Annotated in this window: 116 protein-coding genes and 1 riboswitch (1 of these 117 running past the window's edge); of the genes, 80 read left to right on the top strand and 36 right to left on the bottom strand. The window is 40.6% G+C overall.

Translation table 11 applies throughout. The features are described from left to right. Positions 1–600, top strand: partial view of a sigma-54 interaction domain-containing protein gene (locus GHD25_RS02465; protein WP_164214764.1) — the 3' end only. The gene continues 777 nt to the left of window position 1, outside the view; the window shows 600 of its 1,377 coding nt (coding positions 778–1,377); the start codon falls outside the window, past its left edge; it ends in the stop codon at positions 598–600. A 241-nt stretch (positions 601–841) separates the two neighbouring features. Here the strand turns inward: GHD25_RS02465 and GHD25_RS02460 are convergent, their stop codons facing one another. Further along, a complete protein-coding gene (locus GHD25_RS02460) occupies positions 842–1,393 on the bottom strand; it encodes a DUF3231 family protein (protein ID WP_164214763.1) in 552 nt (183 codons plus the stop codon). Between the two features lie 264 nt (positions 1,394–1,657). Between GHD25_RS02460 and GHD25_RS02455 the strand changes: the two genes are divergently transcribed. From GHD25_RS02455 to GHD25_RS02445, 3 genes are all read left to right on the top strand, one after another. Then, entirely contained in the window at positions 1,658–2,824 is a 1,167-nt protein-coding gene (locus GHD25_RS02455) for a TraB/GumN family protein (RefSeq protein WP_164214892.1), read from the top strand. Positions 2,825–3,045: 221 nt separating this feature from the next. Continuing rightward, positions 3,046–3,978 (top strand): aldo/keto reductase, encoded by a 933-nt coding sequence (locus GHD25_RS02450; RefSeq protein WP_164214762.1) that lies wholly within the window; start codon positions 3,046–3,048, stop codon positions 3,976–3,978. Positions 3,979–5,146: 1,168 nt separating this feature from the next. Beyond that, positions 5,147–7,042: a PrkA family serine protein kinase gene (locus GHD25_RS02445; RefSeq protein WP_164214761.1), complete on the top strand. Its 1,896-nt coding sequence runs from the start codon at positions 5,147–5,149 to the stop codon at positions 7,040–7,042. A 407-nt stretch (positions 7,043–7,449) separates the two neighbouring features. Here the strand turns inward: GHD25_RS02445 and GHD25_RS02440 are convergent, their stop codons facing one another. Next, positions 7,450–7,836, bottom strand: a complete 387-nt coding sequence (locus GHD25_RS02440; RefSeq protein ID WP_164214760.1) for a GNAT family N-acetyltransferase — start codon at positions 7,834–7,836, stop codon at positions 7,450–7,452. Between the two features lie 279 nt (positions 7,837–8,115). Here GHD25_RS02440 and yhbH point away from each other — a divergent pair, with 279 nt between their 5' ends. Then, positions 8,116–9,276, top strand: coding sequence for a sporulation protein YhbH (yhbH, locus tag GHD25_RS02435; protein ID WP_164214759.1), 1,161 nt, complete (start codon positions 8,116–8,118; stop codon positions 9,274–9,276). A gap of 115 nt (positions 9,277–9,391) precedes the next feature. On the opposite strand, the gene GHD25_RS02430 is transcribed toward yhbH, so the two are convergent. Then, complete coding sequence (locus GHD25_RS02430) at positions 9,392–9,745, bottom strand: hypothetical protein (RefSeq protein WP_164214758.1); 354 nt, start codon at positions 9,743–9,745, stop codon at positions 9,392–9,394. A gap of 150 nt (positions 9,746–9,895) precedes the next feature. Here GHD25_RS02430 and GHD25_RS02425 point away from each other — a divergent pair, with 150 nt between their 5' ends. From GHD25_RS02425 to GHD25_RS02410, 4 genes are all read left to right on the top strand, one after another. Next, complete coding sequence (locus GHD25_RS02425) at positions 9,896–11,302, top strand: SpoVR family protein (protein ID WP_164214757.1); 1,407 nt, start codon at positions 9,896–9,898, stop codon at positions 11,300–11,302. Positions 11,303–11,480: 178 nt separating this feature from the next. After that, on the top strand, positions 11,481–11,948 hold the full coding sequence (locus GHD25_RS02420; protein WP_164214891.1) for a DinB family protein: 468 nt from the start codon (positions 11,481–11,483) through the stop codon (positions 11,946–11,948). A gap of 126 nt (positions 11,949–12,074) precedes the next feature. Further along, positions 12,075–12,542, top strand: a complete 468-nt coding sequence (locus GHD25_RS02415) for a nucleoside deaminase (protein WP_462943515.1) — start codon at positions 12,075–12,077, stop codon at positions 12,540–12,542. Between the two features lie 148 nt (positions 12,543–12,690). Further along, a complete protein-coding gene (locus tag GHD25_RS02410) occupies positions 12,691–13,296 on the top strand; it encodes a YpjP family protein (RefSeq protein ID WP_164214755.1) in 606 nt (201 codons plus the stop codon). A gap of 147 nt (positions 13,297–13,443) precedes the next feature. On the opposite strand, the gene GHD25_RS02405 is transcribed toward GHD25_RS02410, so the two are convergent. After that, on the bottom strand, positions 13,444–14,160 hold the full coding sequence (locus GHD25_RS02405) for an NAD-dependent protein deacylase (protein WP_164214754.1): 717 nt from the start codon (positions 14,158–14,160) through the stop codon (positions 13,444–13,446). 97 nt (positions 14,161–14,257) lie between these two features. On the opposite strand from GHD25_RS02405, the gene GHD25_RS02400 reads away from it, so the two are divergent. Next, entirely contained in the window at positions 14,258–14,971 is a 714-nt protein-coding gene (locus tag GHD25_RS02400; RefSeq protein WP_164214753.1) for a hypothetical protein, read from the top strand. Positions 14,972–15,407: 436 nt separating this feature from the next. Here GHD25_RS02400 and GHD25_RS02395 read toward each other — a convergent pair whose 3' ends face one another. Genes GHD25_RS02395 through GHD25_RS02385 form a run of 3 tightly spaced genes read right to left on the bottom strand, consistent with a single transcriptional unit; the run spans position 15,408 to position 15,944 of the window. Further along, the gene (locus GHD25_RS02395; protein ID WP_164214752.1) at positions 15,408–15,608 is read right to left on the bottom strand and encodes an H-type small acid-soluble spore protein; all 201 of its coding nucleotides are present in this window, start codon (positions 15,606–15,608) and stop codon (positions 15,408–15,410) included. Continuing rightward, the gene (locus GHD25_RS02390) at positions 15,608–15,802 is read right to left on the bottom strand and encodes an H-type small acid-soluble spore protein (protein WP_164214751.1); all 195 of its coding nucleotides are present in this window, start codon (positions 15,800–15,802) and stop codon (positions 15,608–15,610) included. Before GHD25_RS02390 ends, GHD25_RS02395 begins: the two co-directional genes overlap by 1 nt. Before the next feature lie 22 nt (positions 15,803–15,824). After that, positions 15,825–15,944, bottom strand: a complete 120-nt coding sequence (locus tag GHD25_RS02385) for a DUF4023 family protein (protein WP_164214750.1) — start codon at positions 15,942–15,944, stop codon at positions 15,825–15,827. Between the two features lie 235 nt (positions 15,945–16,179). Here GHD25_RS02385 and GHD25_RS02380 point away from each other — a divergent pair, with 235 nt between their 5' ends. The 20 genes from GHD25_RS02380 to GHD25_RS02290 all read left to right on the top strand — a co-directional run bounded on the left by GHD25_RS02380 (position 16,180) and on the right by GHD25_RS02290 (position 35,576). Continuing rightward, entirely contained in the window at positions 16,180–17,424 is a 1,245-nt protein-coding gene (locus GHD25_RS02380) for a hemolysin family protein (RefSeq protein ID WP_164214749.1), read from the top strand. Positions 17,425–17,452: 28 nt separating this feature from the next. Then, positions 17,453–17,752, top strand: coding sequence for a hypothetical protein (locus GHD25_RS02375; RefSeq protein WP_164214748.1), 300 nt, complete (start codon positions 17,453–17,455; stop codon positions 17,750–17,752). A 103-nt stretch (positions 17,753–17,855) separates the two neighbouring features. Then, the gene (locus GHD25_RS19880; RefSeq protein ID WP_240452190.1) at positions 17,856–18,047 is read left to right on the top strand and encodes a TetR/AcrR family transcriptional regulator; all 192 of its coding nucleotides are present in this window, start codon (positions 17,856–17,858) and stop codon (positions 18,045–18,047) included. Further along, a complete protein-coding gene (locus GHD25_RS02370; protein WP_240452189.1) occupies positions 18,041–18,478 on the top strand; it encodes a hypothetical protein in 438 nt (145 codons plus the stop codon). The genes GHD25_RS19880 and GHD25_RS02370 overlap by 7 nt, the downstream gene beginning before the upstream one ends. A 97-nt stretch (positions 18,479–18,575) precedes the next feature. Then, complete coding sequence (gene spx, locus GHD25_RS02365; RefSeq protein ID WP_164214747.1) at positions 18,576–18,986, top strand: transcriptional regulator Spx; 411 nt, start codon at positions 18,576–18,578, stop codon at positions 18,984–18,986. A gap of 209 nt (positions 18,987–19,195) precedes the next feature. Next, complete coding sequence (locus GHD25_RS02360) at positions 19,196–19,774, top strand: NADPH-dependent FMN reductase (RefSeq protein ID WP_164214746.1); 579 nt, start codon at positions 19,196–19,198, stop codon at positions 19,772–19,774. A 494-nt stretch (positions 19,775–20,268) separates the two neighbouring features. Then, entirely contained in the window at positions 20,269–21,174 is a 906-nt protein-coding gene (locus GHD25_RS02355) for a hydroxymethylglutaryl-CoA lyase (protein ID WP_164214745.1), read from the top strand. A gap of 593 nt (positions 21,175–21,767) precedes the next feature. Further along, positions 21,768–22,055, top strand: coding sequence for an MFS transporter (locus GHD25_RS02350; RefSeq protein WP_164214744.1), 288 nt, complete (start codon positions 21,768–21,770; stop codon positions 22,053–22,055). After that, positions 22,042–23,571, top strand: a complete 1,530-nt coding sequence (gene glpK / locus GHD25_RS02345) for a glycerol kinase GlpK (RefSeq protein WP_164214743.1) — start codon at positions 22,042–22,044, stop codon at positions 23,569–23,571. The genes GHD25_RS02350 and glpK overlap by 14 nt, the downstream gene beginning before the upstream one ends. Before the next feature lie 210 nt (positions 23,572–23,781). Further along, positions 23,782–25,392 carry a glycerol-3-phosphate dehydrogenase/oxidase gene (locus GHD25_RS02340; protein ID WP_164214890.1) on the top strand — a complete coding sequence of 537 codons (1,611 nt, stop codon included), beginning with the start codon at positions 23,782–23,784 and terminating at the stop codon, positions 25,390–25,392. Between the two features lie 14 nt (positions 25,393–25,406). Further along, positions 25,407–25,955, top strand: coding sequence for a glycerol-3-phosphate responsive antiterminator (locus GHD25_RS02335; RefSeq protein WP_276207785.1), 549 nt, complete (start codon positions 25,407–25,409; stop codon positions 25,953–25,955). Positions 25,956–26,215: 260 nt separating this feature from the next. Further along, entirely contained in the window at positions 26,216–26,806 is a 591-nt protein-coding gene (locus tag GHD25_RS02330; protein ID WP_346426768.1) for a helix-turn-helix domain-containing protein, read from the top strand. A gap of 570 nt (positions 26,807–27,376) precedes the next feature. Continuing rightward, positions 27,377–28,024, top strand: coding sequence for a hypothetical protein (locus GHD25_RS02325; protein ID WP_164214742.1), 648 nt, complete (start codon positions 27,377–27,379; stop codon positions 28,022–28,024). 5 nt (positions 28,025–28,029) lie between these two features. Then, the gene (locus tag GHD25_RS02320) at positions 28,030–28,743 is read left to right on the top strand and encodes an ABC transporter ATP-binding protein (protein ID WP_164214741.1); all 714 of its coding nucleotides are present in this window, start codon (positions 28,030–28,032) and stop codon (positions 28,741–28,743) included. Then, positions 28,712–31,180 carry an ABC transporter permease gene (locus GHD25_RS02315; RefSeq protein ID WP_164214740.1) on the top strand — a complete coding sequence of 823 codons (2,469 nt, stop codon included), beginning with the start codon at positions 28,712–28,714 and terminating at the stop codon, positions 31,178–31,180. The genes GHD25_RS02320 and GHD25_RS02315 overlap by 32 nt, the downstream gene beginning before the upstream one ends. A gap of 12 nt (positions 31,181–31,192) precedes the next feature. Continuing rightward, a complete protein-coding gene (locus tag GHD25_RS02310; RefSeq protein WP_164214739.1) occupies positions 31,193–31,690 on the top strand; it encodes a PadR family transcriptional regulator in 498 nt (165 codons plus the stop codon). A 276-nt stretch (positions 31,691–31,966) separates the two neighbouring features. Further along, positions 31,967–32,563 (top strand): hypothetical protein, encoded by a 597-nt coding sequence (locus tag GHD25_RS02305; protein ID WP_164214738.1) that lies wholly within the window; start codon positions 31,967–31,969, stop codon positions 32,561–32,563. A gap of 60 nt (positions 32,564–32,623) precedes the next feature. Further along, positions 32,624–34,147: an NAD(P)H-hydrate dehydratase gene (locus GHD25_RS02300; protein WP_164214737.1), complete on the top strand. Its 1,524-nt coding sequence runs from the start codon at positions 32,624–32,626 to the stop codon at positions 34,145–34,147. A gap of 114 nt (positions 34,148–34,261) precedes the next feature. Next, the gene (locus GHD25_RS02295; protein ID WP_164214736.1) at positions 34,262–34,930 is read left to right on the top strand and encodes a hypothetical protein; all 669 of its coding nucleotides are present in this window, start codon (positions 34,262–34,264) and stop codon (positions 34,928–34,930) included. A gap of 364 nt (positions 34,931–35,294) precedes the next feature. Next, the gene (locus GHD25_RS02290; protein ID WP_164214735.1) at positions 35,295–35,576 is read left to right on the top strand and encodes a DUF5344 family protein; all 282 of its coding nucleotides are present in this window, start codon (positions 35,295–35,297) and stop codon (positions 35,574–35,576) included. Positions 35,577–36,076: 500 nt separating this feature from the next. Here the strand turns inward: GHD25_RS02290 and GHD25_RS02285 are convergent, their stop codons facing one another. Next, positions 36,077–36,466 (bottom strand): host-nuclease inhibitor Gam family protein, encoded by a 390-nt coding sequence (locus GHD25_RS02285; protein ID WP_164214734.1) that lies wholly within the window; start codon positions 36,464–36,466, stop codon positions 36,077–36,079. A gap of 212 nt (positions 36,467–36,678) precedes the next feature. On the opposite strand from GHD25_RS02285, the gene GHD25_RS19875 reads away from it, so the two are divergent. After that, the gene (locus GHD25_RS19875) at positions 36,679–38,034 is read left to right on the top strand and encodes a hypothetical protein (RefSeq protein WP_240452188.1); all 1,356 of its coding nucleotides are present in this window, start codon (positions 36,679–36,681) and stop codon (positions 38,032–38,034) included. After that, positions 37,929–38,375 (top strand): transglutaminase domain-containing protein, encoded by a 447-nt coding sequence (locus GHD25_RS02280; RefSeq protein ID WP_346426767.1) that lies wholly within the window; start codon positions 37,929–37,931, stop codon positions 38,373–38,375. Before GHD25_RS19875 ends, GHD25_RS02280 begins: the two co-directional genes overlap by 106 nt. Before the next feature lie 40 nt (positions 38,376–38,415). Here GHD25_RS02280 and GHD25_RS02275 read toward each other — a convergent pair whose 3' ends face one another. Continuing rightward, a complete protein-coding gene (locus GHD25_RS02275; RefSeq protein ID WP_164214733.1) occupies positions 38,416–39,069 on the bottom strand; it encodes a lysoplasmalogenase in 654 nt (217 codons plus the stop codon). Positions 39,070–39,240: 171 nt separating this feature from the next. Beyond that, positions 39,241–39,873 (bottom strand): hypothetical protein, encoded by a 633-nt coding sequence (locus GHD25_RS02270; RefSeq protein ID WP_164214732.1) that lies wholly within the window; start codon positions 39,871–39,873, stop codon positions 39,241–39,243. A 132-nt stretch (positions 39,874–40,005) separates the two neighbouring features. Here GHD25_RS02270 and GHD25_RS02265 point away from each other — a divergent pair, with 132 nt between their 5' ends. Next, a complete protein-coding gene (locus tag GHD25_RS02265; RefSeq protein ID WP_164214731.1) occupies positions 40,006–40,686 on the top strand; it encodes a phosphoribosylaminoimidazolesuccinocarboxamide synthase in 681 nt (226 codons plus the stop codon). A gap of 590 nt (positions 40,687–41,276) precedes the next feature. Beyond that, complete coding sequence (locus GHD25_RS02260) at positions 41,277–42,692, top strand: YfcC family protein (RefSeq protein ID WP_164214730.1); 1,416 nt, start codon at positions 41,277–41,279, stop codon at positions 42,690–42,692. Positions 42,693–43,022: 330 nt separating this feature from the next. Here GHD25_RS02260 and GHD25_RS02255 read toward each other — a convergent pair whose 3' ends face one another. After that, positions 43,023–43,481 (bottom strand): CoxG family protein, encoded by a 459-nt coding sequence (locus tag GHD25_RS02255; protein ID WP_164214729.1) that lies wholly within the window; start codon positions 43,479–43,481, stop codon positions 43,023–43,025. Between the two features lie 291 nt (positions 43,482–43,772). Between GHD25_RS02255 and GHD25_RS02250 the strand changes: the two genes are divergently transcribed. From GHD25_RS02250 to metA, 4 genes are all read left to right on the top strand, one after another. Further along, complete coding sequence (locus GHD25_RS02250; protein ID WP_164214728.1) at positions 43,773–44,300, top strand: sigma-70 family RNA polymerase sigma factor; 528 nt, start codon at positions 43,773–43,775, stop codon at positions 44,298–44,300. Then, the gene (locus tag GHD25_RS02245; protein ID WP_164214727.1) at positions 44,290–45,171 is read left to right on the top strand and encodes an LCP family glycopolymer transferase; all 882 of its coding nucleotides are present in this window, start codon (positions 44,290–44,292) and stop codon (positions 45,169–45,171) included. The genes GHD25_RS02250 and GHD25_RS02245 overlap by 11 nt, the downstream gene beginning before the upstream one ends. A gap of 171 nt (positions 45,172–45,342) precedes the next feature. Further along, positions 45,343–45,996: a hypothetical protein gene (locus GHD25_RS02240; RefSeq protein ID WP_164214726.1), complete on the top strand. Its 654-nt coding sequence runs from the start codon at positions 45,343–45,345 to the stop codon at positions 45,994–45,996. A gap of 82 nt (positions 45,997–46,078) precedes the next feature. Then, positions 46,079–46,181, top strand: a riboswitch (SAM riboswitch). A 73-nt stretch (positions 46,182–46,254) separates the two neighbouring features. Then, positions 46,255–47,163 (top strand): homoserine O-acetyltransferase MetA, encoded by a 909-nt coding sequence (metA, locus tag GHD25_RS02235; RefSeq protein WP_164214725.1) that lies wholly within the window; start codon positions 46,255–46,257, stop codon positions 47,161–47,163. A gap of 83 nt (positions 47,164–47,246) precedes the next feature. Here metA and GHD25_RS02230 read toward each other — a convergent pair whose 3' ends face one another. Together GHD25_RS02230 and GHD25_RS02225 are read right to left on the bottom strand one after the other, a co-directional pair. Next, positions 47,247–47,783 carry a DUF6944 family repetitive protein gene (locus GHD25_RS02230; protein WP_164214724.1) on the bottom strand — a complete coding sequence of 179 codons (537 nt, stop codon included), beginning with the start codon at positions 47,781–47,783 and terminating at the stop codon, positions 47,247–47,249. Between the two features lie 35 nt (positions 47,784–47,818). Then, a complete protein-coding gene (locus GHD25_RS02225) occupies positions 47,819–48,610 on the bottom strand; it encodes a uracil-DNA glycosylase family protein (RefSeq protein ID WP_164214723.1) in 792 nt (263 codons plus the stop codon). A 133-nt stretch (positions 48,611–48,743) separates the two neighbouring features. Between GHD25_RS02225 and GHD25_RS02220 the strand changes: the two genes are divergently transcribed. After that, positions 48,744–49,670 (top strand): DUF4349 domain-containing protein, encoded by a 927-nt coding sequence (locus GHD25_RS02220; protein ID WP_240452198.1) that lies wholly within the window; start codon positions 48,744–48,746, stop codon positions 49,668–49,670. 1,458 nt (positions 49,671–51,128) lie between these two features. On the opposite strand, the gene GHD25_RS20120 is transcribed toward GHD25_RS02220, so the two are convergent. Next, a complete protein-coding gene (locus GHD25_RS20120; RefSeq protein ID WP_164214721.1) occupies positions 51,129–52,376 on the bottom strand; it encodes a TraB/GumN family protein in 1,248 nt (415 codons plus the stop codon). A gap of 176 nt (positions 52,377–52,552) precedes the next feature. Between GHD25_RS20120 and GHD25_RS02210 the strand changes: the two genes are divergently transcribed. Then, positions 52,553–53,584, top strand: coding sequence for a S66 family peptidase (locus GHD25_RS02210; protein WP_164214886.1), 1,032 nt, complete (start codon positions 52,553–52,555; stop codon positions 53,582–53,584). Between the two features lie 84 nt (positions 53,585–53,668). After that, positions 53,669–54,055, top strand: a complete 387-nt coding sequence (locus GHD25_RS02205; protein ID WP_164214720.1) for a hotdog domain-containing protein — start codon at positions 53,669–53,671, stop codon at positions 54,053–54,055. Positions 54,056–54,123: 68 nt separating this feature from the next. Here GHD25_RS02205 and GHD25_RS02200 read toward each other — a convergent pair whose 3' ends face one another. Then, positions 54,124–54,717, bottom strand: a complete 594-nt coding sequence (locus GHD25_RS02200) for a Uma2 family endonuclease (RefSeq protein WP_164214719.1) — start codon at positions 54,715–54,717, stop codon at positions 54,124–54,126. 196 nt (positions 54,718–54,913) lie between these two features. Here GHD25_RS02200 and GHD25_RS02195 point away from each other — a divergent pair, with 196 nt between their 5' ends. Further along, positions 54,914–55,900: a ring-cleaving dioxygenase gene (locus GHD25_RS02195; RefSeq protein ID WP_164214718.1), complete on the top strand. Its 987-nt coding sequence runs from the start codon at positions 54,914–54,916 to the stop codon at positions 55,898–55,900. Positions 55,901–55,989: 89 nt separating this feature from the next. Here the strand turns inward: GHD25_RS02195 and GHD25_RS02190 are convergent, their stop codons facing one another. From GHD25_RS02190 to GHD25_RS02160, 7 genes are all read right to left on the bottom strand, one after another. Next, entirely contained in the window at positions 55,990–57,012 is a 1,023-nt protein-coding gene (locus tag GHD25_RS02190) for a TolB family protein (protein ID WP_164214717.1), read from the bottom strand. A 27-nt stretch (positions 57,013–57,039) separates the two neighbouring features. After that, positions 57,040–57,951, bottom strand: coding sequence for a permease prefix domain 1-containing protein (locus tag GHD25_RS02185; RefSeq protein ID WP_164214716.1), 912 nt, complete (start codon positions 57,949–57,951; stop codon positions 57,040–57,042). Next, complete coding sequence (locus GHD25_RS02180; RefSeq protein WP_164214715.1) at positions 57,900–58,223, bottom strand: PadR family transcriptional regulator; 324 nt, start codon at positions 58,221–58,223, stop codon at positions 57,900–57,902. Before GHD25_RS02180 ends, GHD25_RS02185 begins: the two co-directional genes overlap by 52 nt. An 88-nt stretch (positions 58,224–58,311) precedes the next feature. Next, positions 58,312–58,914 carry a class I SAM-dependent methyltransferase gene (locus GHD25_RS02175; RefSeq protein WP_164214714.1) on the bottom strand — a complete coding sequence of 201 codons (603 nt, stop codon included), beginning with the start codon at positions 58,912–58,914 and terminating at the stop codon, positions 58,312–58,314. A gap of 17 nt (positions 58,915–58,931) precedes the next feature. Continuing rightward, entirely contained in the window at positions 58,932–60,776 is a 1,845-nt protein-coding gene (locus GHD25_RS02170) for an SLC13 family permease (protein WP_164214713.1), read from the bottom strand. A 246-nt stretch (positions 60,777–61,022) separates the two neighbouring features. Next, positions 61,023–61,949: a heme o synthase gene (gene cyoE, locus GHD25_RS02165; RefSeq protein WP_164214712.1), complete on the bottom strand. Its 927-nt coding sequence runs from the start codon at positions 61,947–61,949 to the stop codon at positions 61,023–61,025. A gap of 245 nt (positions 61,950–62,194) precedes the next feature. Continuing rightward, entirely contained in the window at positions 62,195–62,728 is a 534-nt protein-coding gene (locus GHD25_RS02160; protein WP_164214711.1) for a hypothetical protein, read from the bottom strand. A gap of 619 nt (positions 62,729–63,347) precedes the next feature. Between GHD25_RS02160 and GHD25_RS02155 the strand changes: the two genes are divergently transcribed. After that, positions 63,348–63,680 (top strand): RDD family protein, encoded by a 333-nt coding sequence (locus tag GHD25_RS02155; protein WP_164214710.1) that lies wholly within the window; start codon positions 63,348–63,350, stop codon positions 63,678–63,680. On the opposite strand, the gene GHD25_RS02150 is transcribed toward GHD25_RS02155, so the two are convergent. Then, positions 63,677–65,155, bottom strand: a complete 1,479-nt coding sequence (locus tag GHD25_RS02150) for a flavin monoamine oxidase family protein (RefSeq protein ID WP_240452187.1) — start codon at positions 65,153–65,155, stop codon at positions 63,677–63,679. The two genes, GHD25_RS02155 and GHD25_RS02150, sit on opposite strands and share 4 nt — an antisense overlap. Positions 65,156–65,387: 232 nt before the next feature. Here GHD25_RS02150 and GHD25_RS02145 point away from each other — a divergent pair, with 232 nt between their 5' ends. Next, on the top strand, positions 65,388–65,591 hold the full coding sequence (locus GHD25_RS02145) for a CDGSH iron-sulfur domain-containing protein (protein ID WP_462943514.1): 204 nt from the start codon (positions 65,388–65,390) through the stop codon (positions 65,589–65,591). A gap of 113 nt (positions 65,592–65,704) precedes the next feature. On the opposite strand, the gene GHD25_RS02140 is transcribed toward GHD25_RS02145, so the two are convergent. Next, complete coding sequence (locus GHD25_RS02140; RefSeq protein ID WP_164214708.1) at positions 65,705–66,505, bottom strand: N-acetylmuramoyl-L-alanine amidase; 801 nt, start codon at positions 66,503–66,505, stop codon at positions 65,705–65,707. 432 nt (positions 66,506–66,937) lie between these two features. Here GHD25_RS02140 and GHD25_RS02135 point away from each other — a divergent pair, with 432 nt between their 5' ends. After that, positions 66,938–67,780, top strand: a complete 843-nt coding sequence (locus GHD25_RS02135) for a DUF1028 domain-containing protein (RefSeq protein WP_164214707.1) — start codon at positions 66,938–66,940, stop codon at positions 67,778–67,780. 135 nt (positions 67,781–67,915) lie between these two features. Here the strand turns inward: GHD25_RS02135 and GHD25_RS02130 are convergent, their stop codons facing one another. From GHD25_RS02130 to GHD25_RS02115, 4 genes are read right to left on the bottom strand one after another with little or no spacing between them, the layout of a single operon-like run. After that, the gene (locus tag GHD25_RS02130) at positions 67,916–68,611 is read right to left on the bottom strand and encodes a hypothetical protein (protein ID WP_164214706.1); all 696 of its coding nucleotides are present in this window, start codon (positions 68,609–68,611) and stop codon (positions 67,916–67,918) included. Continuing rightward, a complete protein-coding gene (locus GHD25_RS02125; protein WP_164214705.1) occupies positions 68,608–69,357 on the bottom strand; it encodes a hypothetical protein in 750 nt (249 codons plus the stop codon). Before GHD25_RS02125 ends, GHD25_RS02130 begins: the two co-directional genes overlap by 4 nt. Further along, positions 69,344–70,234 carry an ATP-binding cassette domain-containing protein gene (locus tag GHD25_RS02120; RefSeq protein WP_164214704.1) on the bottom strand — a complete coding sequence of 297 codons (891 nt, stop codon included), beginning with the start codon at positions 70,232–70,234 and terminating at the stop codon, positions 69,344–69,346. The genes GHD25_RS02125 and GHD25_RS02120 overlap by 14 nt, the downstream gene beginning before the upstream one ends. Then, positions 70,231–70,617 carry a GntR family transcriptional regulator gene (locus tag GHD25_RS02115; protein WP_164214703.1) on the bottom strand — a complete coding sequence of 129 codons (387 nt, stop codon included), beginning with the start codon at positions 70,615–70,617 and terminating at the stop codon, positions 70,231–70,233. The genes GHD25_RS02120 and GHD25_RS02115 overlap by 4 nt, the downstream gene beginning before the upstream one ends. A 269-nt stretch (positions 70,618–70,886) precedes the next feature. Here GHD25_RS02115 and GHD25_RS02110 point away from each other — a divergent pair, with 269 nt between their 5' ends. The 7 genes from GHD25_RS02110 (at position 70,887) to pstB (GHD25_RS02080) (ending at position 76,912) form a co-directional block, all read left to right on the top strand. Beyond that, positions 70,887–71,036 (top strand): hypothetical protein, encoded by a 150-nt coding sequence (locus GHD25_RS02110; protein ID WP_164214702.1) that lies wholly within the window; start codon positions 70,887–70,889, stop codon positions 71,034–71,036. A 460-nt stretch (positions 71,037–71,496) separates the two neighbouring features. Then, entirely contained in the window at positions 71,497–71,919 is a 423-nt protein-coding gene (locus tag GHD25_RS02105; RefSeq protein ID WP_164214701.1) for a pyridoxamine 5'-phosphate oxidase family protein, read from the top strand. Positions 71,920–72,063: 144 nt separating this feature from the next. Next, positions 72,064–72,831, top strand: coding sequence for a polysaccharide deacetylase family protein (locus GHD25_RS02100; protein WP_164214700.1), 768 nt, complete (start codon positions 72,064–72,066; stop codon positions 72,829–72,831). A gap of 471 nt (positions 72,832–73,302) precedes the next feature. Continuing rightward, positions 73,303–74,202: a phosphate ABC transporter substrate-binding protein gene (locus GHD25_RS02095; protein WP_240452186.1), complete on the top strand. Its 900-nt coding sequence runs from the start codon at positions 73,303–73,305 to the stop codon at positions 74,200–74,202. Positions 74,203–74,318: 116 nt separating this feature from the next. Beyond that, positions 74,319–75,239, top strand: a complete 921-nt coding sequence (pstC, locus tag GHD25_RS02090) for a phosphate ABC transporter permease subunit PstC (protein WP_240452185.1) — start codon at positions 74,319–74,321, stop codon at positions 75,237–75,239. 3 nt (positions 75,240–75,242) lie between these two features. Then, complete coding sequence (gene pstA / locus GHD25_RS02085) at positions 75,243–76,112, top strand: phosphate ABC transporter permease PstA (RefSeq protein ID WP_240452184.1); 870 nt, start codon at positions 75,243–75,245, stop codon at positions 76,110–76,112. A gap of 26 nt (positions 76,113–76,138) precedes the next feature. Further along, positions 76,139–76,912, top strand: a complete 774-nt coding sequence (gene pstB / locus GHD25_RS02080) for a phosphate ABC transporter ATP-binding protein PstB (protein WP_164214697.1) — start codon at positions 76,139–76,141, stop codon at positions 76,910–76,912. A gap of 550 nt (positions 76,913–77,462) precedes the next feature. On the opposite strand, the gene pstB (GHD25_RS02075) is transcribed toward pstB (GHD25_RS02080), so the two are convergent. Further along, complete coding sequence (gene pstB / locus GHD25_RS02075; RefSeq protein WP_164214696.1) at positions 77,463–78,299, bottom strand: phosphate ABC transporter ATP-binding protein PstB; 837 nt, start codon at positions 78,297–78,299, stop codon at positions 77,463–77,465. Positions 78,300–78,854: 555 nt separating this feature from the next. Between pstB (GHD25_RS02075) and GHD25_RS02070 the strand changes: the two genes are divergently transcribed. Then, a complete protein-coding gene (locus tag GHD25_RS02070) occupies positions 78,855–79,493 on the top strand; it encodes an endonuclease III domain-containing protein (protein WP_164214695.1) in 639 nt (212 codons plus the stop codon). 22 nt (positions 79,494–79,515) lie between these two features. Here the strand turns inward: GHD25_RS02070 and GHD25_RS02065 are convergent, their stop codons facing one another. Continuing rightward, positions 79,516–80,337: an alpha/beta fold hydrolase gene (locus tag GHD25_RS02065; RefSeq protein WP_164214694.1), complete on the bottom strand. Its 822-nt coding sequence runs from the start codon at positions 80,335–80,337 to the stop codon at positions 79,516–79,518. Between the two features lie 222 nt (positions 80,338–80,559). Here GHD25_RS02065 and GHD25_RS02060 point away from each other — a divergent pair, with 222 nt between their 5' ends. The 4 genes from GHD25_RS02060 (at position 80,560) to GHD25_RS02045 (ending at position 85,782) form a co-directional block, all read left to right on the top strand. Beyond that, positions 80,560–83,814: an ATP-binding protein gene (locus GHD25_RS02060; RefSeq protein ID WP_164214693.1), complete on the top strand. Its 3,255-nt coding sequence runs from the start codon at positions 80,560–80,562 to the stop codon at positions 83,812–83,814. A 140-nt stretch (positions 83,815–83,954) separates the two neighbouring features. Continuing rightward, the gene (locus GHD25_RS02055) at positions 83,955–84,665 is read left to right on the top strand and encodes a response regulator transcription factor (RefSeq protein WP_346426763.1); all 711 of its coding nucleotides are present in this window, start codon (positions 83,955–83,957) and stop codon (positions 84,663–84,665) included. A gap of 96 nt (positions 84,666–84,761) precedes the next feature. After that, positions 84,762–84,935, top strand: a complete 174-nt coding sequence (locus GHD25_RS02050) for an anti-repressor SinI family protein (protein WP_164214692.1) — start codon at positions 84,762–84,764, stop codon at positions 84,933–84,935. A 196-nt stretch (positions 84,936–85,131) separates the two neighbouring features. Continuing rightward, positions 85,132–85,782, top strand: coding sequence for an SDR family oxidoreductase (locus GHD25_RS02045; protein WP_164214691.1), 651 nt, complete (start codon positions 85,132–85,134; stop codon positions 85,780–85,782). Between the two features lie 535 nt (positions 85,783–86,317). On the opposite strand, the gene GHD25_RS02040 is transcribed toward GHD25_RS02045, so the two are convergent. Continuing rightward, positions 86,318–86,869 (bottom strand): DUF3267 domain-containing protein, encoded by a 552-nt coding sequence (locus GHD25_RS02040; RefSeq protein WP_164214690.1) that lies wholly within the window; start codon positions 86,867–86,869, stop codon positions 86,318–86,320. A gap of 477 nt (positions 86,870–87,346) precedes the next feature. Here GHD25_RS02040 and GHD25_RS02035 point away from each other — a divergent pair, with 477 nt between their 5' ends. The 8 genes from GHD25_RS02035 (at position 87,347) to GHD25_RS02000 (ending at position 92,437) form a co-directional block, all read left to right on the top strand. After that, positions 87,347–87,679, top strand: a complete 333-nt coding sequence (locus GHD25_RS02035; protein WP_164214689.1) for a PadR family transcriptional regulator — start codon at positions 87,347–87,349, stop codon at positions 87,677–87,679. Beyond that, positions 87,676–88,308, top strand: a complete 633-nt coding sequence (locus tag GHD25_RS02030; RefSeq protein WP_164214688.1) for a hypothetical protein — start codon at positions 87,676–87,678, stop codon at positions 88,306–88,308. The genes GHD25_RS02035 and GHD25_RS02030 overlap by 4 nt, the downstream gene beginning before the upstream one ends. 98 nt (positions 88,309–88,406) lie before the next feature. After that, positions 88,407–89,873, top strand: coding sequence for a DUF4153 domain-containing protein (locus tag GHD25_RS02025; protein WP_164214687.1), 1,467 nt, complete (start codon positions 88,407–88,409; stop codon positions 89,871–89,873). Positions 89,874–89,953: 80 nt separating this feature from the next. Then, positions 89,954–90,652: an isoprenyl transferase gene (locus tag GHD25_RS02020; protein WP_240452182.1), complete on the top strand. Its 699-nt coding sequence runs from the start codon at positions 89,954–89,956 to the stop codon at positions 90,650–90,652. A gap of 71 nt (positions 90,653–90,723) precedes the next feature. Further along, on the top strand, positions 90,724–91,125 hold the full coding sequence (locus tag GHD25_RS02015; RefSeq protein ID WP_164214685.1) for a hypothetical protein: 402 nt from the start codon (positions 90,724–90,726) through the stop codon (positions 91,123–91,125). Next, on the top strand, positions 91,112–91,285 hold the full coding sequence (locus GHD25_RS02010; protein ID WP_164214684.1) for a hypothetical protein: 174 nt from the start codon (positions 91,112–91,114) through the stop codon (positions 91,283–91,285). The genes GHD25_RS02015 and GHD25_RS02010 overlap by 14 nt, the downstream gene beginning before the upstream one ends. 100 nt (positions 91,286–91,385) lie before the next feature. After that, the gene (locus GHD25_RS02005; protein ID WP_164214683.1) at positions 91,386–91,754 is read left to right on the top strand and encodes a CidA/LrgA family protein; all 369 of its coding nucleotides are present in this window, start codon (positions 91,386–91,388) and stop codon (positions 91,752–91,754) included. After that, positions 91,727–92,437, top strand: a complete 711-nt coding sequence (locus GHD25_RS02000; protein ID WP_240452181.1) for an LrgB family protein — start codon at positions 91,727–91,729, stop codon at positions 92,435–92,437. Before GHD25_RS02005 ends, GHD25_RS02000 begins: the two co-directional genes overlap by 28 nt. A gap of 210 nt (positions 92,438–92,647) precedes the next feature. Here the strand turns inward: GHD25_RS02000 and GHD25_RS01995 are convergent, their stop codons facing one another. Further along, entirely contained in the window at positions 92,648–93,709 is a 1,062-nt protein-coding gene (locus GHD25_RS01995) for an NAD(P)/FAD-dependent oxidoreductase (RefSeq protein ID WP_164214682.1), read from the bottom strand. A gap of 170 nt (positions 93,710–93,879) precedes the next feature. Between GHD25_RS01995 and GHD25_RS01990 the strand changes: the two genes are divergently transcribed. The 3 genes from GHD25_RS01990 to GHD25_RS01980 all read left to right on the top strand — a co-directional run bounded on the left by GHD25_RS01990 (position 93,880) and on the right by GHD25_RS01980 (position 95,653). Beyond that, positions 93,880–94,356 (top strand): PaaI family thioesterase, encoded by a 477-nt coding sequence (locus GHD25_RS01990; protein WP_164214681.1) that lies wholly within the window; start codon positions 93,880–93,882, stop codon positions 94,354–94,356. A 196-nt stretch (positions 94,357–94,552) separates the two neighbouring features. Continuing rightward, positions 94,553–95,032 carry a hypothetical protein gene (locus tag GHD25_RS01985; protein ID WP_164214680.1) on the top strand — a complete coding sequence of 160 codons (480 nt, stop codon included), beginning with the start codon at positions 94,553–94,555 and terminating at the stop codon, positions 95,030–95,032. Between the two features lie 57 nt (positions 95,033–95,089). After that, the gene (locus GHD25_RS01980; RefSeq protein WP_164214679.1) at positions 95,090–95,653 is read left to right on the top strand and encodes a D-glycero-alpha-D-manno-heptose-1,7-bisphosphate 7-phosphatase; all 564 of its coding nucleotides are present in this window, start codon (positions 95,090–95,092) and stop codon (positions 95,651–95,653) included. 41 nt (positions 95,654–95,694) lie between these two features. Here the strand turns inward: GHD25_RS01980 and GHD25_RS01975 are convergent, their stop codons facing one another. Then, on the bottom strand, positions 95,695–96,321 hold the full coding sequence (locus GHD25_RS01975) for an NUDIX hydrolase (protein WP_164214678.1): 627 nt from the start codon (positions 96,319–96,321) through the stop codon (positions 95,695–95,697). A gap of 326 nt (positions 96,322–96,647) precedes the next feature. Between GHD25_RS01975 and GHD25_RS01970 the strand changes: the two genes are divergently transcribed. Beyond that, a complete protein-coding gene (locus GHD25_RS01970; RefSeq protein WP_164214677.1) occupies positions 96,648–97,013 on the top strand; it encodes a hypothetical protein in 366 nt (121 codons plus the stop codon). Here the strand turns inward: GHD25_RS01970 and GHD25_RS01965 are convergent. Then, positions 96,970–97,161: a response regulator transcription factor gene (locus GHD25_RS01965; protein ID WP_164214676.1), complete on the bottom strand. Its 192-nt coding sequence runs from the start codon at positions 97,159–97,161 to the stop codon at positions 96,970–96,972. The genes GHD25_RS01970 and GHD25_RS01965 overlap by 44 nt on opposite strands. Before the next feature lie 172 nt (positions 97,162–97,333). Here GHD25_RS01965 and GHD25_RS01960 point away from each other — a divergent pair, with 172 nt between their 5' ends. The 3 genes from GHD25_RS01960 to GHD25_RS01950 all read left to right on the top strand — a co-directional run bounded on the left by GHD25_RS01960 (position 97,334) and on the right by GHD25_RS01950 (position 100,724). Further along, entirely contained in the window at positions 97,334–98,989 is a 1,656-nt protein-coding gene (locus GHD25_RS01960) for an FAD-binding dehydrogenase (RefSeq protein ID WP_164214675.1), read from the top strand. Positions 98,990–99,016: 27 nt separating this feature from the next. Then, positions 99,017–99,370: a VOC family protein gene (locus GHD25_RS01955; RefSeq protein WP_164214674.1), complete on the top strand. Its 354-nt coding sequence runs from the start codon at positions 99,017–99,019 to the stop codon at positions 99,368–99,370. A gap of 349 nt (positions 99,371–99,719) precedes the next feature. Further along, positions 99,720–100,724, top strand: a complete 1,005-nt coding sequence (locus GHD25_RS01950; protein WP_164214673.1) for an ROK family glucokinase — start codon at positions 99,720–99,722, stop codon at positions 100,722–100,724. Between the two features lie 192 nt (positions 100,725–100,916). Here GHD25_RS01950 and GHD25_RS01945 read toward each other — a convergent pair whose 3' ends face one another. Continuing rightward, positions 100,917–102,710: a glycoside hydrolase family 13 protein gene (locus GHD25_RS01945; protein WP_164214672.1), complete on the bottom strand. Its 1,794-nt coding sequence runs from the start codon at positions 102,708–102,710 to the stop codon at positions 100,917–100,919. A 140-nt stretch (positions 102,711–102,850) separates the two neighbouring features. After that, positions 102,851–104,968, bottom strand: coding sequence for an alpha-amylase family glycosyl hydrolase (locus GHD25_RS01940; protein ID WP_240452180.1), 2,118 nt, complete (start codon positions 104,966–104,968; stop codon positions 102,851–102,853). 439 nt (positions 104,969–105,407) lie between these two features. Between GHD25_RS01940 and GHD25_RS01935 the strand changes: the two genes are divergently transcribed. The 8 genes from GHD25_RS01935 to GHD25_RS01900 all read left to right on the top strand — a co-directional run bounded on the left by GHD25_RS01935 (position 105,408) and on the right by GHD25_RS01900 (position 114,996). Further along, the gene (locus tag GHD25_RS01935; RefSeq protein ID WP_462943516.1) at positions 105,408–106,685 is read left to right on the top strand and encodes a sugar ABC transporter substrate-binding protein; all 1,278 of its coding nucleotides are present in this window, start codon (positions 105,408–105,410) and stop codon (positions 106,683–106,685) included. Between the two features lie 171 nt (positions 106,686–106,856). Then, positions 106,857–108,104 (top strand): carbohydrate ABC transporter permease, encoded by a 1,248-nt coding sequence (locus GHD25_RS01930; protein ID WP_164214879.1) that lies wholly within the window; start codon positions 106,857–106,859, stop codon positions 108,102–108,104. Continuing rightward, positions 108,104–108,943 (top strand): sugar ABC transporter permease, encoded by an 840-nt coding sequence (locus GHD25_RS01925; protein WP_164214671.1) that lies wholly within the window; start codon positions 108,104–108,106, stop codon positions 108,941–108,943. The genes GHD25_RS01930 and GHD25_RS01925 overlap by 1 nt, the downstream gene beginning before the upstream one ends. A gap of 106 nt (positions 108,944–109,049) precedes the next feature. Then, positions 109,050–110,081 (top strand): LacI family DNA-binding transcriptional regulator, encoded by a 1,032-nt coding sequence (locus GHD25_RS01920; RefSeq protein WP_276207784.1) that lies wholly within the window; start codon positions 109,050–109,052, stop codon positions 110,079–110,081. A gap of 177 nt (positions 110,082–110,258) precedes the next feature. Beyond that, complete coding sequence (locus GHD25_RS01915) at positions 110,259–111,290, top strand: Gfo/Idh/MocA family protein (RefSeq protein ID WP_164214670.1); 1,032 nt, start codon at positions 110,259–110,261, stop codon at positions 111,288–111,290. A gap of 5 nt (positions 111,291–111,295) precedes the next feature. Beyond that, entirely contained in the window at positions 111,296–112,348 is a 1,053-nt protein-coding gene (locus tag GHD25_RS01910; protein ID WP_164214669.1) for a Gfo/Idh/MocA family protein, read from the top strand. Then, positions 112,345–113,313, top strand: coding sequence for a sugar phosphate isomerase/epimerase family protein (locus GHD25_RS01905; RefSeq protein ID WP_164214668.1), 969 nt, complete (start codon positions 112,345–112,347; stop codon positions 113,311–113,313). Before GHD25_RS01910 ends, GHD25_RS01905 begins: the two co-directional genes overlap by 4 nt. Before the next feature lie 30 nt (positions 113,314–113,343). Next, complete coding sequence (locus tag GHD25_RS01900) at positions 113,344–114,996, top strand: glycoside hydrolase family 13 protein (RefSeq protein WP_164214667.1); 1,653 nt, start codon at positions 113,344–113,346, stop codon at positions 114,994–114,996. Positions 114,997–115,343 lie beyond the last annotated feature (347 nt).

Here is a 115,343-nt window from a genome sequence, read left to right as displayed (position 1 = left end):
CGTGTCCTGCAGGAAGAAACGCTGTATCGGGTTGGTGATTCAAAGGGAAGAAAAATCGATGTTCGTTTTGTTGCTGCGACAAATCAGAATTTAAAACAATTAATGGAGCAAAAACAGTTTCGCTCCGATTTATATTATCGCCTGAATGTAATTCAATTGACAATGCCTCCATTGCGTCACCGAATAGAGGATATTCCGGAATTGACACAAGTATTTTTGAAGCAGTTTGCGTTAAGGTATCAGGTGCCTTTACCGGAAATAGAACAAAATGCAATGGAGCTTTTGCTGGAATATGATTGGCCCGGCAATGTAAGGGAACTTCGTAACTTTATGGAACGGATCATTATTTTGTCGGAAAAACCATTTATTACGAGGAAGGATATGCTGACGTTTTTCCCGAATGCCGGGTGGAAGGAAGAAAGGGCGGCCCTATCTTCAGAAAACCGTTTCCCGCTGCTTCCGGAAGAAAAAGAAAATCTGGAAAGGCAGCAAATAGAAGAAATGCTGAAAAAAACAAACGGCAACAAATCGCTTACAGCCAAAAAGCTTGGCATCTCACGGATGACTCTATATAACAAACTGCGGAAATATGAGTTATAAATGAATTGGACTTCCCCTTGCGTTTGAAGATATAGTTATGAAATGCCAGCAAGCGGATCGGCCGGGGGGCGGAGAAAAGAAAGCGGATTTATCATTCAGTGATGGTTGTTTTTGGACAAACTGTGGTGTGGTCTTCTTATGTTATTGTGATAAATCCATGGAGCCAGAGCTTCCTTATCAAAATAAAACGATGGCATAACTGGGGTTTCAGCAGGGAGCTGCGTTTTTGACAGCTCCTTATTCAGTTATTTTTGTCTGATCCGCTGGGTAAATAAGAAGGCGGATTTTTAATCCAGCCGCGTTTTCGCATAACTGTTTTCAATTTGAAGCCGAATTGCGCCTTTTCTCCCAAAAATGATAACCAAAGCAACCCCATATCGGACCGGATGGACTGGTTCATATTGGTGGCGCACAATGTTGTGTTGGAAACAATTTTAACGGAAATGAAATTTGCTATCTCATAATCGGTCATCTTTACACCAGGCGGGATAGATGCGGAATCGGATTTTGGCTTTGGTTCAGAAGACATGCCCAAAGGGATGCCTTCATTTATCATAAACTTTTCCAGTTTATCTAGTTGGGATTGCCCAAGCTTTTTTGATTCCTGGATGAGCTCTATTAGATCCCTGTCCTTGGTGGTGTTCAATGCAATATCGAGTCCTGGCACTTCCTCATGCAGAGCGGAAAGATACAGCCAGCAGCCAAAAGCTTCTCCAATATGGAGAGGCGGCTTATCTTCGCCATCCACCGTGTTTTTTATAAAATCTGTAATGTTTTCAAAAATATTCGTCACTCGTAACACCTCTAACATACATTTAAGTGCAAGTTCAAAAGGGATGAAAAGGAACGGGAAATCTGAAGTGTCATTTTCACCGGCCGCTTTGAACATCTTCTTTTATATTAATTTCTCCATCCTTTACAATATTATGCCATTCATTAGAGGATATTTTCTTTATAAATAGAAAAATGTCTATTCATTCTGCTCATACTAGTTTATTATAGGTATACGGGAATTTTTAACTAAACGAAGATAGGGAAGATAAAAGAAATGGAATATATGGAAGAAGAAAATGTTTCGCGCCTATATATAGATGGCAAAAAAATAATATTAATAGGAACAGCGCATGTTTCCAAGCATAGTGCTGAAGAAGTGAAGCGGGTGATCGACCTGGAAAAACCGGATGCAGTCTGTGTGGAGCTGGATGAACAGAGGTACCAGTCGATCAAAGATGACAGCCGGTGGAAGAATATGGATATATTCAAGGTCATTAAAGAAAAGAAAGCGACACTTTTATTAATGAACCTGGCTATTTCTTCCTTTCAAAAGCGGATGGCCAAACAATTTGGAATCAGTCCGGGCCAGGAAATGATACAAGGTATTGAATCTGCTGAAGAACATGGTGCTGCTCTCGTATTGGCTGACCGAAATATACAAATTACGTTTTCACGCATTTGGGGCAACCTTGGTATGAAAGGGAAAGCTATTCTGCTGATGCAGGTGGTTGGAAGTATTTTCAGCAAAGAAACCATTTCTGAAGAGGAATTGGAAAAAATGAAGAAGCAGGATACGATTAATTCGGTACTGAATGAGTTTACAGAGCATTTTCCGCGATTAAAAAAACCGTTAATTGATGAGCGTGATCAATATTTAGCCCAAAAAATTAAAAAGGCCCCGGGAGATAAGGTAGTTGCAGTCCTTGGAGCAGCCCATGTCCCAGGGATCAAAGAGGAAATTAGAAAAGAAAACGATTTAAAACGGCTGACGAAAGTTCCGCCGAAATCAAAGTGGCCGAAAGTCATTGGCTGGTCCATACCGGTAGTTATATTGGCGATTATTGCTTATACGTTCTATGCGAATCCATCCGCAGGGCTGCAGCAGGCAATCAGCTGGCTTTTATGGAATGGTTCTTTATCTGCTGTTGGTGCAGCTGTTGCATGGGCGCATCCGCTGGCGATTCTTACTGCCTTCATCGCTGCCCCGTTTACATCATTAAATCCATTGCTGGCTTCAGGCTGGTTTGCAGGAATTGTACAGGCCTATATAAAGAAACCGTATGTCAGTGATTTTGAAAGTTTGTCGGATGATGTGCAGAGTGTAAAAGGTTTTTGGCAAAACAAAGTTACAAGGATTTTGCTTGTTGTTATTTTAGCGAACCTTGGCAGTTCGCTTGGAACATTGGTCGGGGGCGCAGACGTAATTCGGATCTTTATTCAGAATCTGTAAATATGAACTGAAAGACTGCTGATGTGTGATTCAGCAGTCTTTTTGTGTTGTCTGCTTATTTTTGGGGGCGCGGATTTCTGGCTTAAATTTCCATATTATGCTAGTCTGATTCATATTATCCAGTTTTTGAGTGAATTGTTATTGACCTGTTTTGTGGAGAAATCCATGCAATAACTGCAAAAGCCACATGAACCCTCACTTAAAAAAGAGACGTGATTTGTATGACAAAACAAGTAGAATTAGGCAAGTCCTGGTTAAAGGTGAACCCGATTGGTCTGGGAACAAACGCTGTTGGAGGGCATAATCTATATCCCGATACAGACGAAGAAGCAGGAAAAGAACTTGTAAGAACTGCAATCGATCATGGGGTAAACTTTCTTGATACAGCCTATTTATATGGCCAGGGACGTTCAGAGGAACTAATTGGCGAAGTCGTAAAGAGCAGCGGGAAACGAGCCGATTTGGTCATTGCCTCAAAAGTATCCCCGGTATTTACAGACGACGGCATGAAAAATAATAACTCCCCGGATTTTTTGAAACAGGAAGTGGATAAAAGTCTGAAGCGGCTGCAGACAGATTATGTGGATCTTATGTATATCCATTATCCGGATGAAAAAACCCCTGAAGCGGAAGCAGTCGGCTCATTAAAAGAATTGAAGGATGAAGGGAAAATCCGCGCGATTGGTGTCTCCAATTTCTCGCCGGATCAATTAAAGCGGGCGAATCAGGATGGTTATGTTGATGTGTATCAGGGCGAATATAATCTGCTGAACCGGGAAGCGGAAAACACCCTGTTTCCGTATGTTACGGAGCAAAATATTTCGTTTATTCCATTTTTCCCGCTGGCATCCGGCCTTTTGGCAGGAAAATATGATAAAAATGCGCAGTTCAATGATTTCCGGGCAAACTCCCCATACTTCCAGAAAGGTGTCTATGAACAAAACCTGGCAAAGGTAGAGCAGCTTCGGAAAATTGCGAATGGCAAAAATGCATCTGCAGCGCATGTTGTGCTTGCATGGTATTTGACCAGAGATGCGATCGACGCCGTTATTCCTGGTGCCAAACGGGGCCAACAGGTGCTTGATAACCTGAACACGCTGGATGTACAATTAACGGCTCAGGAAGTTCAGGATATTGACCGTATTTTTGAGTAAGTGAATAAAAAAACTGAAGAAAGTGTGCAGACCTTATATGTTTATCAAGGATGCACGCTTTCTGTTTTCTGAAAGTCAAGATGCGGGATAATATGTATGTTTTTTGAAATTAAAGAAAATGTTAAAGAATGATGCTATAATTATTGTTAAGGAAAAGGGTGCTGCAGCTGTTTAAAATAAAGAGAGGAAGATCAAATTGGCTGCGAAGGTTTTATTTAATCCGATATTTGCTTTCATACTCTTTACAGCAGGGATGTGTCTGGGGAGTATGTTCGATCCATTATACGGATTAATTACGATTTTGGGAGGCTGCCTTCTGGGATTTTCTCCATTACGCCGGGAGGTCAGGGCAATGGATAGAAAAACCAAAATATTATTATATACATCGTTAATTTTTCTGCTGTCGCTCATGGCATCTGGGTATGTATTAATCAGCATGTTTTTCCTTTGAGTAAAAATCTCACAAAATATAGCAGAAAGTTGTATGTTTGCAAATTATTTTACTCCCGTCTAAATCCAAGCATCTACACAGTTTACTAATTCATTACTTTTTATAATTCATTGACTGCAGGCCATCCCAGCTGATATTGCATATCGCCGTTTATTTTGTATTTTCTGCTGGTTGCGTAATTTTGTCTGAGTTGAAGATTTAATTGAATGTTCAAGTTTCAATTATCATGAAAAATCCATATAACGCTCATCTTAACACCTTCCATTGTGAATATATGGGAATTTGCAGTATTATGGCTCTGCGGATTTGTACCCAGGAAGCTTGTCTTCTGCATTTTTTTCAAAAATTTCTTCTATAATAAACCTTAAAATATTTGCTGCGTTTTCTCCGCTGTGCTGTTTTACCACCTCTTGCTTATAAATGACTCGGCTTTCTTCTTTTATCCCGCAAAGTTGTGTTTCTATACTGTCAAACTCTGGAGAAAACGATTCTTGCGTAAAAGAATTCTCATAGCATTACAGTTCCGGTGCTGCCTGCTCTGCGGGATTTCACATCGCAGCAGACCCGGGTTGTATATTAAATGCCCGCTCCGCCTTAAAAGACGGGATTGTACTAAATCACGCCTTCCGTAAGACTTGTTCCGCTGTCCTATTATGCATTTGTCATACCTATTTTGCATATGATGGATAGAAACCGCGATCAGATGGAGGGTATGACATGGATATTTTAGAAAAAGTAAAGAGTCACCGTGAAGAAGAAAAGCGACTGAAGTGGGAAGGATCGTTCGCGGATTATTTAGAGATTGTCAAAGAAAGACCGGAAGTTGCCCAGACTGCGCATTCCCGGGTTTACAATATGATAAAAAGCTCAGGACTGACCGAGCGGGACGGGAAAAAGATGTATCACTTCTTTGGCGAAGAGATTTTCGGGCTGGAGGAAGCAATTGAAAAGCTGGTGGAGGAATATTTTCATCCCGCAGCAAAACGCCTGGACGTAAGGAAACGGATTTTACTGTTAATGGGTCCGGTGAGCGGTGGAAAGTCCACGATTGTGACGATGCTGAAGCGTGGCCTTGAACAATACTCGAGGACAGATGAAGGAGCAGTCTATGCGATCAAGGGCTGTCCGATGCATGAAGATCCGCTTCATCTCATTCCGGCTCATCTCCGGGCTGATTTTTATCAGGAATACGGCATTCGTATTGAAGGAAACCTTTCCCCGCTAAATACAATGCGGCTGGAGAAGGAGTATGGAGGCAAGATTGAAGATATGCCTGTGGAACGCATTTTTTTCAATGAAGATAAGCGGGTGGGGATCGGAACGTTTAGTCCGTCTGATCCAAAATCACAGGATATTGCCGATTTGACAGGGAGTATAGACTTTTCCACGATCAGTGAATTCGGCTCGGAATCAGATCCGCGTGCTTACCGGTTTGATGGAGAGCTGAATAAAGCAAACCGGGGGATGATGGAATTTCAAGAGATGCTGAAGTGCGATGAGAAATTTCTCTGGCACTTGCTTTCACTCACGCAGGAAGGCAATTTTAAAGCCGGTAGGTTTGCGCTCATCAGTGCAGATGAATTAATCGTGGCGCATTCAAACGAAGCAGAGTATCGTTCTTTTATTGCCAATAAAAAGAACGAGGCACTGCATTCACGGATTATTGTCATGCCGATACCATATAATTTGAAGGTAAGTGAGGAAGAGCGGATCTACAGAAAAATGATTAATGAAAGTGATATGGCAGATGTGCATATTGCTCCTCATGCATTAAGGGTGGCTGCTATTTTTTCCATTTTAACGAGACTGAAAGATTCCAAAAAGCAGGGGATCGATCTCGTAAAAAAAATGCGCCTGTATGACGGCGAAAGTGTGGAAGGGTTTAATCAGCTTGATATTGATGAATTAAGAAAGGAATTTCCCGTGGAAGGAATGGAAGGAATCGACCCGCGGTATGTCATCAACCGTATATCTTCTGCCATTATTCGTAAAGACGTCAAGTCGATTAATGCACTGGATGTGCTGCGTTCCTTAAAGGAAGGGCTGGATCAGCATCCTTCCATCACGGATGAGGATAAAGAAAATTATATGAACTATATTTCCGTAGCCCGGAAAGAGTACGACGAAATTGCCAAAAAAGAAGTGCAAAAAGCATTCGTTTATTCCTATGAAGAGTCTGCCAGAACATTAATGGATAATTACCTGGATAATGTGGAGGCATTTTGCAATAAAAATAAACTGAAGGACCCGCTGACAGGGGAAGAAATGAATCCGGATGAAAAGTTGATGCGCTCCATTGAAGAACAGATAGGAATTTCGGAAAATGCAAAACGGGCATTCAGGGAAGAAATTCTTATCCGTATTTCTGCTTATGCAAGAAAAGGAAAGCGGTTTGAATATAGTTCACATGAAAGATTAAGAGAAGCTATTCAGAAAAAACTGTTTGCCGACCTGAAAGATGTCGTCAAAATCACTACCTCCTCCAAAACACCGGATGAGTCACAGCTGAAAAAGATCAATGAAGTTATTGCCAGACTGGTAGATGAATATGGTTATAATTCTGTATCGGCGAATGAATTGCTGCGGTACGTTGGAAGTTTGCTGAATAGGTAAAAATATTATGGGACAGGGAGGAAAATTCCCGGTCCCCTTTTCCTGGCACGTTAATTAACTTTAAAATTTCAGCTGGGAATGCCAATTTTGGGCGACTAAAATTTTTCTATAAAACGATCGTACACGTTTCTATAGAGAATGCGGGGCGGTTCTCTCCTATTTTAACAATGCTGTCCTGCTCAATTAAAACTGCTGACCCCTTCATTGCCTGCACCTTCCCCCGAGGTTTTATTTTTGTCACCTAAATTATAAATCAGATCTTCTATGGTATTTATTTTATTGCGGTATAATTCACAAACAGTTTATATTAAGTTAAATAGTTTTTTTAACATTGAAAAACGACAAATTCTATCTTTAAGCTTTAACCCATTCAGCTTTTTGGTTTCCATTATTTCTTCGGCAGCATATTAAGGCTTCACCAAAAATAGTGATCCTTCCTTTGCATAACCAAGCTTTTGATAGTATTCATCTACATCAGATAAAACGAGTACCGTATAATCGGGATACGCTTCACAGACGCATTCCATTAACTGTCGTCCTATCCCTTTTCCGCGGGAGTTTTTATCAACGAGGAGGTCACATACATAAATATAGAATTCTCCATCTATAATGGAACGGGAAAAGCCGCATAATACATCATTTTCAAAAGCCACATAGACAACGGAACTTTCCAAAGTTCGCTTGAATTTTTGTATACCCTCTTCTCTAGTAAATTCTTCCCATTCTTCTCCTTCCGCTGACAATAACTGAAAAAGTGCTTCCTCATCACTTTGCTTGTATTTGCGAATGTGCATTTCATCGTACCTCCCTTAATTACATGATATGAAGAACTGCCTGCGTATCCATATTTTATCATACTATTATTTATCATTTATTAGCTTTATTATTTTCCTTGTCAAAATAGGCTGTATTTTCCCTTTATTCTTTCAGAAAAGTGCAATAGCAGTCCCTTTGCTGCATATAATAGAGAAAGGTGGCTGAGCAGTGTATAGCAGCAGATTTTCCTTTTATCTGCTGCCCGGCTTTTAAAAACACCTTTGTGAATTCGCAGATAGTTATAGAGGAGGATAAGTATGAAGGGGAAAAAGGGAAATTTTATAGTCTCCCAGGAAAACTGGACCCTCCATCGTAAAGGATATCAAGATCAGAAGAGGCATATGGATAAAGTGAAAGAGGCGATTCACAGGAACCTGCCGGATTTAGTCAGTGAGGAAAATATCATCATGTCTAATGGCCGGGATGTTATTAAGATTCCGATCCGCTCCCTGGATGAATATAAAATCCGTTACAATTACGATAAGTCCAAGCATGTAGGACAGGGAGAGGGAGACAGTCAGATTGGAGATGTCGTCGCCCGGGCACCCGAGAAAGGAAAGCCGGGAGATGGCCGGGGGAAAAAAGCCGGCGACCAGCCCGGTCAGGATTATTATGAAGCGGAAGTGTCGCTGGAAGAATTGGAAGAAGCGTTTTTTTCGGAAATGGAGCTGCCCAATCTGGAGCAAAAAGAACAAGCGGAAGTAACAACTGAAAAAATAGAATTTAATGATGTGCGTAAAAAAGGACTTATGGGAAATATTGATAAAAAAAGAACGATATTAACCGCGATTAAACGTAATGCAAGAGAAGGTAAAACAGGCATTCATCCGATTTATAATGATGACCTCCGGTTTAAAACATGGAATGAGGAGGTCAAGCCGGAATCCAAAGCAGTGGTGCTTGCCATGATGGATACAAGTGCCTCCATGGGGATGTTCGAAAAATATATTGCAAGAAGTTTCTTTTTCTGGATGACCCGGTTTCTCCGCTCCAAATATGAATCGGTGGAAATAGAGTTTATTGCCCACCATACTGAAGCTAAAGTGGTGTCAGAGGAAGCATTTTTCTCAAGGGGGGAAAGCGGCGGAACACTTTGTTCATCCGCATACAAAAAAGCATTGGAACTCATTGATAAAAAATATCATCCTTCACGCTATAACATTTATCCCTTTCACTTTTCGGATGGGGAAAACATCACTTCCGACAATCCGAAATGTATAGATCTGGTCCATGAAATCATGGAGTTATCAAACATGTTTGGCTATGGCGAAGTAAATGGGTTCAGCAGGAAATCAACATTAATGCGGGCATTTGAAACGATAGAGTCTCCCAAATTCCGCCATTATATTATCAAAGAAAAAAATGAAGTATATCATGCATTGAAAAACTTTTTCAGAAAAGAGGCTGCAGCGGTATAATAAGGGGAATAGGTGTTTACAAATTTTGAATGATGGGTGCACTTATACAGCATTCATTTTGAAATGAAGGCCATCGTGTACAGGAGTACAATTGTTCCTGTATCAGCGGTGGCCTTTAATCTCCGTCCACCTCAATTGTATATATAGCCCGGTCGGTAATGAGCGCAAAACGAGTACCGTCAAATTGATATAACGATGAATCCTCCAGCGGTATTTCGTATAAGGATGATGGCAAAGGCTGCTTTTCCTCCCGTTCATTTTCAATTAATCCTGTACCATTTAACTGCAGTGCATGTTTAGGCACATAATCATCTATTCTTCTCGTATTGGTTTCATAGGAGACATTCGATAGCTCCATTACCGTTTCATCATAATCATCCAGCTCCTGCTTGGCTATTTTTACCGTTTTCCCATTCCACTGTTTGATTAAATTATTAAATTCCTCGATTGATAAATATTGTTCACGCACAAAACATCCCTCCTGTAATTTAACCTGCCCGGAAAAAGGGGAAAACATACCGCCCCGGATCAGGTAATAAATCCATGTTTGATTCATAGGTTATAGAAAGTATTTGCATTTCTGTGATGAAATTTTAATTATATAGAGGGAGGTTTTTCATTGAGTGAGACGAAGGAGCTTTACCGTGCCATTGATGAAATAACGGAAATTGCCTCGGGGCTGGGACTTGATTTTTATCCGATGCGGTACGAAATCTGCCCTGCGGATATTATTTATACATTTGGTGCTTATGGTATGCCAACAAGATTTTCCCATTGGAGTTTTGGAAAACAGTTTCATAAAATGAAGCTGCAATACGATTTGGGTCTCAGCCAGATATATGAACTTGTCATTAATTCAGATCCTTGCTACGCATTTTTGCTGGATACGAACAGTCTGATTCAAAATAAGCTGATTGTGGCACACGTGCTTGCCCACTGTGATTTTTTCAAAAATAATGTTCGTTTCTCCAACACGAGAAGGGACATGGTGGAAAGCATGACGGCAACAGCAGAGCGCATCAGTTATTATGAAATGATACACGGGAAGAAGGAGGTTGAAAGCTTCCTTGATGCTGTGCTGGCCATACAGGAACACATTGATCCGTCCATCGTTCGGCCCAAATTGCCATCCTATGATATAGAAGCGGAGGAGGAAGAGCCAACTTCCCAGGCAAAAGGACCATATGATGATTTATGGGATTTGGATGAAAAGCCGCCAGAGCCAAGGCGGACAAAAAAACGAAAAAAGTTCCCTCCAAAGCCGGAGAAGGACCTCCTTCTGTTCATAGAAGAGTACAGCAGAGAACTGGAAAATTGGCAGCGGGATATTATTACGATGATGCGCGAGGAAATGCAATACTTTTGGCCGCAGCTGGAAACGAAAATCATGAATGAAGGCTGGGCAACCTACTGGCACCAGCGGATATTAAGGGAAATGGATTTAACTTCTGAAGAAACGATAGAGTATGCCACATTAAACGCCGGCGTGATTCAGCCTTCCAAACAGCAAATGAATCCCTACTATTTGGGTTTGAAGATGTTTGAGGATATTGAGAAGCGTTACAATAATCCGACGGAAAAAATGAAGGAACTTGGCATCCGACCTGGATCGGGCAGAAAAAAAATGTTTGAAGTGAGGGAAATTGAGTCAGATATTTCCTTTATCCGCAACTATTTGACGAAAGAATTTGTGCAGAAAGAGGATATGTATTTATTTGAGAGAAAAGGCAGCACGTATCAAATTACGGACAAAGAATTTGAGAATGTTCGTGATGAACTTGTTTCCATGAGAATTAATGGCGGATTTCCTTATATTACGGTGGAAAATGGAGATTACCTGCGCAATGGTGAGCTTTATTTAGTGCACAGCTATGAAGGAACAGAGCTGGATATCAATTATCTGGAACATGTACTCCCATATATTTATCAGCTATGGGGGAGAAATGTTTACATGGAAACGTATGTGGATGAGAAGAAGGTTGTTTATTCGTATGATGGCAAGAAGGTGTATCGGAGGCAGATGTAAATACAATGGAATTGGAATAAACTTTTTCCCTTTTGGATTGTGCATTGTCCAAAAGGGTTTTTGCAGGTATAATAAATTTTAGAATTATTCCGTTAATTGGCTGTGAAATGATAAGAATTAAAAGGAAGAGTGTATGAAGTATTTGATTAAAAATAAATATGAGGAAGGTTTTGAAAAAATGCCACATGCTAAAACAGTGCTATTAAATCAATTATTGGCAAATGCGAATGACCGAAGCTGGTATCTTTCTTTTCAAGAGTCTGTAGAAGGAGTTACTGAAGAAGAAGCGATTTGGAAACCGGACCCGGAAAGTCATAGTATTGCAGAAATAGTACAACATCTCATTCATTGGAATAAAATTTGGCAAACAAGATATGAAATGTCCGATTTTGATGCTGCGAACACATGGGAAGACAACGCAAAAACTTTTCATATTACGCAAGATATTCAATTTACAGATCTAAAAAAAGAATTGCTGGATATCCTTTTGAATTGGCAGACCTTGATTACAGACGAACAAAGCTTAAACGAAAAAGTTCAAGGTTTTCCCGTGGAAGCTGAATGGTGGGCATTGATTGGAAATGCAGCCACACACAATGCATACCATATTGGTCAAATTGTGTATTTAAGGAAAATGACAAAATAAACGCTATATAACATCCAGGCGTCTTTATTTTCCAAATCAAATTGTATTGACTATCAGCTTCAGATTTACTTAACACACAATATCTGATGCCTGGCAAAGGGAAAATGTGCAAATGGAGGGATCATGGTGGGAGATGAGAAGCTGATGGAAAGGGCTGTGGAAATTGCACAAAAAAGTGCAATGAACGATGGCGGCCCTTTTGGAGCGGTTATAGTAAAAGACGGGGAGATCATTGGAGTTGGCCGCAATGAAGTAACAGCAGCAAACGACCCTACTGCCCATGCTGAAATTCAGGCTATTCGCAATGCATGCCAGTCATTAAAAAGCTTTCAATTAACAGGATGTGATATTTATACGAGCTGTGAACCATGTCCCATGTGCCTCAGTGCAATTTATTGGGCCAGACCGAGGGCAGTGTACTATGCAGCTACAAAAACAGAGGCAGCTGAAGTCGGCTTTGATGATCAATTTATATATGAACAAATCGCGCTTCCTTTTGAGAGCCGCAGCATTAAAATGACCCAGATTTGCCCGGATAACTATGATCAGCCATTCCAAACCTGGAAAACATCCGCTCATAAAACGGAATATTAAAGAAAGGAAATATGACAGAGGAAATAAAAAAGGCATGTATCGTGGGAATTTTTAGTTAAATGTAACAATTTGATTAAAAATGGAAAAAGATATAGACATATAATAAAAACATGATAAAATTTCATTAAGAAGACTGAGGTGACAGAATATGAAGCTTTTGATGCGAAAAATAGCCGTAATGATGGTTGCAATCATGACCTTTGGCTTTTATGTGCCGCCGGGTTTGCATACGGATGTGGAGGCAGAGGATAATAAAAATGAACTTTCCCATTCCGATGTAAATACAGAAACAGAAACTGCCTCTGTTTTAGAGGTTCTGGAAGTCCATGATCCGGAAGTAACAGCGCGTGAAGAAGATCCGCTTTTTCTCCTGACAGATCAGGCTAAAGAGCAGACCCTCATGAAACTGGGCCCAAGAATCACCAGTCAGCTTGATGAAAATTTTATGGATACTATTTTACTTAACATAGAAGATACATTGGAAAGTCTTATTGCGGAAATGCCGGAGGAAGAATATGCTTACTTAAATATAACGGAATCCCCTGCAGATGGATTTGGAGAGAAGATTTTTCATATTTACAATGCGCGGACAAATGAAGACCTCATCCGTTTTCATGTACGCCGGGATCACCGCCCGTGGGAAGGATACTGGTTTAATTTTCATTACCATATAAATGACGATAATTTTGAAGGTCATCATGAGATTGGGGAAATATTCTGGGATAAAAATATGCCGCCGAAGTGGATGGCGTAAAAATGCCGTGCAGCGTACAAACGCTGCATGGCATTTTTTTGTAGAAATCATTCTCGCATGGGATGGAAGATATGCCGGTTAGCAGGTTTGGGATTGCCGGGTGGCTTTTCTATTTGAGGCAAGTATTAGGGAAATGGGCAATTTCAGTTATGAGCTGATTATTTGATCGACTTCTTCCAGCACCTCACCAATTTGCCTTCCATTAATAATCAGATCTGCATACGCGTCGAGTTCTGTCTTCTCCCGGTTAATAATTACCAGCCTGGCACCGTTTTCTTTGGCAATCAGCGGAAACTGATTGGCCGGTGTCACGGTCAAAGACGAACCGAGCACAATGAATAAATCGCATTTTCCCGTCTCTTCCAAAGCAAAGCGGAAAGCTTCTTCCGGCAAAGACTCGCCAAATAATACGACAGACGGCCGTAAAGTGCCCCCGCATACACATTCGTACCTTTCTTCCATATATGATTCCTTGCCATATACCTTTCCGCAGTTTTGGCAGTGCAGTTCCTGTAATGTGCCATGCAATTGGGCAACATTTTTTGACCCTGCTTCCTGGTGAAAGCCGTCCACGTTTTGCGTAATGATGGATTTGATTTTCCCTTTCTTCCCCCATTTTGCCAGGATCTCATGGCCTTTATGTGGTTTATAATCGGTAATTGCGGCTACTCGGGTGCGATAAAACTGAATAAATTCATCCACATGCTTATTTAAAGCTTCTGTTGATGCCAGTCTCGTCGGATCCAAATTGTTCCATAACCCATTATTTTTAGAACGGAAGTCGGGCAATCCACTTTCGGTAGACATTCCTGCACCGGTAAAAACAACTGTGTAATGAGAAGTTTGCAGCCATTCGCTGAGCATTTTTCTTCCTCCTGAAATTCATTTTTCTGTGTTCGTGTCCCTATTTATGCAAGTTTTGCATAGTATAAATAGAGCTATTGCAATAAGGGGTGTAATTATGGGGTTATATATTAATCATAACAGCCATCAAGGCATTTTTAAAAATAAAGAGGATATTTCTGCACCGAATCAAGGTTTTTTTATACGAAATCATATGGAAGAAATGATAAAGGCACAGGAAAAAGTGAATGCATCGATGGAAAAAGCGATTGCAAATATGAATGCATATCAAAAACAGCAGGACGGGATCCAGCAAGGAAAATGGTTAGAAATGCAGGAGCATTTACAGCGTCTCCTCGATATGAATACAAAACATGAGCAAGTGGAAGGGCATGTAATGAAACAGCTACTCATGTTAGATGAAAAAAACGAATTGCTATCAAATATGATAAAGGAAAATACTTCTGATGAGAATAACAAAATGAAGCAAATGCATGCGTCACAGCAGGAAATACTAAGTAAGCTGAAAGGGTACGAAACAGAAGCTCAAAGACTGATTGGAAAAATAGACGAACAGGCACTGCTGCACCAACAGCTGGCGAAAAGGGTTAGCGAACAGGAGAACAGCCAGGGCGAAATGCTGGACCGAATGGAAAACCAGGAAGCACTCACACAGAAAATGCTCCGGCAATTCGATCATTTCCGTTCCTCGCTGTTTGAGCGAACAGCCTTTCTTGCTGAAAAAATTGAGGAAAGCGCCAAATTCACTTCTGCTTACATGACAAAATTACTATCCGGAAAAGATCAGTCATCAGAATTATTTAAGCAGTGAAGCAGTCGTCCCGAAATGTGGATATGATGCACGCTTCCGGGATCAGAGAGAGAGTACGCGATTATGCCGGGAAATCAAAATGAAGTACCATAGAGCGTATCCTTGGTACTTCATATCACAGAAGTGATCATAAACCGATACTGTAATATATCACTTTCTTGAAAACTAAAAATAACATACGGCAAAGAGATTCTAAGAGATGCCATTCTATAGACTGTGCTGCCAGCCCTCGGGAATATCGAAAAGCGCTGCCGAAATCAAAACTGAAGGTCCCATTTTAAGAAAAAGTAAGTTTGTTCCTTTACGTATCCAATTCTCCGTTGTTCCGCACTGTTGCTTACACCGCCCATGTAATAACCGGAGTTTCTCCGGCTGATTACATTAAGGACTATCTCAGCCCATCAGCGTAAGGACGGGGAATCTGTCTCTCTGTCTGCTAATTTGGATATTCATTGGGGTTCACTTCATATAATCCATTTAATTCCACCGTCTGTTCATCATCCATTTGGTCCAGCGGGAATACGGTAGCCATATCTTTTTCGGCATGAACTTCCTGAATATAAACTGGGATCCCGCGATAGGAGACTTGAATCATTTCGATGGCATCCACTATTTCCTGAGCCCGTTGTTTTTCCATTAGGCATTCCCTCTTTTCGTTTCCAGCAGGTTTTCCAGCTGCACATCAAATTCGTTTTCCGGCTGGTCCAGCGGAAAAATACGTGCTGAATTTGATTGTTCATGTACATGCTGGATGTAAACTTGCTGTCCGTTATACGTTACCTGCTTCATATCGGGTGATTGGGCAATTTCTTCTGCGCGATGTCTGTCCAATCCGGACGCCTCCTTTATTACCTTAATGCCGTTTGTTTGGCAGTTTTTTTGCAGGGTCATTATGTCCCTGACGTTCTTTATTTTGTTTGTCTTTTCGCTTATTTTCTTTAAATTCCTGAACGAATTCTCTTGTATTATCCATGAAAACCCTCCTTTACAGGCAGCGTGCCCCAATTAAATTTGCATTAATGTAACAGCGTACCTGTTTCTATAATTTATCCAAAATGATATAAAACATGTATGAAAATCCTTTTTCCTTTCATCTGCAAATTACTTTTATAATTTACGCAATTCCTTTATGATAAAGCTAATATACCTATAAATATAGGGGAGAAGCTGAAGCAGTGGATCTCTTCCCAATCAGGAGGAAGTAAAGCGTGACTATCGCAATCATTGCATTACTGTTTGTGTCATTATTTTTTTCGGGCAGTGAAACAGCTCTGACAGCAACAAATAAAATGAAGCTGGAAACAAGAGCAAGGAATAAGGATAAAAAATCGAAAAAGCTGTTAAACCTTGTTTCCAAACCGGAACAGTTTATTACATCCATTCTTATCGGAAATAATATTGCAAACATTTTACTCCCAACATTGGTAACAATGGTTGCCATTGACTATGGATGGAATGTTGCGGTGGCATCGGCAATATTAACGATAGTAATTATTGTGTTTGCCGAGGTAATCCCAAAATCTATTGCAGCAGCATTCCCTGATCGGATTGCTTATGTGATATATCCGGTTATTCGATTTGTTATTCTGATTTTAAAACCGATTACATTTTTACTGAATGTGATTACTAACTTCATTGTTCGTGTTCTCTCCAAAGGCGAGCAGACAGAGGCTTCTGTTTCCCGGGATGAAATCCGGGCGATGGTTGATATTGCAAGAACAGAGGGGATTTTTAAGAAAGAAGAATCTCACCGGATTAAAGGAGTATTGGAATTTCAGGACTTAAATGTAAAAGATGCATTGAAAACCCCCCGTGTAGATATTATGGGCTTGCCGCAAACTGCGGACTTTGAAGAAGTGCGCAATATTGCCATCGAGAATCCATTTACAAGATATCCTATCTATGACGAAAATATTGATACCATTGTTGGTGTGTTTCATTCGAAATACTTGCTTTCCTGGTCGATAGAACCGGAAAGAACACTGGAAAGCTATAGTGACATGGATCCGCTCATCGTTTTTGAGTTTCATTCGATTGAGTGGGTGTTCCGCAAAATGATGCAGGAGAAAAAACATATGGCAATTGTACTGGATGAATATGGAGGTACAGAGGGTATCATCACACATGAGGATATCATTGAAGCACTTCTGGGTCTGGAAATAGAAGATGAAATGGACGATGCAAATGAAGCACTGGTGGAAAATGTAACAGATACGGAAATAATCTGCCATGGAAAAATACCGCTTAACCGGTTGAATACAATTTTCCACACACAGATCCCTGAAGAGGAGGATGTGCTCAGCGGCTATTTGCTGAAGGAATTTAACTATTTTCCCGAGGAAGGGGAAACAATTAAAAAAGATGGTCTTGTTTTCACCATATTGAATACAGAAGAAAGAACGTTAAGCCGAGTGCAAATTAAGAAAGAGGAGAAAACAATCTCAGCCGATTAGCGGCAGGAGATATGACAGGAGGAATTAAATGGGGTTAATTGCCAAGCAGCCTTATGTAAAAGTGGAACGGAAAATGAGCAGTATTGAGCAATGGGATGAAGAAGAAGAGCGGATGATCTACCTGTACGATGAAAAAGTAGTTACGAAGCGCAGGGAATTTCCAATTAAGGACGTACTTGATGTGTCATACAAAGAAGTAGCGGGCAAAGGCGGCATTCTTTACTTGCATACATTAAAAGGCGTATTTCCCTATACAGTGAAAGCATCACCAAAGCCTTTTATTGATGCATTTAAAACCCAAATTAAGGAGAAGGGGAAAAGTCTATAAAAAAATGACATGGTGTCACAAAAAACTGTTGACATACGACACAGTGTCATTTATCATTTAAGTATGACATTATGTCATTTGCAGTAAGTAATGGAGGTCAGCAATGCCAAAGCAAACGTTTTTTAACTTACCCGAGGATAAGAAGACAATCCTGCTTGATGCAGTGGAAAAGGAGTTTTCCAGGGTTCCGCTGTTCGAGGCATCCGTCGCAAACATGGTACAGGATGCAGGGATTCCAAGGGGGAGTTTTTATCAATACTTTGACAACAAAGAAGATGCTTTTTTTATTTGTTAAAAGAGCATACAAAACAACGGCAGGAACACTTTACTTTGCTCTTGAAGCAGCATGGCGGGGACTTGTTTAAAGCCATGGCGGGGATGTTTCAAGATATAATTTCCGATGCCCCTGATAAAAAGAATCTGCCCTTTTTGAAGAATGCCCTTCTAAATATGACACATAAAGTGGAACACACTTTTGCGGGCATGTTCAGCAGCAGCATGATGGATGATTCGCTGGATAAGATCAGCCCATTAATTAATAAAAAATACTTGAATATCTCCGAAGATAAGGAGTTATTCTATGTTATGCAAATCCTTACCTCCGTTACCATTCGTAATTTCATCGAGAAGTTTTCCAGGGATTTAACCGATGAGGAAGCAATAAATAACTATACATCTGAACTGACGCTGTTGAAATATGGGCTGTACCGAAAGACAGAAGAGTAAAGTTTAGAGAATAGAAGAGGTGGTTATTTCTCCGCTTTTTTAAAAAAGAAGTATGTGAAAAAAGTACAATGAAAATGAAAGAGACGAGGTATGATACATGACAGTAACGTTATATGGAACCCCATGCTCATCGACAAGGAAAGCCAAAGATTGGCTGGATAATCACGGAATCAGTTTTGTGGAAAGAAATATCCTGAGGCAGCCGTTAACCATTGGAGAGCTTCATTCCATTCTTCGGATGACTTTGGAAGGGACGGATGAAATTATCGCAACACGATCCAAAGTGTATAAGGATCTTAATATGGATCTGGACTCACTTCCGCTTAAGGAACTACTCAACATTATACAACAACACCCCAGTCTTATGCGCAGTCCCATTATTATTGATGAAAAGCGTATTCAGGTAGGTTATCATGAAGATGATATCCGCCAATTCGTTCCAAGAAAAACGCGGAAACATCAGTTTCTTCAGTGGCAGCTGAATAATGTTCAAATTGCCAAAGGGTAGGCATTCATAGAAGTGCTGCTCAGGTTAAGGCCTGCCGGGAGCAGGTCTTTTTAACAAATCGTAACTTACTTTTTATAACTATATGATAAAAAATAATCAATTTCTATTGCAAATTATATTTCAAGGTGTTAGAATAAATATTGTTTAAATAGATATGAATTCAAAAATAATGAATTCATTATAAATATAACGCCAGGAGGAATTTTCATATGTTAAAGATAGGAATTGTTTTAGGAAGTGTACGTCAAGGCCGCAACGGGGAAGCTGTTGCAAACTGGATGTATGATTTTGCAACAAAACGCAATGATCAGGACGTATCCTATGAGCTCGTCGACCTTGCTGATTATAAATTACCAATGCTGGGAGAGGCATTGCCGGAGGATGAACAGTCAAAAGCAGAGCAAATCATTCAGGCATGGTCAGAGAAAATGAACAGTTTTGACGGCTATATTTTTATAGCGCCGGAATACAATCACGCAGTCGGCGGTGCACTGAAAAACGCACTTGACCACTTAAAACCGGAAGTTGCCAATAAAGCAGCAGGCTTCGTAGGCTATGGCAGCCTTGGCGGTACACGTGCCCATGAAAATCTTCGTTTGATTTTTGGGGAACTTCAGGTTGCGGATGTGCAAACAGCAGTGACATTCTCACTGATGACAGACTTTGTTGATTTTACCGAGTTCAAACCTGCTGATTATCATGCAGCAAATGCAAATGGCATGCTGGACCAGGTAATTGCCTGGAGCCAGGCATTGAAAACAGTAAGAAAAGAGAAAGTAACTAACTAAAATCAGAGTGAATAAAAAAAGATGCGGTGTCAGGGGGATAAACGCTCCTGACACCGCATCTTTTTTTACTCAAATACTGTAACGGATAAAGTCCATCGTTTTGGGGAGCTTGAAACCTTAAATTAATTACCATCTATGTCCTGCCGGCAGTTATTTCCCCGTTATGCATATTGACGGTTGAGGAAATGCTGTACCACCGTCACAAATGCTTAGGCCTCCAATCATCTTCTCATCTTCCATTAAATGCAATTCACCATTGCAAATTCCGAAAATTTATTATATAGTATATTCAACAAGGTTGAATAGTGATAAACGTCATTGAATATAATTGTTATAAGGTAGAACAAAAAGGGAATAAGAAATGGGAAGCAAGTTATTGGTGCGGAAAATAAATAGATGACATTTCTGTAACAAAAGTGCTGAAAGCGCATTCAATATAATAGGAGATGTTGCTGAAGCGGTGGTTCGCAATAAAACTCCGGGGAGGGATAACTATGGGACGTTGGCCGGAATTTGTTCAAATTAAAGAAGTTGGCCCAAGGGATGGTTTGCAGAATGAGAAGAAGCGGATTTCAACAGCAGACAAAGTAAATTGGATTAATATGCTTTCTGAGTCCGGTGTGAGAGAAATTGAATACTCTTCTTTTGTTCATCCGAAATGGATACCGCAGCTTGCTGATGCCCATGAAGCAGGAAGAAAAATCAAACGGAATCCCGAAGTGCGTTATTCTGCGCTCGTGCCTAATATGAAGGGGCTTGAACTGGCTTTGGAAACCGGTATTGACGGGGCTTCCGTATTTATGTCGGCAAGTGAGGCGCACAATAAAAAGAATATAAACAAGTCCATTGATGATACATTTCCGGTTTTGGGCGAAGTGATCCGGGAAGCAAAGAAAGCAGGAAAGCATGTCACCGGCTATGTATCGACTGTCTTTGATTGTCCGTATGAAGGAAGGATTTCACCTGATGCAGTCATTCGCGTAAGTGACCAGCTGCTGGAATGCGGTGTAGATGACCTGTCATTCGGAGATACGATCGGTACTGCTGTCCCTTCACAGGTGGAAGAGCTGCTTGAAGCTGTGGTGAATCGTTATTCCAAAGACCGGATCATCATGCATTTTCATGATACTAGAGGCATGGCAATTGCCAATATCATGACGTCCATGGCATACGGTATCACAAGGTTTGACAGTGCTGTCGGCGGACTTGGCGGATGCCCGTACGCTCCCGGTGCCGCAGGAAACGTGGCTACCAACGACATTTTATACCTTATGCACGGCCTTGGAATAAAAACAGGAATATGTGAGAAAAAACTTCAGGAAGCAGCACTTTATATTCAAAATAAACTGGGAAAAGATTTGCCGAGTAAATCAGTTGCATATGCTGCAGCACAGCAATAATAAAGAATACTATTAAAATATGGATTAATGTGAACAACTCCTGGAAACGCTCGATTTTAATTTAATGTATGGGTTTACAATAAAAAAATAATTATGTATAATAAATTCAAAGTTAATAAATAAGCTAATGAGTAGATGAGGAATAGCTTTTTTACAGAGTGATGGAAATCAATCTGTAATTGAGCTATTTTTTTTATTGCTCTCAATACTATCTATTTTCTGATCCAACGTATAATGAAAGGGTTCTCTTTACTTATTGGAAAAAGGGAGGGTTAGGTCAAAGCTATGAGAGGTGAATGAATTAAAAGTAAATTTTTAAAGAGGCTGAGACAGAACTCTGAGTAGACATTGAAAAGACGAACAATCTACCATATTAGCTCCGGAAATATACGTAGACTCCAGCGGGAGCAAAGGCATCGGTAGACCCCGCAGTGCATCAGCACGAGGAGGCTTACCGATGCCCGCGGCAAAGCAGACAACGAGAGAACGACCAAAAGGAGTTTGAACGGATGTCGCACTTGTGCCAATGGTGAAAGCGTAGTATATTTCCGGAGAGCGGGTTCTAAGCTTAGTGTATAAGGATGTTCGGGTTCTTGTTTACTAAAATTTTTTTCCCAGCCCTCTATAGCGGTGCCAGTATGGGGATTAAAATTGGAACAGGATTTGGCAGTGCGTTTATAGGTTGGGGATTAGCCCTTGGAGGATATGTAGGTGGACAAGCAGTCCAAGCTGACAGTGCGTTATTTACGATAAACGTGCTATTCATTCACCTTCCTATCATTTTAAGTATCTTAATGATCATCCTTTTATTCCTGTTTAAATTGGATAAGCAATATCCTCAAATACTAAGAGAGTTGAAAGAGAGAAATGCAAGTGTATAAAGGGGGAGGTGAAAAAGTGGGAAATAAGTACATCCTTGCCATTGATCAAGGAACGACAAGTTCGCGGGCAATATTGTTTGACGGTGAAGGGGAAGTTGTTCACACGGTACAAAGGGAGTTTACCCAGCATTTCCCCAAGCCCGGATGGGTTGAACATGATGCAAATGAGATTTGGGGCTCTGTTCTTGCTGTCATTGCCGGTTTATTTACCGAAGTGGAGATTAGCCCTGAAGAAATTGCAGGGATTGGGATTACAAATCAGCGGGAAACAACGGTCGTGTGGGATAAGCATACTGGCCGTCCAATTTATCATGCTATTGTATGGCAATCCCGGCAAACGGCTTCGATTTGTGAACAACTGCGTGAAGAGGGGCATAATGAAACATTTAAGAAGAAAACGGGTCTTTTGCTTGATCCATATTTCTCTGGCACAAAAGTGAAGTGGATTCTTGATAACGTAGAAGGCGCCCGCGAAAAAGCAGAAAACGGTGACCTATTGTTCGGAACCATTGATACATGGCTGATTTGGAAACTAAGCGGCGGTGCGGCACATGTAACGGACTATACGAATGCCGGACGCACGCTGATGTTTAACATCCACAACCTGGAATGGGACGAGGAACTGCTCGATATTTTAGGCGTTCCGAAACAGATGTTGCCTGAGGTAAAATCCTCTTCGGAAGTGTATGCGGAAACCGTTGAATATCATTTCTTCGGCTCGAAAGTTCCTATTGCAGGTGTGGCTGGAGATCAGCATGCTGCATTATTTGGCCAAGCGTGCTTTGAAGAGGGGATGGTAAAAAACACGTACGGAACCGGGTGTTTTATCTTAATGAACACCGGAGAAAAAGCGGTGACGTCCGAAAATGGCTTGTTAACGACAATTGCCTGGGGACTTGATGGCAAAGTGGAATATGCATTGGAAGGTAGTATATTCGTAGCTGGCTCCGCGGTGCAATGGCTGCGGGACGGCCTGAAAATAATTGAACAATCGTCGGATAGTGAGGCCTTTGCCGCACGAGTAACATCATCAGACGGCGTTTATGTTGTGCCTGCCTTCGTTGGTTTAGGAGCACCATATTGGGATAGCGCTGCACGTGGAGCTATGTTTGGCATTACAAGAGGAACAGAGCGGGAGCATATCGTACGGGCGACGCTTGAATCTTTAGCTTACCAAACGAAAGATGTCATGGGGGCAATGAAAAAAGACGCAGGTATTCCATTCAAAAAACTGCGTGCTGACGGCGGCGCTGTTGGAAATGAGTTCCTTATGCAATTTCAAAGCAATATCCTTGATGTCCCGGTTGAACGGCCGACCGTGAAAGAAACGACTGCGCTGGGTGCCGCTTACTTAGCCGGTTTAGCTGTAGGGGTTTGGGACAGTAAAGATGAAATTGCGGAAAAATGGAAAATGGAACGATCGTTTGAACCAAAGATGGATGAATCAGTGCGGAATCAATTATATCACGGCTGGAAGAAAGCAGTGGAAGCAACGATGGGATTTAAGCCTGAGTAGATCGTATTCATTTCGCTTTACAATAAAAGTTATTTGCCGTATACTAAAGACAAGTTGATAAACATGATCGGAGTTATTGAGTAGATCACAGCAAACAAACGGCGGGCTGACATGCCGTTTGGGAGTCTGTGATCTTTTTTTGTATTAATTTTGACAGGAGGAATTGATTTGACTTCTTCAGCATACTCACGGGAAATTGTATTAGATAAAATGACGCAATTAAACCTTGATTTATTGATTATAGGAGGAGGGATCACAGGGGCAGGTATTGCGCTTGATGCCCAAACCCGCGGTATTGACACAGGACTGATTGAAATGCAGGATTTTGCTGCCGGGACCTCGAGTCGTTCCACGAAGCTTGTGCACGGTGGTTTAAGATATCTGAAAAATTTGGAGTTTAAAATGGTGGCTGAAGTCGGAAGAGAGCGTGCAATCGTTTACGAGAATGCACCACATGTGACAACACCGGTACGAATGATGTTACCCTTCTACAAAGGAGGGACATTTGGTTCGTTTACAACCTCAATAGGACTATCCATATATGACCGTCTTGCCGGCGTGAAAAAAGCGGAACGCCGCACAATGCTGGGTGCAAAAGAAACCAGGAAAAAAGAACCGATTTTAGCCGGTAAAAATCTCCGCGGCGCAGGGATGTATGTGGAATATCGCACCGATGATGCCCGCTTGACGCTTGAAGTAGCGAAAACTGCGGCAGAGAAGGGGGCACTCCTTGCAAACTATGTTAAAGCAGAATCGTTCATTTATGATAACGGCAAAGTGATCGGTGTCGTAGCCCGTGACATGATCACAGATAAAGCGATTAATATATATGCAAAGAAGATCGTTAACGCGACTGGCCCATGGGTTGATCATTTGCGGGAACAGGATCGCTCGAAAACCGGGAAAACCATTCTCTTATCCAAAGGTGTCCACGTTGTTTTATCCAAGAAGCGTTTACCGCTCCAGCAAGCGGTTTATTTTGATACACCCTTTAAGGACGGGCGGATGATGTTTGCTATTCCGCGTGGGGACAAAGTGTACGTGGGAACGACCGAAAGCAATTATGATGGTGACCCGCGGGAACCGGGAGTGACCGCTGATGACATTGATTATATTGTAAAAGCAACAAACGCAATGTTTCCCGGTTATCATATTGCGGCGGATGACGTCGAATCAAGCTGGTCAGGATTACGGCCGCTCATCCATGAGGAAGGAAAGGACCCAACAGACATTTCCCGCAAGGATGAAATCTTTCATTCGGCTAGCGGGTTAATGACGATCGCCGGGGGGAAATTAACCGGCTATCGAAAAATGGCGGATTCCATTGTCACGATAGTAGCTCAGGAATTGGAAAAGGAAACTGGGATAAAATATAAAAATTGCCAAACGAAAAATCTTGTATTATCCGGTGGCGATGTTGGAGGTTCCCAGGAACTCAAATCTTTTAACGAGACGTTCGTACGTGCAGGTATGAAACTTGGTTTAGACGGGAAAACTTCAAGGGAATTAGTGGAACGTTACGGTTCTAACGTATCTCAAGTATTTACGTACCTTGATGATGAAGAGGCAGAGCGATTTCAACTTCCGAAAGCAGTTTGGGCGTCGCTTCGTTACGCTCTGGAATACGAGATGGCTTTAACACCGGTAGATTTTTTGCTCCGCCGTACATCATACATGTTGTTTGATATCGATAAGGCACGGGAAAATAAAAATGCCGTAGTTGAAGCGATGTCTGAGAAGCTTCACTGGTCAGAAGAGGAAAAAACAAAGCGTATCGCTGAACTTAATGATATGTGGAAAATAATGATACCTGATCAATGATGGAGTGTGATGAAGTGTTTAATGGACAAACAATAATCCCGGCCGTAAAAAACATGCAGGATTTTGAGAAAGTCCTGGAAAGAGATGAGAAGTTTTTTGTCGCCCTTGAGCTTCATATATCCCAACTTGGGAGTGTGCGAAAGTACGCAAGAAAAGCGGATAAGAAAATGATCCTCCATGCAGATTTAGTTCAAGGTTTGAAAAATGATCGTTATGCTGCTGAATTTTTATCACAAACAATTAAACCTGCAGGTATTATTTCTACGCGAGTGGATATGCTCAAAACGGCTAAAAAGAACAATATAATGGCGATACAGCGACTGTTTCTGCTTGATACGATCGCCCTTCATACGAGTTTGCAGCTTGCACGTACGATTAAACCGGATGTAATTGAACTTCTTCCGGGAATCATACCTTCTTATATCCGGAAAGTGCATGAAGAAACAGGAATTGACATTATTGCAGGTGGATTAATTGAAACAGAACATGATGTTAAGCAAGCGATTGATGCAGGAGCCAAAGCAGTTACAACGTCACGGCAAGATTTGTGGAAAGCAGTTTAAAACCATTGATATGGTTGAGACTGCTTTTTCCATTGCTTCATAGTAAAATCCAATGCAACAAAAAATTTAAAAGAAAGCCGGCGCCAAGCCGTGTATAGTCAGGCAGTCCATCACAATAGAGAAAAGTTATTGATGTTTATGGAAGCGTCAGTATATGGAAATATTATAATGTAATTTTCCAATCCCGAATAATTTATTGATATTGCCGAAACACCCTTTTCCTTCTGCAATCCTGCTTTTCTGTGATATAATGACTTTTAATCATTTCGGTCAGAAAGGGGAGAGTCCCGCTGGATTTACATAATATTGGCAGAAAAATCAAGCAGGCCAGGCTGGGTAATAAAAAAACCCAGCAGCAAATCGCAGATAAATGCGGTATATCCAAAAGTTTACTGTCAAAAATTGAAAATGGACAGACTGCATCTGCAGTGGCAACATTATCCAAAATCAGTGATGCACTGGGAGTTTCCCTGTCCTGGGTGCTTGACAGCCATCCTGAAACAGACCTTATGCTGCTTCCAAAATCAGAAAGGCAGTTAAAAGTTGGCGATGAAAATATGGGATATTCGTTTGAACTGCTGGCAAACAGGACGAAGTTTTCCAGCATTGAACCAACAATTGTCCACGTAACACCAAAAGATGCAAACTTACGGCATGAACCATATACGCACTCCCAGGACGAGTTTATTTACATATTGGAAGGTGCGATTGAACTGCTTTACAATGATGAGAAACACAAAATGGAAAAAGGGGACACTGCCTATTTTAATGGGAAAAAGACTCACCTCTTCATTCCTGTTGACAACAAAGGCGCCAAGGTCCTTACTATTTTTATCGATACAGATGATTGAAACGGATAACTGCTGTAAAGCCCAACAATGGATACAGCAGTTTTTTTCATGGCCATCACCGTCCCAGCATACTCTTTATGGCAGGAATAGAAAAAATTCGAATGCCCTTCCGCCCCTCCGTTTTCTTTATGGTCATCCTTAATAAGGTTCTCACATTAAATAGTTATCTGCATTTATCAAACTACCTGCCTTAATCCTTATGAATATAACTGCCATATTATCAGCCAGGCAATTAACAGAATGCTGCTGACAGCGGATAGCAGGTATAAATGTAATGAGAAAAACAACAATGGTTTAATCTGAAATCCTCTTCTTCTCCTGAACAGTTACTGTTTTAGGTATTACCTTTCCTTTATTACTAAATCAGTTGAAGTAATTTCTTTTACCTTGCTAATAAAGTTAATCAATTCCTTTACCCAAAAATACCACACCCCCCCATCACCGCTGCTCACTATACAATTTTATTGAATATTATTTTCCTTATTTTAAAAAACATATTGACTTACATACTCAGTATGTATATACTCAGTAAATAGATACTGAGTATGTAAATGTGGAGGCGCTTATGAAATGTTGGATGAACTGATTCTATACCAATGGGAAATTTTTATTACGGCTGAAGTGTTGTCGCTGGCTGCATTAATTCTCTGCGGGGCAGTCAGGTACTTCTTTGGAAAACGCAGGCTCAGCCTGTTGTTCCTGGTGTTTTTTCTGGTGTTATTAATAACTGAGGCGGGATTGGCTATATTGATTTATCAGGAAACAGGGGAGATTTCCAACTTCCTGATTATCATCACCATTTTTGTCATCTATGCATGTACATTTGGAATTTTTGACTTTATGAAGCTGGATCGCTGGATGCGGAAAAAAATTGGAGGCTGGCGCGGGGTTGACCTGCTTTCGGATAAAGACAGAAGGATCATGGCCAGGCAAAAGGATCCCAAATATGTGGCAATGAAATATCGCTGGTCTTCCATGGCACATTTAACAGTATTCAGTGCTGCTCAATTTATTTTTTGGATCTATGGAACCAGCGGCTTGAATGAGATGGCCTCCTATATAACAGATCTTTCATGGATTGGGGCAGAAAATGCAGCAGAAACCCCATATGCCAATGACACTATTTACGGAATCTCCATGGTTTGGGCAATCGTTTTCATTATTGACTTTATTTATTCATGGTCTTTTACCATTTTTCCATCAAAACCGAAAGGATGATTTTTATGATACAGGCAGAAAACGTAACGAAGGAATTTACCGTCGGAAAAGAGGTCACTTCCATTTTAAAAGGGGTCGACCTTACCATTAAAGAGGGAGAATTTGTAGCAATTATGGGGCCGAGCGGATCCGGAAAAAGTACACTTCTGCAGTTGCTTGGCGGTCTGGATGTTCCTACATCCGGCGGAGTGAAACTGGAAGGTACAGCGCTGCAAAAGAAAAATGAAAAGCAGCGAACCATTATCAGACGGAAAAAAATAGGGTTTATATTTCAAAATTATCAGCTTCTGCCAACGTTGACCGTGCTTGAAAATATTGCTTTTCCGCTTCATGCAGATGGGAAAAAAGTCGATCCGAAAGAAATAGAAAAACTGTTGCAGGCAGTTGATTTGGAAGGCTATGAACGCCGGTTTCCGCATGAATTGAGCGGAGGACAGCAGCAGCGTGTAGCCATTGCCCGGGCACTTATTCATCAACCGGCCATCCTGCTTGCAGATGAACCTACAGGAAACCTGGACAGAGAGCGTTCCAGCGACATTTTAGATATCATTTCCAATCTTCACCAGAAACGCGGGCAAACCGTGGTCATGGTGACACACGATATGTTTGCTGCAGGTTATGCAGACAGAATTCTTCTGTTTAAAGACGGCATTATTGAAACAGAGGTGCGAAGAGAGGATGAGGACTATGCGGCATTCCTTACTCGTTTCATGGCGTAATATTACCAGAAACAAAAAGCGATTTTTTCTCACGCTGATTGCCATTATTATTGGTGTGGTTGTTATGACGGGTATGCTGATTGCTAAAGAAACAACATCTGAAACATTGGATTACTATGAAAAATTATATGCAGGAAGCGCAGATTACTGGATTGAAAGCAATAATCATACATTTGAAGAGAACAGGTTGGATTGGCTTCAGGATAGAGAGGAATTTAAGAAAGGAATCAGCACCCTGTTAAAGCAGGGATTTGTGGAAATCGACGGCCTGTCTAAAGCACAATCATCAGTTAGGTTTTCGGGCGTTTCCAGTTTTGATAATGGCTTATTTGAACTGCCGGTAAAAGAAGGAGATGTTACAAAAGAAGGGCTGATTATAACGGAAAATGCCGCAAGCCTTTGGAATAAGGAGTTGGGGGATGACATTACCTTTTCGGATATGGGAACGCTGAAAATAACGGCCATTGTCCATGAGGGATCCATGCTGAGCAGCCCGCAAACACTGGAAGAGGCAAATTATGTGCATTCCCGGGTAATGGTACCGCTTGATGTACTGCAGGAATGGAGCGGGCTGGACGGGCGGATTTCCAGCTATCGTTTTGAAACTGCAGAGGGTCAGAGTGATGAAATCTTTGCCGCCTATCAGGAAGAGCTTGCCGCATCGGATATGTTCGTACAGCAGGTTGTCATTGACGATAGACAAAATAACGATCTGGAGGGATTATACTGGACGTTTGACATTATAGCAATACTATCCGTATTTATTAGTGGGTTTATTGCATTTAATATGATTTACACAAACATCATGGAGCGAAGAAAAGAATTTGCCGTAATGAAAAGTCTAGGCTATACCAATGGTGGAGTATACCGTCTTGTGCTGCAGGAGATAGGACTTCTTGCTATAATCGGTACAGTGATTGCACTTCCTCTGGGTGTTGCATTTGGCGGTTACTTTCAGGAATTATTAATGGGTGCCATCGCCACGCAAAATATTACCTATGAACTGGAAATCTTGTCTCCAATCATAACTGCAGCGGTAATTGGTCTGATATTCCCTTTTGCGGCAGCTGCTTTTCCCGTATACCAAGCTGGTAAAACGCCGGTACTGGAAGCAATGTCCAATCAGTCGGCAGTGAGACAGCGCAGCAGAAAAACAAATATTTTCCGGGTCGTCTTTGGTGTGGTGTTTACAGGAATCGGTCTGATTGATGATGTTATCGCATTTTTATTCTTGTTTCTCGGTCTGGTGCTGCTTTACCCTGTATTTATGAATGGTCTTCAAAAGCTGGTCAGTCCATTATTTAAGCTGCTTTTCCAATACCCCGGGGAACAGGCACTTCGATCTGTGAAACAATTTAAAAACCGGAATGGGAACACCTCGGCGATGCTGGCAATAGGCGTTAGTCTGGCATTGTTTATGAGTGCGGCACTGGAATCATTGCCGGATGGAATGGAAGACGATATTCGAAGCACATTTGGCGGGGATATGATTGTACAAAAAGAAACCCCTTGGCAAGAGGAAGAGGTGGAGGATATAAAAGCCTCAGATGGTACGGAGAATGCTCAGCGTTTTGCTGATATACCTTCTATTACATGGGAAACGAACGATGGAGATGCCAGAGAGTTTTCGATAATGAGTTTTTCCGGTCATGCCCATGAGCAGGACATATTCCGTGTAACAGAAGAGACGGATAAATCCGATACATTACCTGGCCTTTACCTCGGGGAGCGGGCACTGAATGAATGGGATGGTGAAGTCGGTGAAGTGATTACGTTGAACACCCCGGCCGGTGCAAGTGATTTTTATGTAAAAGGCACGGTGCAAACTGCCCATTACACTGGCTATGCGGCATTTGCAGAAGATGCAATGCTGGCATCATCACTAAATTGGCCTGAACCATTTCAATTGGCTATTAGTTTAGATAATGAGGCAAACTCCTTTCAACTGCAAAACTATTTATGGGAAAACTATGGTGACGAGATCTCCAGTATTTCGACAGCTTCGCAAAATGCAGAAGCATCTGTAAGCGCCCTGGAAGGGATGAACGAACTGATGCAGGGTCTCCTGCTGCTTATTATTGCCTTATCAGCAATCGGAATCAGCAACACGCTGCTGATGAATACAATCGAGAGGACAAAGGAACTTGGCGTAATGCGGGCAATTGGATTTACAAAAAGCCAAATCAAACGTATGATTTTAGCAGAGGGACTGATTATTGGACTTACGGGTGTCATCGTTGGAACGGCGTATGGAATTCTGGTAATCTACCTGAATTCCCAATCAGAAATGGCACAGGATTTATTGCGTTTTTCTGTTCCGTGGGTCAGCCTGATTCTGGCTATTTCCAGCGGTATACTATTCAGCCTTGCTGCTTCATGGCTGCCTAGCGCCGCCGCATCACGTGTGAAGGTAAAGGATGCGATATCTTATGACTAAGCGGGGATCATTATGTCTGTAAAACATTCACTACTTGCGTTAATATATGAAAAACCAAGACATGGCTATGAACTGAAAACCGGTTTTGAGGATCTTGTCGAAAGTATGTGGCCATTGAATGCCGGTCAAGTTTATACAACACTTGACCGGCTGGAAAGAGATGAACTCGTTGCGTCTCCCGGTCATGATAAGAAAGATCGCAAATTATATACCATTACCGATCAGGGGAAAGAAGAATTGTGGTCCTGGCTGAAGCAGCCTGTAAGCCGTTCTTTACTAAAGGATGAATTTTATTTCAAATACCTGTGTGCAAGCCATATAGATTATGAGGATAAAGCGCATATGATTCAGATGCAAAAACAAACGATGGTAAAAGACGTACTGCACTTGACGCATTTAAAAAAGGAAATGAATCAATCCGGAAATCAAACGATGAAAATGCTTGTGGAAGGAGCCTTGCTTCATTTGGAGGCGGATATCAAGTGGCTGGATATGATAGCGGGGAAGTAAATGCAGGGATTGAGGTACATGAAATGCCTGCCATGAATGAAGAGCCCGAATGACAGGAAATGAAAGTTGACACGGAAAAGCAGCATGCTTCATTGAATGGATCATCTCTAATGCCCGTTAAGAAAGATCAGTGGTACGATTAGAAAAAGCATGTTTAAAATGTTGTGAAAGACAATGTTAACTAAGCACAGATTGTGTAAGTTATTTAAGTGGTTTGGAAGTGGTTATACTACTTCGATTAGTCAATTTATATGGTCACTTAAGCAGGAGGCGAATATGCGAAAAGCACTTATATTATCCATGTCAATCTTCATCACTTTTTTTCTGCATGCCTGTCAAGGCAACACTACAGAATCAAGTAAAGTGCTCGAGGCTGATTTAACAGGGAGAGAAGAAGCTATACTTTCTACAACAGCAGAACAATCCTTTGTATTTGATTTTCATACGGATGAGGAATTGGAGGAACTCACTGTCTCGGTTGAAAGATATGAATCAGGGGAATTGATTGATGACAAGCTGATTTATTTCTCTGCGGAAATACAGGAGGAAGGCTCCATTATCTTCACGGTTTCCGGAATGAATAGTTCCGGGAATCGGCTTTTTTTACATAGCGGGATCGGCAGCAATAATGTTGTTAGTGTGTCACGCAATACGACGGCGCTTCCGGGTGAAAATGTATCCAGTGTATGGGGAATTAATCCGAATGAAAAAGATCCCGCTAGTGGGGAAATGGTATTGGCAAGCATACTTTACTCCAGTGATGAAGGTGGGATGAGTTCCCTTCCTGACTATTTTTATGAGGATGCAGATGAACATGCAGAGGAGTTGGAGGACTATGATACTGCATTTCTGCTGAAAGCTGAATTTAAGTAAATAGGAAAATAATTGGAAAACGGATGTTTTACATATCTCAAAATCCCAGGGGGGAACAATGTGTTTATTGCAGCCGCTAAGGAAATGTATGATATTGATCATTACACCATGGAAGAATTAGGTCTTGAAGGAAAAATACTAATGGAAAATGCCGGCAGGGCTGTTGCTGAAAGATTGAAATCTATGATAAAGCGTAACGATCGTATTATGGTGGCCATCGGACCAGGAAATAATGGGGGGGACGGTTTTGTTATTGCCAGGACACTAATGGAATCAGCATACAACATAAAAGCAGTACAAGTTGTCCCGGATGAAAAGATTACCGGAGATGCCCGCTATCATAAAGATGTCTGGTTGAATTACGGGGGAGAGGCAGAATTTGTTCTTTCGCAAACAGAACTGGAAAGTGTGCTGCAGAAAACGGATGTTGTGATTGATGCCCTATTAGGAATAGGCGTAAAAGGAGACTTGCGGGAACCGCTGAATGGCATGGTTAAGGCAATCAATGAAGCAGAAGCAAAAGTTTTTTCTGTGGATATTCCAAGTGGCTTGCCTGCAGGGGAAGGAGTTATGGAATTTACTGCTGTAAAAGCAGATGTAACACTAGTCATTGGTGCGCCAAAACTAAGTGCCTTCCTGCAGCATACCGCACACTTTTATGGAGAGTGGTATGCTCTAAACATTGGTTTTCCTCCATTTGTAATGAAAAAATTTACAAGTCGTAAATACTGGGGAATACAGGATGTAATTAGGTCCTTGCCAAAAAGGGGAACTTTCGCTCATAAAGGAAATCATGGACGGGGTCTGGTGATTGGAGGAAGTTCAACTATGCCGGGAGCCATAACGCTTTCATCAAAAGCAGCGCTAAAATCGGGGGCGGGTTTAATAACTGCCGCAACGGTGAAAGCAGCTTTTCCGGCTATTCATGCTCATTCACCGGAAGTCATGTGCCTGCCGCTTTCTGAAAAAGATGGATATATAACAAATAAGTCCGCCATTCCGCTTAACGGATTTGATGCCGTCGCGGTTGGGGTCGGAATGGGGAGAAAAGAAGTAACTGGTGGATTGGTGGCTGAATTACTGGAACAAACCGATGTTCCTCTAATTATCGATGCCGATGGACTATATCATTTAAAATGCCACTTTTCCAAACTGAAGGAAAGAGCACATCCTGCGATTATTACCCCGCACCCCAAAGAAATGGCAACAATTCTGGATATAACTGTGAAGGAATTATTGGAAAAACCCTTTTATTACACAAGCCATTTTGCCGAAACGTATGGAGTTTATGTTATTTTAAAAGGTAAATTTACGATTATCAGCGGTCCTTCGGGAGAGCAGGCCGTGAATGATACAGGAAATCAGGGGCTTGCAAAGGGCGGAACTGGTGATGTTCTTACAGGAGTTGTTCTGGCAATGATCCTGCAAAACAAGGCGATATTCGAAGCATTGTGCAATGCCTGCTACATTCATGGAAAGGCTGCAGATTTGCAAATCGAAAAGAGGCAGACATACTATGACCTCATGGCAAGTGATGTGATCGATGGTATTTCGGATGCATATCAAATCATTTCCGGTCAATAGCTGATGGAATCGTTGAAACAAATTTACCCCAAAATCAGTAAATCATCAGCTGAATAAAATGATATAATGATAGTAAAAAGCAGCTGGCTTAATCATTTGATTTGGGGTGAATCTATGTTTAAATCGGTCTTATTATATACAAATAAATTAAAAGCCATGAAACGTTTTTATGCAAATGTATTGGGGTTGGATATGAAGGGCTCAGGCAGCAAGTATTTCACAGTCAAGGTGGGCGGTACAGATCTTACATTTCAAGAAGCAGAGACTCCTTCCTTTTACCATTTTGCGATCAACATTCCGGGTAATCAGTTCAGCATCATGAAGCAATGGATCAGGGAGAAAGTTCCATTGAACCGAAGCAGGGGGTTAACAGAAATATATTACAAAAGTTTCGGGGCAGATTCCATGTACTTTGAAGATCCTGCAGGCAACTTGGTTGAATTAATTGGCCGCAGAAATCGGGATCTGTTTGGTCCTTTAACGAAGGAAGCATTCTTCAATATCAGTGAAGTCGCCATTATAAGCCCGTATTTATATGATGTAGGAGAAGAACTTCAGGACTCGGGTCTTCCTCTTGTTAAACGGGCTGAAGTAAATCCTGAAAAAGTAAATTTAATTGGAAAAGAAGATGCATACATTATACTTGCACCACCAGGCTGGCAATTCAAATTTTCAAAAAAAGAGGCAGCGACACATCCGCTAGCAATAACCCTAAAGGATGGAATACATTTTAGAATCGATAAAGAAGGGCGAATGAAAATCTCTGAAGAAGAACAGGATTAGCAGATAACCTGCCTGGAAGCTGAAATCATATAACGAAAGACATGAAAAATGGCCCGCATTTTTTAAAGATGGGCTTTTTGTTTTGCATAAAACAGGAGATAAGTCCTGTTATCCATTCGCAAAATAGCACTTTTTTACCTTAGTAAAAGCTGGCAATTATTTTACAATAATAGGTGGCTTCATTTTAATATGGTGAAACAGTTGGGTGAATCACCGATTTCCGCAGGGCAGCTGTCAGACTATCCCCTGTGAAAACAGAAATAAAGAAAATACAACAGGAGGATTTTCTTTATAAGATAATCAAACAACCCAGAGTTCAAGGCTGCATAATTTATACAGCAAAGAAGGAGGGAGCTATTGAATCATGGATGAAGAAATTAAACTGGAAGATGCCCCTGTTCAACAATCACTAAATGAATTAAAAAGTACTATTGAGGCAATGGAGCATGTCTATTCCAAAAATGTTTCCGGAGACAGCAACATGGAAGTGGTGGAGAAACTCCGGCAAATGAAGCAGCAGATGGATGTGATCAACCGGACTTACCAAACCGTGCTCAGGGAAAATACGGAATCTGCAAATCTTGTATTGGAAAAGCTGAAGGAAACAGATCGAACTGCGGCTTATTCTTTTCAGCTATTAAAATAAGGACAGATGGAGCGGGAAAGGGTGACACCTCAAATGTGCATCAGTGTATTGTGAAAAGCAAACGTCGGCAGTCTTTACGAAACTGATGAAACAGATCAAACAAATTCACAATTAATTAAAGCTGCTGTCAGACAGAGTGAAAATACTATCGTGAATCCTTATAGGCGGCTATATAATGGTAAAGTATTAATTGATCAGGAAAGTATTACATATGTTATGTGTGAAAAAAAAGAAATTTGACTGCCTGCATTCCGGCGGACAGTCTGCTGCATCGACAAAAATGGAGGAAATGGAACGGATGTAATTCATGATCCGATGATAAGCGGATTACCATACTGTTTATCAGTCCCTCAGGTATAATTGTAAGTGGTGTTGCTGCTACAAAAATCAAACGAGTAATTTTATAATATAAACTGATAATTCAACTTTTCACCACTAAAAGATTGTATAAACAAAAACCAGGGGCCTCCCCCTGGTCATCCTATCAGCATCATCCAGCCCTACACCTCTTTCACTACGATCGCCTGTGTCAGTTTTGTATTTTTACAGTCTGCAAATGCATCCTTTTCGACTAAGCCTACTTTTATAGCTGCTTCCAGTTTCTCTGTATCCGGTTTTTCTTCTACGATGATAAAATCCTTTAAATTCAGCTTTTCCAATTTTTCAACCGTTTCCTCTCGATCATAATGTACAGAACTGCGGATTTGCCGGGAAGCTTGATAATCGCCAAGTGTCACGCTGCCTTTTTGTTTTTCCCCGACATGATTGTCAAAATAATCATGGATCTTCTTTTTTAACTCATTTATTTCCTTTTCCATCTCTGTTTTTTGCTTTCGCAGTGTGTAATACCTTTCTAAGTCCTCCGCTGTGACTGCCGCTTGTTTATTCATTATTTCATTTACCCCCAAAGTGATATAGATATTTCATTTTTATGTGGGGAAGAAGCAATTATGACTAGTAAAACCAGATTCAGTAAAAATCAGTAGTGACATCGTTTGTATACCATAGTAAGATAATGATAGAAAATTCTTGGAAGTTTTCATGTTGTTATGTATAACGCTTATAACTTTGCAGGATTAAGGCAAAGAGCTAGGGGGATTCGATGGGGCAAAGAAAGATGCTTTACATAGTAATAACTTTATTTATCTTCTTCATCCTAACTGGCTGTACACAGGATGAGGTACAGCGGGATGAACAGGATAGTGAGGGAGCAGAACAAGCAGCGGCGGAGGAGGAGACAGAAGAAGATAATACCGGCATTCAACTGACACCTTATGCAGAGGAAGTTGGTTTTTCCCTGACGTCACCGGAGCAGGATCGTTTCACAGCAAATACAACAGTAAACCTGGAAGGTACCATCACGGAAACGGATGATCTGACGGGAAATAATTTATGGATTGTCATGACTGCAGCGGATGCGTTAGAAGAATTACCCGGCAATGAATTCAATTACTATGTTCCCATTGAAGATGGATCTTTTTCCCAGGAACTGAATTTACATCAAGGCGCCGGCGAGTATAAAGTAAGTGTCCGGGCGCCGAGCAATCAAGCAAATGAAGAAGAAATTTATTTTGAAACGGCAGCATTTGAAGTGACGAATGAGGATGAAGATGTCTACAGAGAAGTGGAGTATACGGAATATGGTGTACTGAATGATGTGCAGCTTTTCAGCCCTGAACAGGGATTGGACCAGCATGATGAGGGTACTGTTTTTGTTGAAGGGTCTGTTCCGGAGGACTATCCGGGGGAGATGGTGCTTGTTCAGGTGGAAAAGGATAATGAGGACAGACAAATTCTCTTCCCGGTTGAAGGGGGCACCTTTCAGGGGGAAGTTCCCCTGTATTTTGGTGAAGGGCTTCATCATGTGAGGGTGCAAAGCTATAACGAGGAAGATGATCTGTATTATGAAGCAGCTTCCTTTTATGCTGATCATCAGGGTGAGAAGACCTTTGCAGAAATGGAAAAATTTAATCAGTACATCGAGCGGGGAGTCACATTGCATGCTCCTGCTTGGAATGAAGCAGCACTGCAGACAGACCAGGAATACCGTATTGCAGGAGAAATTGACCCCGGCATGCCAGGTGCTGATGCGATAACTCATATTATTGTTACGGTTATAAATCTTGATGCGCAAGAAGAGGAAGCAGGGTATGTCATCCCTGTAGAAGATTATCAATTTGATGGGCTGGCCTATTTTCGTTTTGGACCGGGGAATTACGAGGTAATCGTTAATGTACCTGACCATGAAAGACAAAATCAATCCATGTTTTATTTTGAAGCCGTCGCACGAATAAAGCATGAAGTGAATGATATACCGGATGAACGCGGCATTCTTCCATCACGCGGGATAGAATCAGATCATCCAACATTATTGACAAGGCGGAAGAGATTACTGCAGGCCTGGCAAGTGATCGGGAAAAAGCCAGGGCAGTCTACCAATTTGTTGCCCGGCATATAGCCTACGATGTGGAAAAAGCGGAGGCAGATATTTTTAATATAGATGACAGTGCACTGTCTGTGCTGGAATCCGGGGCAGGCATTTGCCAGGACTATGCCTTTTTGGCAACAGCCTTATTGCGGGCGAGTGGCATGGAAGCACATTATGTAGAAGGCTTTGCCGGGGAACGGCATGCCTGGGTAGAAGTAATGGTTGACGGTGATTGGCTGGAAATGGATCCAACCTGGGGTGCCGGCTATGTCCGGGATGGGGAGTTTCATTTTCATTATAATGAAGATTACTTTGATCCGGACCCGGCATTTTTAGCTGAAACCCATACGAGGGAAGGGATTATGTATTAATGGGAAAAGGCAGAGGCCTGCGGGTGTCTGTCTTCTGTATTTACCAAATGATTCTTTTAGGTTTGCCGTTAATCGCAGCAAGGCTGTGGGCGATCAGAAATTGCGCTCCATAGTAGGTAGACATCACCAGCTCCCCAGAATTGGCTATTGGCGAAACGAACATATTCCAGGCCAGGATGGAATCGGAAATCACAAACAAAATACTGCCAACTGCTGCCCATACGTTTCCTGTCATGATCGCAGACCAGGCCATGAGAGATATAACGGTAATATAAAGCATGACAGGAACCAGCAGTGCCTTATCCCCGCCGCTGCTTAATGCTCCAGTCATTTCCATTCCCATAAAAACAGCATATCCTGCAATTGGTATGACCATCGCTAGACGAATCCAGGAAAATTTCCAGCGGGTAAGAAACCCTGCAGTATAAGAAATATGACCGAGCAGAAACGCTGTCAGCCCAATCATAAACCAATGCAGGGTGCCGTCCCCGATAATGGAGAAAAAAAGCCCGGTGATTATGAATTTTTGTGCTGCTGAATTTTTTACGTCACTCTGACGGAATGCATACATAATGATCATAACCATCGGGATAAGTTTGAAAAATAACCTGAAAATAAATGGCTCATCCGGGATAATAAATAAGTATACAACACTCATGACAAGAATTAGAATTGGCAATCGGTTAGTGGGCATGAAATTCACATCCTGGATATATTTTCACACGCTTGATAAAAAGGTTTCATCGATCGGCTGCTGGACAGGCAGATTACCTGCCTGCAAAATGAGTACAAAAATAAATGATGTCAGCTTGCATAAAATAGCCATACCCATGAACTTGCAGCTATACGCAAAATGGGATGAGATTCAAACTAATGAAGTTTGTTCCTGGAAAATATACTGATACAGCGACTCCCGTGTAAAATGATTTTCAATACCGGGTTTGCCTATAAAATAGTCTACAATTTCCTCTTTTTTCAAGCCAACCTCTTTTAGGCCTCGTGAGATCATGGATAGATATGTCGATGGAGGAGTAGTGAAATCATTTTCTCCCATGGGGCTGGAGTTTGTAAATGTAAACATGGGTGCTCCTTCCGTTTCGCCAACATATAGCACCCTGTCATACCAGCTTGGCGTTAAGTCAATGTATCCATTGTCTATAATCTTTTCCAGAGGAAGATGTAATTTTTCTACATTGTTTTCCTGTTCCACCACTTCCCGGAATTGGTCATCAGTAATCAAGTATTTTCTGGCGATCGTTGTTTGCTGATCCTCTTTTTCATGATCAATGAACGCAACACCGCCTTTTCCCCATTTACTTTTCTCCCGCATGAAATAAAGTGAATAGGGGAGTTCTGCTATCTCGGTTCTTTTTGGTGGTGTTTGGTTCAGACACCCTCGCTCTGCTTTATCGGATCCTTCAGGTGTGCCTCCTTTGATATAACAGGAAAAACGGCTTTTGCAGAGGTTGGAACCATAACTTACATACCATACATCCATTTTATATTCCCCCTGATTGTATCTTTCCTATATTAAGACTATGTCAAGTATTAGTTATATGATAACATAAATCATATGAAGAATAACTTATTGGACAGTCATGAAATTAGATGAAAAGCGAGGAATTCGGTCATGAAAGAAATATACAAGGGAAAAACAAAAGACGTATATGCACTGGAGAATGGGAATTATTTACTGAAATTCAAAGATGATGTTACCGGAGAGGACGGGGTATTTGACCCTGGTGCCAATACAGTCGGTCTCACGATGGAGGGGGCAGGAAAAGCAGGGCTGAAAATGACCAAATTTTTTTTTGAAAAATTAAAGGAAAATGATATGCCTACCCATTTTATTAATGCAAATATAGAGGAACAAACCATGACCGTGAAGCCAGCCGAGGTATTCGGGGAAGGACTCGAAGTCATTTGCCGCTACCGGGCGGTCGGGAGTTTCCTGCGACGTTATAGAAAATATGCGAAGGAAGGCCAAACACTGGATGCCTTTGTGGAAGTTACCCTGAAAGATGACGAGCGGGGGGATCCTCCCATTAATGAAGATGCACTGCATATGCTCGGTATTTTAACAAAAGACGAATATAATATATTAAAGCAACTGACTGTGAAAATTTCGGATGTTGTAAAAGAAGCGCTTGCTGAAAAAGGTGTGGAGTTGTACGACATCAAACTGGAATTCGGCAGGGATAAAAATAATCGTATTTTGCTTATTGATGAAATTTCCGGCGGCAATATGCGCGCATATAAAGATGGAGAATACCTAGAGCCATTGGAATTGGAGAAGATCATAGTACCGTAAAAGCAGGATGAAAAGCATTGGGCAAAGGGGATTTTTTCGGGTTCCGTTATTTATCGGGAAGAATACATTTTCAGATCAAAATAGGTAAAGAAGATACTGTCAAATTGCACTGTAAATGCAGTGCTTTTTGAATGCAGAGGAATTGTCCCATGAAATGAGGATGCCATAAAATTTAATTTTAACACGCATCCTTATACCATAAGCAAGCTTTCTTATATAACTTATTTAAATGGGGCTTAGTAAACGGATTTCCAGCTCTCTATATCCAATTAGCTTATTACCTTTCTTTAGACACCCGCTTATTTGCTGCGGCATAAAGAATTATTTTTCTCTTCTGACTCTAAAGAGATCTTCAATATAAGAACTAATAATTATGATAGTATATAGCCCAAAAATGGTGATTAACTCAGCTTGCATCTAGAACCTGTTAGTGTGCGGTCCAGGATTATTACATAAAGAAGGTAATTATTGAAATGGATGAGATAAAGGTAGGTATTTTATGGTATATCTTTACTTATGTTTGACAAAATAAAAATTTTATCTATAATTATAAACATTATTGTATAAATAGTCATAAAGGGGGACATGGAATGGCACAAAAATCGGCAGACAAAGAGACAGAAAAGAAGCGTCGGTTAAAGATTCCGCATGTATTTGTATTATTATTCATCATCGTGCTGATTGCAGCTGCCTTAACATATATTATTCCTGCAGGCGAATTCGAGCGGTCAGAGGATCCGGAATCAGGAAGAGAAGTCGTTCAGGAAGGTTCCTATCAGTATGTTGATCAGCAGCCTGTCGGCATTTTTGAAATTCCAGGTTTATTTATAACTGGATTAAACGAAGCAGCAGATATTATCCTGTTTATTTTTGTTGTGGGCGGAGCATTTCAAATCATTACTGCTACTGGCCTGTTTGATACAGTGGTGAAGAAAATTGCAGGATTGCTCGGAAATAAACATGTACTCATTATTCCTATTTTCATGATCGTTTTTTCAATCGGCGGGTTTACGATTGGAATGACGGTGGAAGCAATTGCACTTATTCCATTGGCAATAGCACTGGCGCGGTCACTTGGTTATGACGCGATTACTGGGTTATCGATGGTATTTATAGGTATGTATTCCGGGTTTATTGCAGGATTAATGAATCCCTTTAATGTGGGGGTCGCCCAGCAGATTGCTGAAGTGCCTATTTATTCGGGGTTGTGGCTGAGGGCAATTCTTCTCGTTATCCTGCTGATTGCGGCAAGCTTTTACGTTATCCGGTATGCAAAAAAGGTAAAGGAAAATCCCTCCAAAAGTATTGTATATGATATGGAACTGAATGCAAAAGAAGAAACTTATGAATTGGAGGAGGCTCATTTTCAAACAAGACATTATTTTGTCCTTTTGACATTAATAACAGGGCTTGCTGTGCTTGTATGGGGTGTCATGAATGAGGGCTGGTATATTAACGATATTGCGGCGCTGTTTCTGGCCATCGGTATTATCGGCGGACTGTTTGCCAAACTTTCACCGAGCAGGATTGCAGAAGAATTCCTCGCCGGAGCAAAAGCTTTTACATTAGGTGCTCTCATAGTAGGTATAGCAAGAGCAATTCCTGTAGCTTTGGTAGAAGGAATGATTATTGATACTGTTATTCAGGGATTGGCCAATTTTGTAGTGATTTTGCCTGAAGCTGTTCAAGTGCTGGGAGTTTATGGCGTGCAGACGATCATTAATTTCTTTATTAATTCGGGATCAGGACAGGCTGCGGCAACGATGCCGATTATTGTTCCACTGGGCGATTTAGTTGGTATGACAAGACAGACAGGAGTATTGGCATTTCAATTGGGAGACGGGTTTACAAACCTGATTTATCCGACAGGAACTACGCTGATGGCCTTCCTTGCAGCTTCCGGCGTTCCTTATGAAAAATGGATCAAATTTATCTGGCCGCTTGTCGTGATTTTTATTGTTATTGGCGGGGCTTTTGTGGTTTTCGCACAAATGATTGGGTACTAATAATGGTTTTTCCATACTCCGTCTTAAGACGGAACACACCCTACTGAAGAAGTAGGGTTTTTTTCCGTGTGAAATCAATCCCTGTGCCGAAGTTAAAAAGCTGTAAACAGGGTAAACTGTAAATAGAAAATAAAACATGGAAGGAACGATATAATATGTATCAGGATATATACAGAAGTGCAGCGGAAGACAATGTGAGGACTATGCGAAAAAGGGCGTTGGAGCATCAGCTTTATTTGAAGACCAAAAAAGAAAAAAAGTCCATTCATCAAAAAAGGTTTTTTGGAATTAGTAAGGGAGCTTAAAGAAAGTATGGGATAGCAGTTTGAACTATCCCATGCTTTCTTTTTCAGTTTCTCTAATTTTATTGGCAACAGCTTTAGTTAAATCTTTTGCAGTTTTTGGAACAAATGAAGTCAATACCGGATTAATGACAGGTGCTTTCAAACCAGTTGCTGTAATATCCAGGTTTCCGGTCATTTCGGTTTTTGCTCCATCTAAGGCTATCCCTTCAAAGTATCCGCTGCCTGTAAACTTTTCATTTTCCCCCTTTAAGTCAAAGGTGACTTTGGAGGGCTTTTCCCATTTAGTAATAGTGACGTGCAATTTAATTTTCCGTCGCATAATCCCAATATCTCCATAAAATTCCCAATAGGATTCCCTATCATTTAAAATTTTATGATTAATATATCCCGGAACCAAGGGAGCCCAATTATTCATATCACTAACGAAATCCCATACTTTGATTATCGGCACATTTAATTCCTCATGATGTGTTCCGCTTGGCATACTAGATTTTCCTCCTTTTGGTCAAGACGCTTAAATATATATTCTATTATTTCCCGATTTATTCCCCGGCTAAAACTTGTCTGAATCTATTGTATTATTTTTAACTCCAGCAGTGTTCCAATTCGTTGGAACAGGTTCTCTTTGTTTTATATCATGCATTTTAATGAGATAAGATGGTGTACATAAGTATAAACAAATGAATAAAAATTGAAAAGGCAGTGAAAGGTTGAAACTAATTTGATTTAGCTGCCGTCAAAAGGCTAAATAATCAGGCTGAAAAAAGGAGGAATTATGGAAGAGGGGAAGAAAGAACAGATATTGGAAAGAATCATGATCGAATATGGAAGTGATCTGGTCAGACTGGCGTTCAGTTATGTCAAAGATACGGAAACAGCTAAGGATATGGTTCAGAATACCTTCATTAAATGCTATGAGAATCTGGATCGCTTTCGTTTTGAATCTTCCATCAAAACCTGGCTGTACAGAATTACCATTAATCAGTGTAAGGATTATTTAAGAAGCTGGCACTATCGTAAAGTGCAGGCCAGAAGCTTTTTGGAAAAGGCGGTGGGAACTTTATTGCCTTCAGCAGAAGAAAAAGTGATGAATAAGACTGAGGCTGAAGAGATGAAGCGTATGATTTTTTCTTTATCGAAACAATACCGGGAAGTTATTTTTTTGTATTACTATAAGTCTTTTTCCATCAAGGAAATATCCGAAATAACCGGATTAAATACGAACACAGTTAAAACAAGGTTAAGAAGAGCAAAGCAAAAGCTGAAAATTTTAATAGAGGAGGGAGATGTTTATGAATCATAAATGGAAAAAGAAGCTATTTTCCCATTTGGAAGAAGAAGAGCTGACATTTACGGAAAAAGACCGGGTGGAGACTTTACATAAAATTCAGGATAAAAACAGCAAAAAGAAGCCAATGCTACCTGGCAAAAGCAGAAGGTATGCAGTTCCTGTATTGGGAGCTGTCATGATGGTCATGTTGGTCATACTTCTCCTGATGCCGGATCTGAACTTTAATAATGAACTTGCTCAGGACAGTCCGGATGAACAGCAGGCTGCTCAGCAGGATACTTCATCCTTTTCTGTGTTTTTGATGGGAAGAGATGCCGCTGACGAAACGAATCGAAGGAACAGCCTGAATATATTGCTTACTTATAATAGCGATAAAAATAGTATAAATGTAGTGTCTATTCCCCGTGATGCGTATGTTGATATTTTTAACGCACAAGGAGAAGTGATAGGCCAGGACAAATTAATACATGCTTCTGCTTATGAGAAATCCCCTGAGCCTGCCATTGCTGCCGTATCGGGCCTGTTGGATGTTCCCGTGGACTATTATGCCGCGCTTCCGGAAGAAAGTATATATGAAAAGCTGGAAATCGCTAAGGAAGATGTGCAGAATAACCGGCAAATATGGAGTGACATGGGCAAATTATTGGAAGATCAATTATCTGCCTCAGATATAAAAACACTTCTGGAAGAAAGTAGTGCTACCAATATGACAGGAAACACTCTATCCCTGATGGAGGATTTACATGCTACCTCCATAAAGGTGATTGATATGGCAAAAGGGGCAGAGCCAAAAGTAATAAACGGAATCTATTATGCCGAAATCGACCAGAAATTGGTGGAAGAAACTTCTCATACGTTAAACAAACATCTGGAAAAGGAATAGCGTAAATATGTTTTATAATATGGATCTTAGTATACACTGACAAACGGTGCATACTGAAATCAGTTGTTCTCAATTGATTACCTTACCTAAAAGTTCCTTGAGAAATTCAAAAAAATATTATAAGGTAAATAGCAGATATTATATGTACAAAAATGACAGGGGACTATATCGATGAAAAAGTTACTCATCCTTATTACAATTTTAACTGTTACAGTGCTGCTTTTTATGGCCTGTAATGGTGACGAAACACAAAACAACGGCACGGAAAATAGGCAAACGGAAGATGAACAAAATCATGAATCTGAAACCATCGACCGAGACAAAAAGGGGAATGAATCGGAATCCGCATCAGCATCAGAGGAGACTGATCATGATAGTCAAAATGAAACCTCCTCAGAAAGCGGGGATGCAGATGAACCATCGAAAAGTCAAGAGAGTCATCCATTATCCGAATATTCTTCTGAGGAAATTGAATATGCCCGTGTTTGGCTGCAGCTCGGCCCGAATCCGTATATAGATACATTGTATGCGGAACAAATTCCGGCCGGCGAACCACTTAATCCCGATGATGAGACAAGTGCCGACTATCCGGAACAGGTGGTTCAGCTGTCAGGAACCCGTTTGGTGGACGGGTCTGTGACATACAGCAGCAATGGGGACGGAACAGTAAATGTGTATGATGTTCCAAAACGCTGGGATGGCAAGAATCCTGCAGGAGAAGAGACGTATCAAAAAATTATTGATAATACAACAGAAGTATATATTGAACCAGGTGAAGATCATATAGTCGGGGAATTGATAAAGAAGCTTAATATCATAGAATAAGCATAGTATGCTTTTAAACAACAGGCTCAGTTATTCACCCTTTTCTTTTACGGGATTTTCATATATACTGATACTAATTGAATAGTTATTAAGAGTGACTGAGAGACTTGGCTCAATGATGTCACAGCAACCTACGAAATTGTAAGGTGCTAATACCAACAAAGCGCTGCTTTGAATGATAAAATGGGAAACCCTTTTGGCAATCAAAGCAAAAGGGATTTTTTCATTTCGCGAACAATTTTAAAGGAGAGAAATCACTTGCCTATTAATATACCGAAAACATTGCCTGCATCGGAAAAGTTGAAACAGGAAAAAATATTTGTCATGGATGAAGAGCGGGCGAGAACCCAGGATATCCGTGCATTGAATATTCTTCTCTTGAATCTCATGCCTGAAAAAGAAAGAACAGAGCTTCAGCTGCTCCGTGTGTTGGGAAACACGCCATTGCAGGTAAATGTGACATTTTTGCGGATGGCTTCCCATGAATCCAAAAATGTCAGTAAATCACATCTGGATACTTTCTATACAACTTTTGACAAAGTAAAGGAACGCCGTTTTGATGGAATGATTATTACCGGAGCACCGATTGAACATTTGCCATTTGAAGAAGTGGACTATTGGAAAGAGCTTACCGAAATCATGGAATGGACGAAAAAGAATGTAACCTCCGTGCTGCATATTTGCTGGGGCGCACAAGCTGCTTTATATTATCATTACGGGATAGATAAACATACGCTTCCGGAAAAATGCTTTGGTGTGTTTGATCATCAGGTTACCGATCCAACAGTGAAGCTGGTGCGGGGCTTTGATGAAGCATACCGGGCACCGCACTCACGCTATACTTCGGTGTCAATGAAGGAAGTAGAAAACCATCCTGATCTAACACTGTTATCCTCATCAGAAGATGCAGGAGCATTTATGATTATGTCCAAGGATGAAAAGCATATTATGCTCACTGGACACCTGGAATATGATGCGACTACACTGGCTGAAGAATACGAGCGGGATATCGATAAAGGGGTAAATATAGCAATTCCGCAGCATTATTTTCCGAATAACGATGTAAAGAAACGGCCGCTGAACACATGGCGTTCCCATACACACCTCCTGTTTTCAAACTGGCTGAATTATTATGTGTATCAGGAAACTCCTTATGAGTGGAAATAATTTTGGCTATTGAAACGAAAAATCGCTTATGAAGTTAGAATTCATGAGCGATTTTTTAAAATACTATGTTAGCATTTTACTGCTTAATTTTTACTTTGAATGAGCGCTTGAATAAGTGCACCAGCGGCTTGTATCCAGCTGCCGGCAAGGTTAATATTCTGACCCTCATTTCCCCTGAGCTCAATGATGCCCGATAAAGCTTGTAAACCGTTTCCTATCACTTGAAGCAGGGCGCCGTAGATCCCGTACAGTTCATTCAGGGTTATTTCATTTGCATCCAATAAATCCGGAAGGGACATACCGCTTCCTGCGGATTGAAGCAGGTTTCCCTTTATATTTAATTCTGTTTTTGTTTCTTCATTAAACTGAATTAATAATCCACTAATTATGGTGGAATTTCCGATAGCTTGCAGCTTGTTCCCGATTTTATTTAACGTGATTTGTTTTTCACTGTCCGCAGCTAAAGCACTGCCTGTAGCCTGCATTATGTTTCCTAATAAGTTCAAGTTCGTTTGCATCGTTTCATTAAGCCTGGAAGAAGGTGTGCTTGCTATAGCGGAAAGAATGGTACCTATGGCTGAATCCCATGAGCCAAACAACGCTTTAAGATCATGATCCATGTGAAAGCCCTGCCTTAAGATTATTTGATAATAATCTATTCTGAAAAACAGGATTTGGAACAGCTCGTGTCCGACTGATTTTGTTTACATCGTAAAGTCAAATTAGCCCATGTCCTCACTTTATCCCAAAGCTGTTTCTTTTGGTGCCGAAACTGCTTTATCCGATGCCCATTTGCCCCAGATGGATGGGGGAATCCGGTTAAGCAGGTGTGCCTCGGCAATTGACCATCTTCAGCCAGTCTGAGAATTACCTGTTCCACTGTTTTTCCAAGCGGGATAATCAGTGCTTTGTCTTGAATAGATGCCATTTCCTTTGGAAACTCCTTATAGGCGTAATGCTGCAATAATGGGGATCGGCTGATGGGCGGCTGATGTCCGGTGTAATTTTTATCATTGATAAACACAGGGTATTTAATGATGGATGTGGTATGCAGGAGATGCCGGTTTGCTCCAAATAAAAAATTGGAGTCAGGAAGATCAAATACTTCCCGTATTCCGCAGCCATTAAGCATTTCAACCAGGTTTTTCCTCATGGAACCGGCAAATCCAGCAGCTCTTTTTGACTCTTTCAGGCATACTTCGAGTGTTTCTCCTGCTTCATGGCTTCTTACAAACTGCTCAAGGGCTGTCTTCATTTGATGCCATCCCGGTGTAATTCCCACGATCACGATCTTTGCCGTGTTGTTGATGCATTCATTATGAGGGGCATAGTACATACGGATATTATTACACTTTTCGATCAAGAAAGACGGTGTTAATACATCTTGTTTCGTAAGGGGTCTATCCGCGGGAAGTGCCTGTATATCAGAAAGAAATCTATGCAGCATCTTTTCTCTCCTCCTGCTTTATATTATTCCATTATAAACTGTAATTAAAATTAATCATTATTTTTGTAACCTATTTCAGTAAATTCCGACTGTATTATAAAAGGGGAAAGTCAGGGTGGTCAATTTGAAAAAAATGATAACGGTGCTGATGGTAACTTTTGGTTTTGTTATGATGCTGGCAGCTTGCAGCAATAAAAATGAGGATCAGTCAGCAGAATATGATATTTCCACAGAAAGCCAGCAAGACAGCGTACAAGATGGCGGGTTTGCAGTGGAAAGAGAGGAAACGGAAAATGTGGAACAGGCACAGGATGACGCCGATTCAGGCGAAAGCAGTGAGGTGCCTGAAAATACAGAAGCTGGTCAACAGGACAGAAAGATTATTTATACTGCCGATATGCGGGTGGAAGTAAGGGACTATCAGGAATCCCTTGGCACCTTTCAGGACAGCATTTCCGATTATGGCGGCTATATGGTGGAATCTGCAATGTATGAAGAAACAGAAAATGGTACAGCAAGCGGGTATGTTACGGCACGGATTCCCCAGGAGCATTTTAATGCCTTTATTGAAGTAGTGGAGGACGGAAGCGACAGGGTGCTGGAAAGCAATGTGTCAGGGCAGGATGTGACAGAGGAGTATGTTGATCTGGAATCCCGGCTGGCATCAAAGGAAGTAGTGGAGGAGCGGCTGCTTAGCTTCATGGAGCAAGCGGAAGAAACAGAGGATCTTTTGGCAATTTCCGATGACCTGGCAAATGTACAGGAAGAAATAGAGGAGATTACCGGGAGGATGAATTATTTGCAGGATAAAACGGACCTGGCCACCGTGACGATACATATTGAGGAGAAAGATGTAAGGATATCCGGGGTTGGAGAAGAAGATTTAAACACTTGGGAAAAGACACAGGAACAGTTTATGAAAAGCATTAATTTCCTTATTTCCGCGTTTTCCGGATTGTTTGTCTTCCTGGTGGGTAACCTTCCGCTTATATTGCTGCTGGGAGTAATAGGGCTGATCGTGTTTTGGGTCATCCGCAAACAAATGAATCGCAAAGCTTAAAAAAACAGCATGTCGGGGTGTCCATGCGCCCGTTATGCTGTGTAGTTATTTTTTGCTCTCTTGCCATTGCTGTTATTTCCTTTCATCGTATGTGTCAAGTATCACTTTCACCAACTGGAAATTCGGCTGCGCACAAGAGGGCCCCGCTGCTCCAGCAGTTATCTCGTAAGTTTCTATAAAAAAATGCTAAAACCCAAAACTCCTTAAAACCGGTGCAGAACAGGTTAAGAGAAGGGTCCTAAAGCCTAAAACTCCTTAAAACTGCTGCAGAATAGGTAAATAGAAGAGTTCTAAAACCCAATACTCCCATAAATCGCTGCAAAACTGGTCAATAGAAGAGTTCTAAAGCCTAAAACTCCCAAAAACTGCTGCAGGATTGGTCAATAGAAGGGTGCTAAAGCCCAAAACTCCCAAAAACTGCTGCCGAATTGGTAAATAGAAGGGTGCTAAAACCCAAAACTCCCTAAAACTGCTGCAGAACAGGTCAATAGAAGAGTTCTAAAACCCAAAATTCCCAAAAACTGCTGCCGAATTGGTAAATAGAAGGGCGCTAAAACCCAAAACTCCCTAAAACTGCTGCAAAACTGGTCAATAGAAGAGTTCTAAAGCCTAAAACTCCCAAAAACTGCTGTAGAATTGGTCAATAGAAGAGTTCTAAAGCCCAAAACTCCTTAAAACTGCTGCAGAATTGGTAAATAGAAGGGCTCTGAAACCCACAACTCCCAAAAACCGCTGCAGAATTGGTAAATAGAAGAGTTCTAAAGCCCAAAACTCCTTAAAACTGCTGCCGAATTGGTAAATAGAAGGGCTCTAAAACCCAAAACTCCCAAAAACTGCTGCAGAATTGGTCAATAGAAGGGTGCTAAAGCCCAAAACTCCCTAAAACTGTTGCAGAATTGGTAAATAGAAGAGTTCTAAAACCTAAAACTCCCAAAAACTGCTGCAGGATTGGTAAATAGAAGGGTGCTAAAGCCCAAAACTCCCAAAAACTGCTGCAGAATAGGTAAATAGAAGAGTGCTAAAGCCCAAAACTCCCAAAAACTGCTGCAGAATTGGTCAATAGAAGGGCACTAAAAACCAAAACTCCTTAAAACTGCTGCAGAATAGGTAAATAGAAGAGTTCTAAAGCCTAAAACTCCTTAAAACTGCTGCAGAATTGGTAAATAGGAAGGCGCCAAAATCCAAAACTCCCAAAAACTTCCGAAGAACTGGCCAATAGAAGTCCAATAAAGCCTAAAGCTACAAAAAATATCCGCAGAAATGGTTAATAGGAATTCTCTAAAGCCAAAATTCTAACTGCTTGAAGTTCGGGCTCACGTTGTCATTTGAATAAGCATTTTTCATTTTGCCCGCTTCCATAAGTTTGACAAAATCACCTGAAATCCTTTTTTCTTTTATTTTAAGCAGGGTAAAGATAAGGAAATAACCATTAAAAAGATCCCGGGGCAAATTTTCCTATTAATGTATATGCTCTGCCTCATATCCCTTTTCTTCCAAAATGGATATAATATGAGGTTCTTCAATTAAATGCAAACTGCCGACGATGACGAAGTAGGTTAGATCATTATCTTCTTCTAAAAATCCGGCGATTGTTTCTGCCATATCGTAATTGCGGTCATCATTTATTGCTTGCATAAAGGCTTCCTCTTCTTCAGACATTGCTGCATCTTCCACTGTGGTCAGGGTCAGAAGCGCTTCAATATCCCCTTCTGCGTAAACGGAAAGCAATGCCTGCATCTCCTCGTCAAAGTCTTCCAGATCGATAAAAACGTCTTTCAGCATTTCCACCTGATATTCATCTGAAGTATCGGCAAATATGCTGAGCTGCCCTTCCACAGTCTCCAGGTCAATGATGTCTTTGCCGTCTTCGTTTGCCCTGGTTAGGAAATATTCATCCACTCCGTGCAGATAGCCGAGCTGTTCCGTCATAAGCTGCTGAATGGTAGATGATAAAATCCACGGTTTATACATTTCCGCCAGTTCATACGGGAAGCCAAGCTCTTCCAGCCTGGAAACCAATTCTGCGTGTACATCCTCAGGAATATGATCCTCGATGGTTGTTCCATCCTGATAGGTGCCAAGTTCCATCATGACTTCCTGCATTTCAAATGGATTGACGGAGGTCATGTCAATTTCCGGCACAACCACATCTGATGCCGTATAGGCATCTTCAATTTTGGTATGCATCGGGTAAAATTCTTCAGGGCCGACATGTACAGTTCCCTGCAAATAAACAGTTGTTTCTCCGTTTTCCACTTTCCATAAAAAGCCGCCTGGTCCATCATCTCTGCCAACAACTTCAATTTCATCTGATTGATGAACGATAATTCCCTTTTCGGATAATTGATCAAGGATCTCCTGCTGTTCTTCAGAATCAACTGGGTTTCCTTCCACATTCACTTCATTCAGATTTTCCAGCTCCAGCAGCGGAGAGATATCGGCAATTTCATTGTTTTCGAGTGACACTATTTGTAAATTATGCAACATGGCTAAATCACTGATGTCTGATATACCATTGTCCGATAAATCCAGCTCTTCCATTTCGCTGAAATCTTCTTCGTATAAATCTCCATCTTGTTTCCCGATCTCTTGCCGTAATGCTTCTTCAAACTGTTTGTCTCCGATTGTCACTGGATCGCCCGTTTGACAAGCTGCCAGGAGGAGCATTAGTAGAATCAGGGTCAATCCATATTTCACCCGTTTCATTTATAAAACACCTTCTTTACTAAATTCCGGGACAAAGAATATTGCCAATCTGCCCCAATGTGTCAAAGTATGTTAATAATAACATTTTTATGTGATCGGTGTGTATTTTTATTTGGAAAATATAGTGATATAGGTTCGTTTATCGTGTATACTGATTAAAAAAGTTGGTGATGGAAATGTTGAAAAAACCGCAAAAATTGCATCCCGGAGATAAGGTGGCAACAGTAAGTCCTTCTTCAGGAGCAGCCGGCGAGCCGGAATTGCGCTGGCGGTATGATCAGGGTGTCAAAAGACTGGAAGAGGTATTTAGCCTTAAGGTAGTGGCAATGCCAAACAGCCTGAAGGGCGCAGACTATCTTTATGAACATCCGGAAGCAAGGGCTCAGGATTTGATGGATGCTTTTAAAGATGAAAGTATAAAAGGAATCTTTGCGACAATTGGCGGGAATGAAAGTATCCGGCTGCTGCCGCATATTGACTTTGAAGTCATTCGGCAGAATCCAAAGGTATTTATGGGATACTCCGATATAACGATATCCCATCTGTTTTGCCATAAAGCGGGTCTTTCTTCCTTCTACGGTCCTGCGATCATGACAGATTTTGCCGAAAATGTGGAAATGATTCCTTATACAGTGGATATGGTAAAGCGGACGCTGTTTTCAAATGAAGCAATTGGTGAAGTTAAGCCTGCAGAAATGTGGACGAGTGAGTTTCTTGAATGGGCGGAGGAAAACAAAAATAAACAGCGGCAAATGCAGCGGAATTCCGGTTATGAAATATTGCAGGGAAATGGTGCAGTCGAGGGACGTTTAATCGGCGGATGCATCGAAGTACTGGAATTTGCCAAAGGGACCGTGCTGTGGCCGGAAGAAAAGTATTGGGAAAATAGTATATTATTCTTTGAAACTTCTGAGGAAAAACCTGCACCTGGAATGCTGAAGTACTGGCTCAGAAACTATGCAGCACAGGGGATTCTTCAGCAGGCAAATGGAATGGTGTTCGGAAAACCTCAGGACGAGGAGTATTATGAGGAATACAAGGAAGAAATTTTAACGGTCATGAAAGAATACGGCCTTGAAAACTTGCCGATTCTTTATAATGCAAACTTTGGGCATACGGAACCAAAATTCATTTTGCCATATGGGGCATTGGTTGAGATAGACTGTGAGAATGGGAGATTTTCTATTTTGGAAAGCGGTGTGGAATAGATATTTGGGAGGATGGGTTCTACCCTTGGAGTTTCTATGCAAAAGTGGATACTTTCTTCATGAATATTGCAGGGGGCATATACATTGAATTTAAAAGTTGGAGACATTGTCCGGTTTGAACGAACATTTACCAAAAAAGATGTAGAAGTATTTACAAAAATATCCGGAGATGAAGGGGAACATCATAAGCATCCTGATAAATTGGGAAGGCTGGTGGTGCAGGGCCTATTAACAGGTACATTGCCGACAAAGGTGGGCGGAGATTATAATGTGCTGGCCCGAACCATGAATTTTGAGTTTTTAAGACCCGTATTTACCGGAGATAGAATCCATTGTGAAGTCATGATCGAAAAGTTGGAAAAGAAAGATAAACATAAAGTTTCTATTTTAGCTAATTTTGCATGCAAAAACGAGAAAGAGAAACAGGTATTGACCGGATACTTTGCTGGCGTTATTTTAACAGGGGATTAGTACAGTCATGGATAGGAATGAAAATAATGGAAAGACGCTGTTCATTTGGAATGACGTCTTTCTTCATTTTATTCCTGAATATCCGGAATATTTACCATGATTTCTGCCATCGTAAAACTCGTGCAGCGGATGTTTGGGGAAGTGATGGTTTCATCTTGTTGAAAGATATTGAACAGCTCATATTGTCCGTTTTTTAAAACAAATTGCTCTAATACAAAGGAATCCGGGTCAACAATCCAATATTCCGGCACAGCATAGTTTTCGTATGTTTTCCGTTTGTCAATTTTATCCCGTTTTAACGTTGAGGGGGATAGGATTTCAACGACAAGGTCAGGTGCACCAGTTATCCCTCGCTTTTTAATTATACCTTTTCTGTCACGGTGAATGAGAACAACGTCCGGCTGTCTTACTTCTTCTTCTGATAGGATAACATCTATAGGGGCATGTAATATGAAGTACGCGTCTTCACAGCTTTTTGTTAAACATTTTTGGATTTCAAAGTTTATCATTTGGTGAATAGAGGATGGGGCAGGACTCATGAGTTCTAATTGACCTTGTACCAATTCATAACGGTTGCCGTCATCAATCGCTGCATAGTCATCATAGGTAAGGGAATTCTCTTTTATCTTATCACTTTTTTTTGATTTATCATTGCTATTCATTTGATTTCACCTCTTTCTATCATTTCATTCATTATACCATAGCTTAGGAAATGCTTTTATCAAATGGGAAGATAAATATAGGCAGGAAATCAGGCGTTCTTTTTTGACACAAATGAACACCTATGATAAACTGAATTCATAATATCGTAATTAAAATTAAACAGCTTGCTAAATATACAAAACTGGAGGATTTCATATGAATGGATTAAAAGGAATACATCACGTTACTGCCATCACAAGCAGTGCAGAGAAGAACTATGAATTTTTCACTTATGTACTTGGGATGCGTCTGGTAAAGAAAACAGTAAATCAGGACGATATCCAGACTTATCATTTATTTTTTGCCGATGATACAGGAAGCCCTGGAACAGATATGACATTTTTTGACTTTCCCGGCATTCCGAAAGGCACTCATGGAACAAATGAAATTTTTAAAACCTCCTTCCGGGTACCGAGCGATGCTGCCATTGATTATTGGGTGAAGCGTTTTGACAGACTGGGAGTAAAGCATACCGGTGTAAAAGAGCAATTCGGGAAAAAGACACTTTCCTTCGTGGATTTTGATGATCAGCAGTATCAATTGATTTCTGATGAAAATAATGAAGGTGTCGCATCAGGTACACCTTGGCAGGATGGACCAATCCCGCTTGCATACGCGATAACCGGGCTCGGACCGCTGTTTGTGCGCACGTCCGATATAGATTATTTTAAACAGATGATGGAAAAAGTACTCCAATTTAAAGAAATAGATCAGGACGGCTCTTTCCATTTATTTGAAGTAGGAGAAGGCGGAAACGGCGCACAAGTGATTGTGGAATACAATGCCGTACTGCCAAATGCCATGCAAGGGTTTGGAACAGTGCACCATGCAGCATTTCGTGTGGAGGATCGCTCTGTACTGGAGGAATGGCAAAAACACTTGGAGGGAATTGGATTCCAGACTTCCGGCTTTGTTGACCGTTTCTTCTTCGGTTCACTCTATTCGAGAGTAGCGCCACAAATATTATTTGAATTTGCTACAGATGGTCCTGGATTTATGGGGGATGAGCCATATGAAACACTTGGGGAAAAACTGTCTCTGCCTCCATTTCTGGAACCTAAACGGGAACAGATAGAAAAAATGGTGCGTCCAATTGATACGGTCAGAAGCACAAAGGATATTCAAAAAGAGTATGAGGAATAACTGATAAAAAACCGGCGGATCATGAAGGGTCGCCGGTTTTTTTAGTTGACTAAGAATCCTAATAAAATACTAATCAATCCTGAAGCCTTCTATAATTCTTCGCCCTCAGGTATTTCAATATGCAGTCGCCTTTGCTCCGTCCCATCAAGACTCACTTCCCAGTACTGGTAATCCGACTCCCTTTGGGCAAATTGTTTATCCACCGTTACAATCAGCCTATCGCTGTGATGAAAAAATACCGGTTCGGTCACATGCTCCTGAAAATTGGTAATCTGCTCGGCCTCGTAATTATCCAGGTCCATACGAAAGCCTTCATATATAAATGTTCCATTTTCATCTTTAGAAGCAACATCCGAGAAAATAACCTGCTCTCCGTCCGATGACAGAGCCGGTGAAGAAAGGATTGGCGCCTCTGAAGCAACATCAAAAATGGGCACGGGAGATGTTTCCCGGTTATTTTCCATAGACATAAAGATAATCCGGTCGCTGTCTTCATAACTCCGGTACATCAGCTCTTCACCATCCGGTGTGACAGCCAGGGAAGACATGTCATAAGCCTTTTTATTTGTGACCTGTTCGGTTTCATATGTATGCAAATCCATCCTGTGAATATCAAAATCATGCGGTCTTTCCCTTGCTATATCGGAGTAGTTTTGAAAAACTCCGGCCTGCAGAAAATATAAAGATCCGCCATCAGGGGAGAACACGGCTTCCGTAATCAAGTTATAGCCGGATGTCAGTGCTCTCTTTTCTCCGGAGGCAGCTCCCATTAACATTAATTCCCCATATGGCTGCTCCTCCTCCTGCCATTGTTTAATAAAAACAATCATGTCCCCATCCGGTGAAAATGCCGGATTGACGTAGGATGTCCCTTCCTCCGGCTGAGCAAGCAGTGTTGCTTCCCCGCCGTCAACGGGAACTGCGTATAATGACGCGTCCCCGTCATGATAGTAGGAAAACACGAGTGTCTCATCATCCGGGGAAATCGCCGTTGTTTCCCCGTAGCCCGTAAATCCTTTCGGCACATCTGCAAACAAAGTGACACTCCATAATAACAGAAATAAAATCAGCATGCCGGAAATAAAAAGTATATTTTTCATTTTTAAAGTCATGTTAAATCCTCCTGTCAACTCAGCGCTCTAAACAATCACAAGGATGGCATAGGGAACGGCAACCGCCAGTGCCGAAAACAGCAGCCCGGTAAGAATAGAAACAACTGGCTTTCTGGCAATAAATTTCATTTGATACTTATAAAACACAAACCAGACAAGGATCGGAATAAATGCATAAAGGGCCATCATCGACCAGCCTGTAAAAAGCAAAAGTCCCCAAAGGAAGAACAAAGCAATGGCGATCACTGCCATGCCAAACACCAAATTCAGTGTATAGCCTATTTTAATTTCCCATCTCTTTCTTGCGTCCTCGTTCGGAGCGGCTGAAGAAAAATACGAATTTCTAAATAGGAATACAAGCTGAAAACCAATAAGCAGGATTAAATAGACAAGAAACAAGAAAACTTGATTCATTGGCATTCCTTGAATAAAAAGATATGTAATGGCATGCCAAATAAGATGAAGCATCCCCATCACATGCAGGAAATAGGGATGTTTTCCGATAAAAGCAATATTAATGGCGGCCAATGTGATAAAGGCACCCGCTGTCAGCTGAATGGCCAGCCAGCCTATAGAAGGTTCCTGTAAAACATATAAAGTATATAAATGAAACAGCACGCCAAATAACAGGCTGGCAATTCCAATGATATATAATAATCCGCGCTGCCATGGGTACATGGATTCCTGCAAACCGCGGCCAATTAATTTTGATCCGCCAAATTGAACTATTGCCAGCTTTTCTGCCTTCGTTTCCGATTCACCCTGTGCGATATAAGACTGTTTCAGCTCCTGCAAGTGAGTCAGCAGTTCTTCCTCCAATTCTTCCCGTTCTTCAGCAGCGCATTGGGTTTCCTGGAGCACTTGCTGAATATGCTTTTCCATCCGGTTCATGATAAATCCCCCGACGTTTTTTGGATGAGACTGTTCACTTTTTTCCATTCGCTGATCTTTGTTTCCAGCACCGTTTCTCCATCAGCGTTGATTCGATAGTATTTTCTTCTGCCATGTTCCGTCTCCGACCAGTAGGAATGAAGCCACCCTTTTTTCTCCATTCTTTTTAGAGCGGGATACATCGTCCCTTCACTCATATTGTAAAGCGCTCCGCTTTTTTCTTTTAAAACCTTTACCATTTCATACCCGTACATATCTTTTTGGTTAAGTAAGTTCAGCAATAAAATATCGATGCTTCCTTTCATTATTTCACGGTCCATTCCTTTATCCCTCCTCGGAAAAAGTGTAACACGATGTGCATCGTATTACAAGGTATATTAATAAAAAAATGCTGCACGCCCAATTGTGCTAAAATCGGTAAATGAGAATTCTCTCATCCGGATTCCAATGGTAATCGTGCAGTTTAATTTCTTTTACAAGTTCAAATACAGTATGATTTTCCAAATAAAAAATATAATCCCCATTCGGATAATAAAGAACAAGATCGACAGTGCGTTTATGCTTTTCCACCGATTGCAGGATACGATTCACCACTTTACGAAAAATCTCAGTGGAAAATGGATTAAAGAAATAAAAACAGTTATCCTGAGGCTGAATGATATATTCTTCGGCAAGACAGGGGAGGAATTCGATGGTATTCTCTTTTTCCTGTATGAAACGCTGGTAGTTGTTCAGGTTAACCAGTGATTTTTCCATCATAGCCTCATCCATTTCCACCCCGATGACGGAAGCAGGATGGAAATAATGGATGTAAAAAGGGAGCCGGCCTTTGCCGGCACCAAAATCGACTACACGATCATTTGCCCGCAGCTCGTAGTTTTTTGATAATGTTTCCAAGGTGCTGTAAGGTGTCGGTTCATATGGATTATAATGAAAGGAATCCGGGTATTTCACCTTTCTGTCCTTTCCAGTTTTAATATGCAGCAATTTATCATATTGGTATTCCTTCAACCCTATAACCTTCTTTCTTATAGTGGGAAAAAAATCGGTATGACAATCATCATAACAATAAACATTACTGCCTGCAGCGGCACTCCAATTTTAATGAAGTCAAAGAATTTATAACCTCCCGCGGTCATCACCATGGCATTGGTAGGGGAGGAGACCGGCGTAGCAAAGGCCATGTTCGCAGCAACTGCCAGGGCAATCATAAACGTATATGGATTGGCGTCCATGCTAAGTGCTGCACTTAATGCAATTGGTGCAAATAATACAGCTGTTGCGGTGTTGCTGATAAATTGCCCGAAAACCATGGTAAGCAGGTATATGCCTGCCAGCACGCCGACAGCACCAAAACCGCCGAGCATTTGAATGATTGCATCGGATAAAAGCACCATTCCGCCCGTTTTTTCCAAAGCCGTTGCCATAGGCAGCATGGCTGCAATTAATACAATACTTTCCCAGTTTAATTCACTGTAGGCATCATTCATATTGCGCAGACAGCCGGTAAGAACCATGAGAGAGGCACCGATCAGGACGGATATAACCGGTGCAAATATCTCGAAAACCATAAATATAACCATTAAAATCATGATCCCTGCCGCGATCGGAGCTTTTCCGGAGGCCGCGGCTTTTCCGGCAGAGCTTTCCGGCTGTCCGATAACGACAACATCACTCGCTTCCCTGGACAGCAGTTCAATGTCCTCCCAGGCACCTTGGACAAGCAAGGCATCCCCGAAGCGGAGACGTTCATTGGACATCCTGTCAAGCACATAGTCCCCTTTGCGGTTAATGCCCATCACGTTCAGGTTATATTTTTCACGAAACCCGATTTTTTTAATGGTTTTATTAATAAAAGATGAATGGGGAGTCAGCAGTACTTCCGCCATCCCAAGCTGTTTAGAAACAAGATCTTCCGCCTCATGTTCTTCCGCTTCCAGTATCAGACCGTAATCTTCTTTTAATTTTTCTAATTTTTCTTTAGCACCTTTAATCGATAGAATATCATGCGCCTGCACAGTGCTTGTCGGCCCTGCCATCTCCTGGTACCTCATAGGCAGGATATTTATTCCCTCTGTAGAATTCCGTTCCATTTTTAATACGTAAAGCTGATAATTGGCAGGCAGCTTCAAATCTGCCAGCGCCTTACCGACCATGGGAGATGCTGAAGGAACACGGACTCTGAACAGCGTTTCCCCTAGTTCGTAGTCTGCAGTCAGCTGTTCTGGTGAAAGTTCATAATCCCCGGCATTGCCAGCCCTTCCTTTAATGTCGGGAAGCAAAAAGTTTCTCGTTAAATATAGAAATATAACGCCTGTAATTAATGCAATAATGCCGATAGGGGTAATTTGAAAAAAGCCAAGTCTGTCAAAGCCGTTTTCTCCAAGTGTCTGGCTGGCAATCAGATTGGGCGGTGAGGCAATCAGTGTCAATAGACCCGACAGGCTTCCTGCAAAAGATAAAGGGATGAGATATTTGGAAGGACTGCTTTTTATGCTGAGAGCTATACTGATCACGACAGGGAGCATGAGTGCCACTGTTCCGGTATTGCTCATAAATGCGCCCACTCCGCCGACAATAAACAGCAGCATGAAAAACAGGTTTCGCTCACTGCCCCTGGACCAGCGCAAAAGCAGATCGCCTGCCATTTGAGCAAGCCCCGTACGCATCAGTCCTGCACCGACTACAAACAGGCCGGCAATCATAATCACGACATTATTGGAAAAACCGGCCAATGCCTCAGCAGGCTCCAGAATGCCTGTAATAACCAAGGCCAATAGGGCCAGCACGGCAACCAGATCAGAACGCCATTTATTTGTCATAAATAAAATGATGGTGATCCCCAAAATAATAAACGTCAATGTTAATTGCATAATCAGACCCCTTATACCTGGTTTGTAGGGACACAGGGACAGGTCAGCTGTCCCACTTTTCATCCAAGGTGGAGTTGATCCCGACTTTCTGAACATTTCACTGCTGGAAATGCTGATAAGTTAGAATCTTCGCTGATAAATCTCCATAAACGGTAATATTCAATTAAGCGCTGATAAAATAACAAGCAGCTTCCTACCCGAAAAATATTGTTATTAACAGTTATATTAAGGTACTTGTCCCATCTCTTACCCTAATACGAATATACCCATTAAGGAGTAGATAATAATCGTAGAAAAAACGACAGTCATGTAAATAAGGGAAAAAACAAACAGCGTTTTAGCCCATTTTTCAGCATCTTTCTTTTTGCGATATCCGTATATGCTTAAAATTAGCCAGACTATACCCATCAGGAGTGCTACAAGCATAAGACCAAGACTAAGAGAACCAAGCAGAAAGCTGGTAGCAATCAGCAGCACTAAATAAACATTTGTCTGGATATATGTTCTTCTGATTCCCTTGACTACCGGCAGCATCGGAACTTTTGCCGCTTTATATTCTTCATGTTTTCGGATGGCAATCGCATAAAAATGCGGCATTTGCCAGATGATTAAGATGATAAAGAGCCCAAGAGCGGCAGGATGAGTGATGTCCGGGTGAATTGCCGCCCATCCGATCAAGGGTGGTGTCGCACCGGAAAGACTGCCGATTTCCGTATTGTACACAGTCCGGCGCTTACTCCACATGGTGTATGGGACAACGTACAGAAAGAAACCCAAAAGCCCTATTAAAGCAGCCATCGGGGTTGTCATTAAAAGTGCTCCCCATCCAGCGACCATCATAGCAATAACCATCCACAGGACAGCTTTAGGTTTGATCACACCAGTTACAGTCGGCCTGATTTTTGTCCTTTCCATAATCGCATCAATATCACGGTCATATAAATTATTAAAGGCGCCCGCTGCCCCTATAATTAGAGCTGTCCCGAGAATGGCAAAAAATATTTCGGTCAGCCGGTCAAACGGATGGATCTCATAAGTGTATAATGCCAGCGTTAATCCGGCAATCATGGGTATCAGATTGGATTTAATGATGCCTGTCTTGACAGTTGCAGCGAAAACCTCTGATAAAGGCGTTTTTGCAGTAGTTTCGTTAATACCTATTTCTTTTTTCATAAGATATCTCTATTCCTTTTCTGTAATAATAATAATGTTTACCTTTTAGTATATCACGTAAACAGGTTGCAATCTTGCTGTAAAGCAACTTTTCTATGAATATCCATTTTTGGCTGTCCGGGATCGCTAACCGCTAGCCCCAGTAAAAAATTTTATTCTTCCAAAAAAAGCTCGAATAATGCTGCAGGCAGCAGGATGGACAAATTAAAAATAAAACCATATTGCAATTTTTGGCAATATAGCTGTTATTCATGTTCATTTTCAACTAAAGCGGCAAGCATTTCTATAAGATTCGAATCATTGACGACTTTATAATTATTGAGGTATTTATCATTTAAATTAAAATAGAAGCTTTCTGTTCTTAATAAACCCTCTTCCTCTTCATTTGTTGTGGTAATGCGCACCCTGTAATCCGGATTTTCAATATAATGATGATCCCTGTCTTTTTTTAGCTCCAGCTCGGAAAACGCTTGTATAATCTCATTCATTATTTTTTCCTCTTCAATCTCAATATCTTCTTCAGGGTCAAATCTGCGTTCATCGGGAAGGTAAGCAGTTGAAACCGTAATACTTCTGATAACGCTGTCTTTGTTCAGATGATCAGAATAAAGGTCGATGAATGTTGTATAATGGGAGCGGTCTATTATATAAGCAGTACCTATGACCAAAAAAGCCGCAATGGCAAAAGCAGTTATTTTTTTCTTGAAAAATAGCCGCAGAATGGCTGTTACTGTAATAACTGCCGAAATAATTACCATTATATCCAATAAAAAGTCCATGAAGACGTACGCCCCTTTGAAAGCTAATTTGATGTAAACTTATCATATATGCTGTTGTATATCCAGGAGGTACAGGAAGAATTTTTATCTTATAAAATAACTCGCGAATGAGGTTACAAAATAAAGGATTAACTTCCAAATGATGCTGGTCAATAATTATTATTCTATTAAAATATACCAGTGTTACATTTTTTTGCTGCTCTCTTTAAAATTGCCTGTATATGTTAAACTGGAAGTTAAAAAGGAATAGAGGTGATATGATGAATTGCTTTACAGCTATGAATGAAAAAATAGGTTCCTCCCGTATACAGCTTTTTTTCATGGAAACCTTTCATTTCTTGACTCTTAAAAAATTCTTTTGGGTGGAAAAAGAAATTTCAAAGCTGCGTTCAGATTTGGAAGAGTTGAAAAATAGAACGGTTTATTAATCTTCCAAAATCACAGTAAGCTGCAGCCAATATATGGATGAAAAAGGAAGGATTTTTATTAAAAAATTTTTGCTTTTATGTAAGCGTTTATTATCGAGGCAATATGATATCCTGATTCTGACCATGGCGCTGATTTTCTTTGCATCCTTTTTTGAAGTTGAAAGCAGTTTCCCGGCAGATCGCGGCATATATTGGCAAATCATTTTCTGTCTCATATAACAGTTATTTCGCTCTTTTGGCGGGAGTATGCGATTGGAAGGAAGTTTGGCAATATCAAAGTTAAAACACTAAATGGCGAACGTTTAATATTTAAAATTATGTTTACAAGAGAATTGGCAGGATTTTATCTTAGAGGTATTTTCAGTGTGGGGATCGCGTTTATGATAAGTATGATTATGATAGCTGTTAGAGAGGATGGAAGGGGAATTCAAAATCTCATCGGAGGAACTTATGTCGCGGAAGGTAATCAATATGAGTTACGGGGCCTGACCCGTAAGAAAATAGGTCAGCCCCTGCTATACTAGACACTGCTCCGATGATTTACTTCTGCAGCTGCCCGAATCCCGGATTCAACCGCTCCTTCTGCCCATCCGTGAAACCAGGAGGTATGTTCTCCGGCAAAATGAATCCTCCCCTCAGGCTGTTGGATATAGTCCCCAAAATCCGTCTCCTGCCCGGGTGTAAATAAAGTGAGGCAGCCGCCTGCATACGGGTTGCGCGTCCAATTCAGGGAATAGCCTTGTATGTATTCATCGTATACGATATTTCCATAAATTTTGACCAGGTCCCTTAATACATGATCGATCATCCTGTCCTCTGGAACTGTGTGCCACAACTGTGCATTTTTCCCCCATGTATAGCTTGCCAGCAGCACACCGCTTATATTGTCGGTTGAGGCAGGAGCCGGTATGTATGTTGATCGTATAGGTAAAGAAGATGTAATATGCCCCATCTGCATCTGTTCCCAAAAGCGGGTTTTAAACTCGATCCCAATTTTGACTGCCGGAATATTTTTCAGCTCTCGTATCGCCTGGTGTTTTTTATGAGATACAGAGTGGTAAGGAAATATATTGACCAGCTGAAAGATGGAAAAAGGAATGGTAGTAATCGCAAAATCTGCAGAAAATATATTCTTCTTTCCCGAAGCCATACTCTTCGTTTGTATTTTTATTCCCTCTTCCCCTTGTATAATCATTTCGACCTTCTCTTCAAAAGTTATCGTATCAGAAAGGACGGGAAAAAAAGACAGTGGCAGACGATCATTTCCACCCGGAATGTAGTTAAAATCATGGAGGTTGAGTGATATAGGCATAATCAGATTTGTGAAAAAATCTGTAAATGCGTATTCGGCCAATCCTTCTATCCCCAGGAGCACGGATATTTTATTGACTGCTTCAGGAGATAGAGAAGGACCGATCGGATTATTGCGCAAAAATTGCGTGACAGAATAAAGGGAATACCGCTTTTTAATTTGCTGCTGCTCTTCTACTGTACTATTCATAAATAAATCCATCATTGGATGCACAGCATTTAATAATAACTCTATAGCTGTTAATCCTCTTTCGGAAGGTTTTAGCGGAAATCCAAGTATATGGGGGTTTTCTTCATAATAGGAGTATTTAACACGCTTGTTATTCATAAAAATAACATCATGAGGAGTAATATTCATGAATCTTTGCAATGGAAGATTGGCTTTCCGGATATATTCTAATAATAAAACATGATTAGCGGGAAACCGCATGGCTCCGGCTTCCATATAGTTTCCGGGAATAAATGGGTCTCTGACGGTATATATCCTGCCCCCAATCCGATTATTAGCCTCAATAATGCTTACATGATGCCCGGCATCTCGTAATAATGACGCAGCAGTCAATCCAGCCATGCCTGCTCCTATAATAATTATTTTTTTTGGTGCAGATGTTTGCTCAAGTCCATTTCGTATGATGGAGAGATAATCACGCGGGTACTCCAGGCTTGTCATTGGAGCTTGGTTATTCAATTGCTTCTCCTCCTTTTTAAAAGATGTATGTTTCAAAAAACTGGTATATGTATTACTGTCCGTCCCTTTTTAGCAGATGGGGCTTCCTGCATGGAGGGCTGACAAGGCATATATTCTAAGAGGTTATCAAACTTCCAGCAGTGTAAATACCATTTTTTCGCCAACCGAACAATTCATGAAAAACAATACGCCGGCATAGAGTAGCATTAGAATGACGAGGGGAGTGGATGAATTGGATCATAAAGCACAAATTAAGGTGAATGACAACGGGTCACTGCGAATTACCGGAGATGTGGAACTGGTGGACAAAGAGGGAAATAGCTATCAAACGAAAAAAAGCTTCTCCCTCTGCAGGTGCGGAAATTCTTCAAACAAGCCATTTTGTGACGGAACACACAGGAAAATAGGGTTTGAAAGTAAACCGAGAGCAAAATGAAAATATATAGTCAGATGGTGTTTTCCCTGGACTATGTCCATGTACCACTTTTATATTATCTATGAAAAAACAGCCATAGATGCATGATGCATCCCTGGCTGCTTTCATTATAATTAAAGGTTCTCCTGAACGATAAATGCATCAGAAATGCCTGCTGACTTTACTTCATTTAGCCGTGCCTCTGCATTACTCCTGCTGGAAAAGGCACCTGACTGTACACGGAACCACTGTTGGCCGGAGACAGTAATCGTACTTACGAAGGAATCAATGCCCTGGGAAGATAGAAAACTCACACGTGCATCGGCGTTTTCCCTTGTCTGGAAGGAACCTGCAATGACCCTGTAGATCACATCGCTTCCGCCTCCATTACCCTGCAGGTTAAATGCCCTTGCCAAGCCATTTACATGCCCTTGGGCAACCCGCTGTCTCCAGGATGGATCAGCCATTAACGCGGCATCACTCGCATTATCTATAAATCCATTTTCCGTTAGGAGTGCCGGCATTCTTGATTCGCGCAAAACGTGAAAATTTGCCCGTTTTTTCCCACGGTTGGATAGCTGGTTTACTTTTGTGATTTCGTCATGCATGATGTTCTGATAGACTGCCGTTTGAGAAGATCCGGATAAACTGCTGTGGATATAATCCTCATAGCCCCGTGCAGATCCATTAAAAGCATTACAATGGATAGACAGAAAATAATCTGCGCCCCATGCATTTGCTTCATTCGTCCGCTGATCGAGTGTTCTGGCAACATCGGAGGTGCGGCTCATATTTACTTCCACATTTTGATAATTATTTTGCAGCAGGGTGCGGATGCGCAGGGCAATATCCAGGTTAATATTTTTTTCCAATAATCCATTGCCCGTAGCTCCTGAATCATTTCCGCCATGACCTGGATCTAAATACAGCTTCATACATAATACCTCCATTTGATTTTAATTTTTACAGTACAAAATATGACTGCCGGCAAATTTGTATTGGACAAACTGCTTATTTTGTCGGAAATTCCATATCTATCACCACCTGCCTTTCACCCCTATAATCGAAGGATGCCGGAAGGAGGTGGCATGGAAAAGGAGAGCCCCAAAGGCTTTTCCTTAAGTATGAGATCGCTGCCTGAATAAAGCCGATAAGTGGAACCGGAAGCGGGCTGGAAAATTACCCTAAGTAATGTTCTATCTTCAATCCCTGTTCAGAAGATAGTATAGATTACTGGGTTCTCTTCGTCGGATGTGAATATAGATCCTGCATTTCTCGACATAACCCGGCCTTTTCCTCAACAGGAAGCACCCAGTTATAGCCCGAGTGTGCTAAAATATAAAATAAAATACGGGAGGGATAGAAACATGACTTTTTCAATCGTTGGTTTTGATCCGGAAACAAAGGAATTGGGAGTGGCTGTTCAATCAAAATTTATTGGCGTCGGCTCCGTTGTTCCGTGGGCCAAGGCCGGAGCAGGAGCTATAGCCACGCAGGCATTTGCCAATCCGGCGTATGGCCCGGACGGTTTAAAGCTTTTGGAACAGGGAAAATCAGCACAAGAAACAGTGGACATACTTACAGAACAGGATGATGGCAGGGAAGACAGGCAGGTAGGCATTGTCGATGCCAGCGGGAATGCCGCAACTTACACAGGAAAAAAATGCTATGACTGGGCCGGCGGCATCACAGGAAAACACTATGCGGCACAAGGAAATATTTTAGTCAGTCGGGAAACAGCAGAAGCGATGGGGAAAACATTTGAAGAATCAACCGGAACACTTGCCGACAGGCTGCTTCAGGCACTGGATGCAGGACAGGCTGCAGGCGGTGACAGCCGGGGGAAACAGGCGGCAGCCATTTATGTGGTGAAGGAAAAAGGCGGCTATCTTGGGGCGAATGACCGGTACATTGATTTGCGGGTCGATGATCATCCCGAACCGATCAAAGAATTAATCCGGATTTATCATCTTCACCAGCTTTATTTCGGCAGTACGAAAAAAGAAAACATCCTGGCGATAGATGGTGAGATCAAGGCCGATTTGGAGAAACACCTCCAACGTCTCGGGTATTTGAAGGAAAATTATTCCGGATATGAGGCATTACATAAGGCATTCACTTCTTTTCTTCACACGGAAAATTTTGAAGAAAGGGAGCTGGAAAAGGGGAAATTGGATAAGGAAGTCCTGGACTATTTGAAGGAAAAGTAATATAAGTTTTCGTCATGAGACAAACAGATTTTGACGGGAATGAGAATATGCCATGCTGAGGTCAGAGTAGGGAACCCATCTATCAAAAAATTGCCGGGTCCATGCACTTTGTGCACATGACCCGGCAGTTTTTGCCTAATCTATATATTCCACTTGTACCCCGGATACACCCGAAATTTCTATGTCTTCCGGTACCTGCAGATAAAGAAGCTGTTCACTCCATCCCATTTCCATGCCAAAGCCAAGCATTTCCATATCTTGATCATTGAACTGGTGCATCGGAAATTCTTTGCTGAAAGAAGCGATGTACACTTCTTCTGTTCCTTGGCTTGAAACAATTTCCAATCGGTCCGGTGTAAGCTGAATATCTAGTGGAATGGATTTGTTTTCTATTTCCATTCCATTAAAACTGAGAGGTGTACGGTAAAAGGCAGCTTTAATTCCATCACTTTCTGTACGTTCCACCGCAACCCGAATAAAATTCATATCTCCGCGGGATTCTATACGGAATGTATCTTCATCATAATCAAACTCCCATTCTTTCAGCAGAAATTCCTCAATGGATGCCACATCTTCTGTTCCGGATAGCACACCGCTGAAGATTTCCACATGGCCGGGATGGTCAATTCTCTTTTTTTCCGATTCTTCTGCAGAAACAGGGATAAAATAATAAATAATAACTGAAATAAGTAAAATGACTCCATAGCCTCCGAGTATCCAAAACCCTTTTTTCGCTCCCCGCCATTTGCTGAAACGCATAACTACCCAAAAAGTCAACGCAACGAGCAGCATTAAAATAATGAGTGGTGTAAATGGTCCAAGGTTCATCATTGTCTAGCCTCCAATCTTTTTGTCAGCATTATAGCTGCCAGAAAACAGACAACCGAGGTGACAGTCACCTTCAGCACAAAAAGCAAGGCATTTGTTTCCTCAAAATAAAAGGCAACCCCTCGTCCGACAAGACTGTGATCCAGCTGAATCAGCCAAATAAAGATGCCAATGAGCAACACAGGCAGCAGATAAGGAAGGGTGCGGTGCAATTGGGATAAGGTGCCAAGCACATAGCCTGCAGATGCCAATAAAATCAGATAGAATGTCATCGAAAAGACACCGGTAAATATATCACTTACTTCATAATGTACATTGGATCCCAAAATGGGGGCAGGTTCCTTGAAAAAGTACACGAGAACCCGCAATAAAAAACCTGCTAAAATAGTTGTCACCGCAGCAATCACACTTGCCAGCAATAAAAATAAAGCATTGGAAAGATGATTGCTTATATGATTGGACACAAAGGTGAAACCGTGTTCCCTTTCTGCCTTGGTTGTCATCATAACGGCGTGTGCAATTACCCAAAGAAAGGTAAAGATAATCACATTTGCATTCGTAAACAACGTAGCATTAATGGAAATGCCTGAGCCTCCGGAAGAATGGAATGAACCATTGCCGCCCAGTGAAAAGAGGATAGCTATTATTTGCACCAGGACCAACGAACTTAACACCCCATTATATGCCTTCAGCTTATATTTAAATTGCCTGGCCACCGTGCTTCCAAGACTTGCATTATTTAAAGACACTTTCGATTCCTCCTTTACTCCTGCTTGTCAGATGGACACATAGATCACTGGCGGAAACTGGAGAGACTTCCATTCCCAATTGCTTTGCCTGATCAATGGAAAAGTAGTCATTTTTTACTATCGCATAGGTGGCATTGTTTCCAACCTGTTCATTGTGGATGACTTCTTTATTTGCCATCCATTGCATGACTACTTCGGTTCTGCCGGAAATTCCAACTGCATATTCCTTTAATTCATCCATCGGCAAATGAAAATATTTCTTTCCTTCATCAAGCAGCAGCACATCTTCCAGCAAATCCTCGATTTCCTCCAAATGATGGCTCGAAATAATGATTGTTCTCGGATTTGCAATATAATCTTTAAGCAGTGCCCGATAAAAATCCTTTCGTACGCCTGCATCCATCCCGGTCGTCGGCTCGTCAAACATGGTAAGCGCACATCTTGAAGCAAGCCCGATAATCATGTTAAAAGTACTCATTTTTCCTTTGGACAGGTGATGATGTGCCTGTCTTGGATGGAAGGAAAAATAATCAAATAGTCTATTCGCCAATTCAGCATCCCAATTTTCATAAAACCGTTCCGCTTCAGTTAAGATTTCCGATAAGGTTAATCGGCTGGAATAGCGCATTTGATCATCTACGTAAATAGCATTTGCTGAGATGAACAGGTTTTGAAACGGATCTTCTTTAAAAACCTCAACTTTTCCTGAAGAAGGACGCCAAAATCCGGCGAGAATTTTAAGTAATGTTGTTTTACCGGCGCCATTTCTCCCGATCAGCCCGGTAATTGTGTTTTCCTCTATGGAAAAGGATAAATCCTGGAGTGCTGTTAACTGTCTTCTCTTTTTCGTCAGTTTTTCGCATTCAATGACATTCACTTTGTATCCCCCTTACGTTCTTTAAAAATAGTATGAAGCATATTTATTAACTCTTCTTCATTGACCTCCAGCCGCTCCGCTTCCAAGGCTGCTTCCTGAAGCATTCCTTTTAAAACCCGGTTTTTTCGTTTGTCGGTAATAATCATCCTGGCTTCAGCAGTCACAAATTTCCCGAGTCCTCGTTTGTTATACAATATTTTTTCCTCATGCAGCATGTTCAGCCCTTTTGCAGCAGTTGCAGGATTGATGGTAAACATTTCTGCAAGCTTGTACTGGGAATACACTTTATCATTTTCTTTCAGATTGCCATTCAAAATCTCTGTCTCAATCCACTCCGCAATCTGAACATAAATCGGTTTGGCACTGTCAGAAGATATAATCAAGCCCACAACTCCTTTCCTGGGAATCAGTGCATTAGTCTTGTAATGCAGTATAGTACAAAGTCAGCTGTAATACAAGAGGAAATTTGAGCTTTTTTGAGCGGGCAGAAATAAGAGTTTCCTGCCTGAAAAGGGTTTAGGCTATAAGTTGTAATGCTGCGTTTTTTCCATTAAACAATCTGCGAAATCCCGGGCTTTATAAAATAATGGAGCGTATAACATACCGGCATGTACAAAGACTAAGGAAAAATTCTATTACAGGAGGTACCAGCATGGTTAATAAAGGGAAAGAATTTAATAACATGTTCAAGAAGAACAGGCAGAGCGGAGAGCATAGAAATGGGCGCAAGAGTCAATTCAAGAATAATAATCAACAGGAAGGAGAGGCGCCAAACGAATATTTGAGCCAAAAAGAGGAGTAGTTTTATTACATTAATAAGCAATCCATATACAGAAAATGAAACCAACCGGGGTAATTATAGTTTATCCCGGTTTTATCCTGCGTCTGATAGTTTAAAGTGGATTAGATATTTATTCCGGCTATTCCTCGATAATCTTACAGACGAATTAGAAAATAATACGCTTGAAGCTGAATTAAAGATTAATGCATTAATTGGCTGATGTGGAAGAAGAAGATATACAAAAGTTTGAAAATATGATGCCTTCATCTTTTACAGATGATGAGTAAAAATGGCTTGATTTGGCGATGGAATATTATGTGGAACCGGCAGAAGAATAATAGGGCTGGGATTATTAACAATTATTTGTTTTTTTATTATTCAACTGCGTCAATTCCCATTTTTTTAAAAAGATATATCCATATAATATTTTTTGATAACGATACAAATACTATTATCAATATTGTATAAGGAGTGATTTCAGTTGAACCAAACAGAGATTAGAAATAGCATTGAAAAAATATTGGATGAAAGCCATACAGGCATCCTGGCAACCGTAAAGAATAATAAACCCCACTCCAGGTATATGACTTTTTTTCACAGAGACAATATCCTGTATACACCGACAGACAAAAATACGGATAAAACCGAAGAAATTGACGCCAACCCATATACACATATTCTGATTGGCTATGAAGGGGAGGGGTTTGGCGATGAATATATAGAATATCAGGGAAAAGCTGCATTTAATGAGTCTGAAGAATTAAAAAAAGAGTTTTGGAATGATGATATGAAATTATATTTCGACGGTCCGGAAGATCCTGATTACACTTTACTGGAAATTCGTCCTACTGGAATACGATTAATGAATAAAAAGGGAGAACCACCGAAAGAATTGGAATTATAAAAGGATCAGCCTGTTTAAGGCCGTGAGTCGTAGTCACAAACGTATAGTTTACTGTTCGTGAGCCATTCTGTAACTAGCAGCGCACCATCTTCATAGAGTAATGGATATGTGGGTAAATATGGAGATGGGGAGGCAGCAATAAATATGTACAATGCTGATGGATATTTATGGAGAAGCTTCAATGTTCCTTATAGGGATGTACCTCAAAGTCAACCGGAGGGGGGGCCGGAAAGTATCGGCAGAGAGCCGAGTTTAGTTGCAAATTCAGTTTTACAGCGAGAGTTCCCCAACCTTGTTTATCTAAGGGGGGCCCCTGAAGGAAATGAGGTGGCCTTGACTTTTGATGATGGCCCGGATATCCGCTATACACCGCAAGTATTAAATGTTTTAAATGAATATCAGGTAAAAGCAACTTTTTTTCAGATGGGGGCGAGGGCAGCAGAACATACCGATATTGTCAGGAGAACTCATGCAGAGGGCCATGCCATCGGCAATCATACGTATTGGCACCCCAACTTAACAGAAGAAAGCCTGGAAAGGGTGCACTGGGAAGTAAATGCAGCGGGAGACGCTCTTACGCAAATTTTGGGCTTCCGTCCCAGGTTATTCCGGCCTCCATACGGAGCTCTAAATCGGGAAATTGTTCAGTTGCTGGGAGAGATGGGCAATACGGAGATTCTTTGGAATGTGGACTCACTGGATTGGAAGCAGCTGGGCACTGAAGTAATTGCAGAGAACGTTCTGGCAAATACTACACCGGGTTCTATTATACTCATGCATGATGGCGGTGATTGGACAATGGATTTATCAGGCACTGTAAATGCCTTACATGTAATTATTCCCCGTCTCCTGCAAGAGGGAATGGAATTTGTGACGATTCCTGAGCTGCTTAATGTAAATGAAGCTAAGTAATAGCATTTTTATCTATAAGAGTAAGCGTGACTTCCGCCATCACAGGGATGGAAGCATCACGCTTATTTAATTTTAAATAAATAGGAAATGAAAGTAGCCATACTTATACCTGCCGGAGGTGTTCTCCGATAAAACATTTCAACCTGAATCAAGCCGTTTCAAATTACAATACTCACCCATGCTCTCTTTAGTATTTATCTAATGTATGGCTTCGCATAAGAGTCAGGCTGATGATCCTTTCGAAATATACTATCACCGGTTGCTTCAGTGGACAAAAGTAATCAAATAATCTCTCATATATGTGTAAACAGGTTAACATCCATTTCCAGGACCCATTCCCTAACACAACAAATTATTGCTGACAAAAGACCTACTACTTTACATAAACTTTACATTACATACAAACTTCCTTAACATTCAACACCTATACTTGAAAGTGAGGTTAACAACAACACAGGGAGGAATTAGTTGATGAAATTGAAAAAAGTACTTTTGTTCCTGCTGATTGCAGGAGTAGTTATTGGACTCGCTGCATGTGGATCAGACGCTGAGGAAGATAACACAGAAGAAGAAAATACAGAAGAAAATGACGCTTCTTCTGATAATGCAGAAGAGGCTTCCAATAATGGAGAGTCCGGTTTGGAAGGTACGGTAACAATGGCTGGATCAACTTCAGTTCAACCTCTTTCTGAAGAGCTGGCAGCTGCCTTTATGGAACAAAATCCTGATGCCAGAATAGAAGTTTCCGGTGGCGGTTCAGGTGCAGGTGTGACAGCTGCACAAGATAATGCAGCAGATTTCGGAGCAGCATCCCGTGAAATTAAAGAAGACGAGACAGGTATTGATGAATGGGTTATTGCCATTGATGGTATTGGAATTATTGTTCACCCGGACAACCCTGTATCAGATTTAGCGCTGGAAGATATTACTAGTATCTTTGCCGGAGAGATTACAAATTGGTCAGAAGTCGGTGGAGACGATGCAGACATTGTTGTAATCAGCCGTGAAGATGGATCAGGAACAAGAGGTGCATTTACTGACATCGTACTGGGTGACGCGGAATTAGTAGATTCTGCACTTATTCAAAATTCTACCGGTGCTGTTGCAGAAGGTGTAGCTAATGATCCAAATGCTATCGGATATGTATCGGTAGGTGCCATGGATGATACGGTTAAGGGACTTTTGGTTGACGGCGCGGAGCCGACTGCAGAAAGCATCAGTGCTGGAGACTATCCAGTATCGAGACCATTTAATTATGTGGCCAATGAAGAAACTGAATTAAGCGAAGTTGCACAAGCATACCTTGATTTTGTTCTCAGCGATGAAGGTCAGCAAGTCGTTGAAGATAATGGATTTATTTCCGTTAACTAATTTTCAAATAAAGCTTAATTAAATAGAGCTTTAAATAGAACAGGGTGGGATCAGACTGCCCTGTTCTTTACACTTTTTTCACATATAAATTTATGAGCTGTCATGGAGTGATAGATTTGAAGTTTCAAAAGGAGAGAAATAATAAAAGTAATATAGAAGAAGGCATAGTCAAAAAAGTACTGTTTGTCATGGCTTTAACTGCTATCACATCTTTAGGTCTTATTGCGTTTTTTATTTTTAACGAAGGAATGCCTTTCATGATTGACTATGGCATTGCAGATTTTATTTTCGGGACAGAGTGGGATCCGTCAAATCAAGTGTATGGCATCTTCCCAATGATTGTTGGTTCTGTGATAGCAACTTTACTGGCTATTTTGATCGGTGCTCCAATTGGAATTGCTGTTGCTGTGTATTTAGTGGAAATAGCACCTCCTAAAGTTGCGCGGATAATCAGACCGGCAATCACGTTAATGGAAGGTATTCCATCGGTTATCATTGGGCTTTTTGGCATGGTAGTCATGCTGGATGTAATTCGGCGTTTAGCACGTGGTCCATTGAGTGAATACTTGCCGGCCGGTTATCAAACAGGCTATTCAGTGCTTGCTGGAGCAATTATATTAGCGATTATGATTTTGCCCACAATTATTTCCATATCTGCAGATTCAATCCGGGCTGTGCCCAATGAATATAAAGAAGCTGCTTTAGCCCTGGGATCATCTAAATGGCAGACAATATACAAAGTGGTAGTCCCTGCAGCCAAATCCGGTGTGCTTGCTGCAGTCATTCTGGGTGTTGGCCGGGCAATTGGAGAGACGATGGCAATTATTATGGTAGTCGGAAATACCGTACAGATTCCCGAAGCAGGCTGGGAAGGTATTTTTGCCCCTGTCAGAACGCTAACAGGAAATATTGCGCTGGAAATGGGATATGCCGGTCCTGAGCACCGTCAGGCTTTATTTGCAACGGGGATCATACTTTTTATCTTTATCATCATTATCAATTCCATCACGCTAGTACTCAGGAAAAAGGAGGATTAATCCATGTTCAAAGTGAAACCCAATCACATGATTAAGGTGAAACGAAATCAAATCTTCGCCTTTACTTTATTGAGCCTGGCGGCAGCGTTAACAGTCCTCACACTCTTTGCAATTGTTTTTTATATTATGCTTAACGGTTTTTCCGTGATTAGTATGGATTTTCTATTTGATGAGCCCCGCAGTATGGGAACTGAAGGCGGTGTTTTACCCGCGATATTAGGAACAATTTATTTAGTTGTACTTGTTATGATTATTGCAACGCCTATCGGGGTGGGGACAGCAGTTTATTTAAACGAATACATGCCCGAAGGTCGATTTAAGAAAATTCTCCGATTTGCAACGGAATTATTAGCAGGTGTACCATCTATTGTATTTGGGATGTTCGGCTTTATTTTCTTTGTCATTGTTTTAAGAGACTATACAGGGGGCTGGTCCATTTTATCAGGTGCTTTAACGGGAGTAATCATGATTTTACCTGTAATTATCCGAGCCTCGGAAGAAGCGCTCAGGAGTGTGCCGGATCCGTTAAAAGAAGGAAGTCTGGCACTGGGTACGACACGATGGTATACGATTAAAAAAATAGTATTGCCATTGGCATTGCCGGGTATTACAACCAGTTTAATATTGTCGATTGGACGTGTTATCGGGGAAACGGCAGCATTTTTATTAACGCTGGGCGGAAGTCTTTTATTTGCTCAATCTATATTTGATGGGGGCAGGACACTTGCCCTGCATTTATACCTGGTAGCAATGGAAACTGGGGATTTGCAAATGGCTATGGGTTCAGGAGCTGTTCTAATCATTCTTATATTAATCATTAATTTTGCTGCTGCAGGTTTATTCAAATTATTAGTCAGACGCTTTTCTGTATGACCAGCGATATAGGGGGTAGATTTTAGATGATTAATCAAGAAGAAAGAAATGTAAAAATAGCTGTTGAACAATTGGACTTTTTTTACGGTCAAACACATGCGCTGAATAGTATTTCATTGGATATAAAAGAAAATGAAGTTTTTGCACTTATTGGTCCATCAGGCTGCGGAAAATCAACATTTTTAAGGACATTAAACAGAATGAATGATTTGATTCCTAAAACACGTGTTAAAGGAAGCGTACAAATTGGCGGTCAGGATATATATGACCCTGATGTTGATGTGGTTCAATTGAGAAAGTCAATCGGAATGGTTTTTCAAAAGCCGAATCCATTTCCGATAAGTATTTTTGATAATGTTTCCTACGGCCCCAGAGCACATGGATTAAAGAATAAAAAAGAACTTATGGGTATTGTTGAGGAAAGTTTGCGGCAAGCAGCCCTGTGGGATGAAGTGAAGGACAGATTGAACGATAATGCCATGAGTCTTTCCGGTGGACAACAACAAAGACTTTGTATTGCGCGGGTAGCGGCGATTAAGCCGGAAGTTATATTAATGGATGAACCGACATCAGCGCTGGACCCGGGCTCCACAACAAAAGTGGAAGCGTTAATTAATGAGCTAAAGCAAAATTATACTGTAGTGATTGTCACCCATAATATGGAGCAGGCAGCACGGATATCAGATAAAACGGCGTTTTTCCTTAATGGTTATGTTGTTGAAACGGATGAAACAAATCAATTATTTACGAACCCAAAAGAAAAGCAAACGAAAGATTATATAACAGGGAAATTTGGGTAGGTCACTTTTTCGATTATAAGCAGCTTAATCGTTAGGTTTATCATAACTATTATACAGCTGAAAGAAGGAAACAGCAGAAAACCTGACTTATCGCCAAGCTCAATTGTGCTTATACAATCAATACGCAGCATATTCCAGGTATCAGGAAGGTTGATGTTTTCTTAGCTGCCAAAGCACCTCTTAATAATTGATTGTTCTTTGGCGGTAAGAACAAGAACCTGTCTCATACAGGGTTCCAATATGCTGTTCTGGTATGCACTTTTATTGGGCAAAACCTCTCCTGCTTCTCTGGTCTTCTGTGGCCTAGGAACGATTCGGAAAACCTTTTACTCCACCTTGACCTAATAAACATGTCTCTTTCTGCTTGATTGATGCCGAAAGGGATGTGTGTACATATAACCAGGATTTGCGCAAAGTCACCCGCTAATAAAGAGGGTGCTTTTTCATATTGCAACTTTTTTCTCTTTGTAATATTTGACAAGAGAGAGTGCATAAAAAATAAGGGAGAAACAATAATCACAATTGCTTCTCCCTTATTTTACACTGCTGCTTATCCAAATCTTCCAGAGATATAATCCTCTGTACGCTTATCACCAGGATGATTAAAAAGTGCCTCGGTATAATCGTATTCCACAACCTCGCCATTCAAAAAGAAGGAGGTTCTGTCGGAAATACGCGCTGCTTGCTGCATGTTGTGTGTCACCATTACTATGGAATATTTTTGCTTCATGTTCTGTACAAGTTCTTCTACTTTTGCTGTTGATCTTGGATCCAGCGCCGATGTCGGCTCATCCATTAGGATTACATCGGGTTCGATTGCCAGGCAGCGGGCAATGCAAAGGCGCTGCTGCTGACCGCCGGAAAGGCTGTTTGCATTTTTTTTCAGACGATCTTTGACTTCATCCCATAGAGCTGCATCTTTCAAGCTCTTTTCCACGATCTGATCAAGTACTTTTTTATCGCGAATGCCGTGTATTCTTGCACCGTAGGCTACATTTTCATAAATGGATTTCGGAAATGGATTTGGTTTTTGAAATACCATTCCGACACGCGATCTCAGTTCTTCCACCTTAAATGAATTGTTGAGAATGCTTTGGCCGTTATACCTGATCGTGCCGGTAATGCGGACATTGGGCACGAGCTCGACCATTCGGTTTAATGTCTTAATATAGGTGGATTTTCCGCAGCCTGATGGCCCGATAATGGCTGTTACTTCCTTCTCATACATTGGTAAATTAATTTCTTTTAATGCATGATTATCGCCGTACCACAGATTTAAATCCGTTGTATCATAGACAACCCGTTTCAAAACGTCCGGACCTGACTTCCTTTTATTCGGCAGTTTAGTATTTCCAATGATATCAATTGCTTCTGTAACACTACTCATTGGCATTTCACTCCTTCAAATCTTTTTTGGCAGTACAGAAAGCATAAGACTTTCCGTCCTGCGCAGACGCTATCAGAGCCTTCACTTCCCAGTATAAGGGCATCCAGGGAAAGCAAGATACGCTTTCAGGAATCCCTTTAGAGGAAAGACAAATTTTCCACCACATTTATTTCATTCAGTGTAAAAAATAATAAAAGGCAGTATAATACTGCTGCAAGGTTGACATATGCTGCATTCCGGCTGCAAAAGTCATATAGGATGTGAGTAGTTTCCACACCCTCATCCGGTCATGACAGTTTCATATTTTTAATATTGAAGTGTTTACAGATCTTCAATTAAGCCTGATGCTCCTTTTATATGCGAATCATATTTTTCAAGGTTTACTCCAATTCATGTGCCGATCCTTCCAGCACCGTTCCATCTTAATTTCTAGTATAAAGGATGAATGTTAAGGTAGTTTGTATGTAATGTAAAGTTTATGTAAATTGTCTATAAAAATTAAACCGGGGTATTGTATATAATATATTCATGCAAGAAATGGGGGCGGGAAAAGGAATGATAAAATCCTATGATTTCATTTACAGGCGCCTGCTGGAATATTACGGCCCACAGGGATGGTGGCCGGCTGACAGTGATTTTAAAATGATGATTGGTTCTATTCTTGTGCAAAACACGAACTGGAAAAATGCCGAAAAAGCACTGGAAAATCTGAAACACTATTTGCAGCCGGAAGTAATGCATCAGCTTGCAGAGGAAAAACTGGCACATCTCATCCGCCCAAGCGGGTATTACAATATGAAGGCAAAAAAAATTAAAGCTTTTTTGTACTGGTATAAAAAATATGATTATCGTCTTTCCCTTTTAAAATTCAGGGAGAAAAATGAGCTGCGCAAGGAATTATTAAACATTTATGGTATCGGCAATGAAACAGCCGATGTTATTTTGCTGTATGCGATGGAAAAACCGGTGTTCATTGCAGATAATTATGCGAGAAGGATCTTTAGGAGGTTAGGGTATAATGTGCCACACGGATATGATAGATTCAGAGAAATGGTGGAGAGAGCACTTCCGGAAGAAACCTCTTTGTTCAATGAATACCATGCACTATTGGTGGCACATGGGAAGACGCATTGCAAAGCAGCACCTATCTGTGAAGGATGCCCGCTATTGGATGTTTGTGAACAAAGATTTTAGCGCTGAAAAAATAAATGCATAATTATGATTCCAGCGCAAAGCTTCGTATTTGCTCCGTAAGATTTTCGGGTATTTCATCTGTAAATAAGTGTCCTGTATTCGGATGGATGAGCAATTTGGCATTAGGCAGGTCCTTTGCCAATTTTTTTGCTACTTTTAAGGAGATAATCCTGTCTTTCTCCCCGTATATTAAAAGGACCGGAGTGGTAATCTGCTTTACTTGCGCTGAACGCAGATCGCCTTCACGGTAACGAGCCAGCCGGAGAAGCGACTTGTAAAACTGCTTTTCTTTTAATGGTCTGCTGTATTCTTCTATCATTTCTTCTGTAATTACCGAATGATCCGACAGTGCTATTTCCAGCGTGCTTCTAACCCCTTGTTTTTTGACGCTCTTCTTTATAAAAAGATAAAAATAAGGAACGTAAGAAAGCAGTTTGATCCAATGGTTTGACGGTTTTAAATAGCCGGAACTATTTAAGAGGATCAGTTTTTTAATTTTCTCGGGAAAAAGTTTAGCCGTATATAAACTTATTTGGCCACCCATGGAATGACCGGCAAGATATACTTCTTTCAAATCAAAATAATCAATGCAGGAAGCGATGAGTTTTGCAAAGTTTTCGTAGGAATTAATAAATCTGGCCGATTTTTCACTTCTGCCAAATCCGGGCAGGTCAATGGCAATGACGGAAAAATCCTTCTCCAGGAGCGGCATCATCTTTTTAAACGTATAAACCGAAGCCACTAGTCCGTGTATAAGCAGGAGGGGAGGTTTCCCATTTAAAATGTACTCACAATATATATGAGCATTGGGAAGTTTTATGGTGGTTTTGGTGAAGTGGTCCATGCTATCCGTCCTGTTCCAATTTATAGTTTCCCCTTTATGTTACCAGAATCTGCAGATTTGAGGAAAATAATTGGATTTTTATTTGTGTACTGTTCAAAATAATAAAAAGAATATGAAAAAGGCTATAAAATAATTGTTGCTTTTAGTATATTAGTATTATGGAATATTCAGACTGGGGGTGGGGGCATAAAGTACATTTTAACTTGTATTCTCATATTCATAGTGATAGTTTGTTTTGTTTACACTGATCAGGTAATGGCATCCGGAATAACAAAGTTGGCCCCCGAACAGGAAGTATATGAGCTTGGTTCCTTGATGGAACTATTGGAAGATGAAAATAACAATATAACCCTGGAAGAGATTGCCGCGGGCAAATGGGATGATCAATTTTATCTATATGAAGGAAATATCCCCAATTACGGATATACCCCTTCCACCTTCTGGATGCGCATAACATTTGAAAACCGGTCGGCAAATAGTGAATGGATGCTTGAAATTGCCTACCCGCCCCATGATTCGATAGAACTTTATACAAAATCCGATGACGGAAAATTTCGCAGCAGTAAAACAGGGGACCGGCTGTTATTTTATGAAAGGGAAGTGCATCACAGGAATTTTATTTTTGAATTGGATATTCCGCCGGGTTCCATGCAAACCTATTATGTAAAACTGGACAGTGATGGATCCATGCAGCTGCCTGTTACACTGTGGTCCAGGGATGCATTTCGGCAGAAAAGTCAGCTGGAATATATACTCCTTGGTATTTATTACGGTTTTAGCCTGTTTATGATTTTATACCATCTGTTTTTGTTCTTTTCGTTAAAGTTGTCGCGTTACCTTTGGTATATTCTTTTTATAGTTACATTAATGTTGATGCACTTCACTTTGAACGGGTTAGCCTATCAATATATCTGGCCTGAAGAATCCTGGTGGAATCACCGTGCGATTTTATTTTTCATTGTGTGCACGAATATGACAGGATTATTATTTGTAAAATCTTTTATAGATACAAAATACTATTTGCCGGGTATGGACAAAGTGATGAAAGGCATTGTGTTTCTGCAGCCGATTTTAATGGCTATATTGTTCTTTAATTATGAAGTGGCGCTAAATATTATCATGGCTGCCACTGTAGGTACTATCAGTCTTATTATTATGCCTTCCATCATTTTAAGCTGGCGGCGTGGTCATGTGCCGGCAAAGTATTTCTTTTACGGCTGGACAGCGTTTTTTATTGGGGCGCTCGTCAGTTCCATTGCTGATATGGGCTTGCTGCCTATCAACTTTTTAACAACGTACAGTTCTCAAATTGGTTCAGTCATAGGAATTACTCTATTTTCCCTTGCACTCGGTGAAAGAATAAGACAGCTCAGAAAGGAAAAGAAGGAAGCAGAGGAAAGTGCGCTGAAAAGCCGGGAACTTGCAGTAAGACACCTAAAAAAGGCAAATGAACTGAAGGATGAATTTTTGGCCAATACTTCCCATGAATTACGCACACCGCTTCATGGGATGATTGGATTGGCTGAATTTATAAAAGAGAGGGAAGGATCAAACGAGGAAATACAGCACAATCTATCCTTGATTATTTCAAGTGGAAAACGGCTTGCACAGCTGATTGAAGATCTTCTTGATGCCTCGAAATTAAAACATCAAGATTTAAATTTGGAAATAAGCCGGGTCAACCTGAAAAAGCTGACGGATATGGTATGCACTATTTCCAAATCGATGAACAGGAGTAAGTTCCTAACAATACAAAATAAAATTAATGAGCATCTTCCGCATGTCGCAGGGGATCAAAACAGATTGCAGCAAATATTATATAATCTCCTTGGGAATGCAATCAAGTATACTGATAAAGGAGAAATTACAATCACTGCTGAACAGGATAGGAACATGGTAATTGTGTCAGTGAGAGATAGCGGGATTGGCATGTCTGAAAAGGATAAGATGCACATTTTTGACAGTTTTACAAGGGGCTCCAATATAGAAGACAGATCAGAAAAGGGAGCAGGTCTTGGACTAAGGATTACGAAGCAGCTAGTGGAACTTCATGGCGGCAGAATAGAAGTCGAATCTGCATTGGGGGAAGGAACGAACGTATCTTTTTCCATACCGATTTTTAAGGAAGAGGAAATAGGTGTGAGTCATTACTTTACTTCATCTGAGCAAGCTGGAACGAGCGTGCTTTTGCATCATGAGAATCCGGAGCCTTTAGGTAAAATATTGATTGCGGATGATGAACCGGTTAATATTCAGGTGCTCCTGAATCACTTATCCATGGCTGGTTATCAGATAAAAGTGGCAGATGACGGGGTGAAGGTGCTGGATGAACTTCGGAATGACCGCTCCTATGATCTTGTGATTTTGGATGTCATGCTTCCAAAAATTTCAGGATTTGACGCTGCCAAAAAAATCAGGGGGCAGTTTTCACTAACCGATCTTCCGATTTTAATGCTGACGGCCAGATCCCAAACGGAAGATATCATCACTGCTTTTAACGCAGGTGCCAATGATTATTTGACAAAACCAACTTCCAGGGAAGAATTGCTGGCACGTGTAAAAACCTTACTATCTTTAAAGCAAACGATGGAAGAAGTTGTGAAAGTGAATAAAGAGCTGACATATCTAAATCATTCGCTGGAATCATTGGTTGCAGAGCGTACACAGGAACTGGAATTAAGGACGGATGAGCTGGCAAGAATGGAAAAGTCAAGAAGGCAATTGATGTCCAATATATCCCACGAACTTGGTACTCCGATGACTTCGGTAAGAGGTTATATAAAAGCAATGCTTGATGGTGTAGTTGACAGAAATGATGAGAGCTATTTGCACATGGTTTATAAAAAAATATTGGTCATTGACAGGCTTATTCAGGATCTATATGATCTGTCCCGGCTGGAAGCAAGAAGAGTCAGCTTCAGATGGCAGCAAATGACAGCAGGAGAAATACTGAACATGCTTCTATTAAAATATGAAAGGGAGGTTAAAGAAAATGGCTTAAATTTTTATATTTACAGCGAATTGAATGAAGCCGAGTCCAGGGAAAGTGTGCTTATTGATGCTGACAGACTGGATCAGGTATTGCAAAATCTGATTTTTAATGCAATCCGGTTTACCAAAGCAGACGGTACAATTCGTGTGCATATGAAAAAAGTAATACCAGGGGAAGAGCCGAAACTTCGGAAAACACTGACTGAATGGGATGCATTACTGAAAATAACTGTGGCCGATGATGGAAAAGGCATATCGGAAGGAGCGATAACACATATATTTGACCGGTTTTTTCAGGAAGAAAAGCCGCAAACAGAAGAAGATACACATTCCGGTTTAGGACTTTCCATTTCCAAAGAAATTATCGATGCCCATCATGGCCATTTATGGGCTGAGAGTGAAAGGGGGGAAGGGAGTGCTTTTCATTTTGTGCTACCATTGGGCAGAAAGGAAGACGAAGAAGCCTGTACTACGCCAATACAGTAAGTAAACAGTTAAGTGTCACTAAAATTCATTCCGCCTGTTAAATTTACCATTAAGCGGTTATTGGCTATTACTTTCTCTGCCAGTACAAATGCAACTAACAGCAAGCCAAGTTTTTAGAGTCAGAAAGGGAGCGGAGCTGAGTGGAAATTAAAACCGATAAAATTCTTATCGTAGAAGATGATGACGAGATTCGTCATTTGCTTCAATTATACCTGGAGGAAAAGTACGAAATAATGATGGCGGATAACGGGATTGCAGCGCTGAAAATAGTAAAGCAGGAATCACCGGATTTAGTTTTGCTCGATATACTTTTACCCGGAAAGAACGGATTGGAGGTATGCCGGGAAATTCGCAAGTTTAATGAAAATCTGCCGATATTACTGCTTAGCTCAAAAAGGGAATATGAAGATCGGATTACAGGACTGGAGGCAGGGGCGGATGACTATATAGTAAAGCCCTTCGATCCTGGAGAAGTACGTGCAAGAGTAATGGCACACTTGAGAAGGAGAGCTATTCACGAGAAGCTCCATCATGACGGGCAAAACATATTAAAGATCCATGAATTGGAAATTAATTTGGACAACTATTCGGTATACCTGGAAGGGGAGCCGGTGCATCTATATACAAAAGAAATGCAGCTCCTGATATTCCTTGCCAAATATCCAAACCAAGTGTTTTCCATTGAACAGCTTTATGATCGGGTATGGGGGACAGAAATGATTGGCGATTATAATGCCGTAAAAGTGCACATCAGCAATTTGCGGAGGAAAATTGAAAAAAACCCCAGAAATCCGGAATTTATACAAACAGTAAGGGGGTTTGGCTACAAATTTACAGGGCACATGAAATAAATTTGGTATGTTTAACTTTCTTTTAACCTTTCTGATATAGAATAGCTTCAGACAGATACATAAACATCTTAATAATAAGAAAGGCGGAGACGGAGCATGCATATAAAACCACGGCAAGGATTAGCGGGGGAAGAGCTGGATCGGGAATGGGTAAAATTAATCAATGAAGCAAAAAATGCAGGGTTGACCGTCAAAGAAGTTCGCAAATTTTTAAAAAAGAAAACATACTTGGAAAAAGATACTTTTTTGGATTATAAAGCGGCAGAGTAAACATAAAAGAGATTGAATGCTGTAAAACCAAATTTACGTTATGAAAAAGCATTATTATGTAAGCGCTTCTGGCTATAAACGGGAAGTGAGAGTCATAATCCAACAGAAGCAATTCATCCGCTAAAGCAGTACTTTTGCCTGGCAGCAATAGTTCTGAAATAATGATTATTATAGTAAATAAAAGGAGTGCTGCCATATGAAAGTATTTGTAATCGGAGCCAATGGGCAAATTGGCAAACACGTAGTCAGAATGCTGAAAGACAGTAAAGAACATACCGTAACAGCTATGGTGAGAAAAGAGGCCCAGGCACAGGAGTTAAAACAAGCAGGAGTAGAAGCGGTAGTTGCGAATCTGGAAGAGAGCGCTGAAAAGCTGCAGGAAGCAATGACCGGGAGTGACGCAGTTATTTTCACGGCAGGATCCGGTGGAAGCACAGGAGCCGATAAGACGATGTTAATTGATCTGGATGGTGCGATTAAATCCGTGGAGGCAGCTGAAAAGTCAGGTGTATCACGCTTTATAATGGTGAGTGCGCTTCAGGCACATAATAGAGAAAGCTGGGGAGAAGGTACACCAAGCCATTATTATGTAGCAAAACACTATGCGGACAGAGCACTGATGAACAGTAGTTTAACATACACCATCGTGCGGCCGGGCGGATTATTAAATGAGCCGGGGACAGGAAAGATTACCGCTGCGGAAAATCTCAGGGAAATGAAAAAGATTCCCCGGGAAGATGTGGCGCGTGTCGTTGTTGGGAGCCTGAATAAAGAAAATACCCATTATAAATCGTTTGATCTTCTCTCCGGTGAAACGGGGATTGAAGAAGCATTGAAAAATATATAAGTTTTAACGGAAGTCATTTTTGGAAGGAAAGTTGCTGGTAACAACCCAAATAAATATTAAATAGCATATGTTTAAAGGCCAAAATAGCAATATAAATACAAAGATATGAATCTGGGAAAAACAATTTTAGTGAAGATAAATCTCTTAAACATGTGCATAAAACCCGAACCGGAAATATACTGTGCTTACCATTGGCACAAGTGCGACGTCCGATCATACTCCCTTTTGCCGATTACCGGTTTTACTTTGCGCAGGCTGATGAAGAGCCCCCGCGGAGGTGGCACCTTGAGGGAACTCATCGATGCCATTTCTCCTGCAAACCTTTATGGCGGGGCGGGCATTTAGCTCAGCCCCGGGAGTTCACTTATATATTCTGGAGCTAACAGTGTGAATCGTTCATTCTTTCAATGTTTCCTAAGAGTTCTGTCCCAAACCTTTATCGTGATATTTTATTTTTTTATTCAACTAACGTAGCCAATAGTTTTAAGTGTAAACCTTCACATTATTTTTAGTAACTATAATAATTTGTAATGAATCATTTTATTGGTTTGTATATTTGAAGTGAATCACCTTCATCTTTTATACCATATATACGTGGAAGGCTTTTTAGTAAAATTATTGCCTGTAAGTCACCCCTTGAGGCATATAGGTTAATTATCCATAAAAATATAGTTAGCCAGATTCCCGTTCCTGAAATGATAAAACTTAACACAGCAGAGATAATTCCTAAAATTAACATCGGTGCTATTGTAATTAACATGTAAGCTGGTTTATTAAAAATTGCTTCACTTTTGGCAAATATAAAAGGTCCGCTAAAGCCATATTGTGTATTTACTCCACTAAAATATTTCATCAGAATGCCATGTATTAGTTCGTGCAACACAATGTACACCAATATTAATAATGGAATCACAAGTTTTAATAAAGGCGTTTGTTTAATTAACTCTAATAATTCAATGAGCGATACAAAATATTGACCTGCTAAAATACTTATAACAATAAGAATAAATATACTTATATTTATTCTCTTAGGAATTTGGATTTCCTCCCAGTCCAGTGACTTAAACTCCTCGTAGTTTTGATACAAGTTATTTCCCCCTGAATGTTTTTTCAAGAATAAAAATAAATGCATACTTGTTATAAATTGCTTTATAAACGAATCTTGATATCTTGCCCTTTAGTCAAAAAAGATCGTATCCTTCCTAAGCTTAATTAATATGATAGAATACGAAATGTCAACACAAAATACAAATTAAATCATTGAAATTGCATTTACTTGAATTACACTTTTTAGCCATTATAATTTTTCACCTGGAAACCAGAAGTTGCGAGACCGAGGAGTCAACAATACATATTCCTAAAAATTTTAGTGATTAGATTTTCTGCATACCCATGCTTAAAATCATTAAATCTCTTTAGAAAACTTGATTGCCACCAAGCCTTTAGATGACAACCTTAATTGCATTTATACAGTAAGAGATTTTTATGCATTCTAATAACACTTTACATTTAAAATAAATTTTTATATAGTATAGATACCTAATAATTCTAGGTAGGTGAGAAAATGTTTAATCGTGAACTTGTAAAAGGAAGCACGTCGCTGCTTGTGCTGCAGTTGTTGAACGAGCGCGATATGTATGGTTATGAGTTGGTAAAAGAAATGGACCGCCGGAGTGAGCATAATCTGCAAGTGAAGGAGGGGACTTTATATCCGGCACTTCACAAAATGGAAAAGCAGGAGTACATTGAATGCTACTGGCAGAACAGGGAGAAGGGACCGGCACGGAAATATTACCGCATTACGGCTCAGGGAAAAGAAATACTTGAGGAAAGAAAATCAGAATGGCACAGATATGTTCAGGTGATGAATAACCTGATCGAAAGAGGAGAATCATGAGTGAAGGGGAACAACGGTTTTTACAGGAATTAGATACAGAAATTGGGGAACACCCCAATAAGCAGGATATTATGGCGGAATACGAATTACATGTATATGATTTGCTGGAAGAAACGCAAATCGATGAAGCGGATATTTACCGGGAATTGACGGAAAGGCTGGGAAGACCAGAAGAAATTGCGGTGTTGTGGAAGGAAGACAAAGCCGTAACGCCAAGTAATATGCAGCGTTTATTTGTCCTGTGCAACGTAGCTATATTTGCACTGGGAGCCCTGCTGACCATTGGCTATAATATTTTTGACTGGAACTGGCTTGAGGAATTATGGTCCTTGCTGACGGATGCTACGTCCATTATCATTATCGGTTATATTTTCTTTTGGGGACTTTTGGGATATGAAATCGGGAAGGCCTTTGGTGCCGGGGGATATAAACTGTTGAAAAAGACCTTCCTCATCTCTATCATTCCTAATTTAATTTTAATGTATTTAATTATATTCAGGCTAATACCATATACATGGTTCGGGCCGCTATTAAACGTTCGGTTTATTATTGTATGTATTCTATGTACCGCGGTTTTATATCCGGTAAGCTGGCTTGGATATAGATGGGGAAAAAGAGCTTCCGTATAGCAGGGATGGATTTGTATCTGAAAGAAGGTGTTTTTTTATCTATATACATAGAATTTCTATGTATATAGAATTACTCAGTATGGGAGGGATAATTGCCAATGGAAATACAAGTCAGGCAAGGAGATTGGCTGTTTTTACTTATGTGTTTTGGGCTTAGTTTACTGGGAGAATTAAGTTTCTTTCATGGAAGGATTGGTGTTTCTTACCTTGTTTTTATAGCTGGTTTTTATTTGGTCCTGTTTCTCAGGTTCCGTTTTGCTTTTCATCATCGAAGAATTGGCTTGCTATTAATGGCCGCTATTTGGATACTGGCAGGCAGCTACCTTTTTCACGACAGTGCCTTGTTTTATCAGCTTAACCTATTAGCGATACCGGTACTTGTCTTTTTTCACATAGTATTGATCACCAGTCCAAATCAGCTCAATTGGAGCAAACCGCAATTCATCCTTTTATTAATTGAAAAAATGCGGGAAGGGCTGCAATATGTTTCATCATTTGGCAAGTTTAGTCTTAAAAAGGTATTTACGAATATGAGTGATCAAACGGCAAAAACGATCAAACATATTTTAATTGGGCTGGTGATTGGAGTTCCTTTGCTGCTGATTATCACTGGTCTCCTCATGTCAGCAGATGCTGTTTTCCAGGATGTGATTTTACGATTGCCGCAGTTTTTTTTGCAGCTTCATTTTATGGAGGGTATTTTTCGGATTGCGCTCGTGATTTTTCTTGGATTTCTGTTCTTTGGAATTTTCCAAGTGCTGAATCGAAATACAAATGCAAAAGGACAGCAAGATCTGGCTAAAAGAAATATTCATTGGGATAGTATTATCTCTATTACTATCTTAGTCATGCTAAATGCCATGTATGTTTTATTTGCAGTCATCCAATTTACGTATTTTTTCAATGATGGGCTGCAGGATGGTTATACCTATGCAGAATATGCGAGAAGGGGATTCTTTGAACTTCTATTTGTGACAGTCATTAATTGGAGTTTGTTAATATGTTTCCTCAAATTTACGAGTGACGAGCGAATAGGTATAAAGCTGACCTTGAAAATCTTGTATTCCCTGCTGATATCAGTAAGCGGTGTGATACTGGTTTCGGCGTATCAGCGTTTAAGCATGTATCAGGCTGCCTATGGATTTACCGTGGATCGTATTCTGGCAGATGGATTTATGATATTTTTGATGGTGATTTTTGCATATACTTTTATTCGGGTATGGATCGAACGGTTGTCACTGCTCCATTTCTATCTCATTGCAGGATTGGCCTTTTATACCGTATTGAATGCTGTCCATATCGAACAGATTATTGTTGACAATAATCTGGAGCGTTATGAGGAAACTGGGAAAATTGATATTCATTACTTAAATTCGCTTTCCTACACCGGATTAGACGGGTTAATGGAACTGTATGAAAAAGAACCCGATTATCCTGAATTGGAAGGCATGTTGCAAAACCGGCAAATGCAGCAGGAACATTCGGAACAAGAGGCATGGCCATCCTTTAATTTTACAATAGAAGCAGTTACTGAAAAATTAAAGGACCTTGATTTAGAAAAATAAACTCTTTATTCAAGCATAAACACAAATGGTTTAATTCAGGTTTTCTCATGATTAGAATCTCATTTTGGAGGGATGCACAGATGCTTAATTTAAAGCACATTGCAATTATTATGGATGGGAATGGAAGATGGGGCAAGGAGCGGGGACTTACAAGAAGTCAGGGACACTACGCAGGAGCACAGGCAATGGAAAAGATTATTGATGCAAGTATTGAAATGGATATAAAAATTCTTACCCTTTACGCGTTTTCATCCGAGAATTGGTCAAGGCCAAAAGATGAAGTGAATTATCTCATGAACTTGCCCGTCAAATATCTGAAGCAAAAGCTGCCGGAATTTATGAGAAGGAATATTAAAATACTTGTTACCGGAAACACTGAGGCGCTTCCGGAATCCACAAGTAAAGCACTCCAAAAATCGGTCATGGAAACAGAAAATAATAATGGATTAATCGTTAATTTTGCTTTTAATTATGGGGGAAGAGATGATATTCTGCAGGCGGTACAAAAGGTCATTTATGATGTCCAGAAAAATAATATGGAATTGGATCAAGTGGATGAGGCACTGTTTCAACAATATCTGTATACAAAGGAGCTGCCGGATCCGGATCTTGTCATACGAACCGGCGGGGAGAAGAGAATAAGTAATTTCCTGTTATGGCAGTGCTCACTATCCGAGCTTTACTTTAGTGATGTATATTTTCCTGATTTTAATGAGGAATTATTGAAGAGGGCGGTGCGTGAGGTTCAGGAAAGGAAATCCGTGCATCATATTTCATAGCTCAGATGAGCGGGTGATATCATGAGTGAAAAAAGAATGGAAAAACAAAGCCGGATGCGAGGGGGCCGGAAATGAAAATAAAAATATTTGTAGTCCTGCTATCATTATTTATGGTGGCCGGATGTTCCGCAAAATCTGCTGAACAGCACGACAGCGGTGTTTCAGTCAAAATGAGTGAATCCTTAAACATGAAGCATATTTCCTTAAATATGTATGCTGACGGGTCGGAAGTTTTTAGCGAAAATGTTGTAAATGCGGATCATAGCACTTTTAAAAAAGGAGAGATAGTTTGGTTTGATATTACTTTTAATGACATGGCCAATTCAACGCTCGAATTAAACCTGGAATATAGCGAAAATATAGATGGTACAGAACCGGGAATAACCGATAAATTAGACGTTTCCGGAGCTGAGAAATGGATAAATGTGAAGTTTAGTGAAGATAATCAGTTAAAATTGGTTGATATGGAGTGATTTTCAAATAAAACTGGACTGGCGGACAGACATTGAAAGTAGTGGGAAACAAAAGATAATAGCAGGAGGGACAGCGAAAAACCGGGTGAAAGTGCAGCTGAAAATTGCCGGGGAATTATTTGATGACAATAAAACCTGGATCAAACAGCATAGAGCCTGAATGGAGAACTTACCATTAATAATACGCATTTGCTTTATAACAAGCAGGTGCGTATTTTATCATGTATAATAGTTTCATATCTATTAGGGAGAGGCTTCAGGTGGTAAAGGCAGTAAAAATAGCTATACAGATTGGGATTTTATATATTTTATATCTGATCGGTGAATGGGCAGCGAATATATTTAATTTGCTTATACCAGGGAGTGTAATTGGGATGATTTTACTCCTCATTCTGCTTTTTATGAGAGGCATAAAAGTAGAATGGATTGAGGAAGGAGCGGGTTTTATGGTCAGGCATCTTACCTTCTTCTTTATCCCGGCAACAGTGGGAATTATGCAGTACTTTGAGGTGTTTACAGGCAAAGGATTTCTGCTTGTCATCATCGTACTTATTAGTACGCTACTGGTGATGGCTGTATCGGGTCTGACAGGGCAGCTGCTTTGGCATGGGAAGGAAAGAAAACAATGAATGTGATTATCGGGGCGCTGGCGGTCATATTGACGATCGCTGTATATTTAGCTGCAAGAAACATACATAAAAGGTTTACCAATCCATTTACCATACCTATAATTCTATCAACCATTTTTATTATCACTATTTTAGTTGTTTTTCATTTGCCATATGAGAAATATATGACGGGAGGCGATTGGATTAATAAGATGCTTGGCCCCGCCGTGGTGGCCCTGGCATATCCGCTTTATCTGCACCGGCGAACATTGGTGAAAATGGCCGGTCCGATTTTGCTTGGAACTGCTGCCGGATCTTTTATCGGTGTGATAACAGGATTATTATTGGCAAAGCAGGCAGGTTTTGAGGAAGCAATATTGTATTCCATTACGACAAAATCAGTAACAACGCCTGTGGCTATGGCTGTAACAGAAACGATGGGGGGCATCACTTCACTTGCTGCCGTATTTGTAATGATTGCAGGTATTGGTGGCGGGCTGATGTATGAGTATGTTTTCAGCCTGCTTCGCCTGCAATCTTCCATTGGCCGCGGGCTTGCGCTGGGCAGTGCCTCCCACGCCATTGGAACTGCTGAAGCAATGAAAAGCAGTCAGCTGGAGGGTTCGATCAGTACAATAGCCATGGTGATCAGTGCGGTAGTGGTTTCTCTGATTACACCCGGATTGGTTTCTATATTGTTGTAGAAATAGATAAACTTTCATGGTAATAGTTTTTGGAAACCAGGATAGTAACGGTATATTATTAATAAAGCCGATTGTTTTTGTGATCAAACCAATCGGCTGCTTTTAAGGTATCATTTGTATTTATAACCAACTAAAAGTAAAAAAATTATGCCTTTACAGGATTACGTGCCTGATTTGCATGCAGTTATTTCATGTTTCTTCAGGTACATTTTAATGCCGCTTATTCAGCCATAACACACCGCTTTTCGCAATGCGCGGCAGAAGACCTGTCATCGGTTTTTGCATCATATTTCCAAAACCATCCGATTTTCCGAGGGATCCCAGCGTTCCTTTCAGCTTTATTTTTCCGGGTTTTTTTGGCTGTTTATCTCTTAATACATCGAAAAGAATTTCGGCAAGCTGCTCTCCCTGCTGTCCGGCCAATTGGGCACTTGGAGAAAACTCCGAGGAAGCACAGTCTCCCAAAACGTAAACATTCTTTTTTTCAGGAACCTGGTAAAACTCGTTCACCATGATTTTCTCCTGATTATCTTTTGAAAACGGCAGCTCCCTCACCAAATAATTTGGTCTTACACCGGCAGTCCAGATGGTGACATCATTTACATAACAAACGCCGTTATTGCAAACGCCGTCTTTTTCTACGTATTCTACATTAGCATGATGAATGACATCCACATCATTTGCCGTAAACCATTCAGCGACATATTCCTGGATTTTTGAATCAAACGCTTTTAGAACGGTGGACCCTCTGTCAAGCAAACGGATATTCAAATCAGGTCTGCTTTCCCGTATTTCCGACGCAACTTCAATCCCGCTTAAACCTGCCCCGACCACGGAAACTTTTCCATAAGCTTTTAAGTTACAGACAGCAAGCCCCGTATAGCGTGCATTTTCGAAGGTTTGTACGCTATTTGTAAATTCTCGAGCCCCATCAATACCGTGGTAGTTATCTTCACAGCCTAATCCGATAACTAAGTAGTCATACGGCACCGCTTTGCTGGAGTCGCTAAATGTAATCTCCTCATTTTCCGTATCAATATGATCAATTTCTCCATAAACGTATTGGACACGCTTATCATCCGGAAAGTCCAGCCGTACATCTTTTTCAGCCGAGGTCCCAGCTGCAATGGTGTAAAACTCAGTCTTGATGGAATGGTAGGGGTTTCGGTCAATCAATGTTATTTCTATATCATCCGGCAGCTGATTTTCCAGCAGTCCCAATAACGTTTTCAGTCCGCCATATCCCCCGCCCAATACAACTAAACGCTTCATATAAAAACCCCGCTTTTGATCATGATCTATGTATACCACATCCTATTGTAACGAAGATGTAAACGGTTGTCACTCTTTTCATTGAAACAGAGGGACGGTTCTATTCCTGCAGTGAAGCCTTCCTTTATTGGACTTATGCTATACTGAAATAAAAAAAGGAGTGTTTGCAAATGATGGAAGAAAAAAAGGCAGCAATCCAGGACATTTATCCGGACGATTATGCCTGGTGTTATGGCTGCGGCCGTTTAAATGAGGAGGGATTGCACTTCAAAACAAAATGGGAGGGGGACAAAACAGTAACAGCTTATACACCACGCCCTGAACATACGGCAATACCGGGTTTTGTCTATGGCGGATTAATTGCATCTTTAGTAGATTGTCACGGAACGGGATCCGCTTCCATGTCCCTGCATCGTAAAAATGGACATGCCATTGGCGATGGGGAGTTACCGCCCCGTTTTGTCACAGCGTCACTAAACGTGGATTATTTAAAACCGACACCCCATGGCGTGCCATTGAAAGCGGTGGGCACTCCGGAGGAAATCCATTCAAAAAAGTGGAAAATCCATACGGAAGTATATGCAGAAGGGACGCTATGTGCCAAAGGGGAGGTAGTTGCCGCTGTTATGCCGGATACTTTCAAATAATTTTCACACTCTCTTTCATCCGAGAGCGGCAAGTATATATGATGTTTTAGCCTCTCTATTCCACGCTGGAAAAGCCGGTTACTTATCAAGCATCAGAGGAATCGGCCTTTTTCATTAAGTGGAAATCGTATGGACTTCAAAAAACTGAAATGATAAAATAGTCTATACAACTGCTGCAGGACAGGAAGGTGTTTACGTGCAATTTAACTTTACGGATGAAAAGAATTGGGCAAAAAAAGCTTATAGCGGTTTCGGTACGGCGCTTGTCGGCCTGATCCTAATTGTTTTTCAATTCTATTTCCAAGAAGCTCCGATTGAAGGTGTGATCGTTTTCTTCAGCTTTATTCCTTTGATTATCGGATTGGTCCAAGGGGTATACTATATGAGCAAACATGAACAGGAATATATTTACCTGGAAGAGGATTTGTTGACGATTTACCATGCCCCGCTGCTGCCCAGGTCCACAATTTACTACGATAATATTGATTATTGTATTGTGGTGAGTAACCTGCTTATGTTTAAGTTGAACAATGGAAGAGAAAAACAAATAAATACGGACTATTTATCTGAGAAGGACTTTTCATTGCTGCGTGAAGAGTTAAAGAAAAGAGTAAAAGCAGATTTGTTTCGTACAAGCCCCCATGTCCACAACAGAATAAATGTAAAGAATGAATGAATAATTGAACTCCCGGCAACTCTATCTATAGAAAGGTTTGTATAAGGAGGAGTTTTTTTGCATGCAGGCATATTCCTCGATCGTGATGGAGTCATCAATGAGGTACTCACGCACCGTGTGAAGTTCGTAAATCGTCCGGAGGATTTTTATTTGCTGGAAGGTGTGGGAGAAGCGGTTAAATCTTTTAATGATGCTGGTTATAAGGTGTTTGTTGTAACAAACCAGGGCGGGATTGGACTTGGCTTCATGGATGAATCCGCTTTGGCGGATATACATGCAAAAATGGATGCCGAATTGAAGAAATTCTCCGCTTCCATTGATGATGTCGCATTTTGCCCGCATAAACCAAAAGCAGGCTGTGACTGCAGAAAACCAAAGCCAAAAATGATTTTGGATCTGGCGAAAAAGCATGAAGTTGATTTGGAGAAAAGTTATATGATCGGGGACAGGGAGCCTGATATTGAGGCGGGAAAACAGGCCGGAATGAAGACGATACTTGTTGGAGAAAGGGAAGACAAGCAGAAAGTGGAAGCAGATATGTGTTTTTCGAATCTATTATCAGCGGCTGCGCGGGTGGCAGGGGAGGATGTTACCTTTGCAAATCAATATAAAGATAGTTGACCCAAATGAGATACTCATTATGGGTCATGTAAACTATAAGCTTATACGGGCTCATGCTTGATCAAATCTATAAAATGCGTCAATATTTTAGCAGTTAATCCCCAAATTACTTTCCCGTTATACTGATAAAACAGTTCATCTATTTGTCTCACCTGCCAATTGTAGTCTTTGCCTCCTACAATTAGTTCAAATGGAAACGACTCATCCGGCTTTACCTGGACATTGACTTTATGTCTTTCCGGTTTTGTTTCCAGGAAAAAGGATAGCGGCACGGTGAAAACTTCTTCGACCTCAGCTTCATGCGGTGTAATCTGTTCCGGGTTTGTCAGGCTGCCGATAAATGGATAAATGATTCTGCCCATATCTGCTACAAGGTAATCAAGTGGAATTACTTTCTGGATGCTTGTTTCGCCGATGCCCAATTCTTCTGTCGTTTCGCGGATGGCTGCATGAAGCGGGCTTTGATCCTGACTATCTATTTTCCCGCCCGGAAAACAAATGTCCCCTGGCTGCGAGCGCATTGTAAAGGATCTCACTTCAAACAAAAGATGGAGTTCATTATTTTTTTCAAGCAGAGGAATGAGAATAGCAGATTTTTTAAATTTTTCATAGCCTAATATAGTGGGCTCACGCTTTTGCAGTTTTGTCAGAATTGCTTCAAGTTCCAATCTTCCACCTCCATATCAACATTATATGCACGATGTTTATATTCTATTATACAGCTTTTTGATTTGATAAAGCCAATAAAGGGATTAGTCATAACATACGGAGAGGAGAGAGACTGCCCTTCATCTGTTCTAATAAAATTACTTACTGCTAACATGACTCATAAATACAGTCTGACCCTTCTTAAAAGCAATACATATATACACTTTCATTTCATATAATTTTATCCTATTATATTATATGGCAAGGCATAATGCAGCATATATAAAGTGATTGCTGCTGACAGCACGCAAGCTTGTTCGCAACCTTAAAAAATGAGGGATTCTGTTTGAGTTTATTTTTCTTTATACTTTCTTACATTCTATTGGATATCATTGGTTCCTTATCTTATGTTGGAATTCTATTGATGTTGTTCATGCTGATTAAGGCGGTTTATCATATGGATGAAGCTAAATGGGATGCTGTTTTTAGATTTAAACAAGGGAAAGGATTATACCTGCTTATGGCTATTCCCTATGTTATCATGCTTACAATCATGTTCCCGCTAAGTATATTTTGGTTCGATTTGATAAACTTTGAATATCGGATGCTCGGTTCGATAGCTATTATCATCTTATTAACGATTACCGGAATATTTAAATTCCCAAAGCTTAAACGTATGCTGCGGGATAAATATCAGGAAAAACCCCTTTGAATATAAGATCCGGCTTGCCATCAATGAACTTCTGCAGCACATTGGAAAAATCAGTTAAACCAATAACTTTATAGGACCACTGAAAAAGCCAATCTTTTATTTCCTCAAATAAGGTTCTATCGTCTTCTACCACCATGATTGTAAACATTTTTTGCACCTGCCATGTCACTTCAAAAGAATTCATTTATTTATTTTAAGTATAGTCTAATTCAAGCAAATTGAAAATGAAATCAGGGGAATAACACCTTGGAATAGAGGAAAAGCAATCATCTTTCGCGAATAATTATATTATAGCGTTTACATAAGAGGGGGAAGTTCGTGTGAAACATGACGTAATCGTAGTAGGAGCAGGTCTTGCCGGGCTCACAGCAACAGCGGAAATTGCAGACCGGGGTAAAACAGTACTGCTGTTGGATCAGGAGCCTGAAAGTTCACTTGGCGGACAGGCCTGGTGGTCGTTTGGCGGATTGTTTCTGATAAATTCACCGGAACAGCGGATGATGGGGGTGAAGGATTCCAAAGAACTTGCCTGGCAGGACTGGATGGGAACAGCTGGTTTTGACCGGGATGATGATGAGGATTATTGGGCAAAAAAATGGGCGGAAGCGTATATTGATTTTGCAGCAGGTGAAAAGCGGGCATGGCTGCATGGAATGGGTGTGCGTATTTTTCCGGTCGTCGGCTGGGCCGAACGGGGAGGCTACCTTGCTGAAGGTCACGGTAATTCTGTGCCGAGGTTCCATATAACCTGGGGCACAGGGCCGGGACTTGTGGAACCGTTCGAAAGACGCGTGAGGGAACACATGGATAATGGACTTGTAAAATACCTTCCGCGTCACCGGGTAGATCAGCTCGTTGTAACAAATGGCACTATTACAGGGGTAACCGGTTCCGTACTTGAAGAGAGTTCGGCAAGACGCGGAGAGGACAGCTCACGCAACGTGGCGGGCAGTTTTGAATATGAAGCAGATGCTGTCCTTGTTTCCAGCGGTGGAATGGGTGCCAACTTTGAATTGATTCGAAAAAATTGGCCGGAGCGACTTGGAAAGCCGCCGAAGAATATGATTTCCGGTGTACCCGCACATGTGGATGGAAGAATGCTTGGCATTACGGAGGAAGCAGGCGGAAGAATTGTTAACAGGGACCGGATGTGGCATTACACAGAGGGGATCAGAAACTGGCATCCGGTTTGGAGCAGGCACGGCATCCGTATTCTTCCAGGTCCCTCATCCGTCTGGCTGGATGCGACAGGAAAAAGATTCCCTGCACCGAACTTTCCGGGATTTGATACGCTGGGGACATTAAAGGCTATTCAAGATACAGGTTATGACTATTCCTGGTTTATTCTGACGCAAAAAATTATTGAACGGGAATTTGCCTTATCCGGCTCAGAGCAAAATCCTGATTTAACGGAAAGAAGTTTGAAAAAATTGCTGGGCAGATTGTGGCCGGGCGCACCTGCTCCTGTACAGGCTTTCCTTGATAAAGGCGAGGATTTTGTGACAGCTGATAATATCGATAACCTGGTTATCAGGATGAATAAATTAACAGGGGAAAAATTGCTGAATCGGGAAGAAGTGGAAAGGCAGATCCGGGCAAGAGACAGGGAAATAGATAATCCATTTACAAAGGATTTGCAAATAACAGCGCTGCGGGGTGCACGTAAATATCTAGGTGATAAATTGATCCGTGTTGCTTCCCCGCACAAGCTTCTTGACCGAAAAAATGGTCCGCTTATAGCGGTACGCCTGAATATCCTGAGCAGAAAGACACTGGGCGGTTTGCAGACAGATCTATCCGGCCGGGTGCTGAACCATACCGGTAATGCCATTCCGGGTCTATACGCAGCAGGGGAAGCTGCGGGGTTTGGCGGTGGCGGGATGCACGGCTATCGTTCGCTGGAAGGAACGTTTGTTGGAGGGTGTCTATTCACAGGCAGGGAGACTGGCAGAGCGGTTGCGAAAGCGTTGAAGTAGGAAATCAAAAAGGAGGTTTGTTATCGAATGAGTTTGCTGAAAAGAATTGACACGGTTTGTTTAACTGTAAGCAATGCTGAGGAAGCGAGTAATTGGTACCAGGAAGTACTGGGGCTTACCGAATCCTTTAGAGGAGATGATTATCGTATTTTAAGCATCGGAAACAGTGGAGTGCCCTTAACCCTGGAGGAAGGGACTGTAAGTCCATCACAAATTCAGGCCGCCTATCCTATTTTTTATTCGGATAATATGGCAAAAATGTATACAATATTAAAAGAACAGAATGTAAAAGTGAGTGAAATACAAAATGATGGCGTGAACAAGTTTTTAGACTTATATGATCCGGATGGGAATAGACTGCAGGTTTGTTATTGGGAATAGAGTATGACTTTCTTATCTGTTTACAGCACAATGAATACTTTTTTTGGGAAAAACACGATGATATAATAGGTTATCCCCGAAGAGAAAGCGGGTGCGTACGGAATCGGGCATCTTACATGCTAAAATTCAAATATTATTATTTCATAGTACTTGATTGAGCAAGACGATTTAACTATAGTATAAATGTAAAGGGTTGCATATAATCCGGATGGATATATAGATAAAAAAATCTATTGTATTTGCAATAGGTTCTTGAGAGCTGCTAAAGAATCAGACGGAACCCAAACATTATACCTGCAGCGCAGTGTGAGGTTTCGACTGGGTAATAGAATTTTTCAGGGGGTATCACGTGGATAAGATTGTTCTAGGTTTAGATATTGGCGGAACTTCAGTGAAAATCGGCTTTTTAACGAGAAAAGGTGAAATTCTTAAAAAATGGGAAATCCCAACAAATAGAAAGGAACATGGAAAATATATAGTTGAAGAGATTTGGCAGTCTGTCTTGAAAAATTTAACTTCCATTAACCTTGATCAGCAAAGTATTTACAGTATTGGAGCCGGTGCTCCTGGTTTTATTGATAGAAATTCCGGGATAATCTACGAAGCAGTTAATATTGGATGGAAAAACTATAATTTAGCTGGTCAGTTAAAAGCATTGGCAAATGTTCCTGTTTTCATAGAAAATGATGCAAACTTAGCAGCATTAGGTGAAAACTGGAAAGGGGCCGGTAATGGCGCAAGGAATATGATTGCTGTTACATTGGGTACCGGGGTTGGTGGAGGCATCATAGTAAACGGTGAAGTTTTGAGCGGAGTAAATGGAACCGGAGGGGAAATCGGACATATCATTGTAGAAAGCGAAGGGGCTGTGTGTAATTGTGGAGGAAAGGGCTGCTTGGAAACAATTGTCTCAGCCACAGGTATGGTTCGGCAAGCACTTGAGCTTATTGGTGATAATCCTTCCAGTCAGCTATCCAATCTTTATGATAAGAATGGAGAGGTATCTGCAAAAGATGTCTTTAATTTAGCCGGCAAAGGGGATAAATTGTCCCAGCAGATCATTGATCGAAATACCGGTATCTTAGGTTCTTTGCTTGCTAATTTATCAGTAATCATAAATCCATCTGTAATTACAATTGGTGGCGGGCTGTCGCAGGCAGGAGAAACATTTATCAATGCGATTGCAGATTCATTTCACCGGAATGCGATGCCCAGAGTGAGTGAAGTATGCAGTATTAAGGTTGCTGAACTTGGAAATGATGCCGCATTAATAGGTGCTGCTAAGATGAGTCACGATTTTGATATGCAGTCTATTTTATTGAATGAAAATACTTGTGATAAGACAGCTTATTAGATGTTTGATAGGCTGTTTTTTTGTTTTTATCCTTACCCAAGACTTTAAATTTAATTAATGTAAATGTAATCCAAAAAAGAGTGAGAAAATTAATTTCCCACTCGTAGAAATTCCTATACTAGATTGTTAAATCTCATTTGGTATTATTGAGGCAATATAGAAAGAAAATGTATTAGTACTTGCTTAATAACTTTATACTTGACTTTTAAACTCGAAAATACGAAAACTTAATGGAGAGACACTTATTTTAGCCGAAATACCTGCTTGTCTTTGAGTCCGGCTGAAAGGTTCATCTATGGAAGCCCCAATGAATAGTTCATTACAATTTTCACCATCTGCAGTATTAGGAAGAGCCAATTCTTGTTCCATACCACTGTTATTGACAATAAAGATAACACGACCTTGTTCAGCCTCTTTTTGATATACAAGTGTATTTGTTTCATTATCTGCAGAAAGTATTTTGAATGAACTATCATTCCCAAAGGCAGGGATGGTTTTCCTCATTTCAATTAAATTTTTTACATAAGCAAATAAATCCCGATTTTGCTTACTTTCATCCCATTCCATACACGCACGGCAACCAGGATCATGTCCGCCGGCCATACCAATTTCATCTCCATAGTAAATGCAAGGTGTGCCAATAAATGATAGCTGAAATAAATATAGCAATTTCACACGGTCAAGATCACCGTTGGCCAAGGTTAAAATCCGGGGAGTATCATGGCTGTCAAGCAGGTTAAATGCAACCTCGTTTACATTTGCAGGATACATGTGCAATACCTTAATAACGGAATTCGCAAAATCCTCGGCTGTTATTTTGTTTTTTGCAAAATAGTCTACTGCGCTATTTGTAAATGGGTAGTTCATGACAGCGTCAAATTGGTCACCACCAAGCCAAGGCATGGAATCGTGCCAAATTTCTCCTAAAATATACACATCAGATTTCACCGCCTTTACTGCTCGTCTGAAATCTCTCCAGAATTGATGGTCAACTTCATTTGCAACATCCAATCGCCACCCATCAATATCAAATTCCTCAATCCAGTAACGTGCTACATCTAATAGATATTTTTTCACCTCAGGATTTTCTGTATTGAGTTTTGGCATCGAACCAACAAATCCAAAAGTATCATAATTTGGCTTCGGTTCAGACGTTATCGGGTATTCTCGAATATGAAACCAGTCCTTATATGCTGATTCTTCCTGTTTTTCAAGCACATCCTGAAAAGGCGGGAAATAGTATCCGCTATGATTAAATACCGCATCTAACATGACACGTATCCCTCGCTTATGACATTCACGCACTAGACGACGGAAAGTTTCCTTATTGCCAAACTGGGGATCAATTTCCATGTAATCAATGGTGTCGTATTTGTGATTGGAATGTGCCTTGAATATTGGCGTCAAATAAATCCCGTTTATACCGAGCTCCTCTAAATGATCCAGGTGGTTGATAATGCCCTGAAAATCCCCGCCGAAGAAGTTTGTAGGAGTTGGTGCTGTTGATGCCCACGGCAAAGCTCCATCCGGATTTAAATCGGGGTCGCCATTTCCAAAGCGTTCCGGAAAAATCTGATACCAAACTGTATTCTTTACCCAGCTTGGCGCGTTGAAGACGTCAACTTGATTCAAAAATGGAAAACAAAAGTAATTGGCAATATCGCTTGGCGGTGAAGAATAAATCCCGCCCTCTGTATAAAAGCAAGTTTCACTGGCATCGGAACATCGGAATGCGTAGCGCAAACGACGAAACTCCGGCTTTACTGCTGCAAACCAATAATCATGTAAATCGGTTGATCCGGATTTGACCATTTCTAAAGTCTTAGTCTGCCACTTATCATTTTCCCAATCATATGGATCACCGAACAAAATTGCAACAGTGTCCACGTCGTTCTTTTTTGTTTGCAAAATAAAGTGTAAAGTATCTTTATCATATGCATAGGAAAAGTTATTCTTTGGACGGTGATAGATTGCTTCTTTTAACATGTAAAGCTCCCCTTTCTAAAATAAACAACCCCGGTTTCCATAGATACGGAAAACGGGGTTGTTGTCAAAATCGCAATGCATTGCCCTTAAATTGTTCTTACTATTAATTTACTGCTGGTAATCTTTATTGTCAATACGATTTATTGTTGCCAGTTTACAATTACCGTATCTATTCCTTCTGATGGGGTCACAATTGTGTGATTATTACCAGTTTCCCACTCTACATTTCCATTCTCATCTTTTTTGATGAATTTATATTCTATAGTTTCATCTGCAGGAACACTTATATCATAGTACCAAGCAGGGTAACGATAAACGACTTGATTAAAAAAAGGTCCTAATGCCTCGTCAGGATTCCAATTTCCCAGTTCACTAACATTACCAACAATATAAACATTTGAACCCTGTTCGGTATACGCATTATTGACAACAAAACGCATCGTTATTTGTTTGCCAGTAAGTACTTCAAAATCATTGTAAGCGTTGCTTCTATTATTATTTGCATTGTCCACGGTTATATCATGTTTACCAGGATTAATATCAGGGACAAGGATTTCTATTTCTGTGTCAGACCAAGATTGAACTTCCGCAACTGATGAACCTAATTGTACAGTTCCTTCTGCAGAACCAAATCCTTCACCATTTATTGTAATTTTATTTCCGGCTTTTCCTGCCATTGGTCCGACATGTCCTATAAGTGGAGTTGTGGATTCCTCTGTGTACTGCCAAATCGACACAGCCCTTGGGCTAAGGTTAAATGAATCCACTGAACCATCTGCACTTACTTCTATATTTTTCCCATCTAGAAGTGAATTCAGCTCGTCATTATAATTTCCCTCAGGTAAAGAGGTGTTTAAATTCGTAATATTATAATCTGAATGACCCCGATTAACAGCGGTAATAACTACATTGCCGCCAAATTTCCTTTCATAAATATAAACATCAGAGTTCATCCAACGTTCCCGGGTATCTCCATAGCCAAGTGCAGGATTAGACTGTCTCAGTGATGTCAGTTGACTAATAATTTTATAAGCATTTGTGGAAGTGTTAAAATCAGTCATCGGCTTTCTGTTATCAGGATCATTTTTTCCGGTTAAGTACTGTTCTGTCCCATAGTAAATAGCTGGAACACCCCTTGATGTTAATAATAGTGCAAGTGCGATATCCGTATGTCTGTTTGAAGAGTGTTCGAGAGAAAATCTGCTCATATCATGATTATCAAAAAAGGTTACCTGATCAATCACTTCATTATAATCATTAGCTGTATTTTCGATCATTTCATTGAATACGTGCCAATCTGCGCTCCCGTCTTTTAAAACATCTCGTATTGTTTGGGCATATTGAAAATCCAGCAGGCTCATGCCGCTTTCATTTGCAAAGTGATGATTTTGTGGATCAACCTCACCCTGTCCAAGAAACCACTCTCCAAATGTAAAGACAGGATTATAAGCATAAATCTCACTCATTAATGAGGTTTGCCAGCCTTCTGACATATGCTTGACAGCATCAACACGTATGCCATCAATCCCTTTGTCCAGCCATAGCTTAATAGATTCCTTTAAATATTGATCCATCATATTATTGTGTAAGTTGTAATCTGCTAAATCGTATAAATTTCGATAGATACCATCTTCATAGGAAGAAAAATCTGTTCCGCCATTATGATGAAATAAATCTAACGGATCATTTGAATAACTTCCTAACAAAACGCCGTCATCATAAATTGCTCCATTTTCTGCAAATGCTGGTTCCGTCTCAAGTGCAGGTGATAAGTGATTTGGTGTGAAATCCATGATAACTTTAATACCATTTGAATGCGCGGTATTAATTAAACGATCAAAATCAGTAAAATCACCATAATAAGTGTTGGTTCTTTTATAATCTCTCGCCCAATATCCGTGATAAGATGTATAGCCACTAGGGTGCAGTGCATAAGCATTTTCAACCGGCTGAGATATCCAGATAGCAGTGATGCCCATATCAGTAAGATAACCATCATTAATTTTATCAATGATACCCTGCCAATCTCCTCCACAATACAAATGAAGATTACTGCAATTTGAGCTATAAATCTCCCCTGATGGATTATTTGTTGGGTCGCCATCAGAAAATCTGTCTGTAACTATCTGGTAGATTACATCCTTAGAATAATCAACTTTGTTTAAATCATTAAACTGGGCAACAGTAAGTGATGAAGTCATTAGAAATAAGAATACACTTAATGCAAACGTTCTCATGAAAAATTTAGAATAAAACAATTCGGTCCCTCCCTATTATTTATGAATAAAACTTAACTGCAGCCCCCCTCTAAATAAAATTAACCCCGACTTCCAATTTGAAAGCCGGGGTTGTTTGTTAAAATACAGAAACATTGCCCTCAAGTTTTATAAGCATAAAGAACTTTAGATGTCACTTTATTATCAGGATATAACAGAAGTCTTGTCAATGGGTATTTGTAATTAATTGAAGATCAAGAAAATGAGTAATACTGATGCTTTAAATTGAACACTATTTATTCGCGGAAATTGCATAATTGCTTATTTTTACACAAAATTTCATGAAAACGATTGCACTAATTTAAAATTCGTTGTAGAATAATATTTAAATCTGGCGCAAACGTTTGCATAAATAAATTTTTAAGTTATTTATTCCGGCTAGGTTACATTATTAATTTTTAAGGGGGAGAATAATTTGAGAATAAGGTTTTCATTGTTATCACTAGTTATGTTGCTTTCTTTGTTTGTTTTATTTGCAGCCTGTGCACCTGATCGTGATGACGACGCAGGAGGTACTAGTGAAGAAGATGCTGATAACGGAGAAGAAGATAAACCAGAAGAATTGACGATCTGGGCAAATGATCAGGAAGAACAGTTGGCAGCTATACAACAAATAGCAGCAGATTACGAAGAACGAGAGGGAATTACAGTTAATGTCGAAGCCAAAAGTATGCTGGATCAGTTACAGGAATTGTCATTAGCTGGTCCTGAAGGACAAGGTCCGGATTTGTTTTTTCAACCTCATGATCAAATTGGAAATATTGTAGCTCAGGGACTTGCTGATCCGTTGAATCTAACTGATGAAGAATTAAGTCCATACGCTGACGCTGCAATAGAAGCGGTAACCTATAATTTTGAGGACGAAACTGATATTTATGGTATCCCAGCAGTATTTGAGACATATGGTATATTTTACAATACCGATATAGTGCCGGAAGCTCCTGAAACTATTGATGATTTAAAGGGGTTACTTGAAGATCACACCAATGCGTCTGAGGATCAATATGGCTTCTTAATGAAACCGAATGATTTATACTTTGCCTATCCATTCTTAAGCAATTTTGGAGGATATATTTTTGGTGGGGATATTGGGGAATATGATACCTCAGATATAGGATTGAATAATGATGGAGCAGTCGAAGGCGGGGAACTCTTTCAATCATTCTTTGGTGAGGGGTTAATCCCTCCTGCTACCACAGTTGATGTAGTCGACGGTTTATTTACAGAAGGAAAAGTTGGTGCTGTTATAAATGGCCCGTGGAGCATAGCAGGGTATAAAGAGGCTCTCGGTGACAGTCTGGAGTTTGCTCCATTCCCTGAAATAAACGGTGAACCAGGCAGTACATTAGTTGGAGTGAAATCCTGGATGGTGTCCTATTACTCCGAAAACAAGGAATGGGCACAGGATCTGGCGCTCTTTATGACGAACGAAGATAATCTGGCTTATTATTTTGAAGAAGCTGGTGAGCTTCCTCCAAATACATTAGCACTTGAGGGTATTGAGGATCCAATTTATGCAGCTTTTGCAGAGCAAATTGAATTCGGAGTACCAATGCCAAGTACGCCTCAGATGGCTCAAGTATGGGAGCCGATGAATAATGCATTGCAATTCCTGGCAGAAGGGGAAGAACCACAATCTGTTCTAGATGAAGCAGCTGAACAGGTACAAATAAATATTGAAGCCAGTGGCGGTCAATAATAGATAGGATAATGGGGGAGGTTATTCTCCCCATTATTCGATGGTTAAGATAGAGGTAGGAGGGGAAGCGTTTTGGCTACTCCAGCTAAGAAAAAATCAGATGAAAACATAGAACAAAAAAACACAAGTAAAAGAAAGAGAAAGCAGAAGCAGCATAATCCAAACGTGGCAATGGTTTTATCTATATTGTTTGCAGGGCTGGGTCAATTATATAACCGCAGATTCTTAAAAGGTTCCATTTTTATTATTATAGAAACGGCATTTCTTATTGTCTTCTTGGAATCGATTAACTATGGGTTGTGGGGACTGCGTACATTAGGGACAATCCAAGGCACGGATCATTCCATAAGGTTATTAGTGTTGGGTGTATTATCATTAATCGTTACAATAATTGTCATTACACTTTATGTATTCAATGTAATTGATGCAAGAAAACAAGCTAAAAAAATTCAAAATGGCTGGAAACCAATGAACCTGAGAGATTCTCTCAGCGCGTTTTATGATTATGCATTTCCATACATAATGACATTTCCAGGTTTACTTCTTATGATTTTTGTTGTTATATTTCCCTTGTTATTTTCTGTTTTATTAGCTTTTACAAATTACGATTTATATAATTCTCCACCGCGTAATTTGGTTGACTGGGTAGGGTTTGATAATTTTACGAATTTGATAACTGTTCCAATCTGGCAGGACACATTTTTAAGTGTGTTTTCATGGACTATTGTGTGGACGGTTGTTGCCACAACATTGCAAATTGCACTGGGCATCTTTCTGGCTGTTCTCGTAAATGATGAGCGGGTTAAATTTAAAAAATTAATCCGCACGATTTTAATACTTCCATGGGCAGTACCGGCTTTTGTAACTATCTTAGTATTTTCCGCAATGTTTAACGATGATTTTGGTGCCATTAACAGAGATATTATCGTCCCGATGTTTGGTGGAGATGGAATTGCCTGGTTGAGTGACCCGATGTATTCTCGTATAGCCATTGTTTTGATCCAAACGTGGTTGGGCTTTCCATTTATTTTTGCTTTAATAACAGGGGTATTGCAAAGTATTTCTAAAGATTGGTATGAAGCTGCAGATATTGATGGTGCATCTCGTTTCCAAAAGTTTAGAAATATAACATTTCCTCATGTAATGTTTGCAACTGCACCGTTAATGATTATGCAGTACGCTTCAAACTTTAATAACTTTAATGTTATTTATCTATTTAATGAAGGCGGCCCGCCTGTTCGGGGTCAAAATGCAGGGGGGACGGATATATTAATATCCTGGGTGTATAAACTGACATTTGATACAAATAACTACTCCATGGCAGCAGTGATATCTATTATCATGGGCCTAATTGTTTCAGGTTTTGCATTTTACCAGTTCAGGAGGACAAGATCTTTCAAGGAGGAGGGTGAAATATAATGAATAGAAAAACTAAAAACAGATTAGAAGTTTTGGCAATATACTTTATTATTGGTATTGTAGCCGTTTTAATATTTTACCCTCTGGTATGGACCGTTGGTATGTCGTTTAATCAGGGAACCAGCCTATATTCATCCACTTTAATACCTGAAAATTTTTCATTGGAACACTACAGATGGTTATTTAGTGAGGATAGCGATTATTTATTATGGTATAAAAATTCAATGATTGTTTCTGTAGCAAATGCGATAGGCAGCGTTGTTCTAACTTCGCTCGTTGCTTATGCATTTTCCCGCTACAAATTTGTTGGGAGAAAAAATGGGTTATACGTCTTTTTACTTCTGCAAATGTTCCCAGTTATGATGGCGATGGTTGCTTTGTATATCTTTTTGAATATGCTTGGGTTGTTAGATACCCTTACAGGCCTGATTCTCATTTATCTTGGGGGCCAAATTCCCTTCAACGCTTGGTTGGTTAAAGGATATTTTGATACGATACCGCGTGAATTGGATGAAGCGGCGAGAATTGATGGGGCTGGTCATCTTAGAGTCTTCTGGAGTGTCATGCTGCCATTGGCAAAGCCAATTTTAGCAGTGGTTGCGTTATTTAACTTTATGGCTCCATTATTTGATTTTTTGCTTCCGACAATCGTCCTTTCGAGCGAAGAAAACTATACGTTAGCAGTCGGTCTTTACAATTTTATTAATGATCAGTTTGCAAACAACTTTACTAGATTTGCAGCGGGATCTATGCTAATAGCAGTTCCAATAGCAGCAGTATATTTATTCCTTCAAAGATATTTAATATCCGGATTAGCATCCGGAGGTACAAAAGGGTAAAATGATTATCAAATTATACTTTCCAAAAGGATAACAAAAAGGGAATATTACTAAAAAGTGAGTCATAGAATCAGTAAATTAAAATAAAAATCAGATGGTGAGAATAATGGTAACAATAAAAGACATTGCAAAGGCAACTGGGGTATCTACATCTACTGTTTCCAGGGTAATTGCGGATAATCCGAAAATCAGCTCAGATACAAAGAAAAAAGTTCGAAAAGCAATGAAAGAATTTGGTTATCATCCGAATATAAATGCCAGAAATTTAGTAGTGAAATCTACAAAGGCAATTGGTGTTATTATGCCATCCTCTGCTGACAAAGCATTGCAAAACCCGTTTTTTCCAGAGGTTTTAAGAGGTATTGGTTCAGTAACACATAAATTGCAATACTCAATGGTTTTATCCAGTGGACAAACAGAGGATGAAATTTTCCGGGAAGTTGAGCGAATGGTTTATGGCAGTCAAGTAGATGGAGTAATCCTGCTCTATTCACGCGTCAATGATCGAGTTACCCATTTTTTGAGAGAGGAAGGGTTCCCGTATACTATTATAGGAAAGCCTTATGAGCATATTAACGAGACAACACATGTGGATAATGATAATTATAATGCCGGTAAAGAAATAACGCACCTCCTTATTGAAAAAGGGCATGAACAAATTGCTTTTATAGGGGGATCGAAGGACTTATTTGTAACAATGGACCGGGAAAAAGGGTATGAAGATGCTCTCCATGAAGCGGGGCTTGAGGCAAAAAAGGAATATAAAATTCACACGGAATTTTTAAAATCAGGTGGTCGTGAAGCCGTAGAGAGTTTATTAGATTTAAAGCATCGGCCAACAGCTATTGTTGTGAGTGATGATCTTATCAGTATTGGTGTGCTGGGAATGCTTGAGGAGTCAGGAATAAATGTACCAGAGGATATATCCCTGGCCAGCTTCAATAATGTATACTTATCAGAAATCATTCGCCCTGCACTGACAACTGTGGATATACAAATACATGAGCTGGGTGCACAATCAGCTAAAGCGTTAATTGAAAAAACGATTGACAAATCGGAGCCTGCAAAGCGTATTATTATCCCATATAAAATTGTGTATCGTGATTCAGTGAGTCAATTTGTTAAGGGGGCGACTTAGGTTAATAACCCCCCCTTTCTTTTATCATGGAAATAATCATCATGGTGCAAACGATTGCCCTGGAATAAAAATGAAAAAATGTATGGGATAGTATGCATGGCCGACTGGAATGATAAATCAAAATAGAACCATAAACCAATAGAGATACTATCAAAAGAATGGGGAGGAATCATTAGCATGTCTAAACTTCGTGCAGCCGTCATTGGCTGCGGCAGTATCGCAAAGCATCGCCACTTAATTGAATATGACAACAACCCAAATGTTGAAATCGCTGCTGTTTGTGATATTAATGCAGCAAGAGTGCAGGATACTGCACAACGCTATCGTACAAAGGCATATACAAACTATGAAAAACTATTAAAAAACGAAAATATTGATGCTGTTAGTGTCTGTCTGCCTAACTATTTACATGCCTCAGTCAGTGTTGCCGCTTTAAATGTCGGGTGTCATGTATTATGTGAAAAGCCCATGGCAACATCCAGTGAGGAAGCAGAGGAGATGATCAGGGTAGCCAGCATAAATAATAAAAAGCTTATGATTGGTCATAATCAACGCTTTGTCTCCTCCCACAAAAAAGCCAGAAAACTAATTGAACAAGGGGAAGTTGGGAAAATCTACAGCTTCCGAACGACATTTGGGCATGACGGTCCGGATAACTGGAGTGCAGATGGGACAAACAGCTGGTTTTTCAATAAAGACCATGCATTTATCGGGGCAATGGGCGACCTTGGTGTACATAAGGCAGACTTGCTTCGTTATCTGCTGGGTGAAGAAATCATTGAGGTTGGTGCATTTGTTGAAACAAGTGCGAAAAAAAATACAGATGTGGATGATAATGCTGTATTAATTTTAAAAACGGAAAGCGGCATCATTGGAACACTTGCAGCAAGCTGGGCCTATATAGCAAAAGAAGATAATTCAACGATTATTTATGGAGAAAATGCCATATTGAGACTGGAGGATGATCCCGATTATCCACTCGTTGTGCAATATAATAATGGGGAGACAGTGAATTATGAATTGGGTGGCATTCAGTCCAACGAAGAAGGCGGTCAAACAACCTCACATGTGATTGATCACTTTGTTGAATCGATCCTTCATGACAGAAAGCCGTTAATTGATGGGGAAGAAGGAAAGAAATCGCTGGAAATTATTTTAAGTGCCCTGAAATCGGTGAAAACAAAGCGCATATTTCAAATGGAGCAGTGACGTGAATGCTAAAGTTGAGGATGGGTATTATTGGAGCAGGCAGAATTGCGCAGGACAGGCATATTCCAGCTTACCTTCAATTACAGGAAAAAGTAGAAGTGGCCGCTGTTCAAGACCTGGATCAGGCACGAGCGGAAGAAGCAGCGGCAAGTTTCAATATTCCGCATGTTTTTTATGACTACCGTGATTTATTTTCGGTGGTGGATGCGGTGACGATTTGTACTCCAAACAAATTTCATGCGGAAATTGCCATTGCGGCAATGGAAGCCGGTATCCATGTTCTTTGTGAAAAACCGATGGCAATCACAACGGCAGAGTGTGAACGAATGCTGGAAGTTTCAAGAAAAAATAAGAAAGTTTTATCCGTTGCTTATCATTATCGTTATACTGAATCGGCGCAAGTTGCCAAACAAGCAATGCAGGAAATTGGCGATCCTCTCGTTACTAGAATTCAGGCATTGAGACAACGTAAAGTACCGGGCTGGGGTGTTTTTATCAATAAAGAAATGCAAGGCGGAGGAAGTTTAATTGATTATGGCTGTCATTTTCTTGATTTAGCACTATGGCTGCTGGATGGGCTTGAGCCGGCAGAAGTAACAGGCACAGCTTATAACCGTTTAAGCAAAACACCTGACCAGATAAATGAGTGGGGCAATATTGATCATGAAACATTTGAGGTGGACGACCATGTGTCTTCTTACGTCCGCTTTGAAAATGGGGCTTCCATGTTATTTGAATGTTCATGGGCCGCAAATATAAAGGAAGATACGACTCACATCAGTATTTCCGGAGTGAAAGGCGGGATCAATGTCTTTCCATTTGAATTATATCAGTCAAGGCAAGGTGTTCTTACAACAACTGAAGTAATGACAGAGGATAATCATAAAAAAGCTGCATTCTTTCAAGCAAAAAACTTTATTGAAAGCTGTCTTGGAGAAGCTGAATTAATATGTAAACCGGAACAGACATTAAAAGTTACAAAATTAATAGAATCTATTTATAAAAGCAGTGAAATTGGTTCAAGTGTAAAACTGCAGCTGGGAGGAGATGAGTCATGAAACTAGGTGTATTTACCGTATTATTTGCACAGAAGCCATTTGAAGAAATGCTCGACCACGTAAAAAATGCCGGATTAAAGGCGGTTGAAATAGGAACAGGAGGAAATCCAGGAACTGCACACTGTAATATTGATGAATTACTGGCAAGCAGCGAAGAAAGAAAGAGATTTATAGATAAGGTTCATTCCAGGGGATTAACGATAAGTGCATTCAGCTGTCATGACAATCCAATTTCCCCAAATAAGGAAAAAAAGAAGAAGTCGCATGATACGTTTGTGAAGACGGTAAGGCTTGCGGAGCTACTGGGTGTACCAGTCGTAAATACCTTTTCAGGGACACCCGGTTCGAATGAAGATTCCAAGTATCCGAACTGGCCTGTCACACCTTGGCCAAACGAATACTCCGATATTTTAAATTGGCAATGGGAGAGGAAACTTATTCCTTATTGGAAGGAACAAGGTCAATTTGCGAAAGACCATGGTGTAAAAGTTGGCTTGGAACTGCATGCAGGATTTCTGGTCCATACACCATATACGCTGCTAAAACTTAGGGAAGCTACGAATGATGCGATTGGTGCGAACCTTGACCCAAGTCATTTATGGTGGCAGGGAATTGATCCGGTTGCAGCAATTAAAATATTAGGTAAAGAAAATGCTATCCATCATTTTCATGCCAAAGACACTTACATCGATCAGGATAACGTAAATATGTATGGATTAACCGATATGCAGGCTTATACCGACGTGCAGACACGTGCTTGGAGCTTCCGTTCCGTAGGTTATGGCCACAGTATGCAGGAATGGTCCAATATTGTTAGTGCGCTGAGAACCTATGGATATGATCATGTAATGAGTATTGAGCATGAGGATCCAATTATGTCAATAGATGAAGGATTCAGGGCAGCGGTTAAAAATCTTAATGCGATTATTATGGAAGAAGCCCCTGCCGATATGTGGTGGCTGTAATAGAAAAATATATAAGCAAGGAGCATTTTTATGAAAGAGGTATGGTGGAAAGAGGCTGTTGTTTATCAAGTATACCCCCGCAGTTTCATGGATTCGAATGGAGATGGAATTGGCGATATTCAAGGTGTTATTTCCAGACTGAACTATTTGGAAGAGCTTGGTATTGATGTTGTTTGGATGAGTCCCATCTACAAGTCACCAAATGACGATAATGGCTATGATATTAGTGACTATAAGGATATATTGGATGAATTTGGTACAATGGAAGACTTTGAGCAGCTTTTGGAAGAAGTCCATCGCAGGGGGATGAAATTGATCATGGATTTGGTAATTAATCATACTTCTGATGAGCATCCATGGTTTATTGAATCACGTTCTTCCAAAGACAATGCCTACAGAGATTATTATATATGGCGCTCTGGAAAGTCCGGGAAAGAACCGAATAACTGGGAATCCATTTTCGGCGGTTCCGCATGGCAATATGATGAGAAAACAGGCGAGTACTTTCTGCACGTCTTCTCAAGCAAACAACCGGACCTAAACTGGGAAAACCCTGCAGTCAGAAACGAATTATATCAAATGGTTAACTGGTGGCTTGATAAGGGAATAGATGGTTTCCGCGTAGATGCGATCTCCCATATTAAAAAAGTGCCCGGATTACCGGACATGCCGAACCCGGACAACAAGAAGTATGTACCTTCCTTTCAGGGACATATGAACCGTGAAGGGATTCAAGTGTTCTTAGAAGAGTTAAAAGAGAAGACCTTTGACCATTACGACATTATGACTGTCGGGGAAGCTAATGGCGTAAGTGTGGAGCAGGCAGATGAATGGGTTGGTGAAGTAAACGGTAAGTTCAATATGATTTTCCAATTTGAGCATTTGGATTTATGGGGAAAAAATACAAATACAGGAATTGATATTCACTCATTAAAGGAAGTATTAACGAAGTGGCAAAAAGGATTGGACGGAATCGGCTGGAATGCATTATTTTTGGAAAACCATGATCAGGCACGCTCGGTTTCAACATGGGGAAATAGCGGGGAATACTGGAAAGAGTCTGCAAAAAGTTTAGCAACCATGTACTTTTTTATGCAGGGTACCCCTTTTATTTATCAGGGACAGGAAATTGGGATGACAAACGTGCAATTTCCTTCCATTGATGACTACAATGATGTGGGAATGAGGAATTTTTATTTTAACCAAATGGAAGAAGGTACTCCCGTTGAAGAAATCATGGAGGTCATCTGGAAAACCGGGCGTGATAACTCCAGGACCCCAATGCAATGGAATAGCGGGAAGCATGCAGGGTTTTCTGAAGGCAATCCATGGATGAAGGTAAATCCGAATTATACAGAGATAAATGTGGAAAGGGAAATGGAGGACCCCGATTCGATTTACCATTATTATCGTAAGCTGATCCAGTTGAGGAAGCAATATAAGGTGCTAATCTATGGGAGCTATGATTTGATTTTGGGGGAGCATAATAGTATCTACGCTTATACAAGGACATGGGGTGACGAAAAGGTCGTAGTTTTGGCGAATTTATTTGCGGAAAATACGGACTTTGAATTACCGTCTGACCTGAAAAAAACCTCCAAGGCATTATTGGTAAGTAATTATGACCATAGGGAAGAAGGTTCATTAAAGCCTTATGAGGCAAGGGTTTATAAAATGAAATGAAATATTAAGTCAGGCTATATTTGTCGATGGTATTGAATATAAAGCTCCAGCCTGCCGGACACTGATTTAAAAGGATCTGTTAACAAGCTGAAATATCAAAATGAATGAGAGCAACAGTCTATGGTATTAATAAGTTTATAAACTTATATGATTCGAATGGGGATAAGTTGCAAGCTTGTTATTGGGGACTGGGGTATGGCTTTCTTATCTGTTTATTTTCAGTTAGTGTGTACATCGGCATTCCCAATAAATGATTTATGTACTCTATGCCATCAACAAGTTAGAGTAAAATGTTTGTGGGAGAACATATACCCCATTCCTGGTGTTGGAATCGTAAGATTTCAACA

The organism is Virgibacillus aidingensis (assembly GCF_010994035.1).
Taxonomy (GTDB): domain Bacteria; phylum Bacillota; class Bacilli; order Bacillales; family Amphibacillaceae; genus Virgibacillus_N.
This window is presented reverse-complemented; position numbering and strand designations above follow the sequence as displayed.

Bases quoted from the DNA above. Each gene is read 5' to 3' on its own strand.
- GHD25_RS02455 (WP_164214892.1), top strand. From the start codon at position 1,658: ATGGAAGAAGAAAATGTTTCGCGCCTATATATAGATGGCAAAAAAATA.
- GHD25_RS02450 (WP_164214762.1), top strand. From the start codon at position 3,046: ATGACAAAACAAGTAGAATTAGGCAAGTCCTGGTTAAAGGTGAACCCG.
- GHD25_RS02445 (WP_164214761.1), top strand. From the start codon at position 5,147: ATGGATATTTTAGAAAAAGTAAAGAGTCACCGTGAAGAAGAAAAGCGA.
- GHD25_RS02440 (WP_164214760.1), bottom strand. From the start codon at position 7,836: ATGCACATTCGCAAATACAAGCAAAGTGATGAGGAAGCACTTTTTCAG.
- yhbH (WP_164214759.1), top strand. From the start codon at position 8,116: ATGAAGGGGAAAAAGGGAAATTTTATAGTCTCCCAGGAAAACTGGACC.
- GHD25_RS02420 (WP_164214891.1), top strand. From the start codon at position 11,481: ATGCCACATGCTAAAACAGTGCTATTAAATCAATTATTGGCAAATGCG.
- GHD25_RS02410 (WP_164214755.1), top strand. From the start codon at position 12,691: ATGAAGCTTTTGATGCGAAAAATAGCCGTAATGATGGTTGCAATCATG.
- GHD25_RS02405 (WP_164214754.1), bottom strand. From the start codon at position 14,160: ATGCTCAGCGAATGGCTGCAAACTTCTCATTACACAGTTGTTTTTACC.
- GHD25_RS02400 (WP_164214753.1), top strand. From the start codon at position 14,258: ATGGGGTTATATATTAATCATAACAGCCATCAAGGCATTTTTAAAAAT.
- GHD25_RS02395 (WP_164214752.1), bottom strand. From the start codon at position 15,608: ATGGAAAAACAACGGGCTCAGGAAATAGTGGATGCCATCGAAATGATT.
- GHD25_RS02385 (WP_164214750.1), bottom strand. From the start codon at position 15,944: ATGGATAATACAAGAGAATTCGTTCAGGAATTTAAAGAAAATAAGCGA.
- GHD25_RS02375 (WP_164214748.1), top strand. From the start codon at position 17,453: ATGGGGTTAATTGCCAAGCAGCCTTATGTAAAAGTGGAACGGAAAATG.
- GHD25_RS19880 (WP_240452190.1), top strand. From the start codon at position 17,856: ATGCCAAAGCAAACGTTTTTTAACTTACCCGAGGATAAGAAGACAATC.
- spx (WP_164214747.1), top strand. From the start codon at position 18,576: ATGACAGTAACGTTATATGGAACCCCATGCTCATCGACAAGGAAAGCC.
- GHD25_RS02360 (WP_164214746.1), top strand. From the start codon at position 19,196: ATGTTAAAGATAGGAATTGTTTTAGGAAGTGTACGTCAAGGCCGCAAC.
- GHD25_RS02355 (WP_164214745.1), top strand. From the start codon at position 20,269: ATGGGACGTTGGCCGGAATTTGTTCAAATTAAAGAAGTTGGCCCAAGG.
- glpK (WP_164214743.1), top strand. From the start codon at position 22,042: ATGCAAGTGTATAAAGGGGGAGGTGAAAAAGTGGGAAATAAGTACATC.
- GHD25_RS02340 (WP_164214890.1), top strand. From the start codon at position 23,782: ATGACGCAATTAAACCTTGATTTATTGATTATAGGAGGAGGGATCACA.
- GHD25_RS02325 (WP_164214742.1), top strand. From the start codon at position 27,377: ATGTTGGATGAACTGATTCTATACCAATGGGAAATTTTTATTACGGCT.
- GHD25_RS02320 (WP_164214741.1), top strand. From the start codon at position 28,030: ATGATACAGGCAGAAAACGTAACGAAGGAATTTACCGTCGGAAAAGAG.
- GHD25_RS02315 (WP_164214740.1), top strand. From the start codon at position 28,712: ATGCGGCATTCCTTACTCGTTTCATGGCGTAATATTACCAGAAACAAA.
- GHD25_RS02310 (WP_164214739.1), top strand. From the start codon at position 31,193: ATGTCTGTAAAACATTCACTACTTGCGTTAATATATGAAAAACCAAGA.
- GHD25_RS02305 (WP_164214738.1), top strand. From the start codon at position 31,967: ATGCGAAAAGCACTTATATTATCCATGTCAATCTTCATCACTTTTTTT.
- GHD25_RS02295 (WP_164214736.1), top strand. From the start codon at position 34,262: ATGTTTAAATCGGTCTTATTATATACAAATAAATTAAAAGCCATGAAA.
- GHD25_RS02290 (WP_164214735.1), top strand. From the start codon at position 35,295: ATGGATGAAGAAATTAAACTGGAAGATGCCCCTGTTCAACAATCACTA.
- GHD25_RS02285 (WP_164214734.1), bottom strand. From the start codon at position 36,466: ATGAATAAACAAGCGGCAGTCACAGCGGAGGACTTAGAAAGGTATTAC.
- GHD25_RS19875 (WP_240452188.1), top strand. From the start codon at position 36,679: ATGGGGCAAAGAAAGATGCTTTACATAGTAATAACTTTATTTATCTTC.
- GHD25_RS02275 (WP_164214733.1), bottom strand. From the start codon at position 39,069: ATGCCCACTAACCGATTGCCAATTCTAATTCTTGTCATGAGTGTTGTA.
- GHD25_RS02270 (WP_164214732.1), bottom strand. From the start codon at position 39,873: ATGGATGTATGGTATGTAAGTTATGGTTCCAACCTCTGCAAAAGCCGT.
- GHD25_RS02265 (WP_164214731.1), top strand. From the start codon at position 40,006: ATGAAAGAAATATACAAGGGAAAAACAAAAGACGTATATGCACTGGAG.
- GHD25_RS02260 (WP_164214730.1), top strand. From the start codon at position 41,277: ATGGCACAAAAATCGGCAGACAAAGAGACAGAAAAGAAGCGTCGGTTA.
- GHD25_RS02255 (WP_164214729.1), bottom strand. From the start codon at position 43,481: ATGCCAAGCGGAACACATCATGAGGAATTAAATGTGCCGATAATCAAA.
- GHD25_RS02250 (WP_164214728.1), top strand. From the start codon at position 43,773: ATGGAAGAGGGGAAGAAAGAACAGATATTGGAAAGAATCATGATCGAA.
- GHD25_RS02245 (WP_164214727.1), top strand. From the start codon at position 44,290: ATGAATCATAAATGGAAAAAGAAGCTATTTTCCCATTTGGAAGAAGAA.
- GHD25_RS02240 (WP_164214726.1), top strand. From the start codon at position 45,343: ATGAAAAAGTTACTCATCCTTATTACAATTTTAACTGTTACAGTGCTG.
- GHD25_RS02230 (WP_164214724.1), bottom strand. From the start codon at position 47,783: ATGGATCATGATCTTAAAGCGTTGTTTGGCTCATGGGATTCAGCCATA.
- GHD25_RS02225 (WP_164214723.1), bottom strand. From the start codon at position 48,610: ATGCTGCATAGATTTCTTTCTGATATACAGGCACTTCCCGCGGATAGA.
- GHD25_RS02220 (WP_240452198.1), top strand. From the start codon at position 48,744: ATGATAACGGTGCTGATGGTAACTTTTGGTTTTGTTATGATGCTGGCA.
- GHD25_RS20120 (WP_164214721.1), bottom strand. From the start codon at position 52,376: ATGAAACGGGTGAAATATGGATTGACCCTGATTCTACTAATGCTCCTC.
- GHD25_RS02210 (WP_164214886.1), top strand. From the start codon at position 52,553: ATGTTGAAAAAACCGCAAAAATTGCATCCCGGAGATAAGGTGGCAACA.
- GHD25_RS02200 (WP_164214719.1), bottom strand. From the start codon at position 54,717: ATGAATAGCAATGATAAATCAAAAAAAAGTGATAAGATAAAAGAGAAT.
- GHD25_RS02195 (WP_164214718.1), top strand. From the start codon at position 54,914: ATGAATGGATTAAAAGGAATACATCACGTTACTGCCATCACAAGCAGT.
- GHD25_RS02190 (WP_164214717.1), bottom strand. From the start codon at position 57,012: ATGACTTTAAAAATGAAAAATATACTTTTTATTTCCGGCATGCTGATT.
- GHD25_RS02185 (WP_164214716.1), bottom strand. From the start codon at position 57,951: ATGGAAAAAAGTGAACAGTCTCATCCAAAAAACGTCGGGGGATTTATC.
- GHD25_RS02180 (WP_164214715.1), bottom strand. From the start codon at position 58,223: ATGGACCGTGAAATAATGAAAGGAAGCATCGATATTTTATTGCTGAAC.
- GHD25_RS02170 (WP_164214713.1), bottom strand. From the start codon at position 60,776: ATGCAATTAACATTGACGTTTATTATTTTGGGGATCACCATCATTTTA.
- cyoE (WP_164214712.1), bottom strand. From the start codon at position 61,949: ATGAAAAAAGAAATAGGTATTAACGAAACTACTGCAAAAACGCCTTTA.
- GHD25_RS02160 (WP_164214711.1), bottom strand. From the start codon at position 62,728: ATGGACTTTTTATTGGATATAATGGTAATTATTTCGGCAGTTATTACA.
- GHD25_RS02140 (WP_164214708.1), bottom strand. From the start codon at position 66,505: ATGAAGCTGTATTTAGATCCAGGTCATGGCGGAAATGATTCAGGAGCT.
- GHD25_RS02135 (WP_164214707.1), top strand. From the start codon at position 66,938: ATGACTTTTTCAATCGTTGGTTTTGATCCGGAAACAAAGGAATTGGGA.
- GHD25_RS02130 (WP_164214706.1), bottom strand. From the start codon at position 68,611: ATGATGAACCTTGGACCATTTACACCACTCATTATTTTAATGCTGCTC.
- GHD25_RS02110 (WP_164214702.1), top strand. From the start codon at position 70,887: ATGGTTAATAAAGGGAAAGAATTTAATAACATGTTCAAGAAGAACAGG.
- GHD25_RS02100 (WP_164214700.1), top strand. From the start codon at position 72,064: ATGTACAATGCTGATGGATATTTATGGAGAAGCTTCAATGTTCCTTAT.
- GHD25_RS02095 (WP_240452186.1), top strand. From the start codon at position 73,303: ATGAAATTGAAAAAAGTACTTTTGTTCCTGCTGATTGCAGGAGTAGTT.
- pstA (WP_240452184.1), top strand. From the start codon at position 75,243: ATGTTCAAAGTGAAACCCAATCACATGATTAAGGTGAAACGAAATCAA.
- pstB (WP_164214697.1), top strand. From the start codon at position 76,139: ATGATTAATCAAGAAGAAAGAAATGTAAAAATAGCTGTTGAACAATTG.
- pstB (WP_164214696.1), bottom strand. From the start codon at position 78,299: ATGAGTAGTGTTACAGAAGCAATTGATATCATTGGAAATACTAAACTG.
- GHD25_RS02070 (WP_164214695.1), top strand. From the start codon at position 78,855: ATGATAAAATCCTATGATTTCATTTACAGGCGCCTGCTGGAATATTAC.
- GHD25_RS02065 (WP_164214694.1), bottom strand. From the start codon at position 80,337: ATGGACCACTTCACCAAAACCACCATAAAACTTCCCAATGCTCATATA.
- GHD25_RS02050 (WP_164214692.1), top strand. From the start codon at position 84,762: ATGCATATAAAACCACGGCAAGGATTAGCGGGGGAAGAGCTGGATCGG.
- GHD25_RS02045 (WP_164214691.1), top strand. From the start codon at position 85,132: ATGAAAGTATTTGTAATCGGAGCCAATGGGCAAATTGGCAAACACGTA.
- GHD25_RS02035 (WP_164214689.1), top strand. From the start codon at position 87,347: ATGTTTAATCGTGAACTTGTAAAAGGAAGCACGTCGCTGCTTGTGCTG.
- GHD25_RS02030 (WP_164214688.1), top strand. From the start codon at position 87,676: ATGAGTGAAGGGGAACAACGGTTTTTACAGGAATTAGATACAGAAATT.
- GHD25_RS02025 (WP_164214687.1), top strand. From the start codon at position 88,407: ATGGAAATACAAGTCAGGCAAGGAGATTGGCTGTTTTTACTTATGTGT.
- GHD25_RS02020 (WP_240452182.1), top strand. From the start codon at position 89,954: ATGCTTAATTTAAAGCACATTGCAATTATTATGGATGGGAATGGAAGA.
- GHD25_RS02015 (WP_164214685.1), top strand. From the start codon at position 90,724: ATGAAAATAAAAATATTTGTAGTCCTGCTATCATTATTTATGGTGGCC.
- GHD25_RS01995 (WP_164214682.1), bottom strand. From the start codon at position 93,709: ATGAAGCGTTTAGTTGTATTGGGCGGGGGATATGGCGGACTGAAAACG.
- GHD25_RS01990 (WP_164214681.1), top strand. From the start codon at position 93,880: ATGATGGAAGAAAAAAAGGCAGCAATCCAGGACATTTATCCGGACGAT.
- GHD25_RS01965 (WP_164214676.1), bottom strand. From the start codon at position 97,161: ATGTTTACAATCATGGTGGTAGAAGACGATAGAACCTTATTTGAGGAA.
- GHD25_RS01955 (WP_164214674.1), top strand. From the start codon at position 99,017: ATGAGTTTGCTGAAAAGAATTGACACGGTTTGTTTAACTGTAAGCAAT.
- GHD25_RS01945 (WP_164214672.1), bottom strand. From the start codon at position 102,710: ATGTTAAAAGAAGCAATCTATCACCGTCCAAAGAATAACTTTTCCTAT.
- GHD25_RS01930 (WP_164214879.1), top strand. From the start codon at position 106,857: ATGGTTTTATCTATATTGTTTGCAGGGCTGGGTCAATTATATAACCGC.
- GHD25_RS01925 (WP_164214671.1), top strand. From the start codon at position 108,104: ATGAATAGAAAAACTAAAAACAGATTAGAAGTTTTGGCAATATACTTT.
- GHD25_RS01920 (WP_276207784.1), top strand. From the start codon at position 109,050: ATGGTAACAATAAAAGACATTGCAAAGGCAACTGGGGTATCTACATCT.
- GHD25_RS01915 (WP_164214670.1), top strand. From the start codon at position 110,259: ATGTCTAAACTTCGTGCAGCCGTCATTGGCTGCGGCAGTATCGCAAAG.
- GHD25_RS01910 (WP_164214669.1), top strand. From the start codon at position 111,296: ATGCTAAAGTTGAGGATGGGTATTATTGGAGCAGGCAGAATTGCGCAG.
- GHD25_RS01905 (WP_164214668.1), top strand. From the start codon at position 112,345: ATGAAACTAGGTGTATTTACCGTATTATTTGCACAGAAGCCATTTGAA.
- GHD25_RS01900 (WP_164214667.1), top strand. From the start codon at position 113,344: ATGAAAGAGGTATGGTGGAAAGAGGCTGTTGTTTATCAAGTATACCCC.